The sequence below is a fragment of the Nonomuraea sp. NPDC003727 genome (genome assembly GCF_053586935.1).
In genome coordinates, this window is sequence record NZ_JBSFNE010000009.1 from 1 (window position 1) to 111676 (window position 111676).

General features: G+C 70.3%; 102 protein-coding genes and 5 pseudogenes (1 of these 107 cut by a window edge). 50 read left to right on the forward strand and 57 right to left on the reverse strand.

The genetic code is table 11. The annotated features are described in order from the left end of the window. Positions 1 to 34: 34 nt before the first annotated feature. The 5 genes from ACWDLG_RS22865 to ACWDLG_RS22885 form a co-directional block, all read right to left on the reverse strand. Positions 35 to 1237 carry a hypothetical protein gene (locus ACWDLG_RS22865; RefSeq protein WP_449922828.1) on the reverse strand — a complete coding sequence of 401 codons (1203 nt, stop codon included), beginning with the start codon at positions 1235 to 1237 and terminating at the stop codon, positions 35 to 37. A gap of 141 nt (positions 1238 to 1378) precedes the next feature. After that, entirely contained in the window at positions 1379 to 2149 is a 771-nt protein-coding gene (locus ACWDLG_RS22870; RefSeq protein WP_449922830.1) for a hypothetical protein, read from the reverse strand. A 126-nt stretch (positions 2150 to 2275) separates the two neighbouring features. Further along, positions 2276 to 3226 carry a VOC family protein gene (locus tag ACWDLG_RS22875; protein ID WP_449922832.1) on the reverse strand — a complete coding sequence of 317 codons (951 nt, stop codon included), beginning with the start codon at positions 3224 to 3226 and terminating at the stop codon, positions 2276 to 2278. Further along, positions 3223 to 3936, reverse strand: a complete 714-nt coding sequence (locus ACWDLG_RS22880) for a TetR/AcrR family transcriptional regulator (RefSeq protein ID WP_449922833.1) — start codon at positions 3934 to 3936, stop codon at positions 3223 to 3225. The genes ACWDLG_RS22875 and ACWDLG_RS22880 overlap by 4 nt, the downstream gene beginning before the upstream one ends. Before the next feature lie 46 nt (positions 3937 to 3982). Further along, positions 3983 to 5086: a TetR/AcrR family transcriptional regulator gene (locus ACWDLG_RS22885; RefSeq protein ID WP_449922835.1), complete on the reverse strand. Its 1104-nt coding sequence runs from the start codon at positions 5084 to 5086 to the stop codon at positions 3983 to 3985. Positions 5087 to 5143: 57 nt separating this feature from the next. On the opposite strand from ACWDLG_RS22885, the gene ACWDLG_RS22890 reads away from it, so the two are divergent. From ACWDLG_RS22890 to ACWDLG_RS22905, 4 genes are all read left to right on the forward strand, one after another. Continuing rightward, entirely contained in the window at positions 5144 to 5428 is a 285-nt protein-coding gene (locus ACWDLG_RS22890; protein WP_449922837.1) for a cytochrome P450, read from the forward strand. A gap of 165 nt (positions 5429 to 5593) precedes the next feature. Then, on the forward strand, positions 5594 to 6976 hold the full coding sequence (locus tag ACWDLG_RS22895) for a cytochrome ubiquinol oxidase subunit I (protein WP_449922839.1): 1383 nt from the start codon (positions 5594 to 5596) through the stop codon (positions 6974 to 6976). A gap of 8 nt (positions 6977 to 6984) precedes the next feature. Continuing rightward, positions 6985 to 7956, forward strand: coding sequence for a cytochrome d ubiquinol oxidase subunit II (gene cydB, locus ACWDLG_RS22900; protein ID WP_354908362.1), 972 nt, complete (start codon positions 6985 to 6987; stop codon positions 7954 to 7956). A gap of 261 nt (positions 7957 to 8217) precedes the next feature. After that, on the forward strand, positions 8218 to 8757 hold the full coding sequence (locus tag ACWDLG_RS22905; RefSeq protein ID WP_449922841.1) for a hypothetical protein: 540 nt from the start codon (positions 8218 to 8220) through the stop codon (positions 8755 to 8757). Between the two features lie 184 nt (positions 8758 to 8941). On the opposite strand, the gene ACWDLG_RS22910 is transcribed toward ACWDLG_RS22905, so the two are convergent. The 3 genes from ACWDLG_RS22910 to ACWDLG_RS22920 all read right to left on the reverse strand — a co-directional run bounded on the left by ACWDLG_RS22910 (position 8942) and on the right by ACWDLG_RS22920 (position 12384). After that, complete coding sequence (locus tag ACWDLG_RS22910; RefSeq protein ID WP_449922843.1) at positions 8942 to 9919, reverse strand: aldo/keto reductase; 978 nt, start codon at positions 9917 to 9919, stop codon at positions 8942 to 8944. Positions 9920 to 10033: 114 nt separating this feature from the next. After that, positions 10034 to 11071: a zinc-dependent alcohol dehydrogenase family protein gene (locus tag ACWDLG_RS22915; RefSeq protein WP_449922845.1), complete on the reverse strand. Its 1038-nt coding sequence runs from the start codon at positions 11069 to 11071 to the stop codon at positions 10034 to 10036. 431 nt (positions 11072 to 11502) lie between these two features. Then, positions 11503 to 12384, reverse strand: coding sequence for a helix-turn-helix transcriptional regulator (locus tag ACWDLG_RS22920; protein WP_449923891.1), 882 nt, complete (start codon positions 12382 to 12384; stop codon positions 11503 to 11505). A 481-nt stretch (positions 12385 to 12865) separates the two neighbouring features. Here ACWDLG_RS22920 and ACWDLG_RS22925 point away from each other — a divergent pair, with 481 nt between their 5' ends. Both ACWDLG_RS22925 and ACWDLG_RS22930 read left to right on the forward strand, forming a co-directional pair. Beyond that, positions 12866 to 13606 carry a TetR/AcrR family transcriptional regulator C-terminal domain-containing protein gene (locus ACWDLG_RS22925; RefSeq protein ID WP_449922848.1) on the forward strand — a complete coding sequence of 247 codons (741 nt, stop codon included), beginning with the start codon at positions 12866 to 12868 and terminating at the stop codon, positions 13604 to 13606. A 3-nt stretch (positions 13607 to 13609) separates the two neighbouring features. After that, a complete protein-coding gene (locus tag ACWDLG_RS22930) occupies positions 13610 to 14221 on the forward strand; it encodes a GNAT family N-acetyltransferase (protein WP_449922851.1) in 612 nt (203 codons plus the stop codon). Between the two features lie 252 nt (positions 14222 to 14473). On the opposite strand, the gene ACWDLG_RS22935 is transcribed toward ACWDLG_RS22930, so the two are convergent. Continuing rightward, positions 14474 to 15127 carry a DUF4386 family protein gene (locus tag ACWDLG_RS22935; protein ID WP_449922853.1) on the reverse strand — a complete coding sequence of 218 codons (654 nt, stop codon included), beginning with the start codon at positions 15125 to 15127 and terminating at the stop codon, positions 14474 to 14476. Between the two features lie 57 nt (positions 15128 to 15184). Between ACWDLG_RS22935 and ACWDLG_RS22940 the strand changes: the two genes are divergently transcribed. Next, the gene (locus ACWDLG_RS22940) at positions 15185 to 15805 is read left to right on the forward strand and encodes a TetR/AcrR family transcriptional regulator (RefSeq protein ID WP_354908372.1); all 621 of its coding nucleotides are present in this window, start codon (positions 15185 to 15187) and stop codon (positions 15803 to 15805) included. Positions 15806 to 15903: 98 nt separating this feature from the next. On the opposite strand, the gene ACWDLG_RS22945 is transcribed toward ACWDLG_RS22940, so the two are convergent. Beyond that, positions 15904 to 17121 (reverse strand): FAD-dependent monooxygenase, encoded by a 1218-nt coding sequence (locus tag ACWDLG_RS22945; protein ID WP_449922857.1) that lies wholly within the window; start codon positions 17119 to 17121, stop codon positions 15904 to 15906. A 173-nt stretch (positions 17122 to 17294) separates the two neighbouring features. Here ACWDLG_RS22945 and ACWDLG_RS22950 point away from each other — a divergent pair, with 173 nt between their 5' ends. Continuing rightward, positions 17295 to 17936 carry a TMEM175 family protein gene (locus ACWDLG_RS22950; protein WP_449922860.1) on the forward strand — a complete coding sequence of 214 codons (642 nt, stop codon included), beginning with the start codon at positions 17295 to 17297 and terminating at the stop codon, positions 17934 to 17936. A 15-nt stretch (positions 17937 to 17951) separates the two neighbouring features. Here ACWDLG_RS22950 and ACWDLG_RS22955 read toward each other — a convergent pair whose 3' ends face one another. After that, positions 17952 to 18104, reverse strand: coding sequence for a hypothetical protein (locus ACWDLG_RS22955; RefSeq protein WP_449922863.1), 153 nt, complete (start codon positions 18102 to 18104; stop codon positions 17952 to 17954). Between the two features lie 181 nt (positions 18105 to 18285). Between ACWDLG_RS22955 and ACWDLG_RS22960 the strand changes: the two genes are divergently transcribed. Further along, the gene (locus ACWDLG_RS22960; protein WP_449922866.1) at positions 18286 to 18699 is read left to right on the forward strand and encodes a hypothetical protein; all 414 of its coding nucleotides are present in this window, start codon (positions 18286 to 18288) and stop codon (positions 18697 to 18699) included. Between the two features lie 324 nt (positions 18700 to 19023). Here ACWDLG_RS22960 and ACWDLG_RS22965 read toward each other — a convergent pair whose 3' ends face one another. Next, the gene (locus tag ACWDLG_RS22965; protein ID WP_449922869.1) at positions 19024 to 19659 is read right to left on the reverse strand and encodes a transcriptional regulator; all 636 of its coding nucleotides are present in this window, start codon (positions 19657 to 19659) and stop codon (positions 19024 to 19026) included. Beyond that, on the reverse strand, positions 19656 to 20051 hold the full coding sequence (locus ACWDLG_RS22970) for a DNA-binding protein (RefSeq protein ID WP_449922872.1): 396 nt from the start codon (positions 20049 to 20051) through the stop codon (positions 19656 to 19658). Before ACWDLG_RS22970 ends, ACWDLG_RS22965 begins: the two co-directional genes overlap by 4 nt. Before the next feature lie 58 nt (positions 20052 to 20109). Here ACWDLG_RS22970 and ACWDLG_RS22975 point away from each other — a divergent pair, with 58 nt between their 5' ends. Both ACWDLG_RS22975 and ACWDLG_RS22980 read left to right on the forward strand, forming a co-directional pair. Next, the gene (locus tag ACWDLG_RS22975) at positions 20110 to 21306 is read left to right on the forward strand and encodes a PEP/pyruvate-binding domain-containing protein (RefSeq protein WP_449922875.1); all 1197 of its coding nucleotides are present in this window, start codon (positions 20110 to 20112) and stop codon (positions 21304 to 21306) included. 34 nt (positions 21307 to 21340) lie between these two features. Continuing rightward, entirely contained in the window at positions 21341 to 21934 is a 594-nt protein-coding gene (locus ACWDLG_RS22980; protein ID WP_449922878.1) for a histidine phosphatase family protein, read from the forward strand. A gap of 76 nt (positions 21935 to 22010) precedes the next feature. Here the strand turns inward: ACWDLG_RS22980 and ACWDLG_RS22985 are convergent. The 3 genes and pseudogenes from ACWDLG_RS22985 to ACWDLG_RS22995 form a co-directional block, all read right to left on the reverse strand. Continuing rightward, positions 22011 to 22643 (reverse strand): annotated as a pseudogene (locus ACWDLG_RS22985) (Tn3 family transposase). 169 nt (positions 22644 to 22812) lie between these two features. Then, positions 22813 to 23058, reverse strand: a pseudogene (locus ACWDLG_RS22990) (DUF4158 domain-containing protein); the annotation flags it as partial. A gap of 156 nt (positions 23059 to 23214) precedes the next feature. Beyond that, the gene (locus tag ACWDLG_RS22995) at positions 23215 to 23544 is read right to left on the reverse strand and encodes an STAS domain-containing protein (protein WP_449922881.1); all 330 of its coding nucleotides are present in this window, start codon (positions 23542 to 23544) and stop codon (positions 23215 to 23217) included. Between the two features lie 219 nt (positions 23545 to 23763). On the opposite strand from ACWDLG_RS22995, the gene ACWDLG_RS23000 reads away from it, so the two are divergent. After that, entirely contained in the window at positions 23764 to 24378 is a 615-nt protein-coding gene (locus tag ACWDLG_RS23000; RefSeq protein WP_449923894.1) for an erythromycin esterase family protein, read from the forward strand. Here ACWDLG_RS23000 and ACWDLG_RS23005 read toward each other — a convergent pair. Continuing rightward, positions 24279 to 24731 (reverse strand): MarR family winged helix-turn-helix transcriptional regulator, encoded by a 453-nt coding sequence (locus tag ACWDLG_RS23005; protein WP_449922884.1) that lies wholly within the window; start codon positions 24729 to 24731, stop codon positions 24279 to 24281. The two genes, ACWDLG_RS23000 and ACWDLG_RS23005, sit on opposite strands and share 100 nt — an antisense overlap. 79 nt (positions 24732 to 24810) lie before the next feature. Between ACWDLG_RS23005 and ACWDLG_RS23010 the strand changes: the two genes are divergently transcribed. The 3 genes from ACWDLG_RS23010 (at position 24811) to helR (ending at position 28841) form a co-directional block, all read left to right on the forward strand. Next, positions 24811 to 25203: a VOC family protein gene (locus ACWDLG_RS23010; protein WP_449922886.1), complete on the forward strand. Its 393-nt coding sequence runs from the start codon at positions 24811 to 24813 to the stop codon at positions 25201 to 25203. 213 nt (positions 25204 to 25416) lie between these two features. Further along, positions 25417 to 26655, forward strand: coding sequence for a glycosyltransferase (locus tag ACWDLG_RS23015; protein ID WP_449922889.1), 1239 nt, complete (start codon positions 25417 to 25419; stop codon positions 26653 to 26655). Between the two features lie 35 nt (positions 26656 to 26690). After that, on the forward strand, positions 26691 to 28841 hold the full coding sequence (gene helR / locus ACWDLG_RS23020; RefSeq protein WP_449922891.1) for an RNA polymerase recycling motor ATPase HelR: 2151 nt from the start codon (positions 26691 to 26693) through the stop codon (positions 28839 to 28841). A 287-nt stretch (positions 28842 to 29128) separates the two neighbouring features. On the opposite strand, the gene ACWDLG_RS23025 is transcribed toward helR, so the two are convergent. The 6 genes from ACWDLG_RS23025 to ACWDLG_RS23050 are packed head-to-tail and all read right to left on the reverse strand — an operon-like array spanning position 29129 to position 35408. After that, a complete protein-coding gene (locus tag ACWDLG_RS23025; RefSeq protein ID WP_449922894.1) occupies positions 29129 to 30361 on the reverse strand; it encodes a sensor histidine kinase in 1233 nt (410 codons plus the stop codon). After that, complete coding sequence (gene cseB / locus ACWDLG_RS23030) at positions 30358 to 31047, reverse strand: two-component system response regulator CseB (protein ID WP_449922897.1); 690 nt, start codon at positions 31045 to 31047, stop codon at positions 30358 to 30360. Before cseB ends, ACWDLG_RS23025 begins: the two co-directional genes overlap by 4 nt. A 15-nt stretch (positions 31048 to 31062) precedes the next feature. Continuing rightward, on the reverse strand, positions 31063 to 32238 hold the full coding sequence (locus tag ACWDLG_RS23035; RefSeq protein ID WP_449922900.1) for an ABC transporter permease: 1176 nt from the start codon (positions 32236 to 32238) through the stop codon (positions 31063 to 31065). Positions 32239 to 32240: 2 nt separating this feature from the next. Further along, positions 32241 to 32915, reverse strand: a complete 675-nt coding sequence (locus ACWDLG_RS23040; protein ID WP_449922903.1) for an ABC transporter ATP-binding protein — start codon at positions 32913 to 32915, stop codon at positions 32241 to 32243. Continuing rightward, entirely contained in the window at positions 32908 to 34623 is a 1716-nt protein-coding gene (locus ACWDLG_RS23045; RefSeq protein WP_449922906.1) for a peptidoglycan-binding protein, read from the reverse strand. The genes ACWDLG_RS23040 and ACWDLG_RS23045 overlap by 8 nt, the downstream gene beginning before the upstream one ends. Further along, positions 34623 to 35408, reverse strand: a complete 786-nt coding sequence (locus ACWDLG_RS23050; RefSeq protein ID WP_449922909.1) for a hypothetical protein — start codon at positions 35406 to 35408, stop codon at positions 34623 to 34625. Before ACWDLG_RS23050 ends, ACWDLG_RS23045 begins: the two co-directional genes overlap by 1 nt. Positions 35409 to 35690: 282 nt before the next feature. Here ACWDLG_RS23050 and ACWDLG_RS23055 point away from each other — a divergent pair, with 282 nt between their 5' ends. Then, complete coding sequence (locus ACWDLG_RS23055; RefSeq protein ID WP_449922912.1) at positions 35691 to 36080, forward strand: VOC family protein; 390 nt, start codon at positions 35691 to 35693, stop codon at positions 36078 to 36080. A gap of 88 nt (positions 36081 to 36168) precedes the next feature. Here the strand turns inward: ACWDLG_RS23055 and ACWDLG_RS23060 are convergent, their stop codons facing one another. Together ACWDLG_RS23060 and ACWDLG_RS23065 are read right to left on the reverse strand one after the other, a co-directional pair. Beyond that, the gene (locus ACWDLG_RS23060; protein WP_449922914.1) at positions 36169 to 36723 is read right to left on the reverse strand and encodes a carboxymuconolactone decarboxylase family protein; all 555 of its coding nucleotides are present in this window, start codon (positions 36721 to 36723) and stop codon (positions 36169 to 36171) included. 22 nt (positions 36724 to 36745) lie between these two features. Further along, a complete protein-coding gene (locus ACWDLG_RS23065; protein ID WP_449922917.1) occupies positions 36746 to 37795 on the reverse strand; it encodes a cobalamin-independent methionine synthase II family protein in 1050 nt (349 codons plus the stop codon). Positions 37796 to 38063: 268 nt separating this feature from the next. Here ACWDLG_RS23065 and ACWDLG_RS23070 point away from each other — a divergent pair, with 268 nt between their 5' ends. Continuing rightward, entirely contained in the window at positions 38064 to 38582 is a 519-nt protein-coding gene (locus ACWDLG_RS23070) for a pyridoxamine 5'-phosphate oxidase family protein (RefSeq protein ID WP_449922920.1), read from the forward strand. A 297-nt stretch (positions 38583 to 38879) separates the two neighbouring features. On the opposite strand, the gene ACWDLG_RS23075 is transcribed toward ACWDLG_RS23070, so the two are convergent. Continuing rightward, complete coding sequence (locus ACWDLG_RS23075; RefSeq protein ID WP_449922923.1) at positions 38880 to 39254, reverse strand: hypothetical protein; 375 nt, start codon at positions 39252 to 39254, stop codon at positions 38880 to 38882. A gap of 15 nt (positions 39255 to 39269) precedes the next feature. On the opposite strand from ACWDLG_RS23075, the gene ACWDLG_RS23080 reads away from it, so the two are divergent. From ACWDLG_RS23080 to ACWDLG_RS23090, 3 genes are all read left to right on the forward strand, one after another. Beyond that, positions 39270 to 39515: a hypothetical protein gene (locus tag ACWDLG_RS23080; RefSeq protein WP_449923933.1), complete on the forward strand. Its 246-nt coding sequence runs from the start codon at positions 39270 to 39272 to the stop codon at positions 39513 to 39515. A 124-nt stretch (positions 39516 to 39639) separates the two neighbouring features. Further along, positions 39640 to 40188, forward strand: a complete 549-nt coding sequence (locus ACWDLG_RS23085; protein WP_449922926.1) for an RNA polymerase sigma factor — start codon at positions 39640 to 39642, stop codon at positions 40186 to 40188. Further along, on the forward strand, positions 40185 to 41171 hold the full coding sequence (locus ACWDLG_RS23090; protein ID WP_449922928.1) for a hypothetical protein: 987 nt from the start codon (positions 40185 to 40187) through the stop codon (positions 41169 to 41171). Before ACWDLG_RS23085 ends, ACWDLG_RS23090 begins: the two co-directional genes overlap by 4 nt. A 405-nt stretch (positions 41172 to 41576) precedes the next feature. Here ACWDLG_RS23090 and ACWDLG_RS23095 read toward each other — a convergent pair whose 3' ends face one another. Further along, positions 41577 to 42074 (reverse strand): winged helix-turn-helix transcriptional regulator, encoded by a 498-nt coding sequence (locus ACWDLG_RS23095; protein WP_449922931.1) that lies wholly within the window; start codon positions 42072 to 42074, stop codon positions 41577 to 41579. A 75-nt stretch (positions 42075 to 42149) separates the two neighbouring features. Between ACWDLG_RS23095 and ACWDLG_RS23100 the strand changes: the two genes are divergently transcribed. From ACWDLG_RS23100 to ACWDLG_RS23110, 3 genes are all read left to right on the forward strand, one after another. Beyond that, positions 42150 to 42986, forward strand: a complete 837-nt coding sequence (locus ACWDLG_RS23100) for an MBL fold metallo-hydrolase (RefSeq protein ID WP_449922934.1) — start codon at positions 42150 to 42152, stop codon at positions 42984 to 42986. Between the two features lie 58 nt (positions 42987 to 43044). Then, entirely contained in the window at positions 43045 to 43197 is a 153-nt protein-coding gene (locus ACWDLG_RS23105) for a hypothetical protein (RefSeq protein WP_449922937.1), read from the forward strand. Between the two features lie 66 nt (positions 43198 to 43263). Beyond that, positions 43264 to 44010 (forward strand): class I SAM-dependent methyltransferase, encoded by a 747-nt coding sequence (locus ACWDLG_RS23110; RefSeq protein WP_449922940.1) that lies wholly within the window; start codon positions 43264 to 43266, stop codon positions 44008 to 44010. A gap of 86 nt (positions 44011 to 44096) precedes the next feature. On the opposite strand, the gene ACWDLG_RS23115 is transcribed toward ACWDLG_RS23110, so the two are convergent. From ACWDLG_RS23115 to ACWDLG_RS23130, 4 genes are all read right to left on the reverse strand, one after another. Next, positions 44097 to 44771, reverse strand: coding sequence for a response regulator (locus ACWDLG_RS23115; RefSeq protein ID WP_449922943.1), 675 nt, complete (start codon positions 44769 to 44771; stop codon positions 44097 to 44099). Further along, positions 44768 to 45937, reverse strand: coding sequence for a sensor histidine kinase (locus ACWDLG_RS23120; protein ID WP_449922945.1), 1170 nt, complete (start codon positions 45935 to 45937; stop codon positions 44768 to 44770). The genes ACWDLG_RS23115 and ACWDLG_RS23120 overlap by 4 nt, the downstream gene beginning before the upstream one ends. A 27-nt stretch (positions 45938 to 45964) precedes the next feature. Continuing rightward, positions 45965 to 46153 (reverse strand): hypothetical protein, encoded by a 189-nt coding sequence (locus tag ACWDLG_RS23125; protein WP_449922948.1) that lies wholly within the window; start codon positions 46151 to 46153, stop codon positions 45965 to 45967. 170 nt (positions 46154 to 46323) lie between these two features. After that, complete coding sequence (locus ACWDLG_RS23130; protein ID WP_449922950.1) at positions 46324 to 49161, reverse strand: DUF7507 domain-containing protein; 2838 nt, start codon at positions 49159 to 49161, stop codon at positions 46324 to 46326. 114 nt (positions 49162 to 49275) lie between these two features. Here ACWDLG_RS23130 and ACWDLG_RS23135 point away from each other — a divergent pair, with 114 nt between their 5' ends. From ACWDLG_RS23135 to ACWDLG_RS23160, 6 genes are all read left to right on the forward strand, one after another. Then, positions 49276 to 51993, forward strand: coding sequence for a TIR domain-containing protein (locus tag ACWDLG_RS23135; RefSeq protein ID WP_449922953.1), 2718 nt, complete (start codon positions 49276 to 49278; stop codon positions 51991 to 51993). 118 nt (positions 51994 to 52111) lie between these two features. Next, positions 52112 to 53428, forward strand: coding sequence for a purine-cytosine permease family protein (locus ACWDLG_RS23140; protein WP_449922956.1), 1317 nt, complete (start codon positions 52112 to 52114; stop codon positions 53426 to 53428). Further along, positions 53425 to 54963, forward strand: a complete 1539-nt coding sequence (locus ACWDLG_RS23145) for a hydantoinase/oxoprolinase N-terminal domain-containing protein (protein ID WP_449922959.1) — start codon at positions 53425 to 53427, stop codon at positions 54961 to 54963. Before ACWDLG_RS23140 ends, ACWDLG_RS23145 begins: the two co-directional genes overlap by 4 nt. Further along, the gene (locus ACWDLG_RS23150) at positions 54956 to 55996 is read left to right on the forward strand and encodes a DUF917 domain-containing protein (protein WP_449922961.1); all 1041 of its coding nucleotides are present in this window, start codon (positions 54956 to 54958) and stop codon (positions 55994 to 55996) included. Before ACWDLG_RS23145 ends, ACWDLG_RS23150 begins: the two co-directional genes overlap by 8 nt. Before the next feature lie 20 nt (positions 55997 to 56016). Further along, the gene (locus tag ACWDLG_RS23155; protein WP_449922963.1) at positions 56017 to 57042 is read left to right on the forward strand and encodes a DUF917 domain-containing protein; all 1026 of its coding nucleotides are present in this window, start codon (positions 56017 to 56019) and stop codon (positions 57040 to 57042) included. A gap of 31 nt (positions 57043 to 57073) precedes the next feature. Next, a complete protein-coding gene (locus tag ACWDLG_RS23160) occupies positions 57074 to 58528 on the forward strand; it encodes a PucR family transcriptional regulator (RefSeq protein ID WP_449922966.1) in 1455 nt (484 codons plus the stop codon). A gap of 12 nt (positions 58529 to 58540) precedes the next feature. On the opposite strand, the gene ACWDLG_RS23165 is transcribed toward ACWDLG_RS23160, so the two are convergent. Next, complete coding sequence (locus ACWDLG_RS23165; protein WP_449922969.1) at positions 58541 to 58804, reverse strand: hypothetical protein; 264 nt, start codon at positions 58802 to 58804, stop codon at positions 58541 to 58543. Between the two features lie 157 nt (positions 58805 to 58961). After that, positions 58962 to 62438, reverse strand: a complete 3477-nt coding sequence (locus ACWDLG_RS23170) for an AfsR/SARP family transcriptional regulator (protein ID WP_449922972.1) — start codon at positions 62436 to 62438, stop codon at positions 58962 to 58964. A gap of 119 nt (positions 62439 to 62557) precedes the next feature. Between ACWDLG_RS23170 and ACWDLG_RS23175 the strand changes: the two genes are divergently transcribed. From ACWDLG_RS23175 to ACWDLG_RS23210, 8 genes and pseudogenes are all read left to right on the forward strand, one after another. Then, on the forward strand, positions 62558 to 63694 hold the full coding sequence (locus ACWDLG_RS23175) for an alkene reductase (RefSeq protein WP_449922975.1): 1137 nt from the start codon (positions 62558 to 62560) through the stop codon (positions 63692 to 63694). Positions 63695 to 64054: 360 nt separating this feature from the next. Further along, positions 64055 to 64513, forward strand: a complete 459-nt coding sequence (locus ACWDLG_RS23180) for a hypothetical protein (RefSeq protein WP_449922978.1) — start codon at positions 64055 to 64057, stop codon at positions 64511 to 64513. A 251-nt stretch (positions 64514 to 64764) separates the two neighbouring features. Further along, on the forward strand, positions 64765 to 65682 hold the full coding sequence (locus tag ACWDLG_RS23185) for an alpha/beta fold hydrolase (RefSeq protein WP_449922980.1): 918 nt from the start codon (positions 64765 to 64767) through the stop codon (positions 65680 to 65682). Between the two features lie 418 nt (positions 65683 to 66100). After that, positions 66101 to 66868, forward strand: a complete 768-nt coding sequence (locus tag ACWDLG_RS23190; RefSeq protein ID WP_449922982.1) for a class I SAM-dependent methyltransferase — start codon at positions 66101 to 66103, stop codon at positions 66866 to 66868. Between the two features lie 370 nt (positions 66869 to 67238). After that, a complete protein-coding gene (locus ACWDLG_RS23195) occupies positions 67239 to 68126 on the forward strand; it encodes an alpha/beta fold hydrolase (RefSeq protein WP_449922984.1) in 888 nt (295 codons plus the stop codon). A gap of 321 nt (positions 68127 to 68447) precedes the next feature. Then, positions 68448 to 69177, forward strand: a pseudogene (locus ACWDLG_RS23200) (class I SAM-dependent methyltransferase). Positions 69178 to 69335: 158 nt separating this feature from the next. Next, positions 69336 to 69485, forward strand: a complete 150-nt coding sequence (locus ACWDLG_RS23205) for a hypothetical protein (protein WP_449922987.1) — start codon at positions 69336 to 69338, stop codon at positions 69483 to 69485. Further along, positions 69482 to 69709: a hypothetical protein gene (locus ACWDLG_RS23210; protein WP_449922990.1), complete on the forward strand. Its 228-nt coding sequence runs from the start codon at positions 69482 to 69484 to the stop codon at positions 69707 to 69709. The genes ACWDLG_RS23205 and ACWDLG_RS23210 overlap by 4 nt, the downstream gene beginning before the upstream one ends. 329 nt (positions 69710 to 70038) lie before the next feature. On the opposite strand, the gene ACWDLG_RS23215 is transcribed toward ACWDLG_RS23210, so the two are convergent. Together ACWDLG_RS23215 and ACWDLG_RS23220 are read right to left on the reverse strand one after the other, a co-directional pair. After that, positions 70039 to 70533 carry an NUDIX hydrolase gene (locus tag ACWDLG_RS23215; RefSeq protein WP_449922992.1) on the reverse strand — a complete coding sequence of 165 codons (495 nt, stop codon included), beginning with the start codon at positions 70531 to 70533 and terminating at the stop codon, positions 70039 to 70041. Between the two features lie 351 nt (positions 70534 to 70884). Further along, positions 70885 to 71835 carry a GNAT family N-acetyltransferase gene (locus ACWDLG_RS23220; protein WP_449922994.1) on the reverse strand — a complete coding sequence of 317 codons (951 nt, stop codon included), beginning with the start codon at positions 71833 to 71835 and terminating at the stop codon, positions 70885 to 70887. Positions 71836 to 72395: 560 nt separating this feature from the next. On the opposite strand from ACWDLG_RS23220, the gene ACWDLG_RS23225 reads away from it, so the two are divergent. After that, complete coding sequence (locus ACWDLG_RS23225) at positions 72396 to 72929, forward strand: DUF1062 domain-containing protein (RefSeq protein WP_449922996.1); 534 nt, start codon at positions 72396 to 72398, stop codon at positions 72927 to 72929. Between the two features lie 11 nt (positions 72930 to 72940). Next, positions 72941 to 73276, forward strand: a complete 336-nt coding sequence (locus tag ACWDLG_RS23230; RefSeq protein WP_449922999.1) for a cytochrome P450 — start codon at positions 72941 to 72943, stop codon at positions 73274 to 73276. A 246-nt stretch (positions 73277 to 73522) separates the two neighbouring features. On the opposite strand, the gene ACWDLG_RS23235 is transcribed toward ACWDLG_RS23230, so the two are convergent. The 5 genes from ACWDLG_RS23235 to ACWDLG_RS23255 all read right to left on the reverse strand — a co-directional run bounded on the left by ACWDLG_RS23235 (position 73523) and on the right by ACWDLG_RS23255 (position 78871). After that, a complete protein-coding gene (locus ACWDLG_RS23235; RefSeq protein ID WP_449923002.1) occupies positions 73523 to 74308 on the reverse strand; it encodes a MerR family DNA-binding transcriptional regulator in 786 nt (261 codons plus the stop codon). A 152-nt stretch (positions 74309 to 74460) separates the two neighbouring features. Further along, on the reverse strand, positions 74461 to 76026 hold the full coding sequence (locus ACWDLG_RS23240) for a serine hydrolase domain-containing protein (protein WP_449923005.1): 1566 nt from the start codon (positions 76024 to 76026) through the stop codon (positions 74461 to 74463). A 179-nt stretch (positions 76027 to 76205) separates the two neighbouring features. Next, a complete protein-coding gene (locus ACWDLG_RS23245) occupies positions 76206 to 77342 on the reverse strand; it encodes an MFS transporter (protein ID WP_449923007.1) in 1137 nt (378 codons plus the stop codon). A gap of 256 nt (positions 77343 to 77598) precedes the next feature. Beyond that, a complete protein-coding gene (locus tag ACWDLG_RS23250; protein WP_449923010.1) occupies positions 77599 to 77964 on the reverse strand; it encodes a darcynin family protein in 366 nt (121 codons plus the stop codon). Further along, positions 77954 to 78871 carry an NAD(P)H-binding protein gene (locus ACWDLG_RS23255; RefSeq protein WP_449923013.1) on the reverse strand — a complete coding sequence of 306 codons (918 nt, stop codon included), beginning with the start codon at positions 78869 to 78871 and terminating at the stop codon, positions 77954 to 77956. Before ACWDLG_RS23255 ends, ACWDLG_RS23250 begins: the two co-directional genes overlap by 11 nt. Positions 78872 to 78986: 115 nt before the next feature. Here ACWDLG_RS23255 and ACWDLG_RS23260 point away from each other — a divergent pair, with 115 nt between their 5' ends. Next, entirely contained in the window at positions 78987 to 79940 is a 954-nt protein-coding gene (locus ACWDLG_RS23260; RefSeq protein ID WP_449923016.1) for a LysR family transcriptional regulator, read from the forward strand. A gap of 205 nt (positions 79941 to 80145) precedes the next feature. On the opposite strand, the gene ACWDLG_RS23265 is transcribed toward ACWDLG_RS23260, so the two are convergent. From ACWDLG_RS23265 to ACWDLG_RS23295, 7 genes are all read right to left on the reverse strand, one after another. Next, complete coding sequence (locus ACWDLG_RS23265; protein WP_449923019.1) at positions 80146 to 81831, reverse strand: ATP-binding cassette domain-containing protein; 1686 nt, start codon at positions 81829 to 81831, stop codon at positions 80146 to 80148. Continuing rightward, positions 81828 to 83504, reverse strand: coding sequence for an ABC transporter ATP-binding protein (locus tag ACWDLG_RS23270; protein WP_449923021.1), 1677 nt, complete (start codon positions 83502 to 83504; stop codon positions 81828 to 81830). Before ACWDLG_RS23270 ends, ACWDLG_RS23265 begins: the two co-directional genes overlap by 4 nt. 76 nt (positions 83505 to 83580) lie before the next feature. Beyond that, a complete protein-coding gene (locus ACWDLG_RS23275; RefSeq protein ID WP_354908481.1) occupies positions 83581 to 83706 on the reverse strand; it encodes a hypothetical protein in 126 nt (41 codons plus the stop codon). A 22-nt stretch (positions 83707 to 83728) separates the two neighbouring features. Then, complete coding sequence (locus ACWDLG_RS23280; protein ID WP_354908484.1) at positions 83729 to 83857, reverse strand: hypothetical protein; 129 nt, start codon at positions 83855 to 83857, stop codon at positions 83729 to 83731. Positions 83858 to 83911: 54 nt separating this feature from the next. Beyond that, entirely contained in the window at positions 83912 to 86530 is a 2619-nt protein-coding gene (gene lanL / locus ACWDLG_RS23285; protein ID WP_449923024.1) for a class IV lanthionine synthetase LanL, read from the reverse strand. Between the two features lie 724 nt (positions 86531 to 87254). After that, positions 87255 to 88115 (reverse strand): phosphotransferase enzyme family protein, encoded by an 861-nt coding sequence (locus ACWDLG_RS23290; protein WP_449923027.1) that lies wholly within the window; start codon positions 88113 to 88115, stop codon positions 87255 to 87257. A 12-nt stretch (positions 88116 to 88127) separates the two neighbouring features. Next, on the reverse strand, positions 88128 to 88346 hold the full coding sequence (locus ACWDLG_RS23295; protein ID WP_449923030.1) for a hypothetical protein: 219 nt from the start codon (positions 88344 to 88346) through the stop codon (positions 88128 to 88130). Here ACWDLG_RS23295 and ACWDLG_RS23300 point away from each other — a divergent pair. Next, positions 88345 to 88659, forward strand: coding sequence for a hypothetical protein (locus tag ACWDLG_RS23300; RefSeq protein WP_449923032.1), 315 nt, complete (start codon positions 88345 to 88347; stop codon positions 88657 to 88659). The genes ACWDLG_RS23295 and ACWDLG_RS23300 overlap by 2 nt on opposite strands. Here the strand turns inward: ACWDLG_RS23300 and ACWDLG_RS23305 are convergent. Next, positions 88646 to 90001 carry a hypothetical protein gene (locus ACWDLG_RS23305; protein WP_449923034.1) on the reverse strand — a complete coding sequence of 452 codons (1356 nt, stop codon included), beginning with the start codon at positions 89999 to 90001 and terminating at the stop codon, positions 88646 to 88648. The genes ACWDLG_RS23300 and ACWDLG_RS23305 overlap by 14 nt on opposite strands. 406 nt (positions 90002 to 90407) lie before the next feature. On the opposite strand from ACWDLG_RS23305, the pseudogene ACWDLG_RS23310 reads away from it, so the two are divergent. Beyond that, positions 90408 to 90836 (forward strand): annotated as a pseudogene (locus tag ACWDLG_RS23310) (Tn3 family transposase); the annotation flags it as partial. Between the two features lie 128 nt (positions 90837 to 90964). After that, positions 90965 to 91279, forward strand: a complete 315-nt coding sequence (gene mihF, locus ACWDLG_RS23315) for an integration host factor, actinobacterial type (protein ID WP_354908654.1) — start codon at positions 90965 to 90967, stop codon at positions 91277 to 91279. On the opposite strand, the gene ACWDLG_RS23320 is transcribed toward mihF, so the two are convergent. The 3 genes from ACWDLG_RS23320 to ACWDLG_RS23330 form a co-directional block, all read right to left on the reverse strand. Beyond that, the gene (locus ACWDLG_RS23320; protein WP_449923037.1) at positions 91260 to 92384 is read right to left on the reverse strand and encodes a recombinase family protein; all 1125 of its coding nucleotides are present in this window, start codon (positions 92382 to 92384) and stop codon (positions 91260 to 91262) included. The genes mihF and ACWDLG_RS23320 overlap by 20 nt on opposite strands. A 559-nt stretch (positions 92385 to 92943) precedes the next feature. Continuing rightward, positions 92944 to 93204, reverse strand: coding sequence for a hypothetical protein (locus ACWDLG_RS23325; protein WP_449923040.1), 261 nt, complete (start codon positions 93202 to 93204; stop codon positions 92944 to 92946). Between the two features lie 164 nt (positions 93205 to 93368). Beyond that, on the reverse strand, positions 93369 to 94373 hold the full coding sequence (locus ACWDLG_RS23330) for a tyrosine-type recombinase/integrase (RefSeq protein WP_449923043.1): 1005 nt from the start codon (positions 94371 to 94373) through the stop codon (positions 93369 to 93371). 149 nt (positions 94374 to 94522) lie between these two features. Between ACWDLG_RS23330 and ACWDLG_RS23335 the strand changes: the two genes are divergently transcribed. The 3 genes from ACWDLG_RS23335 to ACWDLG_RS23345 all read left to right on the forward strand — a co-directional run bounded on the left by ACWDLG_RS23335 (position 94523) and on the right by ACWDLG_RS23345 (position 96613). Continuing rightward, on the forward strand, positions 94523 to 95110 hold the full coding sequence (locus ACWDLG_RS23335) for a DUF5994 family protein (RefSeq protein ID WP_449923046.1): 588 nt from the start codon (positions 94523 to 94525) through the stop codon (positions 95108 to 95110). 121 nt (positions 95111 to 95231) lie between these two features. Then, positions 95232 to 95555 (forward strand): STAS domain-containing protein, encoded by a 324-nt coding sequence (locus tag ACWDLG_RS23340; protein WP_449923049.1) that lies wholly within the window; start codon positions 95232 to 95234, stop codon positions 95553 to 95555. 5 nt (positions 95556 to 95560) lie between these two features. Continuing rightward, on the forward strand, positions 95561 to 96613 hold the full coding sequence (locus ACWDLG_RS23345) for an acyl-CoA desaturase (protein WP_449923052.1): 1053 nt from the start codon (positions 95561 to 95563) through the stop codon (positions 96611 to 96613). Between the two features lie 46 nt (positions 96614 to 96659). On the opposite strand, the pseudogene ACWDLG_RS23350 reads toward ACWDLG_RS23345, so the two are convergent. Next, positions 96660 to 99710, reverse strand: a pseudogene (locus ACWDLG_RS23350) (Tn3 family transposase). A gap of 544 nt (positions 99711 to 100254) precedes the next feature. On the opposite strand from ACWDLG_RS23350, the gene ACWDLG_RS23355 reads away from it, so the two are divergent. Then, positions 100255 to 100356 carry a hypothetical protein gene (locus ACWDLG_RS23355; RefSeq protein ID WP_354908887.1) on the forward strand — a complete coding sequence of 34 codons (102 nt, stop codon included), beginning with the start codon at positions 100255 to 100257 and terminating at the stop codon, positions 100354 to 100356. 24 nt (positions 100357 to 100380) lie between these two features. Here ACWDLG_RS23355 and ACWDLG_RS23360 read toward each other — a convergent pair whose 3' ends face one another. Then, entirely contained in the window at positions 100381 to 101073 is a 693-nt protein-coding gene (locus tag ACWDLG_RS23360; protein ID WP_306861057.1) for a response regulator, read from the reverse strand. Then, the gene (locus tag ACWDLG_RS23365) at positions 101070 to 102251 is read right to left on the reverse strand and encodes a sensor histidine kinase (RefSeq protein ID WP_449923056.1); all 1182 of its coding nucleotides are present in this window, start codon (positions 102249 to 102251) and stop codon (positions 101070 to 101072) included. The genes ACWDLG_RS23360 and ACWDLG_RS23365 overlap by 4 nt, the downstream gene beginning before the upstream one ends. A 268-nt stretch (positions 102252 to 102519) precedes the next feature. Here ACWDLG_RS23365 and ACWDLG_RS23370 point away from each other — a divergent pair, with 268 nt between their 5' ends. Next, on the forward strand, positions 102520 to 103662 hold the full coding sequence (locus ACWDLG_RS23370) for a serine hydrolase domain-containing protein (protein WP_449923059.1): 1143 nt from the start codon (positions 102520 to 102522) through the stop codon (positions 103660 to 103662). Then, on the forward strand, positions 103659 to 105881 hold the full coding sequence (locus ACWDLG_RS23375) for an MMPL family transporter (protein WP_449923062.1): 2223 nt from the start codon (positions 103659 to 103661) through the stop codon (positions 105879 to 105881). The genes ACWDLG_RS23370 and ACWDLG_RS23375 overlap by 4 nt, the downstream gene beginning before the upstream one ends. A 199-nt stretch (positions 105882 to 106080) precedes the next feature. Here ACWDLG_RS23375 and ACWDLG_RS23380 read toward each other — a convergent pair whose 3' ends face one another. Both ACWDLG_RS23380 and ACWDLG_RS23385 read right to left on the reverse strand, forming a co-directional pair. Then, positions 106081 to 109149 carry a Tn3 family transposase gene (locus tag ACWDLG_RS23380; RefSeq protein ID WP_449923065.1) on the reverse strand — a complete coding sequence of 1023 codons (3069 nt, stop codon included), beginning with the start codon at positions 109147 to 109149 and terminating at the stop codon, positions 106081 to 106083. Between the two features lie 162 nt (positions 109150 to 109311). After that, entirely contained in the window at positions 109312 to 109584 is a 273-nt protein-coding gene (locus ACWDLG_RS23385; RefSeq protein ID WP_389946704.1) for a hypothetical protein, read from the reverse strand. An 87-nt stretch (positions 109585 to 109671) separates the two neighbouring features. Here ACWDLG_RS23385 and ACWDLG_RS23390 point away from each other — a divergent pair, with 87 nt between their 5' ends. Further along, positions 109672 to 109980 (forward strand): Tn3 family transposase, encoded by a 309-nt coding sequence (locus ACWDLG_RS23390; RefSeq protein WP_449923898.1) that lies wholly within the window; start codon positions 109672 to 109674, stop codon positions 109978 to 109980. A 60-nt stretch (positions 109981 to 110040) separates the two neighbouring features. Here ACWDLG_RS23390 and ACWDLG_RS23395 read toward each other — a convergent pair whose 3' ends face one another. After that, on the reverse strand, positions 110041 to 111676 hold the 3' portion of the coding sequence (locus ACWDLG_RS23395) for a helix-turn-helix domain-containing protein (protein WP_449923069.1). 620 nt of this gene lie beyond the right edge of the window; only the last 1636 of its 2256 coding nucleotides appear in the window; its start codon lies beyond the right edge, outside the window; its stop codon occupies positions 110041 to 110043.

The following is a 111676-nucleotide window of genomic DNA, read 5'->3' on the forward strand; positions in this document are numbered from 1 at the left end:
CGGGGCGCCCGGAGGACGGGCGCCCCGGCACCGCTCACACCAGGATGCGCCGGTGACCGGCCCGCTGGGGCGGGATGTGGACCTTGGCGAGCTCGCGCATGGCCCGCTGGGCGCCGGTCTGCCTGGCCAGGGCGCGGGCCCGACCGGCCAGCTCGGCCGACCGCTCCCGCTCGTGGGCCTCGGCGTACGCGTGGGCCATGCGAGCCAGGGCGAAGGCGGTGGCGAAGGTCGACACCGTCCGCGGCGGTTCCTTCTCCAGGATCTCGATCGCGCCGGTGGCCTGGCCGAGATCGACGAGGCAGCCGGCGCACAACGTGTTGTGCGCCTCCTGGGAGCAGTCGATCACGTACGGCGTGTCGTCGCCCGGCACCGCCAGCGACTCGGCCGACTCCTCCAGCCGGCGCCGGCACATGTCCAGGTCCCCGGCCAGCGCGTGCCCCTGCGCCTCGTGGTGCCGCGCCAGCGCGTCCACCCGCGGAGGGAGCGCGGCGCGTTCGCGGGCGGCGACGGCGATGGCGACCAGCTGGTCGGGATGATCGGTGGTGTCGGAGAGGCCGCCCCGCTGGGCGAGGGTGTAGGCCTCCAGCAGCACGTCGGCCGCCTCGTGGGCGTCGCTGATGGCCTCGTCCGACCACACCAGCGCCCCGTCCGGATCGCCGGCCTCGTGGTCCATGCGGCTGATCAGCTCCGCGTTCTCGGCGGCGAGCAGCAGGAACGCGCGTCTCGCCGATGAGCCGGCGTCGCGGCGGAACCCCTCGATGCCGGTGAAGACGCTCCGCAGGGCGTTGCCCAGGGCGGCGGGGCGGCGGTCGGCGCGGGTGTAGGCGCCCACCAGCGCCTTGAAGTACCGGACGGTTTCCTCGTCGGCCCGATCGGGCGTCTCGATCGCCCGGCCGGCGCGCTCTTCCTCCTCCGCCGCGAACATGCCCGGCAGCAGGGGGATGCCCGTGAGGTAGTGCCACAGCGTGGTGCCGGCCGCGTCCCCGACGAACAGCGTGGCCTCGTCCACGTCGAACGCGCGGCAGAGCAGTTCCGCGTACCGCTCGTCGGGCCGTCGCTCTCCTGCCTCCCAGCGCCGGAGTTCCTCGGTGAGCGCCTCCGGCGCGGGCAGCCGATCGCGTGATTCCTCGTCCGCCACGTCGGCAAGCCGCCGGCTGAGTTCCCGGCGGTTCCAGAGCTGCCCCTCGCGCAGAACGCGCAGGCGGGCGGCCCAGATCGGAACGTCGATCTCAATCATTGGCGTATCCCTACCTTGGGGAGTTTTGTCCCATACTGCCGCTTTCCTGGGCCTCTCGTTAGACCGAACCGGTAGATCGTCTTGAGTTGGTGGACGGGAGCGCACGCCGCCTCGCCGCCGGAGGGAGTACGGCACCGTGCTTCAGAACGGGCGCGGCCCTGCCAGGAGCTCGCCGACCTGGACGACCGCGAACTCGACCTGGCTCTGACCCTCCTCCCAGTTGGCGATCAGCGTGCAGCCCTCGTCGGTGAGCAGGTCGCCGCCCGGCCGCTCGGTCCGCAGGTACATCAGCCCCTCCTCGCCGTCGGTGCAGAAGAAACTCAGGTGGGCGAACAGCTCGGGCGGCGTGAGGGCGGCCAGCGCCTCCTGCCACTCCTCGGCCGCCTCCGCCTCGAGAGGGAGAAGGCTTTCGGGGCCCGTGCCGAGCGCCGTGGCGACCCGCATCGCGTCGAAGAGCGTGCCGTCCGAGACCAGCCGCGGGTAGCAGACGGTCCAGGTGTCGCGCAGATCGGACGCGGCGAGGTCGTACCGCGCCAGCAGGGGAGCCAGGTCGCCGCCCAGGACGAGCCGGCCCGCGAAGCACGCCGCCGCGAGATCCGCCTCGAACTCCGGCGGCAGCCCGGCCTTGTCGAACTCGAAGACCGACCGGCTCGCGTCGAACTCCAGCAGCGGCTCGTCCAGGTCGAAGATCGGGCAGTCCCGGACGACCGGCTCGACGCCGCGCAGGGCAGCCGGGTTCACCCAGACGGCGTCCCGCGCGAAGCCGAGCTCGTTGATGAGGTTGCCGCCGAAGAACGTCGCATAGACGGCGTCGGCGTCGAAACTCGCCAGCGGACGGCCGAGCAGGATCTCAAAGGCGCCGGTCAGCTGTTCCAACCACGGTCCCGACATGTTCGCGGAAGTGGAGTTCATGCCGGGACCGTATAGGCCGGGTCCGTCATTCCGGACCGGGTTCGTCGGAAGCGGGCGGAAGATCAACTCCCTGCCGATCTTTTCTGCGCTCAGCCTCCTCGAAGCCCGGCCCGGGTGAGGGGAAGGTCAGCTCGCCTGGCGGAAGACGACGGCGACGCCGAGCGCGGCGGCGGCCGGGACGAAGATCTCGCCCCTGGCCGTCCTGCCGAGCGGCACTCCCCTGCCGTGCAGCAGCCGCTCGGTCGCGCCGAGGTCGCGGGTGGCCACCGTGTACGCCGCGAACCCCGGCAGGGCGGCAGGCCGCTCCCCCGGCAGCAGCTCTCCCAGAGCCGACGCGCCCACCAGCGTGATGTCGGCGTCGCGCAGGCCGAACACCCTGGCCCCGCCCTCGCCGCGCGCGGGCAGCCCGAGGTAACGCGCGTACCGTTCCTCGGCCTGCGGCAGCTCGGCGTCGGCCACGCACAGCACGCACTCGACCAGGCCCACCGCGCCGTTCGGGTGCGGTCCGTGGTCGGAGCCGCCGTTCTCGGCCAGCCCCACCCTGCCCTCGGCCACCAGCCCCGGCGTGGCTCCGTCGAGTTCCAGGAAGCGCACCGGCTCCATCCTGGTGCCGTGCTCGGTCTCGACCGGGCGCTGTACGGCGTGCACGCCGCCGTGCTCCACGCCCTGCTCCTCCAGCCGCACGGCCTCACGCCCGACGTCGTCGGTGTCGAACATGAGGATGTGCACGCCCTCGAACCGGTCGAGGCAGGCGGTGAGGTTCGCGGTGGTGTTGCGGATCGCCGCCACGATCCCGGGCAGCCGGTCGTCGGGAACGCGCAGCGGGATCGGCCGGGCGTCGTCCGGCATCGCGCCCGTGGCCGCGCTGCCCGCCAGCGTCACCAGCTCGACGAAGTCGCCGGGGAAGTAGGCGTGGGTGTTGGCCACGCCGAACGGCTCGGCGGGCGCGCCGGGCGCAGGGGGCAGGACGGGGTAGGCCGCCGGCGGGAGGGTGAAGCCGAGCGTGCCGTACCGCTCGACCGCCTGCCGCATGTCCCTGACGATGTGGCCGACGTGGTGCAGGCCCAGCACGGTCATGCGTCGCCTCCGTACGCCGCTTGCTCGAAGTCGCGGCCGAGCCGCTCGAAGATCCCGATCACCTTGTCCGCGGCCGGCGCGCAGTCGGCTCCGGTGGGCGTCCGCTCCGGGCCGAACGTCCTGTGCAGGGTGACGGCCAGCTGGTCGGCCTTGTCCTGCAGCCCGAGCGTGAGCTGCGGCGGCAGCAGCGGCTCGATCGCGAAGAATCCGTAGGCGATCGTGGGCAGCGCGTAGTCCAGGTCCTCCTGGCGCACGCCCTCGCGCAGCAGCCCGTGCTCGGCCAGCACGCCGAGGTAGTCGCGCGAGGCCAGCAGCTTGGCACCCTCCAGCGGCCCGCGGGCGGGGCTGTCGAGGAAGGCGCCCATGGTGTCGGCGTCCCTGGTGAAGATGGCCCGCAGCACCGGCCGCTCCATCGCCGTCACGAAGAACCTGCGCATGTACCGGTGCAGCGCGACCTCGGCGGCGTCGGCACGCATCGCGGCCACCACTTCGTTGATCATCGCCACCGCCTCGCGCGCCCCGACGGCCAGGAACACCTGCTCGCGGGAGCGCCAGTGCAGGTAGACCGTGCCCTTGCCGACTCCTGCGCGTTTGGCGATCTCGTCGATCGTCACCCGGCGGTATCCCCAGCGCAGGAGCAGGTCCTTGGCGGCGTCGAGGATGCGGTCGGCGCGCGCCCGCCGTTCGGCGGCGCCCGGTGGTGCGGTCATGAATCCTCCTTATGACCAGTGACTCATGACCACATTAGCAAACTGGTCACGACGGTGTGGTCCGCGACGGGGCCGTGGCGGCGACGGCATGGCAGGCGCCCCTGCCCTCCGCGCGCGCGACCACGCGTCCCGCCTCCACGCGGACGGCCACCTCGGTCCCGTCGCCGGCCCCCTGCGCGCCGGCCCCCTGCACACCGGCCGCCGCGGCCGGCGCGCCCGACTCGTCGCAGACGACGGCCAGCGGCGGCTGGGCCGCGGCGGGAAACGCCTGGCGCAGGCAGCCGGTCACCTCGGCCACGGCCAGCCTCGCCAGGGGCAGGAGCTCCGCCGGATCGCCGGTGACCACCACGGCGGTGACCCCCGTTCCCGGCGGCGCCGCCCGCACCGCCTCCTCAGCGGCCTCGAGCCGGTGCAGGCCGAGCACCGCCACCACGCCGTCGTCGGCCAGCGGTACGGGCCGGCCCGTCACGGCGTCGAGCGCCGGCGGAGGCGCCCACGGCTCGTCGGCCGGTCGCGCCTCGGGAGCCCAGGCCAGGTGCGGTGGCGGCCATCGGTCGTCGAGGTCGAGGCCGGCCAGCCGCTCGCAGGCGGTGACGACGTTGAAGGGCTCCACGAAGCCGGGCGCGGCGGCGGCCAGCTGGCTCGCGCCGTGGAGGGTGGTCAGGACGGCCTCGGCCGCGCGCACCCGGCGCCGGCCCTCCCCCAGGTTCAGCCGTTCGAGCGCGAGCCCGAGCAGGATCGCGTCGAGCCGCATCAGCTGCGCGAACGCGGTCCTGGTCCGCTCGTCGGCGAGCACCTCCGGCAGCACGTCCATGCCGAGCCTGGCCTGGCCGCGCGGGTCGTCGGTGGCCAGGGGCAGCCGGGCGAGCCAGGCGCGCGCGAAGGCGCGCAGCGCCTCGCCTGCCGTACGGCCGGGCTCCTGGTACGGCGGGTCCGGTGGCCGCTCGGCCAGCTCGGCCATGACCGCGAAGTAGAGCGCGCGCTTGCCGGGGAAGTTGGAGTAGACCGCGCCGCGGGTCAGCTCGGCCCGCTCGGCGATGCCGTCGACCTTGGCGTCGCGGAAGCCGCGCTCGGCGAACTCCTCCCTGGCCGCGGCCAGCACCTTGGCGCGGTTGCGTTCCTGCGTCTCTGCCCTGCTGAGCCGGCCCATCGTCCTCCTCGTCGGCGGTTGCCGTCCTGGGAGATCCACGATAGTGCCGCCATCCAAATGACATCATCATCTGAATGTTCAGAACATCCGCCAACCGGGACCCGCGCGTGTTCGCCGACCCCGACACGCTCGACGTCACTCCCGGCGGCGCCCGGGCACCTCGGCTACGCTCACGGCCCCCACTTCTGCCTCGGGGCCGGGCTGGCGCGCGTCGAGGCCGAGGTCGCGCTCGGCGCGCTGCTGCGCCGCTTCCCCGGGCTGGCGTCGGCCCCCGGCGAGCACGGCGGGCGCTTGCCCGACCCCGGCACCTGGCGCCTGGCCGCGCTGCCGGTGACCGTCTGACCCGCGACGGCCCGTGGCGGCCGGGACACGGCACAGGGTGGCCGGCACACTCGCTCCGCCACCCCGCCCAGACGGCGCCTGATCAGGCGGAAAGGACCAAGGTCCCGGCGCGCAGGGTCGGCCGGCCCTACGCCCGCACCAGGCGCGACCTCGACGCTGTCAGGCATGGATGTCCTTGATCTGTCGCGATGGCAGTTCGGTATCACCACCGTCTACCACTTCCTGTTCGTCCCCCTGACCATCGGCCTGTCGATCCTCGTGGCCGGGTTGCAGACCGCCTGGCACCGCACCGGCAAGGAGAAGTACCTCAAGCTGACGAAGTTCTGGGGCAAGCTGTTCCTGATCAACTTCGCGATGGGGGTGGTCACCGGCATCGTGCAGGAGTTCCAGTTCGGGATGAACTGGAGTGACTACTCCCGCTTCGTCGGTGACGTGTTCGGCGCGCCGCTGGCCATGGAAGGGCTCATGGCCTTCTTCCTGGAATCGACCTTCCTCGGCCTGTGGATCTTCGGGTGGGACCGGCTGTCGCCACGGCTGCACCTGGCGACCATCTGGGTGGCCGCGATCGGCACGAACATCTCCGCCTACTTCATCCTGGCGGCCAACTCCTGGATGCAGCACCCGGTCGGCTACCGCATCAACAACGGCCGCGCCGAGCTGACCGACATCTGGGCGGTGCTGACCAACTCCACCACCCTGGTCACCTTCCCGCACGTCATCTTCGGCGCGTTCGTCACCGCCGGCGCCTTCGTCCTCGGCGTGAGCGCCTGGTTCCTGATGCGCGGGCGAGACGTCGACCTGTTCCGCACCTCCGCCAGGTTCGCCATGGTCGTCACCATGATCTCCTCGATCGGGGTGGCCTTCTCCGGCCACTGGCAGGCGCAGATCATGACCGAGCAGCAGCCGATGAAGATGGCGGCCGCCGAGGCGCTGTGGGAGGACGAGCGCGCCGCCGGCTTCTCGCTGTTCGCCGTGGGCGACGTGGAGAACGGCCGCAACCACATCAACATCCAGATCCCGTACGGCCTGAGCCTGCTGGCCACCGACACCCTCGACGGCGAGGTCGAGGGCATCAACGACATCCAGGCCCGCTACGAGCGGCAGTACGGCCCCGGCGACTACCGGCCGGTGGTGGGCATCGCGTACTGGACCTTCCGGCTGATGATCGGCTTCGGCGCGCTGTCGGCGCTGCTGGCGCTGGCCGGGTTGTGGCTGACGCGGCGCGGACGGCTGCCGGAGTCGCGCTGGTTCTACCGGGTCGCGCTCGCCGGGATCGCGCTGCCGTTCGCGGCCAACACGATGGGGTGGATCTTCACCGAGGTGGGCCGCCAGCCGTGGACGGTCTTCGGGATCATGCGCACCGCCGCCGCCGTCTCGCCCGGCGTGGACGTGGCCGAGGTGGCCATCACGCTGGTCGGCTTCACCCTGGCCTACGCCATCCTCGCGGTGATCGAGATCAGGCTGCTGCTCAAGTTCATCAGGATCGGCCCGCACGAGCAGCCCGCGCCCGAGTCCGACCCCGACGCCGTCCCCGCCCCGAGCTACTGAGGAACACCATGGAACTCACCACCGTCTGGTTCCTGCTCATCGCCGTGCTGTGGACCGGCTACTTCGTCTTGGAAGGCTTCGACTTCGGCGTCGGCATGCTCATGCCGGTGCTGGGACGGAGCGCGGCCGACCGCAGGACCATGGTCGCCACCATCGGACCGGTGTGGGACGGCAACGAGGTGTGGGTGCTGGTGGCCGGCGGCGCCACCTTCGCCGCCTTCCCCGAGTGGTACGCCACCCTGTTCAGCGGCTTCTACCTGCCGCTGTTCCTCATCCTGCTGGCGCTGATCGTGCGCGGCGTGGCGCTGGAGTACCGCAACAAGTCCACCTCGACCAAGGGCTGGGACCGCGCGTTCTTCTGGGGCTCCCTCGGCCCGGCCGTGCTGTGGGGCGTGGCGCTGGCCAACGTCGTGCGCGGCGTGCCGCTGGACGCCGACCACGAGTACACCGGCACCCTCCTCACGCTGCTCAACCCCTACGCCCTGCTCGGCGGTATCGCCACGGCGGCGCTGTTCGCCCTTCACGGGGCCACGTTCCTGGCCCTGCGGACGACCGGCGAGCTGCGGCAGCGGGCCACGCGGGTGACCCGGCTGCTCGGCCCGGTGGCCGCCGTCCTGGCGGGGCTGTTCCTGGTCCTCACCGTGGACAACCCGCTGACCTGGATCGCCGTGGTGGTCGCGGCGGGCGGCCTGGTGACCGCGGTCGGCGCGACCCTGCGCGGCCGGGACGGCTGGGCCTTCACCGGCACCGCGCTCGCCATCGTCGCCCTGGTGGTCACGCTGTTCGGCAACCTGTTCCCCGACGTGATGCCCGCGCTGGACCCGGCCAACAGCCTGACCGTGACCAATGCCGCCTCCAGCCCCTACACCCTGACGGTGATGACGTGGGTCGCGGCCGTCTTCACCCCTGTCGTGCTGGCCTACCAGGCCTGGACGTACTGGGTCTTCCGCCGGCGCCTGACCGGAGCCGTCACCTCCTGACGCGTCTGGAGCAGCCGGCGCCGGTCCATCAGCGCCGCCGCGAGAGCCTGGCCGCCTGGCCCGGCTGACGTCTGGGCCGCCCCCACCCGGGGCGGCCCTGCGCGTTGCCGGGGCCTGGCGTTCCGGCTGGAGAGGAGCGGGGTGCGGCGGAAGTCCCGGACCGAACGGGCCGAAGGTCCTTCCGCAGCGAGTCCTTCCGGCACTGCCCCGCGGAGCGCGCAGGCGGTGTGCTGGAAGCACCCCAAAACAAGGAGTGCAGCGATGACCGCCATCCACGCACAGCGCATCACCGCCCCCGCCCCCGCGACGCCGAAGAAACGCCCGGTGGACTACGTGTGGGCCGTCGCCCGCATCGCGCTCGGCTGGGTGTTCCTGTGGGCGTTCCTGGACAAGACCTTCGGCTTCGGGTTCGCCACCCCCGCCGCCAAGGCCTGGATCAACGGCGGCAGCCCCACCACCGGCTTTCTGAAGGGCACGGGCGAGAACGCGCTCGGCGGGCTCTTCGCCGGCCTCGCCGGACAGGCCTGGGTCGACTGGCTCTTCATGGCCGGCCTGCTCGGCATCGGCCTGGCGCTCGTCCTGGGGATCGGCACCCGTGTCGCGGCGGCCGCCGGCGGCCTGATGCTGATGCTGATGTGGGCCGCGCAACTGCCGCTGGCCACCAACCCCTTCATGGACGACCACATCGTCTACACCATCGTGCTGATCGGCCTGGCCATGGCCGGCGCCGGCAACACCCTCGGCCTCGGCACGTGGTGGGGCGGCCTGGACATCGTCCGCCGCAATCCCTACCTGAAGTAGCGACCGCCGCGCCGTCGGGCCCGCCCCTGGAACCGGGGGCGGGCCCGCGCCGTCTGCTTCCCCGCCCGCAGATCGACCACCCGGCGGCCGTGGTGGCAGACCGCTGACGTTCTCGGATCCCCTCGAATCCCCCGGCCGCCGTGCCGTGGACCAGGCAGACCATGCTGACCGGCGTGGCCGGTCGTCAGCGTTGGATCATCCGCATCTGCTCCTCGCTGTGGTCCGCGCCGGCGGCCGGGGGCAGGCTGTCGAGCCTCGCGAGCTGTTCGGCGGTCAGCTCGATGCCGTCGGCGGCGATGTTCTCCTCCACGCGCGAGACCCGCTTGGTGCCGGGGATCGGGGCGATGTGCTCGCCCTTGGCCAGCAGCCAGGCCAGCGCGACCTGCGCCGGGGTGGCCCCGGCCGCGGCCGCGACGGCCCGCACCTCGTCGGCGAGAGCGAGGTTGCGCCGGAAGTTCTCGCCCATGAAGCGCGGACTGGTCCTGCGCCAGTCGCCCTCGTCGAACTCCTCGGGCGAGCGGATCGCGCCGGTGAGGAAGCCGTGCCCGAGCGGCGAGTAGGGCACGAAGCCGATGCCCAGCTCGCGCACCACCGGCAGCACCCGCTCCTCGACGTCACGGGTCCACAGCGAGTACTCCGACTGCACCGCGGTGACGGGGTGGACGGCATGGGCGCGGCGGATGGTCTCCGGCCCGGCCTCCGACAGGCCGATGTGGCGGATCTTGCCTTGCCGGACGAATTCGGCAAGGACACCGACGGTGTCCTCGATCGGGGTGTCCGGGTCGACGCGGTGCTGGTAGTACAGGTCGATGTGGTCCGTGCCCAGGCGCTTGAGCGAGCCGTCGACGGCGGTGCGGATGCTCGCCGGGCTGCTGTCGAGGCGGCCGGGGCCGCGGCCGGTGTGCGAGATCATGCCGAACTTGGTCGCCACGGCGACCTGGTCGCGACGGCCTTTCAGGGCCTTGCCGACGAGGTCCTCGTTGACGTACGGGCCGTAGACCTCGGCGGTGTCGAGAAAGGTGACGCCCAGCTCCAGCGCGCGGTGGATGGTGCGGATCGACTCGGCGTCGTCGCTGCCGGCGCCGGTGTAGCCGAAGGACATGCCCATCGTGCCCAGGCCGATGCGGGAGACGTCCAGGTCTCTCAGCGTGGTGTGTTTCATGATCGCCTCTCGGGACGAGTTCGATCGTCGCGGCTCGCGACGTGGGGTCGACGCCGCCGCCGATGATGTCGGCGCCGTAGGGCGGCACTCGCGGCGGCCATCGTGCTCCTTCGGTCAGGGCTGGATGAGGACCTTCAGCGCGGTGCGGTCGTTCATCGCGCGGTAGCCGTCGGGCACCTGCTCCAGGCCGATGGTCCGGTCGAACACCCGGCCCGGCTCGACCGCGCCGCTCAGCACGTCGGGCAGCAGGTCCTCGATGTAGGCGCGCACCGGGGCGGGGCCGCCGGTCAGCGTGATGTTGGGGCCGAACAGGCTGCCGAACCCGATCGGCGCGTCCTCGTACTGCGGCACGCCGACGCGGCTGATGACACCGCCGGGACGGACGATGCCGAATGCCGTCTCGTAGGCGTTCATGTAGCCGACCGCCTCCAGCACCGCGTGGACGCCCTGGCCGCCGGTCAGCTCGCGCACCTTCTCGACGCCTTCGGCGCCGCGCTCGGGCACGACGTCGGTGGCGCCGAAGTCGATGCCGAGCTTGGTGCGCTCGCCGTGGCGGCCCATCAGGATGATCCGCTCGGCGCCGAGCCGCCGGGCCGACAGCACCGCCATCAGCCCGACCGCGCCGTCCCCGATGACCGCCACCGTGGTGCGCGGGGTGACGTGGGCCCGCTTGGCGGCGTGGTAGCCGGTGCCGTACACATCCGCCAGCGTCAGCAGCGACGGCAGCAGCTCGCTGTCCTCGCCGACGGGCAGCTTGACCAGGGTGCCCTGCGCCTGCGGGACGCGGATCGCCTCGGCCTGGCCGCCACCGACGCCGCCGGAAGCCCAGAAGCCGCCGTTGAGGCAGGAGGTGTGCAGGCCCTCGCGGCAGAAGGCGCACGTGTTGTCGGAGTAGGCGAACGGCGCCACCACCAGATCACCACGCCTGAGCCCGGACACTTCGGCGCCGAGATCCTCGACCACGCCGAGGAACTCGTGCCCCATCGGGGTGCCCTGCTCGGAGGCCGGCAGGTTGTGGTACGGGTGCAGGTCGCTGCCGCAGACGCACGAGCGCACGATGCGCACGAGGGCGTCGGTGGGCTGCTGGATCGCCGGATCGGGCGCGGTCTCCACGCGCACGTCACCGGCACCGTACAGGAAGGTAGCTCGCATCGGGGTTTCCGTCTCTTGTCTTCGTCGTCGGGCCTGCCCGGGGCCGATCGTCCGGCCGTCCCAGGCCAGGTCCGTTACAGGTGAATCCGTGCCGCCGCAGAGATCGGGCGGCGGAAGTCGCGGGTGTCGTCCGCCTGCACGGGCGGCGCCACCCTCAGACCGGGCTGCGCACCAGGACGCGTCGGCACCGATCGGACCGGCAGCCAGGGGAACTCGTGGCCGATCCGGCCGATGTGAAGCCGGCGCGGCTTCGGGCTTCCCTGGTCAGCTCCATCAAACAGGCCCGCCATGACATGCGGCAGGGCCTGCTGTTACAGGTAATGGCAGAACCCCCCAGCCAAGGGTGACGGGCCCACTGCGCGGTGCGGGGATGGATTCGCGCAGCGGATCGCGCGCTCGGGGGATGTGGAGTCAGAATGCCGGTGGCGTGGTCAGCTCTGGTCCGGGGCCGACGGCTGTGCCTCGGCGAGGTCCTGGGTGGCCGCCCAGCTGGCGAGCATCTTCAGGCCGTCGGCGGCGGGGCTGCCCGGGGCGGCGGTGTAGACGTTGAGGGTCAGGCCGGGCTCGGACGGCAGCTCCATCGATTCGAAGTTCAGGTCGAGCTGCCCGACCACCGGGTGGCGCAGCCGCTTCTGGCCGCTGCGGTGGAACCGCACGTCGTGGGAGGCCCAGCGCTGCCGGAAGACCTCGCTCCGCGTCGACAGCTCACCGACGAGCTCGATCAGCGCCCGGTCGTACGGGTTGCGGCCCACCTCCAGCCGGAGCATGGCGGCGGCGTCGTTGGCGATCCGGTCCCAGTCGACGAAGAACTCCCGCGCGGCCGGATCGAGATAGACGAACCGGGCGGTGTTCGCCGGGCGGCGCGGGTCGGCCAGGACGGGGGCGTAGAGGGCGCGGGCCAGGCGGTTCGTGGCGACGATGTCGTGGCGGCCGTTGCGCACCCAGGCCGGGGCGTCGGTGATGGCATCCAGCACCTGCTGGATCACCGGCCGCACCGTGGCCGGGGGCGTACGGCGGCGGCGAGAGCCTGGGCCGGCGGTCCGGGCGAGAGAGAACAGATGCTCACGCTCGGCCTCGTCCAGCTGCAGGGCGCGGGCCAGAGCGTCCAGCACGCTGTCGGAGGCGCCGGAGAGGTTCCCGCGCTCCATGCGGACGTAGTAGTCGATGGAGACGCCCGCGAGCATCGCGACCTCCTCCCGCCGCAGCCCCTGGACGCGACGGTTGCCGCCGTAGGCGGGCAGCCCCGCCTGCTCCGGAGTGATGCGCGCCCGGCGTGAGCTGAGAAACTCGCGGACCTCGGCGCGGTGGTCGATCTGGCCCATAACCCCAGGGTAGGCAGGGTGACGACGGTGAAGGAGGTAAGGCCAGTACCCCGGACGAGCGGCACTCCCAGGAACACCGCCTCCTCCTTGCCCAGGCGAGCCGGCAGGTCGGCAACGGCGCGGAACTTGGGGTGCCGTTAGGGATCGACGCACCAGGGGCGAGGTGGCTGAGGACGCGGGTCAGCTGAGGATTGCACGGCCTCCGGAGAGCTGACAGTGGTCGCCCTGGTCCGTAAGCGGGTTTCGCGGAAGCTCCACGGCCGGACGCCAGGGGGCCACTCGCCTCAAGGCGAAGACCGTGTAGGTGCGGGGAGTGCCTCGCACGCGACAGCGATGTGGTCGTTGGTGGAGCGGAACGCCGCGGTCTCGTGGGTCTCGTGGCGGGCAGGCGCGTGCAGGACCTGCTGTTAGGAAGGCCACACTTCTCCGTACGCGATACAATGTACGTCGTACAGTATTGGAGAGGTGAGTGATGGAAGCAGAGCGGGAGTTGCCCACGGTGGTCGCGCGGATGTGGGGGCGGGAACCGGCGTCGCGCCGCGGTCCCCGCCCCGGTCTGACGCTCGGCCGGATCGCCGACGCCGCGATCGTGATCGCGGACGCGGAAGGCCTGGCCGGCGTGCGGATGAGCAGCGTGGCCGCCCGGCTGGGCGTGTCCACGATGGCGCTGTACGGCTACGTCGAGAGCAAGGACGACCTGCTCGCCGCGATGGTGGACACGGCGGCCCCGGATCCGCCCGAGCCGGGCGACCTCTCCTGGCGCGCGTACCTGGCCGCGTGGACCCGCGCCCACCGCGACTTCCTGGCGAGCCACCCGTGGCTGCTGGAGGTCGCGCCGCTCACCCCGCCCGTCGGCCCGCGCGCCCTGCGCTGGCTGGACCGGTCGCTGACGGTGCTGACCGGTGCCGGGCTGGCGGCGGCGGAGGCCGTCAACATCACCACCACCCTGTCGGCCTACGCCGTCAGCGCCGCCACGCTCGCCGTCGCCATGAGCGGGACGGTCGACGAGGCGGGACCCGAGGGCCCGGCCGGCTACGCCGCGATGCTCTCCCAGCTGGTCGACGCCGACGGGTATCCGGGGCTGGCGGCGGCGCTGGAGTCCGGCGCGTTCGGCGCCGCGCCTGAGTGGGTCGAGGACGCCGACTTCGTCTTCGGCCTCACTCTGCTCCTCGACGGCGTCGAGGCGCTCATCACCCGGCGGAAGGAAGGCTGAACCATGATCGAGGTCAAGCGGGCCGCGGACCTGGGCGAGAGTTACCGCAAGGCGATCACGAGGATCTTCGTTGACGGCTTCGGTCCAGATCTGTCGTATTTCTCCAAGGATCCGGAGAAGCTCACCGACGCCCTGGCGCACATGCTGGTGCTCGACCTGTTCTACGTCGGGCTGGTCGACGGGGAGCCGGCGGGCATCGTCGCGTGCACCGACGGGCGGCAGCGGGCGGTCCGGCACGACCGGCGGGAGCTGCGCAGGCATTTAGGTTGGTTGAAGGGGACGATCGCCGACATCTCGTTCAAGCGGGAATTCGAGAAGGCCCTGCCGTACGCCAGGGAGGGGATGGCCTCGCTGGAGTTCGTCGCGACCGGCCTGAACTTCCGCGGCCAGGGCGTGGCGACGGCCGTCATCCGTCACCTGCTCACCCTGCCGCAGTACGACGAGTACGTGCTCGACCCCGTCGCCGACAACAACCGCCCGGCCCTGCGCCTGTACGAGAAGTTGGGCTTCGCCGAGTTCAGGCGGGTCAGGACGCATCACGCGATGATCACCGGGATCGGGGCCTACGTGGGCATGCGTCTGGCCACGAGCGGGCCGAGGCCTCCCGCGGTCTGAGCGAGCGCGCGGATCGGGTCGCTCTCCTCAGGTCTCATCGATCAGCGCGTGCTCGGCCGGTCGTCTGGCGAACCGGTCGGGCGATCGTCGGTGCCGGCCGTACCGGGCCTGCGTGGGCGGGCACGGAGGTGGACGCGTTCGCCCACGCGGTCGGACAGGCTGTGAGGACATCGGCGGGCGCGGGGCCGGGAGCGAGGGGGCGTGGAGGATCCGCCCTGGAGAGGCCCAGGCCCCTCCATGGGAAGGTTCCGATCAGGTCAGGGAGGGGACACCGGCGCTCAGGCCGGTGGTCCGCGCCGGAAGGAAGGCCAGGCACAGCGCCCATCCGCTCCAGGCGACATAGCCCGCGAAGTTGGCCAGGTCGGCGCCGGGAAGACCGAGCGGCACGAACACCCCCGCCGCGATGGCCAAGGCCGAGCCCATCCCCAGGACACCGAACCAGCGCGGCGACCCCGGCAGCGCGACCAGCAGGAGGACGGTCCACGCTGCCGTGAACAGGTAGCCGAGAGTCTCGCCGATCCCGGTGCCGAGGTAGCCGTGGAGCGCGGAGAAAACGGTCTCCGCCACCTGTGGCTGCTCCGCATGGGCCAGCCCTGGTACGGCGAACGGCCAGCGGAGCAGGCCGAGTACCTGGACCAGCCCGGCCAGCACGCCCGCGTGCACCGACAGGGTGGCGGCCGCGCTGGGCGGCAGCCTCCTGCCGAGCAGGACCGTCGCGGGGATGAGCGCGCCCGCCCCCAGCGCCAGCAGCAGGAACCAGGCGGAGATCGTCGCCTGGTCGGCGGCGAACCTGGCGAGGATCTCCGCCGGCGGTTCGGCCAGGACGTCCGGATAGCCGAACGCGACTCCCAGACCGACGAAGGCGGTGTTGGCCGCGAGCACACCCGCGGTGAGGAACCATCTCATGGCGCCACTCCTAACTCTGAACGATGTTCAGTATTAAACACCGTTTAGAGTTAGCTTGTGAAGAGAGGACCGCAACGTTCGGCGAACCCCGAGGCTCTGCTGGACGCCGCCCTGGAGTTGATCGACGCCGGCCGGCTGACGATGCGGGCGCTGGCCGCCCAGGTGAACCTGACACCCGGCGCGCTCTACACCTACTTCCCCGACCGTGCGGCGATCGTGACGGCGCTGACCGACCGGCTGCTCGGCGCCGCCGACCTCGGCCTGCTGGAGGACACGACCAGGACGAGGGACGAGCGAATCGTCACGTTCGCGCTGAACCTGCGCGAGGTGCTGATGCGCCATCCCAGGGCGGTGCCCTCGATCCTCGGCGCCGCGTTCACCGGCCCCGTCGCGCTGCGGGTCGGCGAAAGCCTGCTCGGGGCGCTGCCGGATCCGCGCGCCGCCTACACCGTCATGGTCTACGTGCTGGGCGCGATCGCGCTGGAAGCCGCCGAGATCGAGGAAGCGGGCCCCGACGCCGTCGCACCGGAGGCCCAGCGGATCGCCGCCCGCAGGTCCGCCTTCGTCGTCGATCCCGAGGCCTTCCCGCGTACGCACGCGGCGGCGGACGTCATCGCCGCGTACGTCTCCACCGAACAGTTCCGCTGGGGCCTCGAGCGGGTCCTGTCCGCGCTCTAGGCATCCCCGCCCTGGGGGAGGCCAGGCCGTGAAGGACGCACGATCCAGCCGGGCCTTCAGGTGGCGAACCGCCAGGGGCGCCGGCGCCCGGCGCCGGCTCAGTTCGTCGGCGGGCTCTCGTCGTCATGGCCGCGCATCCGGTCCGCCGCCCGGCTCACCCCCAGGATGAGCCGTTCCACCGCCTTGTCGATCCGGTAGTACAGCCGTGGCGGGACGTGCGGGAGCAGCCGGGAGTGGCGCTGGCTGAGCAGCGTGAACATGTGCGCGGGCGGAAGGCCGATATAGCGCGGAAGGTTCTCGTACCACTGGGCGCTGTAGCGGGCCGATCTCTGGGTGGGCCGGATCGCGGACTTGCGTACCCGCTCGTAGCGGGCGAGGGCTGTCTCGAGATCCGGCTTCTCGTGCAGCGCGGCGGTCAGGATCGCGGCGTCCCCGAGCGCGAGGGCGGTGCCCGCGCCGATGGAGAAGTGCGTGGTGTGCGCGGCGTCGCCCACCAGCACGAGGTTGCCGCGGGACCACGTCCGGTTGGTCAGGGTGCGGAAGTTCAGCCAGCGCGCGCTGCCGCCGGAGTGCGCCCGGCCGATCAGCGGGTGGCCGTCCAGGACGTCGGCGAAGAGCTTCTCCAGCATGGTCAGGCAGTCGGCCTCGCTCGCCTCGTCGAACCCGAGCCCCTTCCACGTCTCGGGTGAGCACTCGATGACACAGGTGCTGTTGGCCTTGCCGTACCCGTAGCCGTAGCACCAGATCCAGCCATGCGCGGTCTCGGTGAAGGCGAAGGTGAAAGGGCCGAACACCCTGGTCGTGCCGAGCCAGATGTACATGTTCCGCCCGACTGCGACCTCGGTGCCGAAGTGGTCGCTGTGGCGTTCGCGCAGCATGCTGTTGATGCCGTCGCCGGCCACGACGAGGTCGGCGCCGGCCAGCTCGGCCTCGTCGGTGATCTCGCGCTCGAACTCGATGTGCACGCCGAGGGAGCGGGCCCGGTCGGAGAGGATGCCCATCAGCTCACGCCTGCCGATGCCGAAGCCCTCGTCCCAGTGATCCACCGTCACGGGCTCGCTGTCGCGGACGTGGGCGACCCAGCTGTCCCAGCGGACCGAGTTGGCGATGATGGCCTCCGCGGACTCGGCGTCGGCCCGGTGGAGGTCGTAGAGCAGGTCGTCCCAGTAGGTCACGCCCCAGCCGTCCGTCGCCCCGGCCGGGTTCCGCTCGTAGACGGTGATGTCATGGGACGGGTCCACCCGCTTCATCAGGATCGAGAAGTACAGGCTGGCGGGCCCGCCGCCGACGCAGGCGACCTTCACACGAACTCCCATTGTAGCTCAAAGTAAATGATCTGTTGCATTGAGTAACAATGCTATGTGCCTGGACGGTTTTCTGTCTCTGAGCCGCCGGTCAGAAGATGACCAAGGATCGAGACGGCGCGCCGCTGCGATGTCCGGCCGCGTGACACGCTGATCGTCCAGTCCTTCTGACATGGAGATCCGCCGTGGCCGCCGAAACTCCGGACGTGCCGTCCGGGCTCGGCAGGGAACGGGTGGCCGCCTTCACCGACGCGATCCTCGCGATCGCGATCACGCTGCTCGTCCTGGAGATACCGCGCCCTGGAGCGAGCGACCTCCCCGACCTGGCAGGGTTCCTCGCCGAGCAGGTCAGCTCGTTCTTCGCCTTCGTGGTCACCTTCCTCGTCCTGTGGCAGGTGTGGCGGGCCCATCACCGGCTCTTCGACCAGATCGAGCGCCTGTCCGGTCCGCTGGTGGCGGCGCACGTCCCGCTGCTGATCTTCGCCGTGCTCCTGCCGTACGGCACGACGGTCTTCGGGCTGGCGGACGAAGCCACCGGGCAGGACGCGGGAACCGCCCTCGCGGTCGGCCTGCTCGCCGGCAACGTGACCGCCGTGCTGGTGAGCCAGGCCCTGCTGGTCAGCCTCGTCCTCCGCCAGGGGTTGCACCGCCCCGGCACCGACCTGGCCCGCCTGCGCTCGGACGCCTGGGTGGGGTGGACGATCGGTCTCTACTGGGCCGCGACCACCGTCGCCTGCGTCTGGATCGCCGGCGTCGTCCCCTACCTGTGGCTCGCCTCCCCGGTGGCCGGCCACGTCGCCCACACCCTCACCGGACGCCGCCACTGACCGGCGCGTGCGGCGTCACGTCCGCGGCCCGGGTCCGTCCGGCCCCCGCCCGCCTTCCGGCGGCAGGCCGTCGCGCGTGCCGGGAGTGATCAACCCGGTCTCGTAGGCCAGGACGACCGCCTGGACCCGGTCGCGGAGGCCGAGCCTGGAACAGGATGCGCGCGACATGAGTCTTCACCGTCGTCGGGCTGAGGGTCAGGCGGTCGGCGAGTTCGTGTGCGCCGTCGAGACGGGGACATGCGGGCATCCGAGGAGGACGAGTGCGGAAATTAGCGCTGGCGATCTTCTGATGATCTGAGGCCCCGCAGGGCTTGCATCCGGTACCCAGGTACAGGTTTACGGTCGGTTCATGACACAGCACATCGCCCTGGAGGCGGGATGGGTCCCGCCGTCGTGCACCCTGCCGAGCGCCGAGCGGCCGCTGCGAGTGGCGGAGTTCGACGCCTTGTTCGCCGACGCCGTCCAGCGGGTCGAGCGGCCCGGCCGTGAGCGCCTGCTGCTGGAGCTCGCCTTCACCTCCGGGAACGCCGCCCGCGCCGCCGAACTGGCTACGCGGGAGAACGGCTGCTGCTCCTTCTTCACCTTCACCCTCACCATCGCCGGCGGTGGCCTGGCCCTGGAGGTGACGGTTCCCGCCGAGCACGCCGACGTCCTGGACGCGCTGCAGGCGCGCGCGAGCACCTCCGCCGGTGCCGCGTCCGAGAACGCGGGTACGGCGGTTATCTTGGGTGACTCTCTGCGGTTAGGCGTGTCCGGTAAGTAGCATTAGATGTACTTGCCAGACTGATATCCGCGGGTAGTAAGGCATTTGGTGATGCCTGGTGCACTCGCGCAGCCGTACCGAGCTGAACGGGCCGAGACCGCCGACGGGACGATGTGGTGGGTCGTGGTCGACGAGGACTTCGCCCTGCAGATCGAGGCGTCGGCGTATCTGGCGGGATTACGGGCGGCGGGCCGGACGCTCAACACCAAGAAGACCTCCTCGGGCCGGATCGCGCTCTACCTGTTGTACTGCCAGGGCCACGTACCGATGACGGGTGGGGGTTCCTGCGCCTCACCACGACCTTCGGCCGGCCCCCGATGCGCGTCACGGTTCCGCGTGGCGGTCGATGCCGAGGGTGGCGATCAGGTCTTCGTGGAGCTCGAACCAGACCCGGTGGCAGGAGTCCACGTCGGTGCGATCGACCCAGGCGACCTCCCCAGCCCGAGCGCGCGCCAGGGCGGAGGCGAACCGCGCGTCGTAGCCACGGAACCGGGCGAGAACCCTCGCGAGCCGATCAGAGAGCGGCAAGAGCCCACGCCCGACCACCGCGAGGTCGTCCAGAACTCTGGCGTCCCAGGAGGGGTCGGAGTGGTCGTTGCCGGCGAGCCGATCACCGTCGGTGGGCCGGATCTGCCAGTCGGTGCAGGCTCGCTGCAGCAACGCGTTGAGCGGCAGGAACTCGCGGTAGACGTCACGGACCTCGCCACCGCCCCCGGCGCCGGCGAGTTCGGCCGCGAGCAGGCGCTCGTTCTCGGTGCGCCCTCGCTCGGTCAGCGACCAGCCCCCGGTGCCGGCGAACGCGGAGTGCTGGACCCAGCCGCGCGCCTCCGCGTCGTACAGCATCTCCTTCGTCTCGGCCGCATCGAGCCCGTACCGCCGGGCGATCACCGGCGTGTCGGCGAACCCGGTGATGCGTACGGCATGCAGCACCAGCAGGTCAGGGGCGGAATCGTGCGTCATGTGTCGGCGTCCTGTCGTGCCGTGAGGCGGTTGTAGTACTGCTGGCAGGCCTGCGGGGAGTTGAACCCCATGGCCTGCGCCATCTGCGCCCAGGTCAGTCCCGCGCTGCGGGCGATGAACAGCAGGGCGGATTCGAGCCCGTCGACCTCGGCCCGCGCGGCGGGAAGAAGGGCGAGCGCGCTCAGGGTGTCCTCCGGGCTCAGCTCGGCCTGCCGCCAGACGGCGAACTGGACGAGGTCGATCGCCGAAGGCGGGACGGGCGGCGGCCGCCACGGGCGAGGGTCGAGCGCGTCCGCGCCCCGGTCGAGCAGGCGCTCACGCGCCTCCTTCTCACGGTCCGCCTGGGCGCTGTCGGCTTGAGCCGTGTGGGCGATGTCCTGCTTGCGCGGCATGGACCCATCGTGCACAATCAACAAAAAGTTGTCAACAAAACATTGAAAGGCGGAACGGGTGACCATAGCCTTGGCGGAGGCCGTCTCCAGCACTTGCGGTGGCAAGGCCGGGGCGCTCGGCGCCCTGCTCCGCGCGGGACTACCGGTCCCCGACGGCTTCGTCGTCCCGTTCGCCACCTACCTCACCGCCGCCCGCGGCCTGGACCTCGGCGCGCCGGACGACCTGGACGCGGTACGGCAGGCGCTCAAGGCCCACCCGCTCGACACCGCCGAGCTCAGGCACGCGCTCGCCGGGCTCGGCGATCCACCCGTCGCGGTGCGATCCTCGGCCGCGAACGAGGACACCGGCCAGTCCTCGGCGGCCGGCCAGCACGAGAGCTTCCTGGCCGTGCGCGGAGCCGTCGAGGTCGCCGATGCCGTACGCGCCTGCTGGGCCTCGCTCTTCACCTCCCGAGCCGTCGGCTACCGGGGCCACCATGATCTCGCGATGGGCGTCATCGTCCAGCGCCATCTGGACGCCGAGGTCTCCGGAGTCATGTTCACGCCCTCAAGCCCCGACGGCCCGACCGAGATCGAGGCGTCCTGGGGCCTCGGCCCCAGCGTCGTCGAGGGCAAGGTCACCCCGGACTCCTACCGCGTCACCGGCGACGGGACGATCCACCGCACCATCGCCGACAAACACACCCGCCTCGACCGGCACGGCGACCGGCTCGTGCTCGGCGACGTACCGGCCTCCGCGCGTCAACACCCCACGATCGACGACGCGACCGCCACCCGGCTCGCCGAACTGGGCGAGGAGATCGCCGCACTCCGGGGCGGACCGCAGGACATCGAATGGGCCATCGCCGACGGCCGCCTCTGGGTCCTCCAAGCCCGCCCGATCACCGCCGCCCTTCCCCAACGAACCGAGCCTTCCCGGCAGTCCGGCGCTCCGGTCGGCACGCTCATCGGAACCCCGGGCAGTCAAGGGACGGCGACCGGCACCGCCAGGATCGTCCGCGGCCCCGGAGACTTCTCCCGCGTGCGCCCCGGCGACATCCTCATCTGCCCTTTCACCGACCCCGCCTGGACACTGCTGCTGCGCATAGCCGCCGGCGTCGTCACCGAAACCGGCGGCATGCTCTCCCACGCCGCCATCGTGGCCCGCGAACACGGCATCCCCGCCGTCCTCGGAACCCCGGCCGCGACGACCAAGCTCCGCGACGGCACCACCATCACCATCAACGGCTCCACCGGCACCATCACCTACCCCTGATCGCCGACCGAACGGAAAGGAGACGGTCCGCCCGATGCCGACTCGCCACCTCTACCTGACCCGCCACGGCGCGTCCGACCCCTTCGGGAACCTCACCGACACCGGCCGCCGGCAATCGGCCCTACTCGGCGAGCGCCTGGCCCACCTACCGATCGACGCCGTATGGCACTCCCCACTCCCCCGCGCCACCGCGAGCGCCCACGAACTCGCCCGCCACCTCCCGACCGCGTCAGTCGCCGAGGCCCCCGAACTCATCGACCACGTGCCCTACGTCCCCCGCCCCGCCGAGACGCCCCCGTCGTGGACCGGCTTCTTCGACGGCTACGACGCCACCGAAGCGGCCCACGGCCACCGCCTCGCCGACGCACTCGTCGCCCGCTTCACACAGCTCCCCGACACCGACACCCACGAGGTCCTGATCACCCACGCCTACCCGATCGCGTGGCTCGTACGGCACGCGCTGGAGGCTCCGCCGTACCGCTGGCTCGGTCTGAACAGCGCCAACACCGCCCTCACGATCATCGAATACCGCTCCGGCCTGCCCCCCACCCTGGTGATGTTCAACGACCTGAGCCACCTCCCACCCGATCTACGCTGGACCGGCTTCCCCACCAGCACCAGACCGTGACACCCAGTACGGCGAGCCGGACCACCGCTTCGGCGAGCAGGCCGGCGTTCCATCCATCCGAACGTGGTACTGGAACCTATGGGCGCACCCGCAGGCCGAACACCAGGTCGGAGTAGGCGGCGGTGTCGGTGACCACCATCTCCGGCTTCGGGCCGCCGTCGAGGTTGAACATGGCGTCCAGGATGAACAGCGAGTCGCGCAGCGTGCCGGGCACCACCAACCCGCCGACGCCCATCACCTGGTCGTTGACGACGTTCAGCCAGGTGGCGCCGTGCTGGCGGCCGAAGTAGAGCGGGTTGTGGCCGGTGTGCAGGTTCTGCACCGGCACGACGAAGCGCAACCCGTCGGCCGAGGCGATATGCCCCGACCCCCACGCCTTGACCACTTCCAGGCCGGACTGCGCGGCGATCAGCCGGCCGTTGGCCGCCGCGATCGTCTCGCCACGCACATACCCCTGGTCGACCTGCTACAGCCGGGCCCGGGTCAGCGCCGGCACATTCGGCTTCTCGATCGGCACTAGGCCGACGTTGCACGCCTCGGCCACCAGCAGGCCGCACAGGCTGACCGCGAAGTCGTCCATCCGGGCGTCGGCTCCGGAGACGTGGGTGAAGTCGGCCGCCGGCCCGGTGCGGTCGAACACCTCCAGCAGCAGCTCGGGGAAGTCGACACGCGGCAGCATGCCGTCGACCAGGGAGCGTAGTTCCTTCATCAGCGGCGGCTCGGCGAGCGGGCCGAGCTTCTCCAGACGGAGCCGGCCGTCGACGAACTGCACCGCGGTGTTGGTGTCCGTCCAGCACCTGCGCGTATGCGCCCTCCAGCGCGCCGGCGAGCTCGGCCAGATGCCCGGCCGGTTCGGCCTCCAGCTCCAGCGCCGCCTCACACGCGCCGAAGTCGCGATATCCCAGCAGTTCCCGGATCTCCCAGGCGTGCTCGTACACCGTCTGCTGCCGGTGACCGTACTCGGTCAGGCACTCCGCTTCGAGGCCGAGTTGCTCGGCGACGAACGCCACCACGCCCGGCGGGACGGCCGCGGGGTTCTCGGTCAGGAACACCCCGAGCATGCGCACTGTGCCCCACCGCACGGCCCAGCCCAGCCGGGTCGCCGCGCGGCGTTTGCCGGCCAGTGCACTCTATCTAGCGCTAATTCCTGCACTCATCCTCCTCGGAGGCATGCGTGTAGGCCGCTGGCTTCCCGCCTTCCGGGCGACCGTACCCGGCGGTCCCGACGAAGTCCCGACGGCGGCCGGGCCGGTTCACCCGCGGCGGCATGAGACGGACGTTCAGGCTGGCGCCTCCAGCAGGCGGTCGAGTCCCAGCGGGACGAGCACCCGATGCACCCGTGGAGGCATGTGGGTCAGGCAGAGAGAGCCGCCCGCGTCCATGAGACGCCACCGGAACGGCACGAGCACGCGTAGTCCGGAGCAGTCCATGAAGGTCACCTGGCTCATGTCGATCTCGATGACAGGCGCCGCTCCACGCCTCACCAGGTCGACCTCAGCCTCCACCAGTTCGGTCCGCAGGCAGCCCGCGGTCGCCATGTCGATCTCCCCGCACGGAGAGATGACCACGCGGTCGCCCTGATCAGCGGACGTCACTTTCAGCCGTTCCATCACGAACCTCCATCAACCCGCCTAACGGGGTGCCCGAAATGTCACGTGTGTGGTGGAAGCTGACCACATCTCGCCGCGCCGCGTCCCCTCCGCAAGGCAAATCCCCGGCAACAACCTCTCCAACCGGCCGAACCCACACTGGAAGGTCCCGCTCAGGCCGGCTGCGGCACTCGGCCGTCTCCGGGCGGAGCAGGCAGGAAGGCGAGGTAGGCGCTGGAGATCAGCCACGCCGCGAGCCCCCGGCAGGCCCTCACCGCGCTCCACGACTACCTCGCGGCCCATGTGGACGCGGACCTGCTCCCCTGCGCCGCGGAAACCCTCGACCGTCTGCTCGGCGCCGACGACCGGTGGGCCAACCCCGCCACGATGATGGACCCGTCCCGGTCCGTGGGGCAGTCGGCCGAGGCCAGGGAGCTGCTGCTGCTCGCCGACGATCTCGTGGCGCTGCTCGACGCGGAGACACCGCGCCTGATCGCGGCGTCCTCGCGGGACGGCTGGGACCGGGCCCGCCTGTACGGGCGCGCCGCCACGGGCCTGCTGCGCTACCACTTCTGGATGGCCGACACCTCGCCGGGCCGCGTGACGCGGCTGCTGGGCCTGCGGAGTTCGATGATCGCGCTGGCTACTTCCCGCTGGACCCGGCCCACCTGGCCGGGAACGACGGGATCGTGTTCGTCAAGGACGTCCGGCGGAGCTAGGTTCCCTCTGCCTTCAGTGCGGCGATCGTCGGCGGGTTATTCCTCCAGGGCTACCGCTATGCGGTCGAGGTCGGTGAGGAGCGCTGCCATCCGTTGGGGCGGGATCGCTTCGACCATGCGCTGCTCGATGGCGTAGACGGCGGCCTGGACCGCCGCCAGGTGTGCGTGGCCCTCTTCGGTGAGGTGGGCGGGCCGGGCGCGGCCGTGGTCGGCGGTGGCGGGCCGGGTGATCAGTCCCGCCTCCTGCAGACCCCGCAGGACGACGTTTCCGGACTGCCGGGTGACGAAGGTCGCACGGGCGAGGTCGGCGTTGGACATGCCGGGGTGCAGGGCCAGGAGCTCGAGGGTGGCGTACTGCGGCACGGTCAGCCCGTGCTCCCGCAGGGCCCTGTCCATGGCGCCGCGCAAGGCGGCCTGGGCGCGCTTGAGCAGGTACCCCACGTGTCCGGTGACGTCCTTCGCCGGCTCGGTCGGCAAGCTCTCCTTCATGTCAGCATTTTGACATAGGAATCCCCCGGTCCTAGCCTTGGCTATGTCAAAGTTCTGACATACAGGATCGAGGAAGACCATGTCCATCACCGTCAACGGCCCCGACTTCGTCGCCCTGCAAGTTCGCGACGTGGCCGCGGCAGCCGCCTTCTGCGAGCAGCACCTGGGCCTGCGCCGGGCCGCCGTCTCGCCGCCCCATGCGGTCGTCTTCGACACCGAGCCGACCCCGTTCGCCGTCCGCGAGCTCCTCCCGGGCGTCGACCTCGACGACACCGCGCGGCCCGGCCTCGGCGTCGCGCTCTGGTTCCAGACCTCGGACGCCCACATGCTGCGCGACCAGCTCACCGCCGCCGGGATCAAGATCCTCACCCCGATGGCGGACAGCCCCTTCGGCCCGATGTTCTCCTTCGAGGGCCCCGAGGGCTACACGCTCACCGCGCACGGAGACAGCGGTCACGGTCAGGTTCGGTGACCTTCGCGTCCTCTTGAGCCCACGGAACGCGGTGTGCTGCCGCTTCGTGAGGAGGTGATCCGTCCACAACAAAAAAGGGAAAGGGGGGTACCCGCTCCTTTCCACTCTCAACATATAGCGCACCGGGGGACTTGCGGCAAGACCCTGGGTATGCCGCAGAATCGTCGGCCGAAGGCAGAAGCTGCGGAAACGGGGGACGCGAAAGTGCGCGTGGTGTTGTCGACGTATGGGTCGCGCGGGGATGTCGAACCGCTGGCGGGACTCGCGGTGCGGTTGCGGGAACTCGGTGCGGAGGTGCGGGTGTGCGCGCCGCCGGACGAGGAGTTCGCGCAGCGGCTGGCCGGTGTCGGCGTGCCGTTGGTGCCGGTCGGCCGGTCGGCGCGCGCGCTGATGACCGCGGCGCCGCCGCCGTCGTCCCTGCCCGAGCGTGCGGCCGAGTTGATCGCCGGCCAGTTCGACGCGGTCACCGCGGCGGCCGAGGGATGTGACGTGCTGGTGGCCACCGGCATGATCCCGGCCGCGGCCGGCGCGCTGTCGGTGGCCGAGAAACTGGGCATCCGCTCCGTTTCCGTGACCTTCCAGCAGCTCACCCTGCCGTCGCCGCGCCACCGGCCGCTGGCGTATCCGGGCCGGCCGTTCCCGCCGGAGGTGACCGACAACCGGGCGCTGTGGGAGCTGGACGCCCAGAGCATCAACGCGTTGTTCGGGGCGGCGCTCAACACGAACCGGGCGTCGAACGGCCTGCCGCCGGTGGACAACGTCCGCGACTACGTCATCGGCGACCAGCCGTGGCTGGCGACGGACCCGATCCTGGACCCGTGGCAGGAGACGCCGGATTTCGACGTCGTCCAGACCGGCGCGTGGATCGTGCCCGACGTCCGCCCCCTCCCGGCCGAGCTGGTGGCGTTCCTGGACGCCGGCACACCACCGGTGTACGTGGGCTTCGGCAGCATGCCCATGCGCGCCTCGACGGACGTCGCCCAGGCGGCCATCGAGGCGGTCCGCGCGCAGGGCCGTCGCGCGGTCGTGGCCCGCGGCTGGGCCGACCTGGCCCTGATCGACGACCGGGACGACTGCTTCGTCGTGGGCGATGTCAACCAGCAGGCCCTGTTCGGCCGGGTGGCCGCCGTCGTGCACCACGGCGGCGCGGGCACCACGACGACGGCCACCCGGGCCGGCGCGCCTCAGGTGGTCGTGCCCCAGGCGGCGGACCAGCCGTACTGGGCGGGCCGGGTGGCCGAGCTCGGCATCGGGGTGGCACACGACGGTCCGGCTCCGACCTTCGACTCCCTGTCAGCCGCGCTCAGGACGGCCCTGGCCCACGAGACCCGCGCCCGAGCCACCGCCGTGGCCGGCGCGATCCGCACCGACGGGGCGACGGTGGCCGCGAAGCTCCTGCTCGACGTGGTCAGCGGAGAAAAAGCCACCCGTGTCCGCGTGAACCACGCGTGATCGCCGAGCCAGGACCCCAGATCGGAGCTGATGACGTGAACCCCTTGACCACCAGCGCGTTCGACCTTCCCGACCACCTTGCCCCCAAGGCCGACCCGGCGCTGATCGCCGACGACGAAAAGCACTTCGCGGCCATCGCGGAGAGCCTCGAGCAGTCGATCGCCGAGCTGTCCGACCGCCTCGACGCCGCGCGCAAGGCGCCCGGCGGCAAAGGGCGGCAGGCGATGGACAGGGACCTTGAGGTCCACCGGCTGAGCGCTCGCCTGCGCGCCTTGCGCCGCTTCGGTCTGGACCTGTGCCTCGGACGCGTGGTCAGCGCGGACAACCCCGAGCCCGTGTACATCGGACGGCTTGGCCTCACGGACAGCGAGGGTCGCCGGCTGCTGCTCGACTGGCGCTCCCCCGCGGCTGAGCCGTTCTTCGGAGCCACCCACGGCAACCCGATGGGACTGGCAAGCCGCCGCAGGTATCGCTGGACCCGTGGCCGGATCAGCGACTACTGGGACGAGGTGTTCACCTCGGACGGGTTCGAAGGGCACGCCGCGCTCGACGACCAGTCCGCCTTCATCGCCAGCCTGGGCAGCAGCCGGTCGCCACGCATGCGGGACGTGCTCGGCACCATCCAGGCCGACCAGGACGCCATCATCCGCGCGGGATCGCGCGGCGCTCTCGTCGTCGACGGCGGTCCGGGTACGGGCAAGACCGTCGTCGCTCTGCACCGCTCCGCCTACCTGCTCTACTCCGACCCTCGCCTCGGTCACCGCCGGGGCGGCGTGCTGTTCGTCGGTCCGCACCAGCCGTACCTGGCCTACGTCGCCGACGTCCTGCCCAGCCTCGGCGAGGAGGGCGTGCAGACCTGCACCCTGCGGGACCTGGTCGCCGAGGGAGCCGCGGCAGCGATCGAGACCGACCCGGACGTGACCCGCCTGAAGTCGTCCGCGGACCTGGTGAAGGCGATCGAACCGGCCGTCAGGTTCTACGAGAACCCGCCCACCAAGGGCATGACGGTCACGACCCACTGGTCCGACATCTGGCTGAGCGCCGACGACTGGGCCGAGGCGTTCGAAGCGGCGGAACCCGGCACTCCGCACAACGAGGCGCGCGACCAGATCTGGGAGGAGCTGCTCACGATCCTGGCGGACAAGCACGACGACGACGAAGTCCCGGCTGACCTGCTCCGCAAGTCGCTGCTGCGGAACAGGGAGCTGCTCACGACCTTCAACCGCGCGTGGCCGCTGCTCGAAGCGGCCGACCTCGTCGGAGACCTGTGGTCGGTGCCCGCCTACCTGCGGATGTGCGCTCCCTGGCTCAGCCCCGACGAGGTTCGGAAGCTGCAGCGCGAGAACGCCCAGGCCTGGACGGTGTCCGACCTGCCGTTCCTGGACGCGGCACGGCAGCGGCTCGGCGACCCGGAGGCGTCGCGGCGTAAGCGTCGGCAAGATGCTTCTGTCGCCGCGCAGCGCGAGCGCATGGCGCAGGTCGTCGACAACCTGCTCGAGGCCGACGACGACGGTGAAGGGGTGGTGACGATGCTCCTCGGACGCGACATGCAGGACGCCCTGGTCGACGAGAGCGCGTCGCCCGGCATCGAGCCGGACCGGCTCGCCGGACCGTTCGCGCACATCGTCGTGGACGAGGCTCAGGAACTGACCGACGCGGAGTGGCAGATGTTGCTGCTCCGCTGCCCGTCCCGGAGCTTCACCATCGTCGGCGACCGCGCCCAGGCCAGGCACGGGTTCACCGAGTCGTGGCAGGAACGGCTCGAGCGGATCGGGCTCGACCGGATCGACCTGGCCTCGCTGAGCGTCAACTACCGCACGCCGGAAGAGGTCATGGCGGAGGCCGAGCCGGTCATCCGGGCCGTGCTCCCGGACGCCAACGTGCCGACCTCCATCCGTAGCAGCGGCGTCCCCGTCGTCCACGGACCCGCTTCGGATCTGGGCTCCATCCTCGACACCTGGCTCGCCGGGAACGCCGACGGCATCGCCTGCGTCATCGGCGATCCCACGTTCCGGTCGACGCCACGCGTCCGGTCGCTGACTCCGGAGCTGTCGAAGGGGCTCGAGTTCGACCTGGTCGTCCTCATCGACCCGGACAAGTTCGGCGAGGGCATCGAAGCAGCGGTCGACCGCTATGTCGCGATGACGCGAGCGACCCAGCGACTCGTCATCCTCACCAGCTCCTGACCCCGGCCGCCGAACGCGACCGCACATGGCCCGTCATCGCGCTCCCTGGAGACGGCCGCGCCTGTCTCATGGACGATCACCCATGAAACACGCGCGGGCGCCATGTGCGGTCCAGCGGCGCATGCCGTCGCCCTGGCAGGAGGTTCGCCGGAAGGAGCTTCCTGACCAACCTCGCTTCCTCCATCACCGGGCTCTTCGCGGTCGTGGTGCTGCACGAGGTGTCAGCCCATCAGGAGAAGAACCGGATGAAGCGCGAGCTGTCGGGCGGTGGCCGGCCACTGGGTGCCTCAGTCGGGCAGGGTGATGGTGACGCTCGCACCACCGTTGACCGGGTTGGCGAACTGGAGGGTCGCCCCGATGATGCGGGCGTGGCCGAGCACGATGGTCAGGCCGAGCCCGTGCCCGCGGCCGCGCTCGGTCCGTCCGGTGCGGAAGCGCTGCGCCTGTCCCTCGTTGAGGTTCGCGAGCAGGTCCGGCGGGAAACCCGGCCCGTGATCGCGGATGATGATCCGGCGGGAGCCCACGGTGATCGTGACCGGGCCGGCGCCGTGCGTGCGGGCGTTGAGGAGCAGGTTGGCGACGATGCGCTCCAGGCGGCGCGCATCGGTGACGGCTGTCGGGTCGCCCTGGTCGGGGACGACATGCAGTTCGGCGGGCACGTCGACACGGTGCAGCGACTCGCGGACCAGGTCGGCCAGCGGCACCGGCTGGCGGTCCGGTTGTTCGTCGGTGGCGTCCAGGCGGGAGATCTCCAGCAGGTCGTCAACCAGGCCGCGCAGGACGCCGATCCGGTCGCGGACCATGTCGGTGGCTTGCCCCTCGGGCAGCAACTGGCCGGCGGTCAGCAGCCCCATCAGCGGGGTGCGCAGATCGTGCGCCACATCGGCCGTGAAGCGCTGCTCGGCCAGCAGCCGCCGCTGCAGGCTGGCGGCCATGGAGTTGAGCCCGGCGCCGATCTCGGCGATCTCGTCCCTGCCGCCCGCGTCGGTGCGAGCGGCCAGGTTGCCGTCGGCGATCTCGCGGGCGGTACGGGCCATGCGCCGAAGCCGCCGGTTGGGGAGTTCGGCCGCCAGCACCGACAGCGGCACCACCCCGGACAGGGCCAGCAGGGCGGCCTTGACCATGTCTCGGTCCAGCGCGTACAGGTCGAGCAGTTCCGAGCCCATCGAGATCTGTACGCTCACCGCCTGGCTGCCGTCGCTGCCGTACGGCTGGGCGGCCCACATCCACGGCTCGTCCCGGTGATCGAGCCCGTACCAGATCACCGGCCGGCCCGGCCGCAGCTGGGCGGCCAGAGCGTCAGGGAGCTCCTCGACGGTCACCACGTCGTCGGGCGTGCCGCCGGGCCGCTCAGCGGGGGCCAGTGAGCTGTCGAGGGCGGTCCTGGCTCGAGCCGCGCCGATGTCCAGGGCACGCTGCCAGGTCGCCCGGTGAACCAGGAGCCCGACCACGGCGGCGACGACGGTGGAGGCGAGCGTGACGAGGGCGGCGATCTTCCATCGCAGCGAAGCCGGGTTCATGTGGCGCTCAACTTGTAGCCGAACCCGCGGACCGTCTCGATGCGCTCGGCGCCGACCTTCTTGCGCAGGCGCTGGACGCACAGGTCGACCACGCGGCTGTCGCCGTCCCACCCGTAGTCCCACACGGTGCGCAGCAGCGTCGCACGTTCCAGCACGATGCCGGGATGGGCGGCGAACTCCAGCAGCAGCCGCAACTCGGTCGGGCTCAGCTCGACGCGTCGCCCAGCCCGCCGTACCTCCAGCGAACCGGTGTCGATGCTCAGCTCGCCGAAGGTGAGCACCACACTCTCGGCGGCCCGCCCGGTCGTGGGCGGGGGCTGCGCGATGCTGGCCCGGCGCAGCAGCGAGCGGATCCTGGCCACCAGCACCGGCAGGTCGACCGGCTTGACCACATAGTCGTCGGCGCCGCCCTCCAGCCCGGCGACGATGTCCAGGCCGTCACCGCGGGCCGACATCATGAGGATCGGCACCTGGCTGGTCTCCCTGATCCTGCGGCACACGCTGATGCCGTCCAGGCCGGGCAGCATCACATCGAGCAGCAGGAGGTCGTGGCCGCCTGCCTGGGCCGCCTCCAGGCCGCTCAGTCCGTCAGCCGCGGTGGTCATGCGATAGCCGTAGCGTTCCAGGGCCAGGCTGACCGACGCGCGGATCACCGCGTCGTCCTCGACGAGCAGCAGGGATGTCATGAAGGTGCACCATATCTACCGAAGCGCGGCGACCGGTTCCATGCGGGCGGCCCGCAGGGCCGGGTACAGGCCCGCCAGCAGCCCGACGACGGCACCGGCGGCAGGAGCCATGACGGCCAGCCGTACGTCCAGGACCGGAGTCCACTGCTTGGCCGCGCAGACCACGACGATCACGACGATCCCCCCGGAAGCGCCGATGACGCCGCCGGTCAGCCCGGTGAGGGTGGACTCCAGCAGGAACTGCGCGGCGATGTGGCGGCGGGCGGCGCCGAGGGCGCGGCGCAGGCCGATCTCGGCGATACGCTCCATCACGGTCACCAGCGTGACGTTGGCGATGCCGACCGCGCCGACGACCAGGGAGACCAGCCCGAGGATCAGGAAGAGGGCGTCGACGTCGCCCTCCACCGCATCGCGCGCTCTGGTGGGACTGGGCGGCGAGATGACCTGGAGGCGGGCCTCGTTGCCGGGGCTGAGCGCGGTCGGCGCCTGATCGGCGATCAGTTCCGCGGCGCCGAGGCCGGTGTTGACCAGAACCCGGGTCACGGCGCTCAGGCCGTAGCGCTTGCCGACGGACGGCGGCAGCATGACCGCACCCGCGAGGCTCTTTTCGCGTTTCAGGTCGCCGAGCACGCCGATGACGGTGTACGCCTGGGCGCCGATGAAGACGGCCGGGGCACGGGTCAGCCCGGTGATGCCCAGCAGCTTGGCCGCGTGCTGGCCCAGCACGACGACCTTGTCCCCACGGGCGATGTGCCCGGCGTCGAAGTAGCGGCCCTCGATCATCCTGCCCTTGACCGCGGCGGGCAGGCCGGGGCTGCTGGAGACGACGGTCAGCGTCTGGTCGGTGACCCGGGTCGGGTCCACGATGTCGTTGGAGCGGACGCTGAGATTGGTGCTCTGTTCCGACTCGGCGAGCGCGGCGGCGGAGACCACCCCGCGCAGCCGGGTCACCCGGTCGACGCCGGCCCAGTCGACCAGGGGGACGGGGTTCTCCGGGACTTCGACCGTGACGGAGGTGGCGGTGAGCTCGTCGAAGCGGCCGACGATCTGGTTGCCCGCCGTCGCGGCGATGCCCAGGGTGACGACGAGCGTGGTGATGCCCAGCACGGTGCCCAGCGTGGTCAGCGCCGAACGCACCGGGCGGGCCAGCAGACCCGCCAGGGCCTCGTCCAGCAGGTCGCGAGGGTGCACATCTACTCCTCTGTGAGGACGCCGTCGGTGATGCGCACCCGGCGCCCGGCCCGGTCGCTCACCTCGGTCTCGTGAGTGATGACCACGATGGTCATCCCCTGGGCGCGCAGTTCGTCGAACAGGTCGAGCACGGCGTCGGTGTTCTTGCTGTCGAGGTTGCCGGTGGGTTCGTCGCACAGCAGCAGCGACGGTTCGCCCAGGAGCGCGCGGGCGATGGCGGCGCGCTGCCGCTCACCGCCGGACAGCCTGCCGGGCAGGAAGTCCACCCGGTGCGACAGCCGTACCCGCTCCAGGGCCCGCATCGCGCGCTCCCGCCGCCCCGCGCGCGGTGCCGCGCCGTAGACCTCGGCCAGCATGACGTTCTCCAGCACGCTGCGATGCGGCAACAGGTGGAAGGACTGGAAGACGAAGCCGATACGGCTGCCGCGGATGGTGGTCCGCACGCTGTCCTTCAGGGAGGCGGTCTCGATGCCGTCGAGCCGGTAGCTGCCGCTGGTCGGCCGGTCGAGCAGACCGAGCGTGTTGAGCAGGGTGGACTTCCCCGACCCCGAGGGGCCGACGATGGCGACGTAGTCGGACCGGTCGACTCTCAGGTTGACGGCGGACAGCGCCCTGACGGGTGGATCGGTGGGGAACTCCCTGGTCAGGTCGTGGAGCAGGATGACCGGCTCAGGCACTGTTGATCACCACCATGTCGCCCGGCTTGAGGTCGCCGGTCACCTCCACGGCTCCGTCGGCGGACAGGCCGGTGCGTACCTCGACCTCCTTGGTCCGGTCGGGCGCGACCTCCACCTGCACGCGGGCCTTGCCGTCCGCGGCCGTGACGACCGCCGCGGCGGGGACCACGAGCACCTCCTGGCCGGTGGCGCCGATGGTCACGCGCACCGTGACGGGCGCACCGGCGAGCTTCTTGAGACCCTTCATCGAGGCGGGCGTGATCGTCACCGGCACGGCGCCCTTCGCGTCGCGTCCGCCGATGGCGGTCACCGTGCCGGGGACGGTCCTGCCAGCCTCGGTCTCGATGCTCGCGTTCAGACCCGTCTTCACCCGCTCGGCCTCGGCCACGTCCACCGAGCCCGAGACCATGAAGGCGGAGCTGGTCACCGTGGCGACCGACTTGTCCACCGGCTCGCCCGCCTTGACGGCCGGCTTGTGCAGCCGGGCCGGCAGCCTGGGCAGGAAGACGACCTCCCCCGGCGGGACGGTGGTGCCGTAGGTCCGGGAGAACTCGGCCAGCAGCGCCTGCGCCGCGGCCAGGTCACGCTGGGCGTTGGCCGCCTTCAGCTTGACGGGCGAGAGCTGCCTGGCCTGGCGGAGCGCCTGCTCGGCGGTGACGACGACCTCGCGCGCCACCCGGACGTTCTTCCTCAGCTCGGCCAGCCGCTTGGCCCGCGTGGTCCCGACCTCCTCCCGTACGCGCTCCAGCGCCGACCTGGCGGCGGCCAGCTCCGCGTCGGCGTTGGCGACCCGGAGTTCGAGAAGGCGGGTGTCGGCGGGCGGTCCGGGCGTGGCGCCTGTGGTCGGGCCCGCGGTGGAGCTGGGGTTGGGCGCGGGGGTGGACGGCGCCGTGGCCTGGTCGAGCTCCTGCTGGGCGGTCAGCAGCTTCTCCTCGGCCGCCCGTACGGCGCTCTCGGCGGCCTCGACCTTGGCCTCGTCCTCGGTGGTGTGGTCCTGTGCCCGCGCGCTCTTCAACGCCTGTTCGGCCGCCTTCAGATCCAGCCGGGCGTTGGTGAGCCTGACTTTCATCGGGAGCACATCCCTGCCCTGGTCAAGGGCCTTGCGCTCGGCCGCGAGCACTTCCTGCGCGGTCCGTACGGCCCGGCGCAGTTCGTCGCGCTGCCGCCGCAGTTCCAAGGTGGGCTGCTGCGCCTCGTAGCCCCGCTTGGCGTAGAAGCGCGACACCGCGGCGACGGTCGCCTGGTCGAACACGCCGGTCGCGGGTGCGCGGTAGCCCAGCCTGCGCAGCGCCTTCTGCAGCTGCGCGACGTCGGCCCCCTCGGCGCCGGGGACGATGCTGCGGTGCATCGGCACCTTGCCGGAGAAGACGAACACCGGGCGTCCGTTCACCTCCATCAGCACCGCGCCCTCCGCGAGAGTGCCCCGCCGGGGAGCGCGGGTGGCGCGCTGCACCGTTTCGCTGCCGCCCACCACCCCGGCCAGCGACACCGGATACGGCGAGCCGTACTCCAGCGTGCCGCTGACCACGACGGTGGCGACCAGTTTGCGCCGCTCGACCGCGGCGGTGACGAGCGACGGTTTGGGCGGCCTGCGCGCCGCCGCCTCGTCGGCCGGGGAACGCAGCAGGGTGCCCACTCCCCAGCCGGTCCCCGCGACCACCAGGACCACGGCCAGCACGAGCAGCAGCTTGCCGCGAGGGGTACGCATCACTGCTCTTGGAACCCGTACTTCATCCTGGCCTCGTTGGTCAGCCGCCTTTGCAGCGGGGCGAAGGCGGCGTAGAAGTCCTTGCCGCATTCCAGGTCGACCAGCGCCGACTTGATCTCCTTGGCGAGGTACGGCCTGGCCACCTCCGCCGTGACCTTGCCCGCCTTGCCGAGCTGGTCAGCCTGCTCGCCCCACACCTGCATGCCGCGGGCGCTCAGCGCGAGCGGCTTCGCGGAGGTCACCCGCTCGCCTTTCGACTTCAGACACTCGGCGAACGGCGCGGCGAGCTCCACAAGCTTGGGGTCGCCGTCGAGCGTCTTGTCGATGTTCTCGATCGCCGTGCTCATCTGGTCCTGATAGTCGGCGACCGAGGTGACTTTCAGGCCGTCCACCTGCTGGAGGGCGGTGACCCTGCACTCGTTCAAGGTCTTGACGTAGGCGTCCCGCTTGGCGCCGGACAGGCCCTCCATCGTCGCCTGGTTGGGGTCCGGCGCCCGCGTTTCCTGCGGCTTCGGATAGACGACGGCGGAGAAGACGCCGAAGCCGTACTTGCTGCGGTCCGCCTTCATCACCGCGTAGTCGGCGGGGTTCGCATCGGACTTCTTGGGCCGGCTGACCGAGGCGGTGTAGGGGAAACCCTTCTGCTTCATGCAGGTGGCGATGACGGTCTCCCGCTCGCGAGCCTTGTCCACCGTGGCCCCGCCGCCCTCGGCCGCGGGGGTCGGGGATCCCCCACAGCCGGTCAACACCGCCAGACCGAGCAGACCGCACGCCAACACACGCATCAAGGACTCCTTCTCAGCGGGATCGCGCCGCCCTTCACGACGCCGTGGCCACTCTGGAGCCCGTTTCCGTCCGCTCTGTGTTCGCCGGGTATCCGCGAATGCTCAGCCGTGTATCAGCCGCGTATCAACGCCGCCGGCCGCCTTGCGTGCTGCGCCCCTCACCGCGACTCGCCGCCGAAGGCGGGGCGAAGGCGGGGCGAGCCGACCGAATGCTTGCTTGGCTTGGCCTCGCTCCGAGAGAGTGTCCAGACAGTGTCCGGCAAGATCAAGGAGGCAAGGTCCATGTCCGAGCTCATGGGCGTCTCGCACATCTCGCTGTCGGTGAAGGACAGGGACGCCAGCGTGCGCTGGTACACCGAGGTTCTCGGCTTCAAGGAGTACGCCACGATGGACGAGGAGCGCTGGCTGCGTACCATCTGCCTGCACGACAGCCTCGCCATCGTCGGCTTCACCCAGCACCTCGACGTGCGCGAGGACGACTTCGACCACCGCAGGGTGGGCATCGACCACGTCGCGTTCGCGGTGCCGTCGCGCGCGGCGCTCGACGCGTGGGCGCGCAGGTTCGAGCAGTTCGGCGTCACCTGCTCGTCCGTGGTCGAGTCGCCGTTCGGCGCCGTGCTGTCGTTCCGCGACCCGGACGGCATCGCGCTCGAGCTGTTCGCGATGCAATAGCGGAAGGGGGTACGGCACCGCGTGCCGTACCCCCTTCGCGTCCTGCCGGCCGAGGTAGGCGTGGCCGGGCACGGCGAGTTCTCGGGCGTCAGGTCGTCGGCTCCAGCAGCCCGGCCAGGTAGCCATCGGCCACGATGCGAGCGGCGCTCTGTTCGTAGGCGGCAGGGTCGTCGGGAGTGACGGTGGCCAGCCCGTCGACGTAGCGGTTGAACATACAGAACGCGGCCGCGATGAGCACCGTGTCGTGGATCTCGACGTCACTGGCGCCGGCCTCCCTGGCGGCCTCGATCTGCATGGTCTGGACCTGGCGTCCGCCGCGCTGGACCGCGGACGCGACGGCCAGCAGTGCCCGCAGCTTGGCGGAGATCGGCGCGGTGGCCGGGTCGGCGCGGACGTGGTCGATCAGCGCCATCCCCTCGGGCAGTTGCGCCGCCGCGAAGGCCGCGTGCGAGCTGGTGCAGAACTGGCAGTCGTTGAGCGCGGAGACGTAGGCGGCGATCAGCTCGCGTTCGCCCCGCGTCAACGTGCTGGGGCCACGCAGCAGGACCTCGGCCAGTTCGCTGAGCGGTCGCGCCGTCTCGGGCCGGAACGCGAACAGGGAGAGGATTCCCGGCAGGTCGGTGTTCAGGTGGATGTGCGGCATTGCGGGCTCCTTGGTGTGAGGGTCAGACGCCCAGCTCGGCCGCGGCCGAGGCGGTGCCCTCCAGCCGCGCCCTGATCTTGGCGAACGCCACCTCGCGGGAGGTGGAGGTGTCGTCGGCGAACGGGGAGAACCCGCAGTCGTCGCAGGTTCCCAGGCGGTCGAGCGGCAGGTGGCGGGCCGCGGCGAGCACGCGGTCGCGTACCTGCTCGGGGGTTTCCACGTGCGGATCGATCGGGTCGATCACGCCGACGAAGATCCGGGCGGTGGCCGGCAGGTGTTCGGCGATGACGGCCAGAACCTTGTCGGGCTCGGGTTCGCCGGCCAGCTGGACGTAGAAGTTGCCGGCCTTGAGCTGGAACAGGTGGGGCAGCAGCCCGGCGTAGTCCACGTCGGCGCTGTGGGTGGAATCCTGGTCGCCGCCCGGGCAGGTGTGCACCCCGATCCGTGACCGCTCCTCGGGAGAGAACCGTTCCAGCACCCTGTTGTTCAGCGCGACGAACTCCTCCAGCACGCCGCCGCTGGGGTCGAGCTTGAGCGACAGCCGCCCTTCGGTGAAGTCGAGCTGGACGGCGTGCGCTCCGGCGTCCAGGCAGCCGCGAATGTCGGCCTCGGCCTCGTCGGCCAGGTCGTCCAGGAAGCGCTCGCGCGGGTAGCCGTCGATGCCGGTGGCGGGGTAGAGCAGGCTGAGCGCGGACGGCGCGATGACCGCCTGCTTGACCGGGACGGTCGCATGCCGCTGGGCGGCCCGCAGGTACTGCTCGGCGCGTACGGCGTAGCGGAACGGCCCCGCGGTCAATCGGGGCAGCTGCCGGGTGTGCCCGTCCGCGAACGGGATCACGACGCCATCGGGCGCCAGGTGCGCCAAGCCCGCGATCGGGTAGGTGGCGAAGCTCGGCTTGGCCTGCTCGCCGTCGGTGACGACCGGCGAGCCAGCCTGCTCCATGCGCGCGATCGTGTCCCGCACGGCCGATTCCTGGGCGCGTGCCAGCTCGGCGGCGTCGCCGGAGCGCATCGCGGCCAGGAATTCGGGTGAACGGGGAATGCTGCCGATTGGCTCGGTCGGGATGCCCATGCCGCGACCGTATATCGCTCCCTGCAATGGTTCAACGACCCCAAGTAACCACCCCGGCTGGCGTAACCACCTGGGCACGACCCAAGGCTCGGGAACGTGACCTGGTGTGACTGCCCGCTCCTGCCTTCGCGGGTGTGACGGCCGAGTCCGTGATCACTACCGGACGAAGAAACAAGACACAAGGTGTCAGGTTTTTGATCGAACATGGCTGCACCGGTCAGCGCCGAAGGTGGCCGCGAACCGGTCGTACGGATAGACAAGGAAAGCAATGCGCGAAACGCAAGAAGATCTCAAAGAGCTCCAGAGCCTCCTGGACTCCTCCCTGTCCCGCTCCACCTCGCATCTCCGCTCGATCGTCACCGAGCGCACCCTGACCGCGGAGCAGCTCACCCAGGTCCTCACCGGCATGTGCACCCTCGCACTGTCCACGGTGACGGCGAAGGGCGAGCCGCGGATCAGCGGCGTGGACGGACATTTCCTCCACGGCAGGTGGCATTTCGGAACGGCACGCAGCGCCGCCAAGGCCCGCCACCTGGCCGCCCGCCCGGCCGCCAGCGTCGCGCACATGCGCGGCGAGGACTTGGGCGTGTTCACCCACGGCACGGTGGAGATCCTCAACCCCGAGGACGGCGAGCCCGCCGCGGACTGGCCGGACCTGCTCGCGTACTTCAAGGACTTCTACGGCGAGGGCGCCTTCGACTGGGAGAACGACGTGGTCTACTACCGGCTGCACCCGCACTGGATGACCGTCTACGCCCCCGACGTCGACAAGCTCACCGCCACGTGACCGCAGGCCCATGAAGGAGGCCCCGGGCGCGCTGTTCGGGTCGTCGTCTCGCGGCAACGAGGCGGCTGGCGCGGCTGACCCGATCCGGGGCCGTGACCACCCTCGAACCGGCCGACCGGCCGGGCCTCCTCCGGGCTACTGCGCCTGGTCCCCCGCCGCGGTGTCGCCGTGACCGATGCGCTCGCGCTTCGCCTCACGCATCGGCCCCAGCCCCAGCGCCTACCGCGCCACGTTCAAGCTCCAGAAGCAGGTCAGGCCATGAATCAGGAACAGCCGGTAGCTTCGCACCGGAAGGCCTCAGAGGTCGACCGTCACCACCCTCAGGCGTGAGCGGCTGCTGACCGGGATCGCGCAGCCCGCCACGTACACGGAAGAGAGTGCAGGCCCGCGGCAGGTTGGCAACGCCAGTGCGGCGGCGATGGCCTGTTCCCACGATTGCAGGAAGCTGTCGTATCCCGCCGCGAACTCCTCGAGCCGGCGCCGGCCTGCCGGGCTGAGCGCGGTGAGGGCGTAGGCGACCGTCACGCTGCTACATCCATCGCCGGCGGGCTCAAGTCCGACGGTGACGGTGCCGGCCCGGGAGCCTGGAGTGATGCGGGCACAGGCGATGCGTCGGCCCTGCATCCGGTCGACCACGACGACCTGGCCACCATCACCCCGTACATCACGCATGCCATTCGGGGTGCCGTGAAGAAACTCGGCGAGACCCCGCCCGAGCACAAGGGCACGCTCAAGGACTGGGCCGACCTGGTCCATCGCACCGACACCCGCGGTCGGCGGCGGGTGGCGCGCATGGTGTATGAGGTGGCCACCTTCCAGACCCTGCGCGAGCAGCTGCGCTGCAAGGAGATCTGGGTGGTCGGCGCCGACCGGTGGCGCAACCCGGACGAGGACCTGCCCGCCGACTTCGAAAATAAGGGGCAGCTTCTGTGAAGGCGCTGGAGTCCGAAAGCGCTGAAGATTTCCAAGATTCACATGAAATGGTGGGGCGCTTTTCGCCATGTAAGGGGATGTCCGCGTTTCGTACTGACAAGGAGATCGGCCATGGGAATCGCCCGTGGATGACGATGAAGCGGCCAGGTTCGAGGCCGTCTACAGGGAGACATACGACCAGATCGCAGCCTACGCCGCACGCCGCTGTGACTCTCCGCAGGATGCGGCCGATGTCGTGGCGGAGACCTTCACCATTGCCTGGCGCCGGGTGGCTGATCTGCCGCCGGGGCACGAGGCCAGGCTCTGGCTGTACGGCGTAGCGCGCAAGGTGCTGGCCGATCACCGCCGGAGCACAGCCCGGCAGCGGCTGCGCAGCGTGGAGCTTGACGCCGAGATAGCCGATCTTTATGGGGACTCTCCCGGCAGCAGCGTGGAGCTGAGCGTGATCGCCGCGGTGTTTCGCAACCTGCCCGACGACGACCGTGAGCTTCTCTCGCTGGTCGCCTGGGAGGGGCTGGGGCGCGATGAGATCGCCGCGATGCTGGGACTGTCCCGCAACGCCGTGCGCATCAGGCTTTATCGCGCCCGCAGGCGCTTCTCGCGCGCACTCGACGAAGCCAGTGTCCGGTTCACATCAGAAAGCCGGATGATTCCGGCGGGGAGGTCGCTGTGAGGAACGTCGATGGGATCAGCGAACTTCTGAGACCACTGGCCCGAGTCGAGCCCGGACAGCCGAACAGCCACGCGTCCGGTACGGGGGCGCGCGCGTTGCTGGCCTCGATCGTGGCCCAAGAGCCCGGCAGTGCCGCCAGGACGCTGGGACGTACCCACCGGTCCGCTTCGCGCAGTCCTCGACGTCTTGCGCTGGGCCTGACCGCTGCGGCCGTGCTCGCAACAGGCATCGTAGTAGGGCCGAGCCTACTGGAGGACGGACGTGGCGTGGCGGTGTCCTACGCCAACTCCGCGGTGGAGATCCACCGGGAAGGCGACCAGTACGTCGCCCGCATCAAGGACCCGTTCGCTGACCACGACAAGTACACCCAGGCGTTCCACGCGGTCGGCCTGAACGTCGATCTACGCCCGGTGCCCGTCTCGCCAGGCGACGTGGGAAAGATCCTCGGCATGATCATCGCGGACAAGGGTTCCTCTCGCCCCGCCCCGGAAGCCAAGCCAGACCCCTCCGGCCCTCGGATCAACGGTGTCCCCCTCTCGATGGAGGCGACACCCAAAGGATGCCAGCCAGGACAGGACAGACACTGCGTCATGGTGATGCGAATCCCCGCCGGTTTCACCGGCCATGTAGACGTCAAGCTGGGACGCCAGGCGAAGCCGGGAGAGGACTACGCGAACTTCGACTCGGCCATGGCGCCAGGCGAGATGTTCGGCGGGGTCCGGCTGAGAGACGGCCGCCCCGTGGACGACATCCTGGCTGAGGCGCGCAAGCGTAACCTGACCGCGGTGTTCAGCCTCATTCGGACGGATAAGAAAACGGGCGGCCTGTCCTTCGAGCCGCTACCTGCCGACCGGGTCGGACCCGGCTGGACCGTCTGGAACGCATGGCAGGTGAAGGCCGGCGTGATCCGGCTGCTCGTCACACCCGAGCGTCTACCCGAGAACCCGTTCTACAACGGAAGCGCGCCACCGCCCGCATCCTGATCACGTGCGCAACTCGGCTCCCGCCCCGCAACGGGGCGGGAGCCGTCCATTTGATCACGTGACGCACTGCGCGTGACACTGGACGGCGAGCCCGACATCGAGGTGATCGGTGAGGCGGCCGACGGACCGATGAGTACCTCTTCGGGGGCACTCCAGTCGGGGCGTCGGGGTGCCTGCTCAAAGACAGCGACCCCGAACTGCTCCTGGAGGCGGTGCGGACGCTGCACCGCGGACACGGGCTGGTGGACCCTCAGGTCACCACCCGGCTGATCCACCGCTTCGCAAGACTGTCGCCCGCGTCCGCCACTGATGCGCAACAGCGGCTCACTGCTTGCCGTTCCTATGTGAGACATCATCTCGGGCGACGTCCGTTGGCGCCTTGGGACGTGGCCGACGGGCTGGCGGCTACGAGGAGTTGGTGGCAGCGCGGTAGGCCGCGTTCAGGCGCTCGCGAACACTCGGTGATCGCGCTGGGAGTTCGGAGCCAAGGTGCTCGCGGCGAAGCTCGTCCATGAACTCGTCCCAGAGCGCGGGGCCGCCTTGTTCAAGCAACACGGCGCGAGCGTTCAGCGCGCTGCTCGTGGGTCGGTGGCGAAGTCCCCAGCTGCCCAGCTGCGCGAACACGGGTACGAGTTGGATCGCGGGTTCGGTCAGGCTGTAGCGTGCCCGCTGGCCGGCCCGCGTGTCCTCGCGGGTGAGCAGTCCCGACTTGACGAGTCGTTTGAGTCGGTCGGCGAGAATATTCGAGGCGATCCCCTCGATCGAGTTGGCCTGCAGCTCTCGGAAATAGCGGCGATCTCCGAAGACGATGTCGCGGAGGACGATCAGACTCCAGCGATCGCCGAACGCCTCGATGGCGGCGTTGATCGGGCACTCCGACCGCGGCTCATTCGCTTTGCCCATACTGCTTGCAATCTACCACCGCCCGGTACTACCGTCTCGGCAAGCGGTTGCAAATCACAAGCGGAAGGGGCCACCGTGCTGAGGCAGGTCGCGGAGGGCGTGCTGATCCACGAGAGCGAGTTCTGCCAAAGCAACGCCGTGGTCGTGCAAGGCCGCGCCGGCGTGCTGCTCATCGACCCCGGGGTGCAGGGCCACGAAATGGCCTGCCTCGCGAACGACCTTCGCGAACTGGGCCAGCCCGTTGTGGCGGGTTTCTCGACGCATCCGCATTGGGATCACCTGCTCTGGCACGCCGGGCTCGGCGCGGCGCCTCGCTACGGCACGGCCCGCTGCGCGGCCACTGTCCGAGATCGGCTGTCGGACCCGGGCGCGAAGGCCCGCATCGCCGCCCAACTGATACCGCCGGACATCGCCGAGCAGGTACCGCTGGACCTGCTCGGCCTCATCACCGGCTTGCCCGCCGACACCGCGCGGATTCCTTGGGATGGTCCTCAAGTCCGGATCATCGAGCATCAGGCGCATGCCCCGGGCCATGCGGCGTTGTTGATCGAGGAGCGCGGCGTTCTCGTCGCCGGCGACATGCTCTCTGATGTCCTGATTCCGATGCTCGACTTGAACGGCACCGCGGACCCGATCGAGGACCACCTCGCCGCGCTGCGACTGCTGGAGGGCGTGGCGGGCGATGCCGATGTCCTCATCCCCGGCCACGGGTCAGTCGGCGGAGCTGACCAGGTACACGCACGGATCGAGCGGGATCGGGCGTACGTGCTCGCCTTGCGTGAGGGCCATGTTCCCAGTGACCCGCGGGTCGGCCCATCGGCCAAGCCGGGCTGGGAATGGGTGAGCGATGTGCACAACGGGCAAGCCCAGCGTCTCGCCCGACAGAGCGAGCGCGACGGGACGCCCGGCTAGCTCGCGGGAGTGCCGGCCCAGCGATTCCGCGGCTTCGTCGAGGGACCGGTCCAGCCACGTGGCACGCCTCGGCGAGGATGCTGGTGTCGGCGGGCTCGACGTCCAGGCCAAGGTGCTGTGGCGGATGGTCTACGCCACCTCCAGCGCCCGCGACAGCTCCTCACATGCCGATCAATATGGTGAAATGGCGATCAAGCGACCTCCCGCGTAGTGACACGCTACCCAGACCACCGGCACTGTGCGGGGACGATGGGTGACAGCCGGAAAGGCAGTGTCAATGTCCAGCGCGCAGTTGTACGACACCATCGGAGCGACCTACACCGTGACACGGCGCACGGAACCGCGCATCGCCGCGCGGATCTGGGCCGCGCTCGGCGATGCCCGGACCATACTGAACGTCGGGGCGGGCACCGGGTCGTACGAGCCCCCCGACCGCCACGTCCTCGCGGTGGAACCGTCGGCGCTCATGCGTTCGCAGCGTCTCCCGGGCGCGGCGCCGTGCCTGGTCGGATCCGCCGAGAGCCTGCCGTTCGATGACCAGTCCTTCGACGCCGCGATGGCTGTTTCCTCCATTCATCACTGGCAGGACCCGATTGCCGGGCTGCGCGAGCTGCGGCGGGTTGCTCGCCGCGTGGTGGTGTTCACGCACGACACCAGCGACACCGGATGGCTTCATCGGTTCTGGCTTACTCGCGACTACCTGCCTGAGGTCGCGGACCTCCTCGCCGGCCGGCCTTCGGTGTCCGAGCAGGCCGGCGCGATCGGAGCCCGGATGGAACCGGTGCTCATCCCGTGGGACTGCGCTGACGGCTTCTTCGAGGCCTACTGGCGTCGGCCGGAGGCGTACCTGGACGAGAATGTCCGTCGCGGGATATCGGTCTGGGCCAGGGTCGGGCCGGACGCCGAGCAGCGTGCAGTGCGCAGCCTCCGTGACGACCTCGCATCCGGTCGGTGGGCCGAACGCAACCACGACCTCGTCGATCTCGACGCGGCAGAGCTTGGGCTTCGCCTACTGATCGCCTGAACCCGCCACCGGCTCGCACCGGTCAACGGTCCTTGAACCCCGAAGCCCGGGCAATTGCGGTTGGGTCTTCGTCCCGAGGACCGTTGTCAGCCTTCTGCCAACCCATGCCGGTAGGCGTAGCGTGTCGCGTCGCTGCGGCTGCGAGCTCCGATCTTGGCGAAGGCGTTGTTGATGTGCGTTTTGACCGTCGACTCTCCGATGAACAGCGACGTGGCGATCTGCTGGTTCGTCATGCCTTGTGCGATGAGCTTCAGAATCTCGACCTCCCGGGGGGTGAGCCCGTCGGGGTTGCCCCAGCGATCCGGCGGGACAGGGTGGAGCGGGCCTGGCCGTAGCATGGCCGCCACAAGGCGCCGGGAGACGGCGGTGTCGAAGGTGGACTGACCAGACGCGGTGGCGCGGAGAGCCGCTGCGATCTCGGCTCGGCCTGCGTCCTTGGTCAGATAGCCGCGGGCACCTGAACGAAGGGCCGCCGCGATCGAGTCATCGTCGGCGTACGTGGTCAAGACCAAGACCGCGACCTGTGAATGCTGCCGGGTGATGCGCTGTGTGGCTTCCACCCCGTCCATCACCGGCATCCGCAGGTCCATCAGCACAACGTCAGCAGAGGTTTCCTCCAGCAGCCGAAGCGCGCCCTCGCCGTCGCCCGCCGAACCGACGACCTCGACGTCGTCCAGCAGCCCGAGCAGGGCCACCAGGCCTTCCCTGACGATCTGCTGGTCGTCTACAACGATCACGCGGATCATCGTGGTGTCGCTCACGCCGGTACCTCCGCGACCACCTGCCAGCCACCCCACTTCTCCGCAGCGGTGAGTCGACCACCCACGAGGGCGAGCCGTTCGCGCATGCCGGTCAGTCCGTACCCCGCAGGCCGCGCGCTGCGGTCGCCTTCAGCCGGTTCGGGAACGGACTCGTTGCGGACCACGAGGTTCACGGTATCGACGTGGTAGTCGAGCCGAACCGTGATCGCGGCGTGCGGGGCGTGCTTGGCGGCATTGGTGAGCGCCTCCCGCGCGGTGCGCACCAGGCAGACGGTGACGGCCGGCGGCAATGAGCGCGGCGTCCCGCCGACCTCGGCGTGAACGACCGCTGAATGGTTGCCGCGATGAGCTTCCACAAGCTGAGCCAGCGCCTCGCCCAGCGGCGGTATGTCCTCGCGCAGCGCGGCCACCGCGTGTCGTGCCTCGGACAAACCCTCGACGGCCAGCCGACGGGCCCGCCGTACTTGTTCCAACCCGCCGTCCAGGTCGTGCTTCTCGCTCAGCAGCGCGTCGGCCAGTTCCAGTTGCACACCCAGGGCACCGAGGGAGTGCGCGAGGACATCGTGGAGTTCGCGGGCGATCCTGGTCCGTTCGTCCAACGCGGCGGCTCGCGCGTGCTCGGCCTGGGCGCGCTGAGTCTGTTCCAGCAGCCGGTGGGCGTGCTCGGCCTGGACACGGTACTGCCGCCGGCTGAGTCCGAGCACGACGACGACCAGCATCACCGCGGCGTTGCCGAACGCGTCACTGGCTGATCGCTCCGAGAACACGCACGACAAGGTGGCCGCCATGACCGTGGCACCCGTCATCGTAATGATCACGAGTGGGCTCGGCCGCGTGTGCATGGAGAAGGCCACCAGCCCGACACATGACATGATCATCGCGGTGCCGTCGGCGGTCGAGCCGACAGCCGGCGCCGCGGCCAATGCCGAGGCGCCCAGCACGACGAGGGCGCTCGTCGGCGCTCGTCGCTCCAGGAAAACGAAGGCCGCCCAGCCGGCCAGGCTCAGGCTCAGCAGCGCCCAGGTGATGTCGGTGAGCATGCCCGAACGTGCCGTCAGCGGGGCGGCCACCATCATGATCGTGCCGACCAATCGCTCAACTCGCCATCCTGGTGACAGGTAGACCCGCCAGGACGGCCGTTTCGCCTGGCGCGGCGCGTCGATCATGTGGTGGCTCCCGGGACAGGACGTTCGTCAGTGGCGAAGGTTGGCGATGAGTTCAAAGGCGAGCAGCCGGTAGGCGAGGAACCCCACCAGAACAACCAGCCCCACGACAACCAAGGCGACTATAGACTTTCCGCCCACTTTTCCCCCATTCGTGCCGAGAACCCAGCTCATGACCACCTTGATGAGGTCGAGCCGGTTCGCGTCTCGTCTGTTCATGTGACGGAACCGTACGGATCAGGCAAGTGATCGCCACACCTCCGCGGGATGGAGATCGGGGTGGAGCCCGGGTGGAGAGGCATTCGTGCGCGAGCTCGGCGGGCGCCTCCTCCGAGCTGACCGAGGAGCCCGGCCCGGTGCTTCCGGAGGTCTGCCCGCCGGCCCGACCCTCAGTACACCTCGATCCTGTTGGCGTTGATGTCGTCCAGCAGGCGGATGCTTCTGCTGTACCGCTCGGCGGTGTCGGAGCCGACCGGCAGCGCGGCCGTGTCCTGGGCGTAGAGCACCGCGGCGCGCACGGTGCCGGGGCTGGAGCTGATCGCGGTGTCGGCGTTGATGCGCCTGGTCGCCAGGTTGAAGTACGTGCCCAGGAGGTGCTCGGTGAGCACGCTCTTCGGCGAGTTGTCGGCGGTGAAGGCCGCCGTGATCTCGGCGGCGGTCAGGGCTCCGCCCCGGTCGGTGTCGTAGCGCTGGTCGGTGGCCTGGATACGGGCCAGGAACTCGGCCGTCCACTGGCCGGCGTGGTTCTTCCAGAAGCCCTTGGAGCGCGGATCGCGGGTGGGCGGCACGGCCGTGACCCCGGTGGTCGCCGAGGCGGTGACCGGGGCGAAGGTGCACGCCCCGCCGGCGTTCTTGTAGCGCACGGACACGTCGCTCGTGTACGTCGTGCCCGCCGGGGCCAGCAGCGTCGGCCGCGCGGTGAAGACGATCGCGCGGTCGCCGGACCTGGCAGGGACGGCGCCCACGTTCCAGACCAGGGTCCGGGTGCCGTCGTCGTTGAGCGTCACCGAGTCGGGTCGGGGGCCCGTTCCCAGGTCGAGCGCCTGGCTGTAGTAGACGCCGGACGGGAGCGTGGCGGTGACGACGGTGTCGGACGCGGCGCCGCCACCCGTGTTCGCGTACGTGACGGTGTAGGTGACGGCCTCGCCGGCGTTGACCGTGGGGGTCGCGGTCTGGTTCACGGTCAGGACCGGGGCCCGGACCGTGGTGGTGGCGCGGTCGGTGTTGTCGTCGGTGTACGGGTCGGGGATGCCGTCGGTGTCCTTGCCGGTGACCGTGGCGGTGTTGGAGACCACGGTGCCGTCGGTCGTGGCGCAGGGCACCCGGTAGGTGAACGGGGGTGTGACGGTGTGGACGGCGCCGTTGGCCAGGTCCGGGAGCGAACGGTGGTGCGCGGTGCCGTCGGGGAGCGTGTCGGTCACCGAGAGGGCGGTGGCGGTGCCGGGGCCGAGGTCGGTCACGGTCACCGTGTAGGTCACGGTGTCGCCGCCGACGGCCTCGGTCCGGTCGGCGGACTTGGTGAGCTTGACGTCGGCCTGCTGGAACCTGGCGCGGATCATCTGCGCGGTGAGTTCCTGCGGCAGGCCGCGGCGCGCGCCGTCGGCGAAGAACCTGGCGTTGAGGCGGGGGTTGTACTGGATGTTGGACCAGTCGTCGAAGCCGTGCAGGTCTTCCAGGTCCTTGTCGGGGCACTCGTCCAGGATGCGGGTGATGTTGGCGGCGGTCTCGCCCTGTCTTGTGCCGTTTCCGTTCCAGTCGATGAATCCGTTGGTGGCGGCCACCGTTCTGGGCTTGCCGCCGACGCCGTACACGATCTGGCGATCGGGGCTCGCGTACACCCCGGAGTTCTCGTCGAGTTCGCTCTCCGGCAACGACACGGTGAGAGCCGTGCCCCTGGCCGAGCTGCTGTAGTCCAGCGGCCGGATGGGGTCGTAGTCCTGGAACTGGTAGGAGTAGTTCATCACGCTGAGGTAGTTGGGTTTGCAGTTGACCTTTTCGTCGCCGCCATGGCCCAGACCCAGCGTGTGTCCCAGCTCGTGCATGAAGGTGGACTTCTCGGCGTTCACCCGCTCGCCCAGTTCCTGGAACTCCTTGGGGGTGAACACGCCCATCGTGACGACGAAGTCGTTGCCACCTCGGGGGCTGGTGGGGTCCCACTCGGCTATGCCCGACCCGTTGGTGTTCCCGTCCTCGTCCTCGACGCGGTCGCCGAAGATCATGTAGCGGTACACCATGTTCTTGGCCTTCAGGATGTTCGCGCAGTTCGGGCTGGAGCGGTCGGCGGCGGTGCCGAAGGCGCCCGCGCAGGTGCTGTTCCGCGCGCCGTTCTTGATGAAGCTGAAGTTGTCCGGTTGTCCGTCGTTGTCCGGGACGAAGCGGAGCACGGGCACGTGCGGCAGTTCCTCGTCGATGTCCAGCATGTGGAGCCCGACGCCCAGGTACTTGCCACCTGGGTACGGATCGACCGGTGCGCGGTCGAACGCGCCGACCACGTCCAGGAGGCCCAGGTAGTCGGGCCGGAATCCGGTCATGTAGTCGACCTCGACGAACAGGTCCTTCCGGTACGGCAGGGCGTTGTACGGCGGGTCGCCCAGCGGCAGGTCCACGGTGCCGTCGATGTTGGCGTCGAGACCCAGACCGGGTGTCTCCCATGCGTTCTGTATGCCGTCGCCGTCGCTGTCGCCGCCCGCGTTCCTCGCCAGGTCGAGGCAGTGCGGGGTGGTGATAGTGAAGTACCCGCGGGCCGAGTCGACGCCGCCGGCCTCGCTCTGCCCCGTCAGAGACAGGATGCCCGCCCCCTGCTGGGCGGTCAGGCCGCCGCCGGTGAAGACGCAGGTGTTCAGATCGAACGTGATGTCCAGGTCATCTCCGGGCTGGCCCCAGTCGATGGGGTCGTCAGGGGTGGCGTCGTCCTGGTCCCACAGTTCCAGGTGGATGGCGATGGGGTTGTGGGTGCTGTCGACCTTCTCGCTGTGGACCCAGTTGGTCCTGAAGTCGGGACCGTGGGCGCAGCAGAAGTCGGCCTTGCCGTCGAAGTTCTTGCCGTCGATCCGGAACTTCGGGTAGTAGTCGTTCGGGCACGACTCGCCTGCCCCCTCGCCGCACTCCACCTCGACCACCCGGTACAGGTGGACGGTGACCGTCACATCCTCGGCCTGGGCCGCGGCGGGCGCGAGATACGCCAGCACCACGAGCAACGCGACCAGCGATCGAGCCAACCATCTCATGGCGCGGTCCTCTCCGAACTGTCCGGATCCCGATGATCGCCCGAACGGACCCTTGCGGCATGAGTAGGCCCATACTCAATCCCGAAGCACTCCCGAAGCCTCAGAATCGGGTGTGTGGATCTCCTCGGTAAGCGCGAGAAGCCATCTCCGGGTCACTACGACGGGTTCATCTCCTACAGCCGAGCCGCCGACGGCCGCCTCGGCCCCGCCCTGCGCGACGCCCTCCACCAGTTCGCCCGCCCCTGGTACCGCCTGCGCGCCCTGCGCGTCTTCTGCGACGCCCGCAGCCTGTCCGCCTCGCCGGGCCTGTGGACGACGATCGACGCCGCGCTGGACGCGTCGCGCTGCTTCATCCTGCTGGCCTCGCCCGACTCGGCGCGCTCCGTCTGGGTCCGGCGGGAGGTCGAGCACTGGCGGTCGCTCGCGGCGCAACGGCCCATGCTCATCGTGCTCACCGACGGCGAGCTCGTCTGGGACCACGAGGCGGGGCACTTCGACGACACCCTGACCACGGCCCTGCCCGAGTCGCTGCTCCGGGGCTTTTCCGAGGTGCCGCTCTGGGTGGACCTGCGCTCGATCCGCACCCAGACCGACCTGTCCCTCGGCAATCCCGCCTTCCTCGACGCCGTCGCGACGCTCGCCTCCGCCTTGCACCACCGCCCCAAGGACGAGCTCGTCGGCGAGGACGTCCGCCAGCACCGTCGGGCCCGGCGGTTCCGGCGGTTCTCCTGGACGGGGCTGTCCCTCCTGACCGCCGCGGCGGTGGTCAGCGCGGTGGCCGCGGTCGACTCGGCCAACCTCGCGCGGGCGCAGCGGGACAGGGCGGAGGCGCAACACCGGAGCGCGGTGTCAAGCCTGCTGGTCACGCGCCGGGAACAGGTCCGTGACCCGGTGGTGGCCGGGCTCCTGGCCGCCGCGGCCTGGCGTTTCAAGGCGACCGCCGAGGCGCGCCACGGCATGCTCGCCTCCCTGGCGACCCCCGCCAGGGCTGTCCTGAACGGCCTCGGCGACATCAAAGCGCTCGGCCCGGACGGCAAGGTCCTGGCCGGCGACGACCGGACCATGCGCCTGTGGGACCCGGTGACCCGCCGCTGGATCGGGAGCCCGTTCACCGCGGATTTCCGGTTGGCGACGTTCGGCCACGACGGCCGGACCCTGGTCACCCTCGGGGAGGACGGAACCGTCCGGCTGTGGGACACCACGACCTGGCGGCAGATCGGGACCACTTTCACCGGCCCGGGCGACGTCATCGCGGCCCTGGAGCTGAGCCCGGACCGCGCGACCCTGGTCACCGTCGGGTCCGACGAGAAGATCCGGCGGTGGGACACGGCGACCTGGCGGCAGATCGGGGCTCCGCTCACCGGTCACACCGACGACGTCGAGTCTCTGCGGATCAGCCCGGACGGCACGACCCTCGCCAGCGCGGGTCGCGACGGGGCCTGGCTCTGGAACCTCGCCACCGGGAAGGGGAAGCCGCTCGGCGGCCGCACCGGCACCGTCCGGTCGGTCGCGTTCAGCCCGGATGGCGGGATCCTGGCCACCGGAGAGGACGACGGAGAGGTCCGGTTGTGGAACTCCGTCACGGGCGACGCCCTCAACAGCCCGCTGCGAGGTCATGACGGGCCCGTCAGCGCCATCGTGTTCAGCCCGGACGGCAAGACCCTGGCCACCGGAAGCTGGGACCAGACCGTCCGGCTGTGGGACCCGGCGACCGGCCGTCAGGTCGGGGACACGCTCACCGGCCACACCTACAGCGTCTCGGCCGTGGCCTTCAGCCCGGACGGCGCACTCCTGGTCACCGGCAGCACGGACCGGACCGTCAGACTGTGGGATCCGGCGGCGCGGCGGCCGATCGGAGACCCGCTCAAGGGCCACACCGAGGAGGTCACGCCACTGCTGTTCAGCCCGGACGGCAAGACGCTGATCAGCAGCGGTATGGAGGAGACCGTCCGGCTGTGGGACCCCGGGACCGGACGGCAGCTCGGCAAGCCGATCGGGACGCCGAACGCCTACGGCAACAACGCCTGGCCCATGGCGCTGAGCGCGGACGGCGAGACCTTGGCCATCGCCGATCCCGACGGAGAGATCCAGCAGTGGGGCATGGCGGATCGGCAGCCGATCGGCGAGCCGATCCAGGCCGGTCAGAGCATCTATTCGGTGGCGTTCAGCCCGGACGGCGAGACCCTGGCCGTCGGCGGCGGCAACGGGACCGTCTCACTGTGGGATCCAGCCACCCGGCGCCCGATCGGGGTGCCGATCCGGGCCGGGACCGCCCCCGTCCAGGCGGTCGTCTACAGCAGGGACGGCAAGAGCCTGGCCACCGCCTGCGACGGAACCATCCGGCTGTGGGACATGGCGACCCGGCGGCAGATCGGGAACCCCATGGAGGGCCTCACGTCGATGGCGTTCAGTCCGGACGGAAAGCTCCTGGCCGCCCTCAGCGACGACGGGACCACCCGGCTGTGGGACACCAGGACCCAGCAGCCTCGGGGGGATCCGGTCAAGGGCCATGGCGCGGTGGCGTTCAGCCCTGACGGCCAGACCCTGGCCACCGAAGGCGAGGACAGGGGCGTCCAACTGTGGGACGTGCCAACCAGGAGGCCGATCGGCAACCCGCTCAAGGGCCACACCGAGGACGTCGTGGCGCTGGCGTTCAGTCCCGACGGCCAGACCCTGGCCAGCTCCGACAACGCCGGAACCATCCTGCTGTGGAAGCCGGGCATCCCGTCGGAGCCGATGACAACGGTCTGCGCGATGGCCGGCCGTTCGCTCACCAAGGAGGAGTGGACCCGCTACCTTCCAGGCGGAGAGCCCTTCCAGAAGATCTGCTGAAGCCGCCGGCGGTGGTGCAGACTGCCGCACATACGGGGACGCATGGTGCGCTCCGCATCTGTTCAGATGCGCGTGCCGTCCTTAGCGTTCTCCCAACCTGGTCTCTTGGGAGGACACCGTGGCCTCTGCCGTCGACGACTACTCACTCAGCCGAGTACCTACGACCGCCCGCTACCCCTGGTGGTCGGTAGCCGTTCAGCGCTTCGGGCAGGTGTCCGCGCTGACCCAGTTCATGCTGGGCGCCGCCCTCGGCTTCGGCCTCAGCTTCTGGGACGCGTTCTGGGCCCTGACGTTCGGCGCGCTCATCCTGGAGTTCGGGATGATCCTTGTCGGGATCATCGGCATGCGCGAGGGGCTGTCCACCTCCATGCTCGCCAGATGGACCGGCTTCGGCCGCGGCGGCTCCGCGGTCATCGGCCTGGCCATCGGGATCAGCCTGGTCGGCTGGTTCGGCATCCAGTCCGGGGTCTCCGCCCGCGGCCTGCACGCCTTGATCGGCGGCCCGCCGGAGTGGGTGTGGGCCATCGGCTTCGGTCTGGCGGTCACCGCCATCGTGATCGCCGGGTTCCGCTCGATGGCCTGGACCGCCTACGTCACCGTCCCGCTGTTCCTCGCCCTGGTGGCCTGGTCGATCATCTCGGAACTGGGCGGGCATTCCCTGGGCGCGCTCGTCTCCTCCCCTCCGCCGGGACCGCCCATGACCGTGCTGCAGGGCACGGCGCTGGTGGCGGGCAGTCTCATGGTCGGCGCCGTGATCACCTCCGACATGACGCGGTTCAACCGCACCGCGGGCGACGTCATCAAGCAGACCGTCATCGGGGTCACCCTCGGCGAGTACGTCATCGGGCTGGCCGGAGTCCTGCTGGCGCACGCTGTCGGCAGCTCCGACGTCATCTCGATCGTCGTCTCCTCCGTCGGTCTCGTGGGAACCCTGGTGATCGTCGCCGGTACGTTGAAGATCAACGACTGGAACCTGTACTCGGCCGGCCTCGGACTGCTCACCTTCATCGGCGTGGTCAGCGGACGCCGCCCCAGCCGCGTCGTGATCACCCTGTTCGTCGGCGTGGCGGGAACCCTGCTGGGGGCGGCCGGCATCCTCGACCGGTTCACCGACTTCCTGATCCTGCTGGGCGTGGTCTTCCCGCCGATCGCGGGAATCATGATCGCCGAGTACTTCGTCGTCCGCCGCTGGCGTGACCGGCTCGCCGAGGGCCTCGCCAACGACGCCGCCCCGGCCAGCGCCCCCATGTGGGTGCCCGCGACACTGGTCGTCTGGATCGTCTCCACACTCGTCGGCGTGTTCGTCACAGCCGGTCTGGGCAGCGTCAACTCACTGGTGGCCGCCTTCGCGCTCTACGTGGCGTGCGGACGGCTCGGCCTGATCACCGAGGTCGGCACCAGCCGGACCGAGAGCGCGGAAAGGGTGAGCGCATGAGGATCGGCATCGACGTCGGCGGCACGAACACCGACGCCGTCCTGATGGACGGCAACCGGGTCGTCGCCGCGGTCAAGCGCAGCACCAGCAAAGGCGTCACCGACGGCATCGTCTCCGCCGTCGAAGGCCTGCGGCTTCAGGAGCCGGTGCAGGCGGTGATGATCGGCACCACGCACTTCATCAACGCGCTGGTGGAAGCCGACCGGCTCGCACCCACGGCCGCCGTACGGCTCGGGCTGCCCGCCACCACGGCACTGCCGCCCTTCATCGACTGGCCCGACCCGCTGATCAAGGCCGTCTCCGGACGCGGCTACCTGTGCCACGGAGGTCACGAGTTCGACGGGCGGACCATCTCCGAACTCGATGAGGACGAGCTGCGCCGTACCGCGCAGGACATCAGCGCCCGCGGCATCCGCTCAGTGGCGATCTCCTCCATCTTCTCCCCGGTGAACATCGAGTTCGAGGAGCGGGCCGCGCAGATCCTGACCGAGGAACTGCCCGGCGTGCCCATCTCGCTCTCCCACGAGATCGGCAGGATCGGGCTGCTGGAACGGGAGAACGCCACCATCGTCAACGCGGCGCTGCGGGAACTGGCCGACGACATCGTGGACGGGCTGCGCCAGGCCATGGCCGGACTCGGGATCGCGGCCCCTCTCTACCTCAGCCAGAACGACGGCACGTTGATGCCCATCGACCACGCCCGCCGCTATCCGGTGGCGACGTTCGCCTCGGGCCCGACGAACTCGATGCGCGGAGCGGCCTACCTGTCCGGTCTGACCGACTGCGCCGTCGTCGACATCGGCGGCACGACCAGCGACGTGGGCGTGCTCCACGGCGGCTTCCCCCGGGAGGCGACCACCGACGTCACCGTCGCCGGCATCAGGACGAACTTCCGCATGCCCGACGTGCTGTCGATCGGCATCGGCGGCGGCAGCCGCGTGCACCCCGGCCCCCGCATCGGCCCGGACTCCGTCGGATACCTGCTCGCCGAGCACGCACTGGTCTTCGGCGGCTCGACGCTGACCGCGACCGACGTCGCCGTCGCCGCTGGCCGCGCCGACATCGGCGATCCCGCGCTGGTCTCGCACCTGGACAAGGACCTGGTCGACGCGGTCCTGCGGCGCATCGCCGACGACGTGGCCGAATCCGTCGAACGCATGCGGACCAGCCCCGAACCGCTGCCGGTCGTGGCCGTGGGCGGCGGCTCCATCCTCCTGCCCGACGAACTGGCAGGGTGCGGCCAGGTCCGCAGGCCCGACCACTACGCGGTGGCCAACGCGATCGGCGCCGCCATCGCCCAGGTCAGCGGCGAGGTGGACCGCATCTACACGGTCGCGCCGGGACGCAGGGAGAAGATCCTCGACGAGGCCCGGCAGGAGGCGGTGGACCGGGCGATCGCCGGCGGCGCCAGACCCCGCAGCGTCGACATCGTCGAGCTCGACGAGATCCCGCTGCCCTACCTGCCGGGCGACGCCATCAGGATCAAGGTCAAGGCGGTCGGAGAGCTGTCGGTCGAGGAGGCCACGCATGCGTGAGATCAGGCTGGAACACCTGGCCGACATCGCCACAGGCGCAGCCGTCCTGGGCACCGGCGGCGGCGGGGACCCCTACATCGGGCACCTGATGGCCCGCGCCGCGCTCCGCGAGTACGGGCCCGTCACCCTCACCCCGCTGCAGGAGGTACCCGACGACGCGATGGTCCTGCCGGTAGCCGGCATGGGCGCGCCCACTGTCATGGTGGAGAAGCTGCCGTCGAGCACGGAGATGTCCGACGCCGTCGAAGCCCTGTGCGGCTACCTGGGCCGCCGTCCCACCCATATCGCCTGCGCCGAGGTGGGCGGGGTCAACTCGCTGATCCCGGTCGCCGCGGCGGCCAGACTCGGCCTGCCGCTGATCGACGCTGACGGCATGGGCCGGGCCTTCCCCGAACTGCAGATGTTCATCCCCGCCCTGTACGGCGTGCGCGCCTCTCCCATGGCGATGGCTGACGACAAGGGCAACCGGTCGGTCCTGGACACCGTCGGCAACCACTGGACGGAACGGCTGGCCAGAGCAACCACCGTGGAGATGGGCGGCTCGGCCACCACCGTCCTGTACGCCATGGACGGAGCTCAAGCCCGACGGTCCATGGTGCCCGCCACCCTCTCGCTCAGCGCCGAGCTCGGCGCGCTGGTGGCCGCCGAGCGCGGCGATGCCGCGAAGGCGGTCGCCGAACGGCTGGGCGGCCGTGTCCTGTTCACCGGCAAGGTCGTCGACGTCGAACGACGCACCCAGGGCGGCTTCGCCCGCGGCACGGCCAGGCTCCAGGGAGCGGGCGAACTGCGGCTGTCGTTCCAGAACGAGCACCTGCTGGCGGAGCTCGACGGCGTCCCCGTGGCCACCACGCCCAACCTGATCTGCGTCCTCGACCAGCAGACCGGCGACCCGGTGACGACCGAGGCGCTGAGGTACGGCCATCGCGTCACCGTCCTGGCCGCCCCGTGCGACCCGCGCTGGCTGACCCCCGAGGGCCTGGCGCTGGCCGGGCCCAGATACTTCGGTTACGACCTCGACCCCGTGCCGCTCTAGGCCCGTGCCACTCTAGAGACGTGCTGGAAGAACGGGACGTCGCCGCGCTCGAACGCGGCTGCCTCCTGCTCGGCTCCGGCGGCGGCGGTCGCACGGCCACCGCCGCCCGGCTGCTGCGGACCAAACTACGCGCGGCCCCCGTACCGCTGCTGCCCCCGGCCGACCTGCCGGGCGACTCGGTGATCGTCCCGGTAGGGCTGGCCGGAGCCACCGAGATGCTGGAGGAGAAACCGCCGTCGGGCGCCGAGATGGCGGCCGCCGTCGCGGCCGTCGCCCGCTGGAGCGGCAGCAAGGTCGACGCGATCATGTCCATCGAATCGGCAGGCATCAACGGGCTGATGGTCTTCTGCTGCGAGCGGCCCGTGGTCGACGCCGATCTCATGGGGCGCGCCTTCCCCAGGCTGGGGCAGTCGTCCACCTCTCGCAAGGGCGTGCAGGCCGGCCCTTATGCGCTGGTGGACGCCTCCGGCCGTACCACGGTCATGGACCGATTCGATCCCGAAGCGGGCGAGCGGCTCATGCATGGCGCCCTGCAGGCCGGCGGCGGATGGGCCGCGTTCGCCCACCGGCCGATCCGCGTGGCCGACCTGCCTGAGCAGGCCATCGTCGGCAGCCTCTCCCGGGCTCTGGCCCTCGGCCGTGCCATGCTGGCCCTGCCGGAGCGGGCGCCCCGAGCCCCGGCCCTGGGCGGGCACCTGCACGGAGCCGGGCGCGTCGTCGAGGTGGTCAGGTCGGCAGCCGGCGGCGGCAGGGTGACGATCCTCGACGACGACGGCGCGGTGTTGCGCGTGGAGATGGAGAACGAATACCAGGTCGTCTTCGCCGACGGGGTGCCCGTCGCCACGACGCCGGATGTGATCTGCCTGCTCGAAGCGAGGACGGGCCGTCCCCTGGCCTGCGACGAGATACGGCAGGGCCCACGCGTCGAGGTGCTCCAGCTGCCCGGCCCTGCCTTCTGGCGGCGCCCCGACCGGCTACCGCAGGTCGGGCCGGCCGCCTTCGGCATCGACGTGCCGCCGCGCCTCCTGCGAGGCCGGCGGCCATGAACCCGGCTGTGAACCCCGCTATGAACCCGCCATGAACCCGGCCATGAACATCGCCGGCCTCCTGGACCGAGCCGAGCTGACCGTTCTCGGCGGGCCGGCCACGCCAGGACGGCAGGTGACCGGCATCCGCATGACGGTGGCCGCGGCCGGCACCGGCGACCTGGTCGTCCTGCTCGATCCCGACCGGACCAGCTGGCGGCTGGACGCCGAGCTCAGCAAGGCCGTCGAGGCGGGCGCCGCGGCACTGATGGTGCCGGGGACCGATCCGCTGCCGAGCAGCACCGTCCTGCTCGCCGAGCGGCTGGCCACGCCGGTGCTCGGCTGCCCGGGCGACCCGCTGGAGACCGCCGTACGGCTGGCCGTACAGATCGCCTCCTCCGACGTGGATGTGGCCAGGCGGGTGCTCGCCGCGCACCAGGCGCTCGACATCGGCACTCCCACCCTGGAGGAGATGCGCCGGCTGGCCGGCACCGTGGTGCGGGCGGAGATCACAGTGCTGGCCAGGGACGGCGCCCTGCTGCTCGGCCCGCCCATCGGCGAGCAGGTCCGCGTGTCGCTGCCGGTACGGCAGCGGCTGGCGGACGGCGGCGTCGCCGTACCGGTGCTCGCGCCCGACGCGCGCAGCGCGGAGTTGTGGCTCGTCGTGGCAGGGACGGCCGGCGCCGAGGAGGTGCTCGCCGTGGCCGCGGCCGCCGCCCAGCGGTCGCTGGCCCTGCGCAGGCTGGAGCTGGAACGCGACGCCAGACGCAGCTCCGCCCTGCTCGGCGAGCTGCTGCAGGCCGGCGACGACCCCGGGCCCTCCCTGCGGCGGCGGGCGGCGGAAGCTGGCTGGCGGCTGGACGGCTGGCACACCGGCATCCGTATCGACGTGAGCCGTCCCGTCGACGTGGTGACCCTGACCGGCGACATCGTCGCCACCCTGTCGGCGGAGTCCGTCGAAGCCGTCGTCGTCGCCGAGGACGGCGGCTGGGTCGCATGGGTGAGCACCGACGTCGAGCCGGACGCCGACGCGGTGAACCGGCTGGCCCTCCTGGTACGCCAGGCCCAGCGCCGCATGGCCGACCTGGACCCGCTCGTCGGCATGGCCCGCCCGCACCACGGCCCCGGCGGCATCGCGCGCAGCCTGTCGGAGGCGCGTGACGCCGCCCGGCTGGCCGCCGCCCGCGCCGAGACAGGCAAGTTCGTCCACGTCGACCGGCTCGGACTGGCCCAGCTGCTGCTGGCCTGGACCAGGACGGACACCTTCGTCCCCGCGGCCAGATCCCTGCTCGCCGCGCTGGCCGCCGAACCCGGCGACCTCACCAGAACGCTGACCGTGTACCTGGACACCGAGTCGTCCCTCATCGACACGGCGGCCGTGCTCGGCGTTCACCGCAACACCGTCACCCGCAGGATCGACAAGATCGAGCGGCTGCTCGGCGTCGACCTCGCCGATGCCGACACCCGCCTGGCCCTCCATCTGGCCTGCCGTGTCGCCGCCTCGTGACGTCGCCGGTCCTTACCCGGCGGGCTCCCCGCGCCCGCCCTGACCGGCGAGGACCGTCAGGGACTCCTTCACGTAGTAGAGCAGAGGGCGCGCGCCCATCGAGGTGCCACTGCTCCAGCGAGCCGAAGTAGACGCCGAACCAGTAGGCCCTGGCGGTGACACGGGCCCTGGCCGGGCTCTCCCCCTGGCTCGCAGCACCTCGGCCAGGCGCTCGGCCGCGTTGTCGAGCGAGCCGTAGACGGCGGCCCGCACGGCCGGCAGCCTACTCGCTGGCATTCTTCGACCGCCACCTGAAAGGCGCTCCCGCCCCACTCCTGGACGCGCCGCCCGGACAGCACTACCCCGGCGTGCGCTTCGAAAGCCGCGCGTGAACCTACGACCGCGCGGCCGCGCACAGCCTTACAAGGGAAGAACTCATGGCCCTCTCCCTCGATCATCCTGGGTGCGCGCCGGAGGGCGTGGCCGGGGACGGCACCGCCCCGGCCACGCGGACGGCCTCTCCCGGCGCCAGCGTCGCGCCCCGCTGGAACGCCGCGGCGAACGCCGCCTCGCCCAGGATGGCGGTCGCCGCCGCGGTGATCCGGTCGACATCACCGCGCTCGGCCTCGGGCAACGGGGCGCCGACGCTCCGGCGCGCCGCGTCCGCCGCGCCGAGCAGCAGCGCCGCGCGCCCGGCCGCGACACCGTCCGCGGCATCGTCAGCGGGGCTGCCCGTCGGCAGCGCCGCAGCTCCCGCCAGCCCCTCGAAGGACAGGGCGAGGGCCCGCGGCTCGCCGAGGGAGGCGGCGATCTCCAGGCCACGCAGGTGGCAGGCGGTCGCCTCGGCCGCGTCGCCACGGAGTTCGGCGGTGAAGCCGATCTCGGCGAGCACCAGATGCTCCCCGATCTGCGAGGACGGGTACTCGTCGCGCAGGCGGACGAGGTAGGACCGCGCCGCGTCCAGGTCGCCCGAACGGCGCGCCCCGAGCGCGAGCCCCATGAGAGCGTGGACCTCGCCGTAGAGGTGTCCCTGCTCGACGGCCAGTTGCCGGGCCCGCTCGTGCAGGTCGTGGGCCCGGTCCCACTCGTGGGAGAGCAACGCCAGCCGGCCCAGCCCGGAGTGCCGGGCGGAGACCTCGCCCGCCAGGTCCAGCTCCTGCGCGATGCGCAGCCCGTCGTACTGCAGGCGCGCGGCCTCGGCGTAGTCGCCTCTGATCTCGGCCAGCGTGGACAGCGGAGTGACCGCCTGCAGCTCGCCCCAGCGGTCGCCGAGCTCGCGGAAGGTGGCGGCGCTGCGCAGGCCGTCGGCCTCGACGCCGTCGAGGTCGCCGCCCACCAGCGCGTGCATGGCGCGCAGCCCGAGCACGGCGGCGCCGCCCCACCGGTCACCGGTGACGGCGAACAGGTCGAGCGCCCGTGCGTTGACCTTCTCGCCGGCGGCGGGGTCACCGGCGTGGAACAGGGCGTAGGCGTACAGCCAGACCGCGCGGCCGCGCCGTACCGGGTCCTCGATCGCCGCCTCGTCAGGTGCCGGTGCCGCGGGCCGCCCGCCGGTCAGCAGCGTGAAAGCGTGCTGCGCCAGGTGGAGCTCGGCGGCGTCGGGCGCGACGGCGAGAACGGGCGCCAGGGTGCGGTGCCCCTCGCCCAGCCGTCCGCGCAGCAGCCACCACCACGACAGCGCGGTGGCGAGACGGACGGCCCGGCTGCTTCCCTCGCCCGCCGCGGCCTGCCGTACCGCCTCTTCCAGCGCCGCGCGCAGGTTGGCGGCCTCGGCATCGAGGCGGCCGAGCCATGCCCGCTGCCCGGCGTCGCGCAGCCGCGGCTCGGCCCGTTCGGCCAGGTCGAGGTAGTGCCGCAGGTGCCGGTCGCGCACCTCGGCGGTCTCGTCCGTCTCGGCCAGGCGGTCGCGCGCGTAGGCGGCCACCGACTCCAGGAGCCGGTAGCGAGGGCCCGCGGGACCGTCGACCCTCACGACGAGTGACCGGTCGACGAGCCGGAGCACCAGCTCGACAACGTCTTCAGGGGCCACGCCGGCCCCTGCGCAGACCGCCTCGGCGGCGTCCAGGTCGCAGCCGTCGCTGTGCACGGCCAGGCGGCTGAGCACCGTGCGTTCCGGCGCGCTCAGCAGCTCCCAGCTCCAGTCGATCACCGCCCGCAGGGTCTGCTGCCGCGCCGGCAGGCCGTGCTGCCCGGAGGCGAGCAACCGGAAGCGGTGCTCCAGGCGTGCCGCCAGCTCCCGCACGCCGAGGCCGCGGACCCGGGTGGCGGCCAGTTCGAGGGCGAGCGGGATGCCGTCGAGCCGGCGGCAGATCTCCGACACGGGCTCGCGGGTGTCCTCACCCAGCGAGAAGCCGGGGTCGGCGGCGGCGGCCCGTTCCGCGAACAGCCGTACGGCGTCGGCGGGCGGGAGCGGTTCGACGACGAACACGGCCTCGCCGGGCAGGCCGAGCGGTTCCCGGCTGGTGGCAAGGACGCGCAGGCCGGGCGCGGCGCCGAGCAGCGCGTGCGCGAGGGCGGCCACCGGCTCGACGATGTGCTCGCAGTTGTCCAGGACGAGCAGGATCCGCCGGTCACGCAGGGCGGCGGCCAGCCGGTAGACGACGCGGTCGGCGGCCTGGACGGCGGCCGGCTGGACGGCGGCCGGCTGGATGACGGCTGGTTGGACGGCGGCGGCCTGGTCAGGGGCGGCCTGGTCAGGGGCGGCCTGGTCAGGGGCGGGCGCGGCGGGCTGGTCGGCGGGCGCGGCGTCCGCGCCCGGCCCGGAGCCCGGCGGTGTGTCGTCCCTCACGCCGAGCACGTCGGCGACCAGCTGAGCGACGTCGGCCACGCCGCCGTGCTGCGCGGCGAGCTCGACCAGCCACACCCCATCGGGCGTGGCCGATCCGAGCCTGGTCCCGGCCGCCACCGCGAGCCGGGTCTTGCCGACTCCCCCTGGCCCGGTGAGGGTGACCAGGCGGGCGCCGCCGAGCAGCTCGCCGACCTCGTCCAGGGATCGCTCGCGACCGATCAGGGCGGTGAGCGGGGTGGGCAGGTTCGAGCCCGGGCGGGCCTCCCCCGCCACGGCAGGACTCACGGCGTCCGTGGGCTGCCGGTCCGGTGCCGGAGCGGGCGAAGCCTCGACACTCGGTGCCGACGCGCGCACATCGTCCCCGCCCCCAGCCGGGGACAGCCAGGAATCCCGGGCCTGCTCCGGGATCAGCGAGGCATCCTGACGCAGGATCGCACGGTGGAGCGCGGCCAGCTCGGGGCCCGGGTCGAGGCCGAGCTCGTCGGCCAGGCGGTCGCGCAGGTCGGCGTACGAGGCCAGTGCCTCGCTCTGGCGACCGGCCAGGTACAGAGCGCGCAGCTGGACGGCGCGCAGCCGTTCCCGCAACGGATGGCGGGCCACCAGGTCGGCGAGCTCGCCGGTCAGCAGGATGTGCTCGCCGGACTCCAGGCGGGCCTCGGCCTGCTCCTCCAGGACGGCCAGCCGCTGCTCGGCCAGGCGCTGCGCCGCCGTACGCGCGAACTCCTCGTCGGCGACGTCGGCGTAGGCCGGCCCGCGCCACAGCCGGAGCGCCTCGGTGAGCAGCGCGGCCCGCGCGCGGGCGTCGCCGGCCGAGCGGGCCGCGGCCACCAGGGAGCCGAACCGGTCAGCGTCGACCTCGTCGGTGCCGGGGTCGAGACGCAGCCGGTAGCCGGCCGCGTGGTGCTCGACGCGGTCGCGGCCGATGGCGCGGCGCAGCTGGGAGACCTTGGCCTGGAGGGCGTTGGCGGGGTTGCCCGGCAGGTCGTCGCCCCACAGGTCGTCGATGAGCCGGTCGGCCGAGACCGGCCGCCCCTCGTGGACGAGCAGATCGGCGAGCAGCGCCCTGACCTTCGCCTCGGGCACCCTCACCGGGCTGCCCGCGCCGTCCCACACCGTCAGGGGACCCAGAACACCGAACCGCATGGCTTGCACCGTACACATCGCTGATGGGCGGGGCGTCAGCGGACCGTCAGCGGCTCCGAAGCGCGGGCGAGCACAGTGATCCCTGTCAAGGACATCAGTACCGGATGGAAGGCACGATCATGGCTGACGCAGAGCAGACCCACCGCCTGTTGGAACCCGCCCGCCTCGGCGCGCTGAGCCTGCCCAACCGGCTGGTGATGGCGCCGATGACACGCACCAGAGCCGGAGCCGACGGCGTGCCGGGGCCGCTGATGGCCACCTACTACGCGCAACGCGCCTCCGCCGGGTTGATCATCGCTGAGGCCGCCACGCCGAACGCGGTGGGCAGGACCTATCCCAACATTCCGGCGATCTACGACGACGCGCACGTGGCCGGATGGCGGAACGTCACCGGCGCCGTACGGGCCGCCGGTGGCCGGATGTTCCTGCAGCTGCAGCACGGCGGCCGGATCGGCCACCCCGACACCACCGGGCTGACGCCGGTCGCGCCGTCGCCGGTCCCGATGCCCGGCACGATCTTCACGCCCGGCGGGCACCAGGCCACCGTGGTGCCGCGGGAGATGACCGCGGACGAGATCCGCGCCACCGTCGCCGACTTCGCCGCCGCCGCCCGCAAGGCCGTCGAGGCGGGGTTCGAGGGGGTGGAGGTGCACGGCGCCAACGGCTACCTGATCCACCAGTTCCTGTCCGCGGCCACCAACCACCGCACCGACGGCTACGGCGGCTCGGTGGCCGGCCGCATCCGGTTCGCGGTCGAGGTGGTGCGGGCCGTCGCCGAGGCGATCGGCCCCGAGCGGGTCGGCCTGCGCGTCTCCCCCGGCGTCACCGCCAACGGCATGCACGAGGACGACGCCGACATCGAGGCCGTCTACCCCGCGCTGATCGGCGCGCTGGCCGACGCCGGACTGGCCTACCTGCACGTCGTCTTCGCCGACCCCGGCCGGCCGCTCTTCCACCAGCTCCGCCAGGCCTGGCCGGGCGCGCTCATCGCCAACCCGATGCTGCCGTGGCCCGGCCCGCTCCCGGCCGACGGCGGCCGGCGGGAAGCCGAGCGGCTGCTGGCCGCCGGAGCCGACCTCGTCTCGCTCGGCCGGGCCTTCCTGGCGAACCCCGACCTGGTCGAACGGCTGCGCGCCGGGGCGCCGCTCAACCCGCTGCGCGACAACCTCATGTACGTCGGAGGGGAGACCGGATACACCGACTACCCGGCACTGGCCGACACCCGCCCAGTCCTGCCGGAGCCGGCCGCCGCCTGATCATCCGCCCGGTCGGGAGCAACCCGGGTCCCGACCGGGCGGGATCGGTCCGGGGGTCCAACCGGCCTTCGGGTCCGGCATGGATCTGGCCCTGGGGAAGCGGTCCGCGGTCGGGGAGCCGCGAGGGGGCGCGGTGAGCGCCTTCTCGGTCTGCCGCCGGCAGGCCGCCTCGGCGAGCGTGGACGGACGCTTCACAGGTGAGTCGGCGCTGAGCGTCTCCGACGAGGCTGTGCCGCATGCGAGAGAGCAGCGCGATCATGCAGGCTGCAGCCGCCCTGCAAGCGACACCTGATCAACTACCGGCATCGGAACAGGCAAGGCCGGCCCACCAGGCTCCGCCTTTCAGCGTGAGGAAGAACGATGGCATCGATCGTCTTCGGGACACTCGCCGTCATTGCATTGATCGTGGGCGTGGTGCTGTTCCTCGTGCTGCGGCGGAAGCCGCACACCCGGGTCGGGGCGTACGTCAGCGCGGCGTTCCTCCTCCTGGGCGCGGGGGTGCTCGCCATGGGCTCCATCTCGTTCGCGAGCCTGGAATCCGCTGCGCTGCAGACCTTCACGCCGGAGGAGCGCGCGGCGGCGGTGCCGTGCAACGCGGCGGTCCTGGGGGCCGAGGAGACGTCCAACAAGCTCAACGGACGCTACATCTGGCTGTTGCGGCTCCGCGTGACCCCTCAGGCCGGCAGCCCGTACGAGATCGAGCGCACTGCCCGGCTCACCCCGTCCATGGGGGAACGCCTGGAACGGGGCAACGTCGTGCTTTCCTGCCTGGTTTCCCCCACCGACCCCACCCGGATCGAGATCTCGGCCCTGGCCTGAGCCGTCGTAGGCGCGTAGCTTCTTGCATCTCACTCGCAAGACCGTGACCAAGGGGACTGACCAGGTCGCTTTCAAGGTGCTGCGAGCTCGGGAACCGTCACCGTATCCCGGCTGGACTCGGTGATCTCCTGGAGTTCATGCGGACTGAGGGGCTCTGAGACTCAACCCGGGGATGTTCAGTGTCTGTTGGGTAGTTCTGAGCCTTGGGTTCGTGGGAATCGGCGGGATAGGCCAACCAAGGAGACCGTAAGATGCAGGCGACCGACAAGCCACGCCACCACAGCCTCCACGTGGACGGGCTCGAGGTCTTCTACCGAGAGGCCGGCGCGGCGGACAAGCCCTGCGTACTGCTGCTGCACGGCTTCCCCAGCTCCTCGCACACCTTCCGGCACGTGCTCTCGCCGCTGGCCGAGGTGAGCCGGGTCATCGCCCCGGACCTGCCGGGCTTCGGGTTCTCCGCGGCGCCCGGCGTCGACGAGTACGAGTACACGTTCGCCAACCTGGCCGACACCGTCGAGGCGTTCCTGGAGCAGATCGGCGTCGACGAGTTCTTCGTCTACCTGCACGACTTCGGCGCCCCGGTCGGCTACCACCTCGCCACCCGGCGTCCCGAGCGCATCCTCGGGCTCATCGTGCAGAACGGCAACGCCCACGAGGACGGCCTGGGTAGCCAGTGGGACAGCACACGGGCCTTCTGGGCTGATCCTTCGGAGGCCAACCGTGCCCGGCTGCCCGAGTGGCTGAACTTCGAGGGCACCCGCGAGCAGTACCTGGGCGGGCTGCCGGAGCGGGTTCGCGACCTCCACCCGCCGGAGACGTGGCACCTGGACTGGGAGCGGATGTCGCGGCCGGGCAACATTGAAGCCCAGTTCCAGTTGTTCTGCGACTACGCCAGCCACGTCGCCCGCTTCGGCGAGCTGGCCGACTACCACCGGATCCGCCAGCCACCGTGTCTGCTGCTCTGGGGCCGCCACGACCCGTTCTTCGACCTGTCCGAGATCATGGGCTACGCGCGAACGCTCGACCGGCTCGAGATGCACGTCTACGACGCCGGTCACCTCCTGCTCGAGACCCACGCGCCCGAGTGCGCCGCGGCAATGGGGGCCTTCATCACCGATGTCACCGCCGAGCGCGCCATGGCTGACGGCATCGCCAGTCGTCGACGCTGACGTACGGCCGGGGACCACACGGTCATGTGCGGCATGCGTGCGCATCCGCTCCGGTGTCGGCGAGGCCGCCACCACAAGCATCCGGACCGCGTACGCACGTTACCGGCGGCCGGGGCGGGGCGCCGGGAGCGTTCGTGCCCGTGGGCCCTTGCGCGTCGCAGCCGGCGCAGTAGACGTCGCGTCGTCAGACGCGAGCATCGGCATGCCGGCTTGCTCAGTACAGCAGATCTGTGTGGCGGGGTCCCTCTCGTGATCTACGTCATGAGCCGTTCGGGCATGCCCCTCCGCCAGGGTCTGGCCACGTCAGCGGCTTGCGCTTCATCGTTGTGGCTTCAGGCTTCTGCTGCCCACGATCGGGTGGCCAGGCCAAGCGAAAAGATCCAGCATTGACGGCGCAGCTCGTGTCAAGATGCTCCGCATGTCGAGTCGCGCACTGAGTTTCGGAGTGATGGCAGAAGCATACGAACAGTTCCGGCCGGGATATCCCGTGGAGGTTTTCCACAGAGTGATGGCGTACGCGGCTCAGCCGGTTCGGACTGCCCTCGAAATCGGCGCCGGGACAGGTAAAGCCACCCGCCTGTTTGCTCAACAAGGAGTCACGGTCACCGCGACCGAGCCTGATGGGGCCATGCTCGCCGAGTTGCGTAAGCACGTACCGGCAAACGTCAGGACCGTGCAAGCCCTGTTCGAGGACTTGCGGCCGGGCGAGAGGTACGGACTGGTTTATGCGGCAGCGGCGCTGCATTGGACAAAACCGGAGGGGCGGTGGTCGCGCATGGCGGCGCTCCTGGAGCCTGGTGGCGTTTTTGCTTCGTTCGGCGGGCCGGTCCAGCTGGCTGACCCCGCTGTGGAGGAAGCTGTTCGCGTGGCACGGTCACCGTTTTTGGCGAGCGACGAGATTCCGTCTCCGGATGGGACGCCTCCGGAGCATGACATGCAGTGGCCGGGTACGGAGCTCCAGCGGTCGGAGTGGTTCGCTGATGTTCAGCAGTCCGTGGTCGAGCGGCGCCTGACGATGAGTGCTCGCGAGTACGTCGGCTATCTCTCGACGGTCTCGGCCTATCTCATGTTGCCGACCTTGGAGCAAGAGCAGGTGTTCGGCCGGATCATGCAGGTTCTGCCCGCGACGGTGGAGATCACCGCCGACATCACCGTCCATGTCGCGCGCCGGCGCCGCGAACAGTAGTGCATCGCGTACTCCACCGCGTCCAGGAGGCTGCGCTCGGCGTTGGTCGACTCCGAGCCGATCGACTCGATCAGCGCGAACCCTCAGATCTCACCGACCCGTAGTCAAGCCCGTGGCCCGTTTCTGCCCCATTCAGGTGGCACCCGTTGCCGGCCCCCATGCCGTGGTTGCGTATGGTAGGACTACTGCGCAGCGACCCTGCCAACGCGTCGACCGCCGCGATCACCGTGGTTCCCGGGGCGCCGTCAACCAACGTGACACCAGCCGCCATATAGGACCTGACCTGGGGAAGAAGCTTCCCGCGTCCAGCCCGGCGAGTGTCCGTTGAGAGATCGCCTCATCGGACCCCGGCCGCATTACACTCACGTCCATGACCGCGACCATGATCGAGTTGGACGACGGTGCACAGCTACGTACGTGGACCGCGGGCTCGGTGATTCCGCAGAGATTTCCCGTGGTCATGGTGCACGGCGGTCCAGGGGTCCCCGACTATCTCGCCCCGGTCGCCGGCATCATCGACGACCTGTGCCTGGTCCACCGCTACGACCAGCGCGGCACCGGCGGCTCGTCCTGGCAGGGAGAGCACACGATCGTCCGCCACGTTCACGACTTGGCGCTGTTGCTCGATGCGTGGAAACACGACCGGGTCGTTCTGCTGGGGCATTCGTTCGGAACCAATATGGCCGGCTACTTCTTGCTGGCCCATCCCGAGCGCGTGGCCGGACTGATTCAGATCGCCGGGCCCTTCCTGGATCCATGGCGGGAAGCCGACCGAGCAGCACAGCGAGCACGACGCACTGACGAGCAGCAGACCAGGCTCGACGAACTCGATGCGATCGAATCGCGCACAGACGCCGAGGAGATCGAGTACCTCACGCTGTCGTGGTTCACCGACCACGCCGACCGAACGCGGGCATGGGATTGGGCGCTGGCATCAGCCCATACGCTGCGGCCCGTCAACTACGCGATGAACACCCAGCTCAACGCAGCGAAGAAAGCCGACCCGCTCGAATCACACGTGGACGAGCTTCGCGAGCACCTGCCGCCCGGCGCGGTGATCATCGGCGGGGCCGGCGACAGTCGCCCTGCTGATGCCCTGCGGCGTCTCGGAACACGCCTCAACTGCGAGGTCATCATCGTCCCGAACGCGGGGCACCATCCATGGCTGGAAGCACCAGACCAGTTCGGTGCGGCGCTCCGCGCTGCAGTGGAGAGGCAGACCCAAAGGGCCGGCTGGCGGGTCAACGATCCCCTATGACGGACACCCTCCCGGCCCTCGACTCGGATCCACGTGTCGTTCCAGTCACGCTCCAGGGTGGGCCCGACCCGTGGAAGTCAGACAGGCCAGTCCTGGCCGGTGCCACCGGCCGGGTCGCCAGGAGAACCAGCGTGCCGGAAGGACATCCTCCAGTCTCGCCCAATGGGACCAGATGGAACACACCGACCGACCTGAAAGAATCACCCTCACCGACTTCAGCGTGACGTGAGCAGACCGTTACTCAACAAGGCGGCGATTTCGACGCGCTCGGCCACGGCAAACGCGCCGTACGGCTGTGCCGCCCGAGACTGGTGGGCCAAAATGGCCCGCATGCCTACCGTGCCGGAAAATCACGTTGAGACCGCACATCCGTCCCGATTCAACGACTACGACAGAATCGCCGAGGGGTACACGGCCGAGAACGAGACCAGCCTCCTGAACGCGTACTACGAGCGGCCCGCGATGCTGGAGCTCGCCGGGGACGTGACCGGCCGGCGCATCCTCGACGCCGGCTGCGGCTCGGGCCCCCTGTTCCACGCGCTACGCGATCGAGGCGCCATCGTGACCGGCGTCGACGCGAGCGCCGGGATGCTGGAGCTGGCCCGGCGGCGGCTGGGCGCCGACGCGGACCTGCGGGTCGCCGACCTGGCCAGCCCGCTGCCCTTCCCCGACGGCGCGTTCGACGACGTCATCGCGTCCCTGGTGCTGCACTACCTGGAAGACTGGGGAGCGACACTGGCCGAGCTGCGACGCGTGCTGAGGCCTGGTGGCAGACTCCTCGTCTCGGTCGAGCATCCTTTCGCCATCGCCCTCATGCGTCACTCGGCGGGCGACAAGATCCACTATTTCGAGACCCGTAACCGGACCGAAGAATGGACCATGGGTGGGCAGACCGCGCAGATGCGCTTCTGGGACCGGCCGCTGCTTTCGCGTCAGCGTCATCAGCGAACCGCCGCCTGTGGCGGAAGCACGCGATGTGTTCCCCGAATTTCGCGAGTTCGCGGGCACGAGGATCCTGGCCTTCTTGTTCTTCGTTCTGGAAGCCGGCTAACGGCGCCTCGTAACAATCAATTGTGATGACTTGGCGTTTCAGCAGGCGATTCCCGCCGACTGAAGCGCTCAGTCACAGCGATCAGCTCGGCCCGCTCGTGTCCCGCGCGGTCTACGGCCACCGCCTCACCCGACTCTCGCTCCGACAAAGAACGCGCGGTGCTCATCTCCGAAGCGGACTCCGAGGAGTATGTGCAACTGAAGCGGGAGCGCGAGACCACCGCCGGCCGCGGTGAGATCGAGATGACGGTCCGCACCTCCCGTGACGAGGCGTACGCCGATCGCGGGTTGGACGGCGCCCACCAGTGAAGCGCCCTGTCCATTTCGCCCCTGGAGTCAAGGACGCCCTGCGCCTGGCGGTGCTGGTCCTGCGCGCGTCGATCGTCGATGTGCTGCTGGACTTGGCCACGACCCGATACCGCCGGGCGCCGTCCCTGACGCCGACATTGGTCACGCCCGCCTTCCGGGCGATCTACTCGTACGGCCCAGACCTGGAGTACGTGTCGGTCTGGGTCCCGCACATCGACACCTGACCTGAGACCAGGTGGGTTAGAGCCCGGCGAGGTGGCCTGCCGGCGGGATTGGGGTACCGGTAACGCCCTGTCACCAGCCCCAAACGGGCGATCCTTACCGAGATTCCCAGCCGCGGCGCCATGGCCAGCTTCCTGCTGCTGATGGCCGAGCGGTTCGCCCGCAAGCGCTTGCACGTGCCGGCCTACGTGGAGGGCAAGGACACCTCCGGCACACTTCCACCTGGCGAGCGGGTTGAGGCAGCGGCCCGGGGCGGAGCTGGTCATGAATGTGCTGAAGCCGCTGCCCCGTCCTGTAACTGAGGAAGCATCAGCCAGGGAGCGGCTGTTCGTCACTGAGCTGAGCGGCCAAGATATCGGCGCAGGGCTTCTCGCCCACCTGGAACGAAGGGCCCTCGATTGACCACCTTCCGCAGTTCGAGCTCCGTGAGCCAGGCATGCCAAGCGATCTCGGACGGATCTGGAGCCAATGGCTCGGCGATCAAGGCCTCGTGCACCCCGAACCAGACGGGGCTGATCCCGTCCTGGCACAGGAACTTGAACAAAAAGCGGACCGGGACGCCGGCGCCCAGTTCCTCGACCAGTTCGCGGGCCGCCGCGTCCTCATACGATTCGCCTACGCCCGCGGCGCCGCCGACCATCACGTCATAGTGGCCGGGAAAGCGAACATGCCCCTCGGCTCGGCGCAGCACGAGGATCCGCCCCCTCGGATCGAGGCAGATCGTCGTCGCGATCCGATGCATCCACCGCCGACGCACCGCCTCCGCGCGCTCCACGACTTCCAGCACGCGGTCCTGTTCATCAACCCGCTCGATCAGCTCACCCATGCAGCAGACGGTCGCAGACGCCACTGACAACCTCACCCGGTAGCCCAGATGACCCCCTATCTGGGTGCGGTGGTACTCGATCGTGCTGCCGCTCCCCTCATACAACCCCAGCCGCGTCGCGCCGCGCTTGCCTGATACGAGGAGCATCTCCTCCTCGAGAATCGTCCAGTGCTCGACCAGGTCGTCAATGCCTAACGGCGTGCGCTCCAGGGCAGGTGATCCACTACAGCGGATGGACCATTACACACCGCAGCATCAAGCATGATCATCCGCGTTTGGGCTGGTGACACAGCCGTTAACGGCACCCCGGATTGTGTCTCGCGTTCCGCACCCGACCCCACGCCGAAGGCCTCAGGAAGCGTTGCGGTACAGGTCCCGTCTCTCGTTCAACTGCTGGAGGCCGGCCGACTGGTAGGTGGCGACGGCGCCGACGTTGGAGCTCGGGCAGCACACGATCACGCTGGACGAACCCAACTCCTGGAGTGCGCGCGCCGCGGCGACCGTGATCGCTCGACCGTAACCGTGACCGCGGTGTGCCCGGTGCACCCCCATCGGCTCGATCAGCCCTGGCTTGCCCTCACCCGCCGACCACACCGTCACGGCCGCCACCGCCTCGCCCTGCTCATCGCGAACGACCAGGCACCGCGCGTCGGCATACGGCGCACCTGCCGCCATCGCGTGCCAGCGCTCGTCGGTGAACGTCGACCCGTCGAACGACGCCCGCAGGACCGCGGCCCACTCGTGCGCCTGTTCCGGCCCGATCACCTCGACGCGAACGCCGGGATCCGGCACAGGCGCGCCGAGGTCACGCCGAAGTAGTGTCCACGGCTCGCCACTCCCCCAGCCGTCCTTGAACAGCAGGTCCTGGACCAGCGCACCCATCGGCGCCTCGACGTACACCCTGCCCTCGAGGAGCACACCGCGTTCAGGCGCCGACACGTCGTCGACCACCTGCTGCGCCAACTCCTCGTCCCGCAACGCCTCCGGCGCGAACGCCAACCTCAGCAACTCCGCACCATCCAGCAGCCCGACCGCCAGAACCTCCCCGGCCCGACTCCAGGTCCGCGTAGCCTGCGCAGTCCGCTCCACACCGAACCGCCAGAACCACCCCACATCCCCCGGATGCAACTGCACGGGCCCTCCGTCGTACTGCCACTCCCCCAACACCCGCACCACGTCGCCGAGCCCGTCGACCCCCGGCCTACCCATCTCGATCGCCATCCCTCGATCACACACCACCCCACCGGCCCGCCGCACCCGCTTTTCCCGCCGGCAGTCAGTCATCGGCGTCGCCGTGATCACGTACTCTCCTGCCGCTGACCTGCTCGAACGCGCTCGGTTGCGGCCGGTGACACGTTTTTGACGGCACATGCCTACCCGGAAACGACTACGGTGGAGCGGCAGGAGTGCAGTGCCTCAACGAGTGCGCGTCGGGGTCGGTCATCTCGTGCCGGCAGTTCCGTTCCGGGTCCTGCCCAGGTGTGGCGGGTCGACGTACAGCAGGCTGCCGCGAGGGAACACGATCACCGCCCGGCTGCGCGGATCCAACCCGCTCCGCCGACACCGCCCCGGCCGGCACCGTCGCGCTGCCGTCCTGCCGCCGACGATCGGCAGGAGACAAAATCGATTGTGGCGCTGCCCGGTGAACCACTAGCGTGCGGCAAGCACAATCGGACTCGTCGTGGGGACTGTCGCGTGACGCCGCCTGCTCTCGCTGCCTGACATCTTCTTATGCGCTTTCTCACCGACCTCGCGGTCGGTCTCGCCGGGCTGCTCTGAATTCTGAGTCGCCCTGGCTGCTCAGCGTTCTGTGTCAGGTCTTTAGAGAGATCATGTCTTCACAATCCCATAGAGATCATTTCGTGCTGCCCTGGTCCGTGCGGAGGACTCGGCTGCCGCTGCTCGCCATGCGTTGCCTGGACTGCCGCGCGGAGGCGGCCACCGTCGGCGAGGGCAGGTTCCGGATCAACGCCAACGGCAAGCTGCTTGACGTGTGGCTGCTCGTCCGATGTGTCTGCTGCGATCGGACCTCGAAGATCACAGTCCATGAGCGGGTGCCGGTCCGATCGGTGGATCCGGCCAGGCTGTGCGCCTTCGAGAACAACGATCAGGAGCTCGTCGCGCACGCGCTCCTGGACCCCGCGGTCGCACGGCGCAACCGGTTCACCCTCGACTGGCGTGGCGCGTGGCAGCTGGAGTCATCGGCCGTCGATGCGGCTTGGCCGTACCGGGTGGACGTCGGTTTCCTCGATCCCGTGCCTGTCCGCCCGGAGCGGCTGATCGCCCAGGGGCTCGGGATCAGCAGGGGCGAGGTCGAGCGCCGGATCAAGTGCGATCTCCCCCTCAACCGCACAACGAGCACAAGTTTCTCGTTCGTCGTCATGCCGGCTGCATAGGGTCGGGAGGAATGGCGGGACCGAGGTTACGACTGGCGGTGTGGTGCTTCTGCTTGCCGTCACGACGACCGCCTCAGTCCCGCTCGACCTGCGTCTCCCGCGCGGAACCGGCCGTACGCGTCGATGATAGCCGCCTGTCACCTGTCTGGAAGCGCAGAGAAGTCGCCTTCGGCCACGGCGTGCACCACTGTCTCGGGGCGCCACTGGCACGGATGGAGATGCGCATCGCCTTCCCCGCCCTGCTTCGGCGCTTCCCCTGCCTCGCCCTCGCCGAACCGTACGAGCAGGTCGGCTTCCGTGTCTTCAGCGCCATGTACGGCGTGCACGCGCTGCGGGTGACCTGGTGAGCAGACGGGCACCGAGAACTGACGCCGCTCGTCTGCTCACCAGGCCAGTCCAGGATGAACGTGGCATAGGCCGTCGCTCTGCTGCGGTGTGCGTGGCACTGTCGCCGGCATCGGTACGGCAGGCGAGTCGGCCAGGCGGGGCTTGGTCAGGCTTCTCTGGGCGACTCGGGCAGCCGGATTCGATCGGGATGCTCTGGCCTGGCGGACCGGCCGGTCGCCGGGCCGAAGGACCGGAGCACGGCGCGGTCAGTAGGAGTCCGGCCTGGGGATATGGATGCCGGCAGAGCGGAGCTTGGTCTCGACGAGCGCGACCCCCCGGGCCGCGGCCGATCCCTGCTCCTCGCCGTGGAGGGCGATCAGCTTGTACCGGGTCGCGGCCTCGGTACGTGCTTGCAGGCCGGTCACGATCTTCAGATGTGCGGGATTGGCGAGGAAGTGGTCGGCAACGGCGGTGGCGAGCTCGGCGATGCGCGGGTCGTCCGGTTCCCAGGCCGAGGCTTCGGCGGCGCGCTTGATCAAGGCGACGAACCGGGTGTCTTGCAGGGCGTGCTCGACATGGGTCAGGTAGTCGTCGAAGCCCTCTGGGACCAGGGCCCTGGCCAGCACCCAGCCCTCCCTGGTGGCCGCCACCTCGTCAGCGGGGAAACCGAGGCCGGACAGCCGTTCCAGCAGCGACACAGCGCGGTCGGGCAGCAGGGCCCGGTCGCCGTCAGCGAGCCGGTGCAGCGTCTCCCGCCTCGTGATCAACTCCTCGATCCGTTCGGTGAGTTGCCGCTCGATGTCGGCGAGCGCGGCGGCGAACAGCGCGGCGTCGGCGTCGAGCAGGGGCCCGATCTCGGCCAGCGGCACCCCGGCGGCGGCCAGCGTCCGGACCTGCACCAGCCGCAGCAACTCGGCCGATCCGTACCGCCGGTAGCCGGAGCTGTCGCGTTCGGGCTCCGCGACCAGGCCGAGCTTGTGGTAGTGCCGCACCGTCTTCACCGTGACGCCGACGAATGCCGCCGCCTGCCCGATCGTGACTCCGTTCATCATCTGCTCAGCCTGCCTTGTGCTCGAGCCCGGCCACCAATTCGTCCACCACGGCCGAGCATGTGGACTCGTCGAGCTCGGCGTGGCCCGGTTCGCGTTCTACCTGATGCACGACCGGAGGGGGGCGACCCTCGAGGCGTACGGGTCACAGGTGTTCAGCCCGTCGGCTGGGCCGGATCGGCCTGCCCGCCGCAGAACACCTCGTTGACGAGCCTCTGTCGGGCGTTCTGGAACGCTGTTGCTACAGACAGGTCGGCGTCGTCCACACAGTTCAGCGCGGCGGTCAGGGTCTTGCTGCCGTCGGGCGTGCTGTACATCAGCGTCGCGTGGCCGGCCATGCCGCCGTTGTGGGTGATGACGGTGCCGCCGCGGTCCGTTTGCTGGACGAACACCCCCAAGCCATAACCCATGTCCGGAATGACCGTGGGGTACGGCGCGCACATCTCGGCCAGCAGCTCGGCCGGCAGGAGCTTGCCGCCCATCAGCGAGGAGATGAACGTGTGCAGGTCCCGGGTGGTGGAGATCATGTCACCGCCGGTGGAGATCCAGGAGGGGTTGTGGCGGGTGACGTCGACCGTCTGCTGCCGGCCGGCGTCCTCGTACCTGTAGTAGGCGTGGGCGTGCGGCTCGGGGATCTCCGGCGAGGCGTCCGGCACCACGGTGTCCGACAGCCCGAGCGGCCCCAGGATCAGCCGCTGCATCTCGTCGGCGAGCGAGCGGCCGGTGACCTTCTCGATCAGCAACCTGGCCAGGACGTAGTTGGTGTTGGAGTAGCTCCAGCCCGTCCCCGGCTCGAACCGCGCCGGCTTGGACAACGCCAGCCGTACCAGCTCCTCCGGCCGGTAGGTCTTGAACCGGTTGTCCGCCCACTCTTTGCCGGTGGTGCTGTAGGGGATGGGGATCCCCGGCGCGACCGTCCCGTCGTCGTAGACCTCGCCGCTGAAGTTGAACACCCCGCTGGTGTGCTGCAACAGCATCCGCACCGTGATCCGCCGGTCCAGCCCGAACTCGGGCAGATAGTCGGCCGCCGGGATGTCCAGCCCGACCTTGCCCTCGGCCACCAGTCGCAGCACCAGGGTCGCGGTGAAGGTCTTGGTGTTGCTGCCGATCCGGACGTGTCCGTTGATCGGCGGCGTGGCCGTCCCGCCCAGCTCGGCCACCCCGGCGCTGCCGACCCACTCCCCTCGCTCATCGTGCACGCGCAGCGACACCCCGACGAAACCGGAATCGACGATCTCCTCGATCGCCTTCTGCAGCTCCGGACGATCCTGCCCGGCAGCCGCCCCCTGCATGACCTCGCTGTCGGCAGCGGCTAGCCTGGCGGCGTCGAGGGCTTCGGTGATCTTGCGGGCCATCTCGGCCGTGGTGGGGATCGGCCGGCTCTGGTGAACCTGGGCGGTTTCGACAGCGACGAGGACGGTGCTGCGGAAGTTGTCGGCCTCGGCCGGATCCTGCTTCTTCAGCAGGTTCATGGCCGCGGTCAGGGCCGGCAGCACGCGGTCGGCGATCTCGGCCACGGACTTGCCGCCCAGGTCCTTGCCGTTGGGGTACTCGGCGAGCACGTGCCCGACCAGGCCGGTGGCCGAGCCTAGCGCGATGCTGCCGTTGGTCGCGATCGTGTGGGGCTTGCCGGCGGCACCGGCGGCGGCCATCAGCGACACGGCGCCGTACGCGGCGGTCCGCAGGATGCTCTTGTCCTGATCGGAAAGGATGATCGTCATGGTGGTTTGCTCCGTCGAATCTGTCATCGTGGCGGCGTCGTGCCGCTGCGGCGAGCTTCCACCCTGACCCAAGGTCAACCTCAACCGTGATCTGTCCCACAATGTCCGCCGATCGCAGTATCACCCCCGGTTATGGGCAGCGGTCGTCTGAGCTACCGGCGGATACGAGTCGGCGTCCCTCATCGGCGGGTTGAGCGTTCTGGATGACGGCGCCCACGCAGCAGCTCGCCGCTGAGTAGGGCCACGCAGGACCCGACGGTCAGCAGCCCGCCGGCGAGGAAGGTGCCCCGTACATCGGCGAGCGGCAGGACCAGTCCCCCAAGCGCGGCACCCGCCGCTATCCCGGCGTTGTAGGCGCCGGAGTTCGCCGCCAGGGCGATGTCCGTACGGCCCGGCGCGCAGTGCAGCATCGCGTTCTGCGTGGTCATGAACACCGGCCCGAGCGCACCGCCCATCAATACCAGGAACACCACCGCCGCCACCGGATGAGCGCCGAACGCGTACAGGCCGAGCATGCCCACCGCCTGCGTGGCCACGGCGGTGGCCAGCGCGGTCTGCGGAAAGCGGTCCAGGAACGCCCCGGTGATGCTCACCCCGGCCAGGCACGCGACGCCGAAAACCACGAACAGGGCACTCACCGCGCGGGGGGAGAACCCGCTCACGTCGCCCAGGAACGTGACGATGTAGGTGTATCCCGTGAACGCCCCGGTGGCGGACAAGGTCCCGGCCGCCAGCACCGTCCTGAACCGCCGGACGTCGGGACTGCTCGCGTAGGCGGCGGGCTCTTCTTCCGGACGCGAAGTCGGCAGCAGAACGGCGATCGTCACCAGACAGACGAGCCCCAGAGCCGCCAGCGTGGCGATGGGTACCTGCCAGTTGCTCTGCTGGCCCAGCCAGGTCCCAGCGGGAACGCCAAGCACGAGGGCGAGCGAACCGGCCACGGACAGCGCCCCGACCACACGCCCCCGGACCTTGGGCGCGAACAGGCCCACCGCGACCGGCCCCATCACGGCCCAGAACAGCGCCTGGGCGAGCGCGGTCAGCAGCCGCGCGCCGAGGAGAAGCCAGTACGAGGTGGCCAGCGCCGCAATGAGACTGGACACCACGAGCGCGGCCAGCAGTCCCGTGAGCACATGACGTCGGGGCACGGCCCGCACGACGTGCGCAATCGGCACAGATGCGACGGCCACCGTCACGCCGTAACCGGTGACCAGGAGACCGACCGCCGAAAGGGACACCCGTAGGTCTTCGGAAATGAGCTCCAGGAGGCCGACCGGCAGGTTCTCCGCGGTGTTGAAGGTGAGGGCGGCCAGCATCAGGGCCCCGAGTACCGCCAGCCTGTGCCATGGAGCCGGTTGCCGCGTGATCGTAGTGTCTGTTCCTGTCCTCGCGCGTTGTACTTGCTCAGTGGCACCGTCCATGCAGGGACCTCACCAGGCGCACCAGTCCCGCCGCAACTGGATTCACCCTCGGAATTCTCGCGACAAGTGTTTGAGGGGCCGTCTGCTCAGCTGAACTGCCGGCCGGTGCTTCCGCAGGGCGGTGGCGGCACCGGCCGGTCAGGGAGGAGCGTCAGGTGGCGAGGGTGGCCACCGGCTCCAGGTCGTAGGTGCGGGCGTAGCCGTTCTCGGTGCCCACGAGCAGGTCCACCACGTCGAAGTAGCGGTCCCAGAAGGGGGTCTCGCGCAGTGCGTCGATCAGCAGCCGGTAGGCGTCGTGGTCGTCCGCCTCCCAGACCCAGATGTCGGTGACCCGCGCCGAATAGAACTCCGTGTCGTAGAAGCGGGAGCGGACGCCGCGGGTGCGGGCCTCGATCACCGGGACGACGTGGGTGGTGAAGGCCTGGACGCGTTCGGCCACGGTCATCGCCAGCCACTCGGGCATTGTCTTGACCAGCATGAACGCTGTGACCGGCGGCTCGGTTCGGTCAGTGGGCATCGACTGCCTCCGGCGTGGCGAGGACGGCGGGCTTGAGAGTCTGCGCGCACCACTGCGCGAATCCGGTGGCCGGGCCCGCCTGCGGCGAGCGGTCGACGCCCGAGTCCAGGCCCTGGTCCTTGGCGCGCTTCATCTCGACGATGCCCTCGACGAACGCCTCGTTGAGGCCGTAGCCGAGCAGGGTGGACCGCAGCTCGTCGAGCGGCTGGCGCTGGTAGCGGACCGGACGGCCCAGCTCCTCGGTCATGATGCGGGCCAGGTCGTTGGGCGACAGGTCCTGCGGGCCGAGCACCGGAACACTGCCGACGCCGGTCCAGGAGCGGTCCAGCAGCAGCCCGGCCGCCGCCGCGGCGATGTCGGCGACGGCCACCAGCGGGGCCGGACGGTCCGCGGCGACGGTGTCGGTGAAGACGCCGTTCTCGCGGATCGAGTCGGCCTCCTCCAGCAGGTTCTCGAAGAAGGACGGGCTGGCCAGGGCGCGGTAGGCGACGCCGGAGCCGGCGATCAGGTCGTCCATGGCCAGGGAGGCGGTGACCAGCCCGGCCTGGGCGGCCTGCGGGGTGCCGCGGCCGAGCGCCGAGACGCCGACGACATGGCCGACGCCGTGGGCGGCGAACGCCCGCGCGGCCGGGCGGGTGAAGCCGCTGAACGCCTCGTCTGGCGCGGCCGAGGCGTCCGGCGGTACCAGCCAGAAAACGGCGTCGGCCCCGGTGAAGGCGCGCTCGACGGTCGCGGCGTCGCCGTGCGAGCCGGTGACCACCTCGACCCGTCCGCGCACGGCCTCGGGGAGCCGGGCAGGATCGCGGACCACGACGCGCAACTCCTCTCCGCGTGCGGGCGCGGCCTCGACCAGCAGCGACAGCAGCCGCCGGCCGATGTTCCCGGTGGGGGCGGTAATGACGATCATGAAAACCTCGCGGTGTGTGTCGGGTCGATACAGCCTCTTGATCGTGCAGACCCGAACCGCATTGCCACAATGGGAACTTCAGCATCCAATCATTGCCCGAAACGGAATCATGCAGGTGAGCAGCCCAGCCCCGAACCTCGACGCCAACCTCGCCGTCGCCCTCGACGCCCTGCTGACCGAGCAGAGCGTCACCCGTGCCGCCGCGCGGCTGCAGACCTCCCCCGCGGCGATGAGCCGCACCCTGGCCCGGCTGCGCCGGGTGCTCCAGGACCCGCTACTGGTGCGGGCAGGACAGGCCATGGTGCCTACACCCCGCGCCGAGGCGCTGCGGGACGAGGCCGCCGCGGTGGTGCGCCGGCTGGAGTCATTGCTCACCCCGAGCGGCGGGATCGACCCCGCCGCACTTCGGCGCACCTTCACCGTCCAGACCTCGGACCTGGTCGGCGCGGCGCTGGCGCCGGGTCTGCTCGGGCTGGCCCGGCGCCGGGCGCCGGGCGTCTCGCTGCGGGTGCTGGCCGAGGAGTGGGAGGCGGGCCCCGCGCTGCGCGAGGGCCGAGTCGATCTGGAGATCGGGGCCATCGACCACGTCGACCCGGAGACCCGGGTCGAGGAGCTGGTCACGCTGCGGATGGCGGCCGGCGTCAGGGCCGGGCACCCGCTCGCCGAAGGAACCCTGACGCCCGCCAGGCTGGCCGCGGCCGAGCACGTGGCGGTCAGCCGCCGGGGACGCTTCACCGGCCCGCTTGACGCGGCCTTGGCCGAGCAAGGGCTCAGCCGGCGGGTCAGCGCCGTCCTGCCCGGACATCTGGCGGCGATGGCGCTGGCCGCAGTCGGCGACGTGGTCTGCCTGGTGCCGACCGCGCTCCCGGGCGAGCCCCCTTCACCACTCGGCGACGCGGCACACGCGCTGGGACTGCGCCTGCTGGAAATCCCGCTGCCGCTGCCGCCACTGACGATCGGCATGGCCTGGCACCCGCGCCACACCGCCGACGGGGCCCACCAGTGGCTGCGTGGCGCCGTGCGCCGGGTACTCCGTCCGGCCCGGGAGGAACAGGGTGTCGTGGCGTAGCCGGCGGGGCGGGCAAGAGGCGTCAAGGGGGAGGCCGCCCTCCTCGGTGTCCAGTTCGATGGAGGGAGGCGCATGAGCCCGGTGGACAGTGCCCCGGCGACGTCGTCCAGCGTCATCGGGGCAGCGGCATTCCCCGCTGCCATGTGGTGGCGAAGAAGGTGTCGTCGGGAATCAGCAGCGGCAGTGCCTGTTCCGTTTGTGAGTGTCAATTAACGGATGTGTTCCAGTAGCGCAGCAGCCGGGCGTAGCAGGGGGAGGCTGTGCGCAGCTCTTCGTGGGTGCCCCACTGCACCTGCGCGTCGTCAATGACGATGACCATGTCGGCGCGCAGTGCCGAGCTGAGGCGATGGGCTATGACGATGAGCGTTCCCCCGCGCTTGGCGAAGGCGTCTTCGGCTTGCTCCTCGGCCGCTGAGTCGAGATGGTTGGTGGCCTCGTCGAGGATGACCATGCGGGCGGCGCTCGCATGGGCTCGGGTCAGCGCGATGAGCTGCCGCTCCCCCTCCGACAGCCGGCTCGGCTCAAGGGCTGCGTCCAGACCGCCAAGCCGTTCGATGAGCGCGGCGGCGCCCACAGCCTCGGCCGACCGCGTCAGCGTGGTGGTGCTCGCCTGCGGCGCCAGATAGGCCAGGTTCTCCCGGACCGTTCCGGTGAAGATGTAGGCGTCCTGCGGCACCAGGGTGATCGCCTGGGAGAGCTCGGCGCCATCGAGGCGTTGTATGGGCTGCTCGCCGAGCAGAACCGCGCCGGCGCTGGGCCGCGACAGACCGCACATGAGCCGGGCCAGGGTCGACTTTCCGACACCGCTCGGCCCGACGATGGCGACGTGACGGCCGAAGGGCACCGTGACGCTCAGATCACAGACGATGGGCTCGGCGACACGACCGTAGGTGAAGGCGATCCGCTCCAGCCGCAGATCCGGTTCGGCTGGTACGGCGACGCCACGGCATGAGGTGACCTCGTCGACGCGGGTCGCCTCGCGCAGGCGGCGCACGGTGATGAGCAGGGGCAGGCCGACGGAGTTGGCGTTCTGGACCGTGGCGCGCAGCATGGGCAGCAGATGGGCGAAGATGTAGGTCGCCACGCCCAGCAGCACGCCCGTCTGCATCCCGCCGGTGGCGTGCTGCCAGGCCGCCAACCCCACCAGGGCCAGCAGGGGCAGGTAGCCGCCGATGGCGAGAACGGCGGCGCGCACCGTACCGCTCCTGGACAGGCCCCGAGTGGCGCCGGCCAGCCGTTCGACGGCCGCGTACATCCGTTCGGCCGCGAGCGGCTGCGCCCCGCAGGCGAGGATGTCGCGCAGCCCTAGCAGGAGCGCGGCGGACTCCTGAGCGACCTCCTCGTTGGCCGTGATCGTCGCCGCCTGCCGGGCCGCCAGAGTCCGCAGCGAGGCGATGAGCAGTAACAAGGCGGCGGTCACCGGGACCGCCGTGGCCAGGGCCAGCACGGGCTTGAGCGCGGTCAGGCCGATCAGGACCGCGCCCGTGATGAGGACCGTGTCCCTGACCGCGAGAACGGCTGCCCCGGTCAAGGCGCACACCGCATCCACCTGCGAGGTGATCTGGGCGATCGCCGAGTGCCGGGTCTTGCCCGGTTCACGCACCGCCTTGCTCACGGTCGCGCGGACGACGCGGCGGACCAGGTCTACCCGGATCGGCTCGACAAGATCGGCAAGCCGTTCGTTGATCCGCCGGGCCGTGATGGCGCGCACGGCGAGAGCCGCGCCGAGGGCGGCGATCCACACCAGCCCGACGTCCCGGCGTCCGGCCAGGAAGCCGCGATCCAGCGCCATGGTGACGCAGATTCCCGACAGCAGGACGGGCAGGCTGTCGAGCGCGGACCAGGCCAAGAGGGCAGCGGTGTTCCGGTTGCGCAGAAACGGGCCGATCATGCTCTGTCCTCCGGCGTCCTGAACAGCTGCCGGTAGTGGGCCTCGGCCCACAGATCACGGTGCGTGCCGACGGCGTGGACCGTACCGTCCTGCAGCCAGACGACCAGGTCGGCCGCTGCCGCGGCAGCGGGGCGGTGGGCGATGACCAGGCGGGTCTTGCCGGCGAAGGCGGTTCGCAGCGCGTCCGACACCGCGGCTTCTGTCGCGGTGTCGAGGCTGGAGGTGGCCTCGTCGAGGATGACGATGGGGCTGTCGTGCACGATGGCGCGGGCGACGCCGAGGCGTTGGGTTTCGCCGGCGGAAAGCACCAGCCCTGTCAGCGGCGTGGCGTAGCCGTCCGGTAGGCGCCGGATGAATCCCGCCGCGCAGGCGGCCTCGGCCGCACGCGCGATCTGGGCGGGGCTTGCGTGCGGTCGTCCCAGCGCCAAGGCCTGGCCGATGGTGTCGCCGACCAGCTCCGGCTGCTCGAAGGCGTAGGCGGCGTCACCGGGCAGGACGGGCTGTCCGCGAAAGGTGACACTTCCCTCATCCGGTACGAGCAGCCCTCCGGCGACTCGGGCGAGCGCCGACTTGCCCGACCCGGACCGGCCCACGATCGCGACCGTGCTGCCCACGGGCACGGCGAGATCGAGGCCGTCGAGCACCCGGCGGCCCTCGTCCAGCACGATGATCCCGCTGAGGAGGAGTGCCTGTGGTGCGGTGGTGAGCGGCGTGCGGGACCGCGGCCGGGCAGTGTCGAGCACCTGTGAGATACGGTCTGCGGCGCTGCGGACATGGCTGAGGTAGGTCACCGCGGAGAGCTGATGCACCGCGTTGATGCCCAGCGTGACGTAGGCGACGGCCGCGACCATGTCGCCGGGCCGCAGCCATCCGGCGGCGATCCCGAGACCGGTCAGCGCCAGCATGGCGACCTGGGCGGCCGCGGTCAGCAGGCTCAGAGCCTGGCCGACGCTCCCCTGTGTGCGCCAGTTCGCGCGGCCTGCCGCGGTCAGCTCAGGCAGCGAGGCGAGGATGCGGTCGACCTCTCTGGCCTGGGTACCGCTGGCCTCGATCGTCCGTGCGCCGGTGAGCGTCTCGCTGAGTCTGGCCGAGATGCGCCCCTGCGCGCTCTGGTAGTCGGCCGAGGTCCTGCCGACCGCCTTCGTCCCCCGGCGCAGGACATAGATCGCACCGGCTGCGGCGGTAAGGAAGACAAGCGCGCCGAAGGGGACCACCAGCCACAACGCGATGGCCGCGCCGGCCGCGGTGACGGCGGTGAGAGCTACCGTGACCGCGGTGAAGGAGCCGTCGGCGGCGGCCGACGCCCCGCCCACCATCCTGGCCGCCAGATCTCCCGCGGCCCAGCGCCGGGTGACGGGCAGGCCTACGGCGAGTATGTGATCGACCATGCTGCGCCGCAGCCAGGCCCCTGATCTGGCGACCGAGGCGTTCTTGGTGGAACTCGTCACGACGGTGGCACACAGGTCGAGGGCGGCCAGGCAGGCCAGTTGCACGATCGCAGGCGCGGGGCTGCCGCCTCGCGCTATCGCATCGACGATGGAGCTGAGCGTGGCGGGCAGCGCCAGGGCGACGATGATCCCTGTTGCCGCCGCGATCGCGAAGACGGCCGTGTCGCGGCGGGCGGCCCGTGCCGATCCCCAAAGCAGGCGCCGGGTTCCTGTTGAACCGATCATTGATTTTCCGAATCGAGCGCTGGTTATGCGCGAAGGCGCGGGCCTGGGCCCGCGCCTCCGCTGGATCACACAGGGATCAGATGGTCCACGGGCGGCTACCGTTGATGAGGGTAGCGGTGACGCAGGGACGCTGTCCGTGCGCGGACGACCCCTGCTCCTGCGGGAGACGCTGCAGGGCTTCCAGCTTGATGTCGTTGCTCATCGTTTCTCCTATGAAGCAGCTGTTAGATGGTGTGCGGGCGGCTGCTGTCGGACACGCAGGCCCAGTTGATGCACGCCTCCCGGGCGTCGGTCGAAGGCCCCTGCTCGTCTCGCATCCGCTGCGGAGCGGTCAGAGTCTGGGGAGCGGTCATAGTGGTTCCACCTCCTTCCGGTGGGAGAAGGATCGGCACGGCTGTCGCCGTGGGTCAGTGAGGCCCGTCCGGCATGAACGGGCGCGCTCCCCCGTGTCGCAGGCGAAGAAGGAAGCTCAGGGATCCGGCGAGTCCGCCGGCGTAGCCGGCGCTCACCTGACGGCCGGAGGCGTCCCCGATCAGGTGGCGTCCATCTCGTTCGACGGAGCGTACGGCCAGCCCGGTGGCGTGTTCACCGGCCCACGCGCGGTACTTCTCCTCCTCCAGGACGTCGGCGAGATCAAGGAGGAAGTGTCCCTCCGCCGCCAGCCCGTGGCAGGCCCCCGGACAGGAACGCGCGGTGTCTTCTCGCACGGCGACGGCGGCTTTTCGCGCGAGATCGAGATAGACGTCCCGGCCGGTGGCACGCCACAGGCGCAGGAGAAAGGTTCCGATGCCGGAGGAACCGTGGCACCAGTTGGGCAGGCGCCGATCTTGGCGGTCCAGCCGGTCGCTCCACCAGGCCGCCTCGCCGTCGATCTGGGCGGTGGTCACGAGCAGGTCGGCCGCGGCGACGGCCGTCTCCAGATAGTCGGGCCGGTTCCAGGCCGCCGCGGCCGCGACGAGAAAGGCCCCGACTCCCGCGTTGCCGTGCGCGAACCCCAGGTAGGAGCCCTTCTCCAGTTCCGAGGCGACATCGACCGTGAGCGGCCAGCAGACCGCATCCTTGATCGGCTGGGCCGACTCGACCAGGCCGTCGGCGAGGATCTGGCCACGGTGCGAGAGCTCGGCCTGACCCGTTCTTCGCCACAGGTGGACCAACGCCAGTCCGCCGCCGGCCAGGCCGTGCACCACATCGGGAATGGGCCAGCGCATGGGCAGGCGGCGCGCGAGCCGTAGCGCTCTGTCGGCGACCCGCTGGTCACCGACGACGGTGGCCACCTCCCACGCGGTCCAGGCGACGCCCGCGTGACCCACGTACAGGCCGGGGAGGACGCGCGAGACCGTGTCCAGGTAGCGATCGAGCCAGCGACAGCCGTGGCGCATCGCCTCCAGCAGCCGCCCTCGGTCCACTTCCACCTGATCGCGCACAGCCCAGGCGGCGGCGAGAGCGGACAGGCCGCCGCCGGCTCCCCACTGCACGAGAGCGGGGTCGGCGTGGTCCAGCCCGGGTTCGGCCGGCCACAGCCACGACTCGCGCGGGGCCATCGTGTCCAGCAGATGCTCCAGCGAGGAGCGAATCATCGCGTCGGCATCGGGAGGCGTGGCCGACGCCGGAGCCTCCCGCGCCGCGGACGCGTTCAGGAAGCGGCGTGCACGGTTCAAGGACCAGCGCGCTGCGGGATCGTCCTTCATGAGCCCGCAGATCAACGGAGCGAGAAGGCCGGCGGAGGGATGCCACGACGCCGCCTGCTTCAGCCAAGCCGCCATCCGGCCGTCTGTCGGACGGTCATCGGCGACCAGGAGGGGATCTTGCCCCAACGCGGCGAACGCCAGCACCGCGCCCAGGCCGAACAGGTCCCCGGCCTGGTCAGCGGGAGGTGGAACCTCACCCGCGGTCTCCGGAGCGGCGTAACCGGGCGTGCCGAGCCGCACCGCCTCACTGCCTGCTACGGTCGCCGCCTCCAGATCGATGAGACGCAACTCCCCCGCGTCACTGAGCAGCACGTTGGCGGGAGTCAGATCGCGGATCACCACACCCGCACGGTGGATCTCGGCCACCAGCTCGACAGCGGCGCGAGCCACCTCGACCACACGTTCGTCCGGCAGCCGCGCGCCCTTGGCAACCGCCACCCAGTCCTGGAGTGATCGCCAGGGGATCTCTTCCTCGACGAGGAAAAGGTGATCCTCCAGCTCGAACATCTCCACGAACCGTGGGACGAGTCCCGACGGAGTCAGCCTGGTGAGCATCTCGGCTTCGTTGCGAAGCAGGTCGCGCACGTCGCCGTGAACGTTGGCATCGATGTGCGGACGGCCCTGCTTGATGATCACTCGCTGACCGGTGTCCTCGGCGACCGCCCGGAAGACGCCACCTTTGTTGGAATGCCGGATGGCCCCGGTGACGCGATAGCGACCGATCAACGGCTCGATGTCGGCCACGACCTCCTCCCGCGCCACCACCGGATCCCGCGCCCACGGCGGAGGCGCGAACCATGCCACCCGGAGGTCCGGAACCAGCGACCCGTCCGGAGCAACGAGCATGTCGCGATGGACGCCGTTGTCGCCGAGCATGCGCACGCTGGCGAACGAGCCGTAGCGGTACTGCACGATGCCATCGCGGTACCGGCGATCGGAAAGGATCTGCGGCCCGGGCAGCCCTCTGGTCGCCTGATGAAGGATCTCAAGAAGACGGACGAACTGCTCGTCGTCGTCCGGGTACGCCGTGATGAACTTCCCGCTGAACGCGCGATCGTTCTCCCTCGACAACGACCGGGCGAGCCGGTCAGGAGAGACCACGAACTTGAACGGGCACGATTCTCCGACCAGCACTCCGGCCGCGGCCTCCAGCACTGCCACCGCGTTGTCGGCCCGCGCGGACACGTGGATTTTCCAGCCCTGCAGCCGATTCAGGTGACCGGAGGGCTCGACCTGGCACCAGTAATCGCCCCCTATCACCTCCCAATCACGACGTCCCGCTCCGACCAGAGCCTTTTCGACAATCCGCCCGTACTCCGAGGACTGCAATTCCCTCATCGCCTCCACCTTCGCGCCCGCTGATCAGCGGCACGTCGACGAAGCTACGGACCGTCAATTGACGTGTGATGGACGATCCGGCGATGGAAAGTAAATGCTTACACGAGCCGTGCGGACCTCGGTCTCGGTCAGGCAGTCGAGACCATCCAGGCGCTGGGCGCACACGGGAGATGAACCGGCTCGGCGGGCGTAAGGTGCCCGCCGGGGGCGCCGGCCGGCTTCGTGCCCGCGAAGTATGCCGACTATCTGACCCAGGCCATCATTGCGGCCGCCCGTCGGCTGAACGACGCTCGCGGGCGGCCAAGCCTGTGCGAAGCCGCCCGGGAGATCAACATTCGTCCGTGAACCGGCAGAGCTGTTTCATAAGCGACCGTTATCTTGAGCCGCTGATCGTTGCGGAGCCTCTGACCTGGGCGGCCTCGTTGGAGACGGTGTCCGCAACGAGGCCTCAGTCGGTCTCAGGAGCGCCGGTCAGCAGGGACCGATCGTTACTACCGAAGAGCGGCTCGCGGGAGCCGGTGCCGGAGCGATGGGATGGCCTGGGCGCGATCGGTGGTGAACCTGATCTGCCGTGTCGGGACGCCGACCGCGCGGATGGCGCTGACCTGGCGGGCCCACCTGCTCAGCGACGAACTCGAACACCCGCCGGCGGAATGAGCCGACCCAGGACGGTGATCCGGCGTCGATCGCGCCGCAATCTCGTCGATGGACGCATCGGGTGACCTCAGCGATCGCAAAAAGGTCGGGAGAGCACGAGATCGGCGTCCACTCGGCGCAACCCGTCGAAACCCCAGGTGTTGACGCCCTCCAGGTCGACCTCGTCGTAGATGCGAACTGCAAGGTCGCGCAGCGAGCGGGCGAGCCGGGCGTACTCGAGGTGGGTGAGGTCGAGTCCCTCCGCGCCGTAGGCGCGCAGGAAGCGCACAGGGTCCGGCCCGCACAAGGCGGCGAACACATCGTGCTCGCGCGGCGCCAGCATCGCGCGACCCCAGTCGAGCAGCGTCGCGATGCGACCGTCGCGGTCAACGAGGACGTTGTGAGGGAACAGGTCGTGGTGGCACACGACGTGGGGCACGTCGATCGCGCGTGCCCGTTCGATCACCGCTTCGAGCCGGTCGACGTTGGCCATGACCTCGTCGCGGCGGTCGACGATCCAAGGGTGGTCGTGCCGGTCGCGCAGCACCTCGATGCACCACTCGTCCATATCGGTGCAGGACAGGACGAGGTCGGTGATCTCGTGCACGGCGCGCATCGCCCGCGCGATCGCGTCGGCGTCGTTCCACGTTCCCTGGCGGCCGTCGACGAACGGGAACAGCGCGTAGCGCCGGCCGTGATGCTCGGAGGTGTACGAGCCGTCAAGTGCTCGCTCCGCCGCAGGAACGGGGATGCCCCGAGCTGCCAACTCAGCGGTCAGCGCCAGAGCGGCGTCGCTGTCGGGCTGCTGACGCCAAAGTTTCATGAACCAGCGCCCGTCGGTGAACGCATCCGCTTCGAACCCGCCCGGATGCGGCCGCAACTCGCCCACCTCGACACCGAAGGCGTCGCGGACCTGAGTCGTCGTCGGCGGTCGCACTTCGCTCCACATCGACCCAGGACGTTACCGCTGCCGAGGGCAGCCGGTCGACGTCTTTTTGCGAGCACCGGCTCGACGCGGCCTGCCTGTGTTGAACGCCCGGCCCGTCGCGCGCAGCCCCGCCAGGTACGCGCAGACCTCGACATGTAGGTCCAGGTCCTCATCGACCATCACCCACGACACCGACTCGTCGGCGGCCACCGCCCGCTCAGGCCGGTAGTAGCGAGGCGGTACACCTGACATGACTGACATCCTGCTGCCGTTCACCGCCTACTGCGACGGCGACCTCGCCGAGATCATCGCCGTCCCCATCCGGGCCTTCCTCGCCGACCTCGGCGCGCCCGTCGGCCGCCACCCGCAAACGCGAGCGGGCCGCGATCGTCTGGGCTATCGCTCTACTTTGCCTTTCGCCGTGGGAGTTCCCGGCCGTCCGTACTTGATGCGATGGATGCCGGCCGCTAACGCCACGCCCCGTTCCCATTCACTTCGAGTCCCACAGCCATTGTTGGTGCCAACGGCTGTACCGCCGTTCCTCGAGGCCGTCAACGAAGCCTGAGCTCGGCCGTCACTGCTCGTTCACGCAGTTGGGCTGCCTCCGCTCGCACCGCCTCCAACTCGGCACGGAGGTCCATGATCCGCGCCTGCTCGAGCCGCAGTTCCAGACGTAGCTGATCCCGCTCCTCCGCCAGCGCGCCGCCCTGCTGCGCCGCCGCCACCGCGAGGTCCCGGTCGCGCTCGGCCGCCTTGACCGCCGCGTCCCGCTCCTTCCGGACTGCCGCGATCGTCAGGCCGCGCTCCCTTTCCACCGCCTGGATCCGCGCCTCGGCCTCGGCCGCCAGCCTGGCGTTCGCCTCTCCCGCCTGAGCCGCGCGCGCCTCGGCGGCCTCGGCACGCTCGACCGCCCGCCGCCGCTCGGCCTCCACACGCTCGGCGATGCGATCACGTTCGGCCTCCGCCGCCGCGGCCCGTGCCTGCGCTGCCGCGACGTCCCGCTCGGCTCGCTCCCGCGCCTTCGCGGCCTGGACAGCGTCTGCTCTGGCGGCGTCACGTTCCGCCCGTGCGGCCGTGACCGCTCGTTCCGCCTCTTCTTGGGCGTGCCGTACGGCGAGCTCGGCCCGCTCCACGTCCTGCTGAGACGCGCTGACCTGTGCCTTCGCTTCCTCCCGAGCCTTCTTGACCTGGGCCTTCGCCTCAGCCCGGGCCGTCTCGACCTGTGCCCGCGCTTCCTCCTGGGCCTCCGTGGCCCGCGTCTGTTCCTCGCGCACCATCGCCTCAGCCGCTTCTACGCGCTCGGCCAGTTCTCTGGCCGCCTGGTCGCGCGCCTGCTCGGCCTGCTCCGCCCGCTGTTCCGCCGCGGCCGCCGCCTGCCTGGCCACACGTTCGGTCGTCGCCGCCTCCCGCAATGCGGCCAGTGCCTGCTCGCGCGCGGTCTCCGCGTCGGCCAGCGCCGTGTCGCGCTCGGCCTGCGCTTCCTCGGCCACCTGACGCATCTCCGCGGTCTGCTTGCGTGCGTGCTCGGCCGCTTCCCTTGCCAGCCGTACCTGCTCGAAGGCCTGCTCCCGCTCGGTCCGCGCGATGGCCACCCTGGTGTGCGCCTCGGCCTGCACGGCGCTCAGCTTCGCCTCCACACCCGCCGGGCTCAGCTCCTCGGCCAGCGCCCGTGCCAGCGGCTCGATAGCGGCCGCCAGCCCGGTCTCCATGCGTTCGTACAGCTGTTCGGCCCTGGCCAGCGCGCCCTCAAGACCGGGGGTGGCTCGGCGGAGCTCGCGTTCACGCTTGGCCGCCGCCTGGCAGTCGGTGCCCGCACAGTACGCCCGGGGACGGCCTCTCCCCTTGCGCTGCTCGATCGGCGCCCCACAGTGCACACAAGGCGTCACGACTGTCGTCTCCGCTGTCACGGAAACAGCTTAGCATTATTGGTTTTCTAGAAAATATAAATCAGAAAATGAGGTCTGTTGTGTTCGATGGTCGCGACAAAACTTGCGAGAAGTGCAGTTCCCGCAGGGAAGGGGCGGCCTACTCGACGCGTTGGGCCGCGACCTCGTCGACATGCGAGGGCCCCCACCTCGAGGCCCGGCGCTCGGGTCGCCGTCACCAGGGGCAAAGTAGCTCTGTGCAATCGTGGTTCGAATGGCTCGCAGTATGGAAAGCCAGTTTGAGACGGGGGCAATGTAACTGAGCGTTGCGTCTCAGGTCCGCTACGTCGCGATCACGGCTCGGGCATGCCGATCGGTAGTCGGGCGGTTACAAACCATGCTTCTCCTGCCCCTCCGTTGGAGATCGGGAGAAAGGGTGCGGGCGGGCATGCGACGTGACTGGGAGTTAGAGGACCTGATCGAGTGCTGCACGCTGGATGAGGAGGAGTTCGCGCTACTGGCGAACAAGTCCGGGGCGACGCGGCTCGGCTTCGGTCTGATGCTGAAGTTCTTCGAGCTGGAAGCGAGGTTCCCTCGCCGGGAGGACGTGCCTCGCCCGGCGGTGGAGTTCATGGCGGGGCAGGTGAAGGTCGACGCGCAGGCCCACCAGATGCTGCGCCGCTTCACCCGCGGCGGCCCCAAGCACCCCACCTACCGGGCGATCGAGGAACTCGGCCGGGTGATCCGCACCATCTTCATCTGCGACTACCTCGCCGCCGAAGAACTGCGCCGCGAGATCCACGAAGGCCTGAACGTGGTGGAGAACTGGAACTCCGCCAACAAGGACCTCTTCTACGGAAAGGCCGGCGACCTGGCCTGCCAGTAGGAGTGGAACGGCCAACCGGGTTTAGTGTCACATCTGTTGACAGTGCTCCATGATGGAGCCGACACCCTCGCTGGGCTCATGGCGTGGCAGGGGAAAGCTGATGTGCGAGGAGGCCATCCATGGCGGTACCGACGTTGACCCCTGAGCAGCGGGCTGTGGCGGTGGTTAAGGCCGCCGAGGCGCGGAGGGCGCGTAGCGAACTGTTGGCTGGGGTCCGGGCCGGGACGGTCACGGTGGCGCAAGTGTTCGCCCGGGCGGAGGAAGAGATCGTTGTCCAGAAGACGAGGGTCGTTCAGGTGCTGCGAGCGGTGCCTGGTTATGGGCCGGCGAAGGTCGCCGCGTTGATGGCGACGTGCGGGGTCGAGGCGAAGCGACGCGTCGGCGGACTTGAGGAGGCGCAGCGCGAGCGGCTGCTCACAGCGTTTGCGGGGTAGTTCCTGATCCTCCGCCTGGGTCGGCCCGATGGGCGGGCTGCAGGACCTGGTCCTGCAGACGCTGTCGAAGCTCGGCTTGTTCGGGCGTGAGCGGATCGTCTGGGCGTCGGATGCGGGTTCGGCGGGGGCGGGGGATGTGGTCGGCGTCCTGGAGGCTGGCGAAGTTGGCGTGCGCCTGGGCGACGGCCTCGGGGTATGCCTCCTGCTTCTCGTGCTCGGCGAGCGCTCGGTAGATGCTCGCGACGCTGGGGGCCAGGCCCTTGCGTTTGCCGGTGGGGATGATCAGGTCGGGCTGGATCTGCTCGACCGATTCCCCGTTCGCCCGGCGGCGGAGCACGGTGTGCAGCATGTCGTCGGTGATGACGGGCGGCCGGCCGCCGTGCTTGCCCTTGCGGGCCGCCGCGTCGAGTCCTTCGAGGGTCGACTCGCGGACGTTCTCCCGTTCGGTCTCGGCCATCGCCGCGAAGAACGCGAACAGCAGGCGGCCGGGCCCGCTGGGGTCGTACATCCCGGGCAGGGGCCCGGCGAGCATCTCCAGGACCAGGCCGTGCGCGGTGAGGTGATCGGCCAGGGCGGTGAGTTCGGCGGCGTCGCGGCCCAGGCGCTTCATCTCGTAGACGGTGAAGATGACCCGGCAGTGCGGGGCGTGGGCCTTGATCTGGCGGGCCAGCACGAGCGCGGCCTCAAACTGTGGCCTTACGCGCACCCGGGTGCTGATCTTCTCGGAGAAGATCTTCTCGCGGCCGATGCCGTGCGCGGACAGCGCGTCCAGTTGCGATTGCAGCTCCTGAGTGAGCGAGCTGCACCGTGCGTACCCGATGCGGATGTCGGCGGTCGGAGCGTCCGGTGCGAGGGCGAGCGGAACCGGGGTGCCGGGGCGCCACGGCTGGCCGGGTCCGCGGTCGGCGGGGGTCGGCACACGCAGGAGCTTGGCGAGCCGGGGCACCTTGGTGAAGCGGCCGGTGTGGTAGGTGCCTGCGACCGCGCCGGAGCGCGCGCGGCACGGCGAGCCGGGCTCGGCCGTGCAGCGGGGGCAGGGGTGCCGCTCGACCTCGTCGGCATCGCGGTCGGCATCGCTGGGGGATGTCTCTTGAGGGGCCGTCATGCCCATGGATACTTTCACAAACATTTCTCAGAAGTACCCCGAACCCATCTTTGCGTGAGAACGAGTTCTGCGAACCGAACCGGGGCTTCGCGATTCCCGCGCAGCTCTTTTTGATCTTGCTCTGGGAATGGATCGTTTATGAGAACGCCGACAGCAGTCGTCGTCGCCCGCCGTTGCCGAAGGAGTGGCTACGCGCCGTGCCCTGGGCGATGCTCTCCGGTGCGGCACTCAGAGAGATTTGGAACGGAATCCGGCGTTAACACGGATCCCGCTGGTCAGCGGGGTCTCGCTCGCCCACCTGAACGTGGTGAATGCCGGATTCCGTTAGGGCCGGCCGGGTAACAGCCACCCCCGCTTGCGTCACAACGCCGGGCCCCGGCACGCCCGGACCAAAATGCTCACGAACCGCCATTGTCTTGAACAGATCACGGTTCCTTTGATTGGCGTTATGTGCGCCTTTGTCGACGACCGTACCCCGGACGACGATCGGGCACCGGTGGAGATTCGCCGGGACACCGTGAGGCTGGCCGAGGTCAGGGTGCGCCGGGGCAGCCCGCCGCTACAGGTATTGGCCCGCTTCGGCGCTGGCTGTCTTCGACACACGCACCGACACCACGTTGGCGAGGTTGATGACCACGCTGTTCACGTCGGTCTCACGGTCATATCTTGCCCGCATCAGCACGAGGCTGCGCCGCTCGTCCACGGCACGAGCGATCGCCGCTATCGCCTCCGCCTCCTCGCCGAAGTCTCCGCTCATCACGGAGACGTCTTCGCCGCCCATCAGGTGGAATCGTAGGATCAGCGCGATATTCTCAGGCACGGCCGGCTCCTTTCGCCAGGATCCGCAAAGGGATACCTGCCCAGCGTCGAACGCTGTAGGCAACCACCCTCCACCTCCGCCTGCCGTGTCCGGCGGACGCGACGCCCTCCAAGCTGGATACAGGCAGTGACAAACCCGTCATCCACCCCGAACCGGATTTGTGGTCAATGGTCGGCGATGAGGGCGTCCAAGGCGGCGGCCTTGTCTGCCTCGGTCGGCAGGGCGTAACGGCGGGTGGTGTCCAGCGAGCCGTGGCCGAGGAGTTCAGCGACCAGGATGGGGTCTTTGCCGTCGCGGATGAGCTGGGTGGCGAAGGTGTGGCGCAGGACGTGTGGGCTGAAGGGTTCGGTGGGGTCGTCACCCAGGCCGACGGCGTCGCCGAGGCCGGTGATGATGTCGCGGGCGGCGCGGTCGCTCAGGCGGCCGCCACGGTGGTTGAGGAACACCGCGGCGTGGGTGCCGGCCCCCTTCCAATCGGCGCGGGCCTCCAGCCAGTCGGTTAGGGCCTGGCGCAGGTCCGCATGGACGGGCAGCAGGCGGATCTTGCCGCCATCGCGGCCCTTGCCGCGGATGCGCAGTTCGCCCCTGCGGGCCGACAGGCGGACGTCGGCCAGGTCCAGGCCGACGACCTCGGAGATGCGCAGGCCGGCGTAGTAGGGCAGCAGGGCGATGGCCTTGTCGCGCGGGGATGCGGTGAGCTGGACGTGGCGGACGTAGCGGCGGGTGCGCCGGGCGTCCAGGGCGCGGGGGGCGGTGCGGCGCGCGTCGCGTTCGCGGCGGACCTGGGGCTTGCCGAGGCCGCGGCGAGCATAGAAGTCGTCGATGGCCGACAGGTAGGTGTCGATGGTGTTGGGGGCGCGGCGGCCGTTCTTCAGATGCCGGCGGAAGTCGCGTACGGCGCCGGTGGCGGCGATGGGGTCGGTGAGCGGGTCGCCGTCCAGGGCGTCGGCCGCGGCTTGGCCGGCGATCCAGGTCAGGTAGCCGCGCAGCCGGGAGGCGTACTTGGTCTTGGTGGAGTCGGCCAGCGGGGCGCGCGCGAGTGCGGCGGTGTAGCCGGCCAGGACGGCGGCGTGGGGGGCGGGGAGCGGCACGGCCCGCGACCGGCTGGTGTTTCCGGAAGCTGCTCCGGCCGATTGCGTGATCCCTGACAGCGTGTTTCCGGAAGTCACCCGCTCAGTCTACTTCCGGAATTGCGTGATTCCGGAAGTTATGGCGTACACTGAAGGTACCGAGGTCTTTTCGAGCGTTGGCATTCAGGTCTGCGTCGCCCCCGGCGAACCACCACCGGCCTCTTCGGGCCTGGACAGGTCAGGCGACCATGACGCCGACACTTCTTTCTCAACCCGCACCGCTCAGCTCCGCCTCGTCCGCGATCCCTCGGGCCGATTCCGCGCTACGGCTCAGTCTCCGCCCGGTGCCGAATGGGCGAGCGGTGGTGGACGGGGCCTGGTGGCCCTCCTCCCGTGACGCGGCCGCCGAACTGCCCGGCCTCATCGCCGCCGTGGACCGGCTGCTCGATCGGGTCACGCTCCGCGTGGGCCTGCACTGTGATGTGTGGCAGAACATCCCGCGCCGCATCCCGGCGCGCGGGCGTCAGGTGCGCATCGGCTGGTTCCGCCACACCGACCCGCGTGTGATCACTCTTAGCTTCGCCGCCGGCGAGCCGGTCGTCCTGCTGGTCGTCCCTTCGGGTACCGCCGCCGGCGCCGCCGGGGCCACGCTCAAGCTCACCGCCCAGGACATCGCCGGCTTGAGCATCGACGCCATCCTCACCCTCGCGCAGCTGCCACCAGACCCCGCTCCGGGGGCCACGGCCGACGGCTCGGCCCGCTGGGAGGACGAGGGCGGGTCGGTCGTCGGGCAGATGGCGCAGCCAGCCATGGGACGGCCGACAACGTCGCAATGACCCCGTGTGCCGCCTGCCGGCCGGATCGAGCGGTCCTGGCACCGCCCGTACTGGCGGCGGGCCGATCTTCGGCCGGCAGGCATCTCATCACCTTTCAGCTTCTCCCGTGAGGAGACATTCCATGACCGTCATCGACACCGCCCCGCTCGCCGGGGTGAGCGCCTCGGCGCCGACCCTGGTGCATCTGTCGGGGGACATCGACATCTTCACCACAGCCCGGCTGCGCCAGAGGCTGATCAACGCCCTCGACCACAGCACCGACCTGCTCATCGTGGATCTGTCCCAGGTCACCTTCTGCGGGGCAGGCGGGATCGGCGTGCTGGTCGGCGTGCAAGGCCGTGCTCGGACACGGGGCATCACGCTGGCCCTGACCGGCGTTCCCCCGCGCGTGGCCCGGCTGCTGCGCATCACCGGGCTGGACCACCGATTCCCGGTCATGGCGTGACCGGCATGCCGAGCACCACCCGCACCGCCGCCGAGGCGGGCTATGACGGCCATGCGCCGTTCCCCCGCCCCGCTGCGCCCGCGCGGGCCGGCATCGTCCCGGTGACGCTGACCGCGGCGATCGTCATCGCCCCGTTCCTGGCGCTGGGCGCCGGCATCTGGCTGGCGTGGGGAAGCGGGATCACCCTCACCGACCTGCTGCTGGCCGCCGTCTTCTACGTGGTGACCGGGCTGGGGGTGACGGTCGGCTTCCACCGGCTGCTGACCCACCGTTCCTTCACCGCCCGCCCGTGGCTGCGCGTTGTCCTGGCCGTGGCCGGGTCGATGAGCTTTCAGGGCAACCTCATCGACTGGGTGGCCGTCCATCGCCGCCACCACGCCTTCACCGACCGGCCCGGCGACCCGCATTCCCCCTACCGCTACGGCACCGGCCTCGGAGGGCAACTGCGCGGCCTGGCCCACGCCCACCTGGGCTGGCTGCTCTCCGCCGAACCCACCTCGGCCGGGCGGTATGCCCCCGACCTGCTGCGCAACGATCCGGCCATGCTGCGGATCTCGCGCGCCTTCCCCGCCTTGTGCGCCGCCTCCCTGCTGCTGCCGTTCGCGGCGGGCTGGGCGATCAGCGGCGGCCTGTACGGCGCCCTGACCGCGTTCATCTGGGCCGGCCTGGTCCGCATCGCCCTGCTGCAGCACGTCACCTGGAGCGTCAACTCCCTGTGCCACATGATCGGCGAGCGGCCGCACACCACCCGCCGCCACGACCGCTCCACCGACCTGTGGCCGCTGGCCCTGCTGTCCTTCGGCGAAAGCTGGCACAACGGCCACCACAGCCAGCCCAACTGCGCCCGGCACGGCCGCGGCCCTCGCCAGATCGACCCCTCCGCCGCGCTCATCAGCCTGTTCGAACGCCTGCACTGGGCCACCAACGTGCACTGGCAGCCCGCCGACGGCCTCGGCCACCATCGCACGGTGGCCGGCAAACACCCGCTGCGAGGCCTACCGGCTACCCGCCCGGCCGAGGGCCAGGGCGCCGCGGTCCGGCGCAAGCACTCCCGATGATGCCCGTCATCCGCCTCTGACAGGGCCGTTCATCTCCTGCTGGCCGTCAGTCCTCATCGTCGGCGTCGTCGGCGTCAGGTTCACGCAGCGCCCGCCGCCCGCCGCCCAGTTGCGGCCGCTGGAAGGAATACCGGCCGTGCACATTAATGTGTTTCCTGATGAACGGGCTGAGCCGGGCGATGTCGTCATCCAGCACCGGATAGCCCTGCGCGCACAGCTGACGTAAAGCGTCATCGATGTAGACGGTGTTCCACAGCACCAGGCAATTCAGAACAATGCCCAGCGCACCCAATTGGTCCTCCATTCCCTCGTAGTATCGCTGGAACACCTGGCTTTTGCGGCCATGGAAGACCTTCTGCGCCAGATCGTGGCGGCCCTCCTGGAGGTTGCGGATGCCCTTGATGCCGCGCCGCATGCCCTCATCGTCGATCAGCGCCAGCACATGCAAGCTTTTGTAGATGCGGCCGTAGATGTTGATCGCCTCGCCCATCGCGGTCGGCCGGCCGTCGCGTTGCAGCATCCGCACCACGTCGTAGGGGTTGACGGCGCTGGTGTAGATGGAGCCGACCAGACGCAGGATGTCCGGCCACCAGCGGGCGACCTTGCCCAGGTCCAACCGCCCGCGCGCCAGCGCGTTCAACGCCCCGTAGTCGGCGTCGGCCTGCACCCGCCACAGCTTCTGATCGGGCAGATCGGCCAGCGCGGGCCGGTACTCCTTGTCCAGCAGACGCGAGCCCGAATACCAGATCGCTGTAAGATCCGGTATCGGTGACAATCACATCGGCCCGGCGGCCCTCGCCCGAGCCGAAAATGACATCCAGCGCGTGCAGGCAATCCCGGTCACGATTTTCGACGCGATCCCGAACGCCTGATCGTTGATCATATTCAACCAGCTTATTCCGCGCTTCGGACCGAAATACTTCTTATTCGGCCGGGCGTACGCCGACGGCACCGGGACGACGAACCGCATGCCGTCAATGGCCGCGACCAGGCCGCCGCCCAGCGCCTGGGCGAAACCGATCCCGGCCTGCTTGGCGATCAGGTGCGGGTTGGCGGCGGCGTAGTTGTCGGCGCGCAGGTAGGTGTGGTCGACGTAGCCGAGCCGGTGCCGTTCCAGCGCGGGCACGCCCTTGACCGCGATCGGCCCGTAGGTGATGTTCAGCGCTTGGGCGGTCAGGCACGCGGCCACCGTGATGTCCAGGTCGTCCAGGTGCGGGCCGGTGCCGGCGATCGAGGTGAAGGCCTCCATGAACTTCGGGCACCAGCCCAGTACCTCCACGACCGCCTCGGAGATGTCCACCCGCGGCATCATCGCCTCCACCCGCTTGCGCAGGTCGATCAGCGACGGCGGCTCATCGATCGCTTTCACGCTGGCCACGTGGATCTTGCCGTCGTCGTCGATGGTGACAGCGGCATTCGCGGCCAGCCCGGCCCGCACCACCCGGTAGGCGCGATCCAGCCGCTCGGCGTGCTCGGCCAGCAGCCCGGTGGGGTCTTCGGGCAGCCCCAGGTCGGTCAGCACGCTGTCCTTGACCGCCGCCCACGCCGAGCCCTTGAGTAGCTGCGCGTCCGGGTCGCGCCATCGGCTGGAGGCGGGCGCGTAGATCTCGCGGCGTTTGAGATGGCGGTGGAACTGCTCGAGCGCGCAGAACACATACGCGTTACGGTCAACCAGCCCGTCCGTGCGGGCCGGATGGCCGAACACCAGCCGCTTCCACGCACCCGTCACCACCAGCGCATCGATCAGCCGCAGCGGCAGCACCGTGACCGGATGGTGGCGCGAGCGGTAGGCCAGCGCCTCCGGCAGGGCCTTCATTGCGGCCAGCACCCGCGCTCCCTCGGCGTTGGCCTCGAACGCGATCACCGCGGTCAGCAGCTTCACGAACCCCGACACGGTCGCGTACTTGCTCGCCATCTCCGCCCGCCAGCCGCCGTCGTCCTCGGCGTCCGGCGGCGGCACCAGCCCGGTCACGGTGGCCACCGCCGAGCGCAGCTGAGCGCGCGGCACCACCGCGTCGATCATCTCCCACACCTCGAACAGCCGCACGTCCTCGCTCCACCCCTCGGCCTCCAGCAGCACCTCCACCGCCTGGGCCAGCCAGGCCGAGGCCCTGGCCAGCCGGGGATGCTTGACGACCTTCTGCTTGTCGGCCTCCCGCTGCGCGCGCCCCAGCAGCTCCGTCACCATGAGCAGGTCCAGCAGCTCCAGCGTGTCGTCGATGGTCTTGGTCTCCAGCCGCTGCGCGGTGGCCAGCAGCGTGGCCAGCCGCCGCGAGGCGGGATGCTTCTTCAACTGGGAGGAGTGGGCGGTCAGGCCGTAGCGGGCCAGCTCGTCCAGCCGCCGCTGCGGCACCGCCGCATCCAGCTCCAGCCGGCCCAGCTCGGTGCCGCCGATCTTGGCCACCAGATCCAGCGACTTGACGATCTGCGGCCCCGACGCCTTCGACGGGCCGCTCCGCCAGCGCTCCAGATCCGAGACCTTCTTGCCCGGCGGCACCTCCAGCAGCAGGTCCAGCACCGCCCGCTGCTGCGCGCTGAGCAGCGCGACCAGGGTGTCATGCAGCTCCCGCGTGGCGCGTTCCCGCTCGCGCGCCACCAGCCGGGTCAGCGTGCTGATCCCCGGCAGCAGCACATCGTTCTGCCGCAGCCAGCGCACCGCGTACTGGAACAACGCGGTCGGCCCGTCGCCGGTGTTCCACGCGTGCGCCCGCACCTTACCCGCCAGCTCAGCCTCGGCCGAGGCGAAGTCCTTCAGCCCGAACGCCTTGGCGATCTCCCAGGTGTGCTCCAGCCGCGTCTTGTCCCGCTCGGTGTAACGCTTCACGCAGGACGGATCCTCGATCCCCAACTGCGCGGCGACGACGTCCAGGACCTCGTTCGGCACCTCCAGCGGATCAGCCAGAAAGCACCCCAGATAGCGAACGGTCACGAGCTGAAGAGCGAAGCCGCACCGGATGTGCCGGCCACGATGCCCCTTGATCAGGGCCATGTCCTCATTGTCGAGGAAGAAGATCTTCTCCATCTCGGCCCGGGTGGGCGGGCCGTAGTAACGGCCGTACTTCGCCGCTTCTGAGTCGCTCAGGAAGTCGACAGGCATGTACGCAACGTATGACTCAACAGGCACAGGGTCATCAGGGCGACCCAACCGTTACCAACGGCTACCTACCGTCACGCAATGTAGATCAAAGTCGCGCTGTGAAACCGAACCGAATCCGGCGCTGGCCGCGTTCAGAGGCAGCGAAGGGCTCGACTCGCTGACCAGCGGGAACCTCGTTAACGCCGGATTCCGTTCCAAATCTCTCTGACCCCCGGTGCTTCGGCGGGAGCTCGGTGCACGGCAGGGGCGTGACGGTCGGGGCGGCGTCGTTCGCTTTTGGCTGGCCGTTCTTGCGGCTGCGCCGTGTTCTGGCTCCGGCCCCGGATCTTGCGCGATCTTCACGACGTCGAGCCCGGCGGCACGGGCCTGCGTGGACATCCGCGCCTGGATGGACCAGTGAACGAGGCCCCAAGCCGTTCGCGTGGACCAAGACAGCCGAGGAGATCCTCGAATCCCCCGCTCAATATTGCCGACGAATTTCAGGTGGATGACACTAGCCCCAGCTCAGGGCGGTATCCGACGGTAATCCTGCCAGTGCGGGACCCTGGAGGACCTCGCGGGCGCCGCCGTCTTCCTGGCCTCAGCGGAGTCGGTCTGGGTGACGGGCGGTGATCTGGTCGTGGACGGTGGCGACGCGGTGGTGTGAAAGCAACCGCACCGGCAGGCCGCGCTATCCGGTGGGCGGGTTCCCGGTTACCTGGCGGGCGGTGACCAGGCCTGATTCGTAGGCCGCGATGACCGCCTGGGCGCGGTCGCGCACGGAGAGCTTGTCGAAGATGCTGGTGATGTAGTTCTTGACGGTAGAGAGGCTGAGGCCGAGGGCGCGGGAGATCTCGGTGTTGTCGAGGCCCGTGGCCATCAGCCGCCATACCTCGACCTCGCGGGGTGTGAGTTCGTCCAGGCCCGTGGGTGTCGGCCGGGTGCCGTGAGGCGCCCGTACGTAGGTGGAGATCAGCCGGGTGAGCAGGCGTGGAGCGACGGCGGCGTCGCCGGCGTGGACGGTGCGGATCGCCGCGCTCAGGTCCTCAGGTGAGCTGTCCTTGGGCAGGAACCCGTAGGCTCCGGCGCGCAGGGCGCCCACGAGGTACTCGTCCATGTCGAAGGTGCTGAGGGCCAGGACCCGGCTGCCGGGCACGGTGGAGGCGAGTTCCCTGGTCGCGCCGACTCCGTCGAGGACGGGCATCCTGATGTCCATCACCACGACGTCGGGGCGTAGTTGGCGGGCAAGGGTGACGGCCTGCGCGCCGTTCTCGGCCTCTCCCACGACCTCGAAGGACGGGTCGGGGGAAAGGATCAGCGACAGGCCGCGCCGTACCAGCAACTGGTCGTCCACGATCAGCACTCTGATCGGCGGCGCGGTCATGGGTGCGCCCCTTCGTGCTGGACGGCCTCGTCCGTGGTCAGCGGCAGGTCGGCCACCACGGCGAACCCACCGTCGGCCTGCGGGCCCGCGGTGAGGGTGCCGCCGTGCAGGGCGACGCGTTCGCGCATGCCGATCAGGCCGTATCCGCCGGCGCGCGCCCCCTCCTGTGGCGGGCTGCCCCCGCCGTCGTCGCGTACTTCGATGGTGACTCGATCCTGACGGTAGGTCAGCTTCATGGACGCGCGGGCTGTCCCCGCGTGCTTGCGGGTATTGGTGAGGGCCTCCTGGGCGATCCTGAACACTGTGAGGCCGATGGTCGGCGGCAACGGGCGCCACTGTCCGTGGACGCTGAACTCGGTCGGCACTCCGGCGAGGCGGGATTCGGTCGCCAGGCGGTCGAGGTCGTCGGCGTCCGGCTGGGGCTGGGACGGCGCGGCCGGGGGTTCGTCGCCGTCCCGTAGGACGTCCAGGAGCTGGCGCATCTCGCGCAGCGCGAGCCGCCCGGAGGACTCGAGGGTGACCAGGGCGTCCTTGACCACCTCCGGTTCTGCGAGGTTGGCCCGCGCTCCGCCGGCCATCAGCTGCATGGTGGTGATGTGGTGGGCCACGATGTCGTGCAACTCCCGTGCGATGCGGCGGCGTTCGTCGGCCACCGCACGGTCGGCGAGGAGTCTGCGGTTGGCGTCCACTTCCCGCTGCCAGCGGTTCATCGCCATGGCGGCGCCGACGACGATCAGGGTGGTGAGGGGCGGGGTGATCGCGTCCTGCCAGGGCGGAATGCGGCCGTTGCTCTGGCTCAGCAGCGTCACCGCTACCGTGACGACGGCCGCGAGCGCCGTCACGCGGCCGGGGCAGGCCCTGGCGACCGAGTACAGGGCGACCACCAGCACGGCGCCGAAGTGCCAGGGCAGCGGCACGGTCAGGGTGGCAGTCGCGTCGAGTGCCAGGACGGCGGCGAGCGTCGCCACCGGGTAGCGACGCCGGGCCAGCAGCGGCAGGGCTGTCAGCGCGACGAAGAGGAACCCGGTCACGCTCACGGTGTGCCGGCCGTCGGAGGCGTTGAAGAACACGTAGCTGAGCAGGTTCATCACGCAGGCGCCGCCGATCACGAGCGCGTCGTTACGGCTCCACGGCAGCTCCCGGGCATCGCCGGACCCGACGTATCGGCTCCTGGACATGTCTGACTTCCCCCTGTACCAGGCCTCTTGGCCCCCGAACCAGGGTTGCACAGCAGTCGGAATGCTCTCACCGCGCGGACCCGGACTAGGACCAGGGTCCTGGTCGCGGCCGCGGGGGAGGACTCAGGGCCCCGGTCAGGATCATCCGCTGCCAGGAGGTTCGCTGCTCTTCTGACTGATGGTCTGGATACCGGCCGGGAACCCCGGCGCCAGGTGAATCTGCCAGGAGGCAAAAATGAGTGTTGGCCAGCGCCGATTCCATGCGGTCGTGGCGACAACGGCCGTGGCCGTGTCGGCCGGTGTGCTGGCGGTGAGCCCGGCGCACGCTTCTTCCCCCGGTTACGACCGGGCGGCCCTGCAAGCGGACCTGGACGCGATCCGCGACGCCGGCACGCTGGGAGTGCAGGCTCGGGTGCTCTCGCCCCGCGCCGATCTGGCCGCATCCAGTGGTACGGCGGTGCTGGGCCGTCAGGTGCCGGTCCCGAGCGGCGGGCATTTCCGGATGGGCAGCAACACCAAGACCTTTGTCGCCGCCGTGATCCTGCAGCTCGAGGCGGAAGGGCGGCTCTCCGTCAACGACAGCGTCGAGCGGTGGCTTCCCGGGCTGGTGCGCGGCAACGGCAACGACGGGCGCGCGATCACCGTCAAGCACCTGCTCCAGCACACCAGCGGCCTGCACGACTCCGTAGGCGACATTGAGAAGAAGATGCACACGGAGCGGGGTTACCGCACTTACCGGTTCCTGCGCATGAGCCCGCGGCGGCTGGTGGCGCTCAGCGTCGGCCATCGACCGCTGTTCGCCCCCGGCTCCCGCTGGAGCTATTCCAACATCAACTACACCTTGGCCGGGATGATCATCGAGAAGGCCGTCGGCAACTCCTGGCGCGAGGAGGTGACGCGCCGGATCATCAAGCCGCTGAAGCTGCGGAACACGACCCTGCCCGGCGACTCCCCGCTCCTGCCCAAGCCGCACATGCAGTCCTACACCGAGGACGCCAAAACCGCGCGCCCGTTCCGCTCCACCCTGCTCAGCCTCGGCTGGGCCGGCGCGGCGGGCGAGGCCGTCACCACCACAGAAGACCTGGCCAGGTTCTGGCGTGCACTGCTGGGCGGGCAGGTGGTGTCGCAGCAACAGCTGAAGAAGATGATGACCACGGTCCCCGTCGGCGTGCCCGGCAGGGAGTTCGGGCTGGGTATGGCCAAGCAGCGACTGAGCTGCGGAGTCACGGCCTGGACGCACCCCGGCGGCACCCCCGGGTTCATCACCGACAACGCCGTCACCCAGGACGGCCGTACCAGCGTGATCGTCTCCCGGACCACCTACCCCGGCACGCGAGAGCAGGGCCAGGCTACGGCCCGCCTGATCGACAACGCACTCTGCGCCGCCTCCGTCCGCAGGAGCACGTCGTGATCCGCGCCTTGACCGGATATTCCACCAGACACCCATGGAAGGTCATCGCCCTCTGGGCGGTGCTGGGCGTCGCGTTGAGCGCCCTGACCCCGACCCTGTTCGACCGGGTCACCCAGAACCAGACCGGGGACTTCCTGCCTCGCAGCTACGACTCGGCCGCCGCCCTGAACATCGCCAAGGAGCGGTTCGGGGTGAATCCCGACGCGACCACGGTGACGGTGCTGGTCGCCCGCTCCGACGGCAAGGCCCTCAACGCCGCTGACCAGGAGCGGGTCGAGGCCGAGGCGGCGAAGCTGGCCAAGCGCCGGGTGATCATGCCAAGGGAGGACGACGGTCCGCAGCAGTACCTGGTCCCCGACCGCTCCCAGACCCCCACGATCGCCCCGGCGATGACGGCGCCCGACCGGAGTTTCGAGCTGCTCTCCGTCGAGCTGATCGGCAATCGTGCGGATAGGGGCGTCCAGGGCGTCTACCGGACCTTCAGGGACGCCGCCCGGACGCAGTTCTCAGAGGCGGGGATGCGTACCGGTTTCACCGGGCCTCTCGCCGACGCCGTCGACACCGTCGATTCCCGCAAGATCGCCACGACGGTCGGGGGCGGGCTCATCACGGGGCTCATCATCCTGCTCAACGTGCTGGTGTTTCGCAGCGTGCTGGCGGCCCTGCTGCCGTTGCTCGCGGTCGCCCTGATCGGCTTCGTGGCCGCGGGTGCCGTCGCGGGCGCCGCGATGATCAGCGGGCTCAAGCTCGACGCGAGCACCCCCGGGCTGATCAACGTGGTCTTGTTCGGCATTGGCATCGACTACCTGTTGTTCCTGCTGTTCCGCTTCCGCGAGGCACTGCGGGCCAGGCCCGAGCAGTCAGCCCGCGAGGTGGCCGGGCAGGTCTCCGGCCGGGTGGGCACCGCGATCACCTCGGCGGCGCTGACCATCGTGGCCGCCTTCGCCACGCTGGGACTGGCGACCTTCGGGCAGTTCCGCTCGATGGGCCCCGCGATCGCCGTCGCGATCCTGGTGATGCTGCTCGGCAGCCTCACCCTGCTGCCGGCGCTGCTCGCGGCCACCGGCCGCAAGATGTTCTGGCCCTCCAGCACGGCCTTGCACCGCGAGACGCGCGAGGGCCGTGCCGCCCGCTTGGGTGAGCTGGTCACGCGACGCCCGCTGATGATGCTGACCGCCTCTGTCGCCCTGCTCGCCGCACTGGCCGCCGGGCTGATCGGCATCCGCATGGACTACGGCCAGGGCAGCCCCGGCACCCAGACCCCCGCCGCAGCCACCGCGGCCGAGATCTCCCATGCGCTGCCGGCCGGCGTGTCGGACCCGACGAGCGTCTTTGTTACCTCCAAGGACGACGGCGCCCTCACCGCCGACCGGCTGGACGGTCTATCCCGTGCGCTCACCCAGGTCAAGGGTGTGGGCCGAGTCGCGAAGACCGTCCTGAACAAGGACCACCGCGCCGCCAGGATCGACCTCTATCCGACCGCGGACCCGCAGAGCCAGCAGGCCCGCGACCTGGCCTCCGGACCGATCAGGGCCACGGTCGCCCAGCACACGCCCGCCGGGACGACGGCACACGTGGGCGGGACCCCGGCGATCATCGCCGACATCTCGACGGCCGTCGAGCACGACCTCACGATCGTGTTCCCGGTCGCGGCCGCGCTGATCGCGCTGATCCTCCTGCTGCTCCTGCGCAGCCTGCTCGCGCCGGTGATCCTGATGCTCTCCGTCGGGCTCGGCTTCGCCGCCACCCTCGGCACCGCCACCCTGCTGTTCCAGCACATACTCGGCAAGCCGGGCGTCAGCTTCACCCTCCCGCTCGTGTTGTTCCTGTTCGTCGTCGCCCTGGGCACCGACTACAACATCCTGATCACCGACCGGATCCGGGAGGAGATGCAGCGACCAGGTCCGGCCCGCGCCGCCGTGGCCCGCGCCGTACGGCACACGACACCGGCCATCACGACGGCCGGCGTGGTGCTAGCCGCTTCCTTCGCCAGCCTCGCCACGTCCTCGGGCAACGAACAGATCGCCTTCGCGATGACGCTGGGCATCATGGTTTCCGCGCTTGTGGTGTCGCTAGTGCTGGTCCCCGCACTCGCCGCACTGCTCGGTCGGGCCGTCTGGTGGCCGGTCCGCCCTCGACCTACCACGAACCCGCAGGACCGTGCGCCCGAACCCGCCCCGGAACCCGACCGGGCCCCAGCCTCTTGGGGCTCGCCATAGCCGCCGCCCCTGACGGCATGGAAGGGGTACGGCCGGAGTACGCCAGAAACACACCGCTTGGTGCAGGTATCTCGCCTGGTGTCAGCAGCCGTGTCGTCGTGCTCGGAGGTGATGCGGGCAGAGGTCTCCCGCCGAGACTGTTCCGACCCGAGGGAAAGCGCGTACGGTACAAACGGTTCCGGTGCAGGTTCACCCCCGATTACCGCTGACCGGGGGTGCGCAGCGGCCGGAAGTTGCCCTCGCGCACAGCCTCGGGCAGGGAGAAGTTGTAGCGGCCCAGGAAGTTGAGCCACTCGAAGCCGAGCGGGGACAGGCGGGCGATATCGGCGGTGGCTATCTTCTTGCCCTCGGCGCGGATCTGTTCCAGCGCGCGGGCCGTATAGACGGTGTTCCACAGAATGCAGACGTTGGTTAGCAGGCCCAACGCCCCTAGTTGATCTTCCTGCCCTTCCTTGTACCTCTGGCGTAGCTCGCCTTTCTGCCCGTGGAAGATCTTGCGGGCCAGGGTGTGGCGGGCTTCTTGCCGGTTCAGCTGGGTGTTGACCCGCCGGCGCAGCAGTTCGTCGTTGAAGTAGGAGGCCAGGTAGACCGAGCGATCCAGCTTGCCCAGCTCCATCAGAGCGCGGCCGATCGGGGTGGGGGTGCCGCCGCCGGTCAGGTAGCGAAACAGCTCGGCCGGGCGGACCGCACCGGTCTGCAGGGAGCCGGCCACGCGCAGCAGGTCGTCCCAGTGGTCGTTGATGAGGCCGATGTTCACCCGGGTTTTGATCATGGTGTTGAGGCGGCCGTAGAAAGCAGCAGGGTCAGCCCGGTACAGGGTTGAGCTGCCGACGTCAGCCAGGCGCGGGGAGAACTGCCAGCCCAGCAGCCGGAAGACGCCGAAGGCCAGCTCCGAGGCGCCGGCGGTGTCGGAGACGATCTCGGTGGGCCGCAGCGAAGTCTCCTGTTCCAGCAGGCCTTCCAGGATGTAGTACCAGTCCTTGGGGGTGCCGGGGATGACGATGCCATGGAAGCCGGTGAACTGATCGGAGGTGAAGTTGTAGTAGGTGACGCCGCGCGCGCCTTTGCCCTTGCCGAAGTACTTCGTGTTCGGCCCAGCGTTGATGGTCTTGACCGGGACGACGAAGCGCAGCCCGTCGGCCGAGGCCAGTTCGCCGCCGCCCCAGGTCTGCACGATCTCCTGGGTGGCGTGGTAGTCGACCAGGGTGGCGTTGGCGGCGGTCAGCGTGGCGGCGCGGATGTAGTTCCGCTCGGCCCAAAACAGCCGGTCCAGAGCGAGCGCCGGTTCGTGGTCGCTGGCCATGGGCCGCATCCCGACATTCATGGCCTGGGCGACCAAGACGGCCGCGATCGACTTGACCATGTCCTCTCGCCGGGAGGGCGCCTCGCCGGACACGTGAGTGAAGGCGCCCAGGCAGCCGGTCCACGAGTGCACTTCCAGCAGCACTTCGGGCAGGTCGACGACGGGCATGCGGGCCTCGACGTCGGCGCGTAGCGCGGTCAGTGAGGCGGGTTCGTCCAGCGCTTCCAGCCCGGTCAGGACGAGGTGATCCTTGCCTTCGGGGGATTTTTCGATGCGCAGCCACTCGTTGCGCACCGATTCCTCGCCCGACAGGCCCGCGGCCAGCTGCTTGTAGGCGAAGTCCAGGGTGCGCGCCCACCGCTGCGTGTCGGCGCCCGGCTCGGCCGACAGGCCCAGGTCGCGGCAGACCATGGCGCGGGCTTTGTCCCAGGCCGCTCCGGCCAGCAGCCCGGCGGTGGGGTCGCCCCATTTGGGCAGGCCGGGCACGAACACCTCGTGGCGGCGCAGGCACTCGCGTAGCCGCTCGACAGTGGCCACCGTGTAGGCCAGCGTGTTGACCTCGCCAGCCTTCTCCCCTCGCTTGGGGAAGACCCGCCGGTGCCAGGCCGAACTCAGGTGCGCCGACGGCACCTCATCCGGGCGCACGGGGCTGTGGCGCCGTTCCAGGCCTTTGAGGAAGTCGATCGCCTCCAGCAGCTCAAAGCCGCGGCGCGCGCCCTGCCCGCCGCCGGAGCGACCGGCTTCGGCCGCGCCGGCGTGGAAGTCGATGACCTTCAGCAGCTTGGTCAAGAACCGGCGGATGGTGGCGTAGCGCTGCAGCAGCTGGTCGTGGAAGTCCTCATCGGGCTCTTGGGCGAGCTCGCCGATGACCTCGGCCGCGGCGTGGATGGCCAGCAGGTCCATGCCGTCCAGCGCGGCCCGCACATCACCGTCCGGGTCGGCGGCCACATCCCGGATCGCCAGCCACACCTCGCGCAACACGATCGCGGCGCTGTCCAGGTCCTTGAGCGTGCGCAGCCGCTCCTTGCCCGCCTTGAACGCCGACGTCCGCACCAGATCACCCATCGCCAAGTCGAACACCTCGATCGCCTCATCAGCTGAGACCGGCTCCATCACCGCGGCGAAGGCGACCAGGGTGGCCAGCTTGCGATCCCCAGCCAGGTCGGCGACCGCCTTGGCCCTGGCGGCCTTGGCGAAACGGGCCAGCGCGGCGACCTTCCCGGCCGGGACCGCCGATAGATCCCACGCTGAGGCGCCCAGGCCGCGTAACTCCACATGCCGCTCCAGCGCCTTGCCCACCCCGGCGCCGGACACGTCGGTCGGGCTCTTGCGCAGCCGGTCCAGGCCCGAGATCCGCCGTCCCTCGGCCACCGTGACCAGCTCTTCCAGCGCGTCCTTCTGGTTCGGGCTGGGCAGCGAGGCCAAGATCTTGTACTGGCGCAGCGCGACCCGCTCACGGATCTCCGACACCAGTCGTTCCACCGTGCTGATGCCGGGTAGCAGAATCTTCGCCTCGACCAGGCGGTGGGTGAGAAGGTCCAGCAGCACGATCGGGCGTTCGTTATTCGACCAGGCCCGCCGGTAGATCCAGCACGCCAGCGCAAACGCGTGCTCCTCGAACACCTCAAAGCCGTAGGCCTCACGGATCTGCTTCTGGTGATCCCAGCGCGCCTCCTTCTCCCCGTACCCCTTCAGCGCGGAGGCGTCCAAGCCGAGTTGCTCGGCGACGTAGTCGACCACCACGGCGGGCACGTCCTCGGGATCGGTCAGGAAGCAGTTCAAGAACCGAGCCGTCCCGAGCTGGACGGCATAGCCGAGCTGGTTGCGGGCCCCGTTGGCGGCCATCGCCCGCCGCCGGTCAGCGGCTTCCAGGTGGAAGAACCCGCCCAGCTGGGTGAAGTCGGGGACCTCGTTGAACCTGCCCCACCGGCCACGCTGGTCCTCGGTGAGGAAGTTGACCGGCATCACGCACTCCCGCTGCTCGTGGGCCAGGCCGGGTCACCGGCCCGCTATCAGCTGAAAGTGTGGCACCTAAATGATCTTCGAGATGTCCGGCCAGAGCTCGCCGAGATATTGATCATGAAATGTAATGTTCGCCGTTCCCCGATCTCGCCATCCCAGCGAGGTTCAGGAGGGCCCCGGAGCGGGCGACAGCTCGGCCAGCATGCGCCGTACCTGCTCGTGTGACATCCCCACCTGCCGGCCGATCCGCCGCAGTCCCCACCCCTCATCCCGCGCATCGGCCATCGCCTGCGCCGAGGCCGCCGCCACCACGCCTTCCAGCATCACCCGCAGCTCCGCCAGCCTGGCCAGCCTGATCGCCGGCGCCACCCCCACCAGCTCCGCGCAGAACCGCTCAACATCCGCCCGGACGAACGCCACGCCCTCAGACTCCGCCATCGGGCAAGACTTGCCTGCTCAAGCCCCACTGTCAACAAATGTGACAGTAAGCCCGGTTCGCCGTACCGCTCCTACTCGGGGCCCGACCTGACCGGCGACGACCGCGAAAGCGTCGAAGTGTCCGCCCTCGCACTCCACCTGGTCCAGGCCGCGATCGTCTACTTGAACACCCGCATGGTGCAGATCGTCCTGGCCGAACCGGCGTGGGCCAAGAAGCTCACCGATGCCGACCGGCGCGGCCTTTCGGCCCTGTTCTGGACCCATCTGAACCTGTACGGCAAGTTCGAGCTCGACATGAGCAAACGGCTTGACCTCGGTCCCGACCTGGACACCCCAGACCCCGCCAGCCCGGCCCGAGAGCCGGGTCCGGAGTTGGAGGCGGGCCAGGGCGCCTGACCACGCGAGCGGAGCCGCCACTGAGGGCTGCAGCCGGGCCGTCTGCGTCGCTGGACGCGTTCACCGCTCGGGTAGATCGGCCAGCTCCTGGATCACCTCGGCCACGGTTGCGGTCTCGCTGGTCGTTTCGAGGATCCGCCGCGCCTCTTCCAAAGCCTGGCGTGCTTCCTCGAAGCGGCCAGTCTTGGTCAACGCGACTCCCAGGTTGCGGTGCGCACGCCCCAGGACCACGGCGATGGGGTGCGCGCTCAGCTCAGGCAGCGCTTGCTGGAAGGCGTCGATCGCCTCGTCCCATCGTTCCGTCTCGGCGTAGGCCCTTCCCATGTCGTGCAGCGTCACGCCGATGCTGTAGGCCACGATCGACGGATCGCCGCCGTAGCCGGGCTCCCGTAGGGTGGCCAGGCAAGCCCGGCCCTGCTCCAGCACCTCTTCCATCCGCCCCAGCCGGCCCAGCGACACCATGACGGTGGTCGCGGCCTGTGGGTAGCCCTCCGGGTCTCCAGCCCGGCGCAGAAGGTCTGCGCTCTGGCGGGCGTATTCCAGCGCGCTTTCCTGCCTGGTCGGCTCCAGCTGCTCGGCCCACGCGGCGTAGAGCAGGGCCCAGCCCTGCTGGCGTTCGTCGCCCGCGGCCCGCGCCAGCTCCACTGCCCGCAACGCGGCCGTCCGCCCCTCCGCTTCGCGGGCTTCGCAGAAGATCAGCGCCCACGACAGGTAGCCGAGGTGCACCGATTCCTGGAGCTGGTCGCCCATGGCCCGCGCTGCGTCGGAGGACAATTCGAAGATCTCGCGCCAGTGGCCCCAGGACATCCACTGGTCGGAGAACCAGTGCATGGATTCGGCCACTTCGACGACCGTCGCGTGCTCGCCCTGATGGGCCGCCGAGCGCAACGCCTCCAGCCAGGCCGTCCCTTCCTCCCGCAGCCAGTTGCCGGCCTCCTCCCGGCTGCCGAGCTCGATGAGGGAACGCCAGCCGGGAGGGGGCGCGCCGTACCCCGGCTCGAACCAGCGTCCCGCCACGACCGCCATGTCCAGCAGCCAGCTCTCCATGCGCCGTCGCGCGCCGTGCTGCGCCTCGATCGACTCCTCCTTGGCCAGCTGTGCGCGGGCGTACAGGCGGACCAGGTCGTGGAAGCGGTAGCGGGCGACGTACGGCGACTGCAGCAGGCCCAGCTCGACCAGCTCTTCCAGCGCGTCCTCGGCCTCCTCCGGCTCCGTCTCGCTCAAGATCGCGGTCAGCGCCACCCCGAAGTCCGGCGCCGCGGCGAGCGCCAGGCGACGGAAGACCAGGCGGGCCGTACCGGACAGCTGCTCGTAGGAGAGCGCGAACGCCGCGGCGACGGCCAGGTCGCCGGCCGCCAGGGACTCCAGCCGTCGTTCCTCGTCGTCCAGCCGTCCGGCCAGCTGGCTGGGCGTCCACCCGGGCCGGCTCTGCAGGCGGTTGCCGACGATGCGCACGGCCAGCGGCAGACGGCCGGAGAGCTCGGCCAGCCTGGCCAGGCCGGTCGCGTCCGACCCGGAACGTTCCTCGCCCACGATCGCGCGCAGCAGGCCGACCGTCTCCTCGCCGGACAGCGGAGCCAGCGGGATCTGCCGCACGCCCTCCAGCCCGGCGAGGGTCCTGCGGCTGGTGACGATGGCCATCGCGGCGCCGTCCGGCGGCAGCAGCGGGCGGACCTGGCTCTCGTGGGCGACGTTG

What these genes read in the sequence shown, in the direction of transcription:
- ACWDLG_RS22935 (WP_449922853.1), bottom strand. Translation starts at nt 15,127, where the DNA reads ATGAGATGGTTCCTCACCGCGGGTGTGCTCGCGGCCAACACCGCCTTC.
- ACWDLG_RS22925 (WP_449922848.1), top strand. Translation starts at nt 12,866, where the DNA reads ATGGAAGCAGAGCGGGAGTTGCCCACGGTGGTCGCGCGGATGTGGGGG.
- ACWDLG_RS23385 (WP_389946704.1), bottom strand. Translation starts at nt 109,584, where the DNA reads ATGGCGGAGTCTGAGGGCGTGGCGTTCGTCCGGGCGGATGTTGAGCGG.
- ACWDLG_RS23265 (WP_449923019.1), bottom strand. Translation starts at nt 81,831, where the DNA reads ATGATCGGCCCGTTTCTGCGCAACCGGAACACCGCTGCCCTCTTGGCC.
- ACWDLG_RS23125 (WP_449922948.1), bottom strand. Translation starts at nt 46,153, where the DNA reads ATGAACAGACGAGACGCGAACCGGCTCGACCTCATCAAGGTGGTCATG.
- ACWDLG_RS23270 (WP_449923021.1), bottom strand. Translation starts at nt 83,504, where the DNA reads ATGATCGGTTCAACAGGAACCCGGCGCCTGCTTTGGGGATCGGCACGG.
- ACWDLG_RS23335 (WP_449923046.1), top strand. Translation starts at nt 94,523, where the DNA reads ATGACGCCGACACTTCTTTCTCAACCCGCACCGCTCAGCTCCGCCTCG.
- ACWDLG_RS23250 (WP_449923010.1), bottom strand. Translation starts at nt 77,964, where the DNA reads ATGCCCACTGACCGAACCGAGCCGCCGGTCACAGCGTTCATGCTGGTC.
- ACWDLG_RS23060 (WP_449922914.1), bottom strand. Translation starts at nt 36,723, where the DNA reads ATGCCGCACATCCACCTGAACACCGACCTGCCGGGAATCCTCTCCCTG.
- ACWDLG_RS23150 (WP_449922961.1), top strand. Translation starts at nt 54,956, where the DNA reads ATGCGTGAGATCAGGCTGGAACACCTGGCCGACATCGCCACAGGCGCA.
- ACWDLG_RS23010 (WP_449922886.1), top strand. Translation starts at nt 24,811, where the DNA reads ATGTCCATCACCGTCAACGGCCCCGACTTCGTCGCCCTGCAAGTTCGC.
- lanL (WP_449923024.1), bottom strand. Translation starts at nt 86,530, where the DNA reads ATGAGGGAATTGCAGTCCTCGGAGTACGGGCGGATTGTCGAAAAGGCT.
- ACWDLG_RS23160 (WP_449922966.1), top strand. Translation starts at nt 57,074, where the DNA reads ATGAACCCGGCCATGAACATCGCCGGCCTCCTGGACCGAGCCGAGCTG.
- ACWDLG_RS23190 (WP_449922982.1), top strand. Translation starts at nt 66,101, where the DNA reads ATGTCGAGTCGCGCACTGAGTTTCGGAGTGATGGCAGAAGCATACGAA.
- ACWDLG_RS22960 (WP_449922866.1), top strand. Translation starts at nt 18,286, where the DNA reads ATGACACAGCACATCGCCCTGGAGGCGGGATGGGTCCCGCCGTCGTGC.
- ACWDLG_RS23230 (WP_449922999.1), top strand. Translation starts at nt 72,941, where the DNA reads ATGGCGGGACCGAGGTTACGACTGGCGGTGTGGTGCTTCTGCTTGCCG.
- ACWDLG_RS23275 (WP_354908481.1), bottom strand. Translation starts at nt 83,706, where the DNA reads ATGAGCAACGACATCAAGCTGGAAGCCCTGCAGCGTCTCCCGCAGGAG.
- ACWDLG_RS22905 (WP_449922841.1), top strand. Translation starts at nt 8,218, where the DNA reads ATGACCGCCATCCACGCACAGCGCATCACCGCCCCCGCCCCCGCGACG.
- ACWDLG_RS23180 (WP_449922978.1), top strand. Translation starts at nt 64,055, where the DNA reads ATGGCATCGATCGTCTTCGGGACACTCGCCGTCATTGCATTGATCGTG.
- ACWDLG_RS23070 (WP_449922920.1), top strand. Translation starts at nt 38,064, where the DNA reads ATGCGCGAAACGCAAGAAGATCTCAAAGAGCTCCAGAGCCTCCTGGAC.
- ACWDLG_RS23145 (WP_449922959.1), top strand. Translation starts at nt 53,425, where the DNA reads ATGAGGATCGGCATCGACGTCGGCGGCACGAACACCGACGCCGTCCTG.
- ACWDLG_RS22885 (WP_449922835.1), bottom strand. Translation starts at nt 5,086, where the DNA reads ATGGGCCGGCTCAGCAGGGCAGAGACGCAGGAACGCAACCGCGCCAAG.
- ACWDLG_RS22895 (WP_449922839.1), top strand. Translation starts at nt 5,594, where the DNA reads ATGGATGTCCTTGATCTGTCGCGATGGCAGTTCGGTATCACCACCGTC.
- ACWDLG_RS23320 (WP_449923037.1), bottom strand. Translation starts at nt 92,384, where the DNA reads ATGACGGCCCCTCAAGAGACATCCCCCAGCGATGCCGACCGCGATGCC.
- ACWDLG_RS23195 (WP_449922984.1), top strand. Translation starts at nt 67,239, where the DNA reads ATGACCGCGACCATGATCGAGTTGGACGACGGTGCACAGCTACGTACG.
- ACWDLG_RS23295 (WP_449923030.1), bottom strand. Translation starts at nt 88,346, where the DNA reads ATGTCAGGTGTACCGCCTCGCTACTACCGGCCTGAGCGGGCGGTGGCC.
- ACWDLG_RS23290 (WP_449923027.1), bottom strand. Translation starts at nt 88,115, where the DNA reads ATGTGGAGCGAAGTGCGACCGCCGACGACGACTCAGGTCCGCGACGCC.
- mihF (WP_354908654.1), top strand. Translation starts at nt 90,965, where the DNA reads ATGGCGGTACCGACGTTGACCCCTGAGCAGCGGGCTGTGGCGGTGGTT.
- ACWDLG_RS23360 (WP_306861057.1), bottom strand. Translation starts at nt 101,073, where the DNA reads ATGACCGCGCCGCCGATCAGAGTGCTGATCGTGGACGACCAGTTGCTG.
- cseB (WP_449922897.1), bottom strand. Translation starts at nt 31,047, where the DNA reads ATGACATCCCTGCTGCTCGTCGAGGACGACGCGGTGATCCGCGCGTCG.
- ACWDLG_RS23055 (WP_449922912.1), top strand. Translation starts at nt 35,691, where the DNA reads ATGTCCGAGCTCATGGGCGTCTCGCACATCTCGCTGTCGGTGAAGGAC.
- ACWDLG_RS23185 (WP_449922980.1), top strand. Translation starts at nt 64,765, where the DNA reads ATGCAGGCGACCGACAAGCCACGCCACCACAGCCTCCACGTGGACGGG.
- ACWDLG_RS23075 (WP_449922923.1), bottom strand. Translation starts at nt 39,254, where the DNA reads ATGCGTGATGTACGGGGTGATGGTGGCCAGGTCGTCGTGGTCGACCGG.
- ACWDLG_RS23095 (WP_449922931.1), bottom strand. Translation starts at nt 42,074, where the DNA reads ATGGGCAAAGCGAATGAGCCGCGGTCGGAGTGCCCGATCAACGCCGCC.
- ACWDLG_RS22875 (WP_449922832.1), bottom strand. Translation starts at nt 3,226, where the DNA reads ATGACCGTGCTGGGCCTGCACCACGTCGGCCACATCGTCAGGGACATG.
- ACWDLG_RS22980 (WP_449922878.1), top strand. Translation starts at nt 21,341, where the DNA reads ATGCCGACTCGCCACCTCTACCTGACCCGCCACGGCGCGTCCGACCCC.
- ACWDLG_RS23345 (WP_449923052.1), top strand. Translation starts at nt 95,561, where the DNA reads ATGCCGAGCACCACCCGCACCGCCGCCGAGGCGGGCTATGACGGCCAT.
- ACWDLG_RS23120 (WP_449922945.1), bottom strand. Translation starts at nt 45,937, where the DNA reads ATGATCGACGCGCCGCGCCAGGCGAAACGGCCGTCCTGGCGGGTCTAC.
- ACWDLG_RS22915 (WP_449922845.1), bottom strand. Translation starts at nt 11,071, where the DNA reads ATGCGAGCTACCTTCCTGTACGGTGCCGGTGACGTGCGCGTGGAGACC.
- ACWDLG_RS23025 (WP_449922894.1), bottom strand. Translation starts at nt 30,361, where the DNA reads ATGAACCCGGCTTCGCTGCGATGGAAGATCGCCGCCCTCGTCACGCTC.
- ACWDLG_RS22930 (WP_449922851.1), top strand. Translation starts at nt 13,610, where the DNA reads ATGATCGAGGTCAAGCGGGCCGCGGACCTGGGCGAGAGTTACCGCAAG.
- ACWDLG_RS23215 (WP_449922992.1), bottom strand. Translation starts at nt 70,533, where the DNA reads ATGGGTGAGCTGATCGAGCGGGTTGATGAACAGGACCGCGTGCTGGAA.
- ACWDLG_RS23340 (WP_449923049.1), top strand. Translation starts at nt 95,232, where the DNA reads ATGACCGTCATCGACACCGCCCCGCTCGCCGGGGTGAGCGCCTCGGCG.
- ACWDLG_RS22890 (WP_449922837.1), top strand. Translation starts at nt 5,144, where the DNA reads ATGACATCATCATCTGAATGTTCAGAACATCCGCCAACCGGGACCCGC.
- ACWDLG_RS23175 (WP_449922975.1), top strand. Translation starts at nt 62,558, where the DNA reads ATGGCTGACGCAGAGCAGACCCACCGCCTGTTGGAACCCGCCCGCCTC.
- ACWDLG_RS23235 (WP_449923002.1), bottom strand. Translation starts at nt 74,308, where the DNA reads ATGATGAACGGAGTCACGATCGGGCAGGCGGCGGCATTCGTCGGCGTC.
- ACWDLG_RS22910 (WP_449922843.1), bottom strand. Translation starts at nt 9,919, where the DNA reads ATGAAACACACCACGCTGAGAGACCTGGACGTCTCCCGCATCGGCCTG.
- ACWDLG_RS23170 (WP_449922972.1), bottom strand. Translation starts at nt 62,438, where the DNA reads ATGCGGTTCGGTGTTCTGGGTCCCCTGACGGTGTGGGACGGCGCGGGC.
- ACWDLG_RS22955 (WP_449922863.1), bottom strand. Translation starts at nt 18,104, where the DNA reads ATGTCGCGCGCATCCTGTTCCAGGCTCGGCCTCCGCGACCGGGTCCAG.
- ACWDLG_RS22965 (WP_449922869.1), bottom strand. Translation starts at nt 19,659, where the DNA reads ATGACGCACGATTCCGCCCCTGACCTGCTGGTGCTGCATGCCGTACGC.
- ACWDLG_RS23245 (WP_449923007.1), bottom strand. Translation starts at nt 77,342, where the DNA reads ATGCTGGCCGCCCTCACCTTCAACACCGCGGAGAACCTGCCGGTCGGC.
- ACWDLG_RS22995 (WP_449922881.1), bottom strand. Translation starts at nt 23,544, where the DNA reads ATGGAACGGCTGAAAGTGACGTCCGCTGATCAGGGCGACCGCGTGGTC.
- ACWDLG_RS22880 (WP_449922833.1), bottom strand. Translation starts at nt 3,936, where the DNA reads ATGACCGCACCACCGGGCGCCGCCGAACGGCGGGCGCGCGCCGACCGC.
- ACWDLG_RS22870 (WP_449922830.1), bottom strand. Translation starts at nt 2,149, where the DNA reads ATGAACTCCACTTCCGCGAACATGTCGGGACCGTGGTTGGAACAGCTG.
- ACWDLG_RS23005 (WP_449922884.1), bottom strand. Translation starts at nt 24,731, where the DNA reads ATGAAGGAGAGCTTGCCGACCGAGCCGGCGAAGGACGTCACCGGACAC.
- ACWDLG_RS23045 (WP_449922906.1), bottom strand. Translation starts at nt 34,623, where the DNA reads ATGCGTACCCCTCGCGGCAAGCTGCTGCTCGTGCTGGCCGTGGTCCTG.
- ACWDLG_RS23365 (WP_449923056.1), bottom strand. Translation starts at nt 102,251, where the DNA reads ATGTCCAGGAGCCGATACGTCGGGTCCGGCGATGCCCGGGAGCTGCCG.
- ACWDLG_RS23130 (WP_449922950.1), bottom strand. Translation starts at nt 49,161, where the DNA reads ATGAGATGGTTGGCTCGATCGCTGGTCGCGTTGCTCGTGGTGCTGGCG.
- ACWDLG_RS22865 (WP_449922828.1), bottom strand. Translation starts at nt 1,237, where the DNA reads ATGATTGAGATCGACGTTCCGATCTGGGCCGCCCGCCTGCGCGTTCTG.
- ACWDLG_RS23280 (WP_354908484.1), bottom strand. Translation starts at nt 83,857, where the DNA reads ATGACCGCTCCCCAGACTCTGACCGCTCCGCAGCGGATGCGAGACGAG.
- ACWDLG_RS23380 (WP_449923065.1), bottom strand. Translation starts at nt 109,149, where the DNA reads ATGCCGGTCAACTTCCTCACCGAGGACCAGCGTGGCCGGTGGGGCAGG.
- cydB (WP_354908362.1), top strand. Translation starts at nt 6,985, where the DNA reads ATGGAACTCACCACCGTCTGGTTCCTGCTCATCGCCGTGCTGTGGACC.
- ACWDLG_RS23255 (WP_449923013.1), bottom strand. Translation starts at nt 78,871, where the DNA reads ATGATCGTCATTACCGCCCCCACCGGGAACATCGGCCGGCGGCTGCTG.
- ACWDLG_RS23065 (WP_449922917.1), bottom strand. Translation starts at nt 37,795, where the DNA reads ATGGGCATCCCGACCGAGCCAATCGGCAGCATTCCCCGTTCACCCGAA.
- ACWDLG_RS22945 (WP_449922857.1), bottom strand. Translation starts at nt 17,121, where the DNA reads ATGGGAGTTCGTGTGAAGGTCGCCTGCGTCGGCGGCGGGCCCGCCAGC.
- ACWDLG_RS23240 (WP_449923005.1), bottom strand. Translation starts at nt 76,026, where the DNA reads ATGACGATCATCCTTTCCGATCAGGACAAGAGCATCCTGCGGACCGCC.
- ACWDLG_RS23300 (WP_449923032.1), top strand. Translation starts at nt 88,345, where the DNA reads ATGACTGACATCCTGCTGCCGTTCACCGCCTACTGCGACGGCGACCTC.
- ACWDLG_RS23050 (WP_449922909.1), bottom strand. Translation starts at nt 35,408, where the DNA reads ATGCGTGTGTTGGCGTGCGGTCTGCTCGGTCTGGCGGTGTTGACCGGC.
- ACWDLG_RS23165 (WP_449922969.1), bottom strand. Translation starts at nt 58,804, where the DNA reads ATGCCAGCGAGTAGGCTGCCGGCCGTGCGGGCCGCCGTCTACGGCTCG.
- ACWDLG_RS23110 (WP_449922940.1), top strand. Translation starts at nt 43,264, where the DNA reads ATGTCCAGCGCGCAGTTGTACGACACCATCGGAGCGACCTACACCGTG.
- ACWDLG_RS22970 (WP_449922872.1), bottom strand. Translation starts at nt 20,051, where the DNA reads ATGCCGCGCAAGCAGGACATCGCCCACACGGCTCAAGCCGACAGCGCC.